The following is a 115,343-nucleotide window of genomic DNA, read 5'->3' on the forward strand; positions in this document are numbered from 1 at the left end:
CATAAAAGAATTAAGGCAAAATTAAAGGGTATGAGCCCAGTACAATACCGGGCTCATACCCTAGAGGCTGCCTAATGAAACGACCTGTCTAACTTTCGGGGGTCACTTCATTTTTTCGGGGCGGCTTATTATTTACATGTTTTAGTTTTCTTCTTCTTTGTAATTTAATGCAATCTCTACTATTTCTTCCGGTGTTAAATCCCTAAAATCCCAAAAGATTATATCACTTGGAGCGGGATGAGGTACACCGCTATTATTAAATTGGTTTACGTATTCATTAAGTTCTTCTTCAGGTAATTTAGGATTACAAATCTTTGTTACAAGTTCAATAAGTTCTTCTTTTGTCATTTTGAGTGTCATACTAACCATCCTTTCATAATCATTAACCTTTTTTACCGAAATGATATGAACGATCTAAAACATTTTGATGCATTTTAGGAGAAACAATTATTAAGTTATCGAGATTGTACACATCTCCACCCTGGTGAATTGGTTGTTTATGGTGCAAAATATATTGATTGTGCTGACCATACTTCTCAGATAATGGAGCGAATGGAGCTTTACCCTCTTTCATAAGGTTTATATTTCTTTGGTTAAATTCTGTCGCATAGTCTGAATCAGCAACTGTTTTCCAAAACTCTTTTCTAAAATCATCAAAGGAGTTGAAATTTTTTCTAATTAGCTTATTTCGAATTTCTTGTGGAATAACACCAATTGAACCTTTATTATACATTAGTTTCTTTTGAGTCCCTAAACTTCGTTCAAGATTAAAACTTGAAGTTACTGTTCCTGGAGAATTTCTTTTTTGTGCACTTGAAATCGTAGTCTTTGCAAAATTATAGTAGGCTTGATTCAATTCGCTTTGAGGTATCTTGGTTATGATAGTTCCACCAGAGAAAGCATAAGAAACATCTTTCTTAAAAGATTGTAAAATCTCAGATGCGTGCTTCATTTCTTTTATTAGTGTTACTCCTTTTGTTAATGTACTTGCTCCACTTGATGCTTTTACTCCTTTTATAACAAGTCCTGCTCTACCTAATCCCTTGTCGGCGATTAGACCAATACCTATTTGGGTTAATGCATAAGTAATCCATTGCGTACGGCTCTCTGCATCTCCATTTATCATATCTCGTTTCACGGTACTTGAAAATGTATGCCACATATTTTTCGCCGTTTCATCCAAATGTAAAATCGCATATGTAACATTAATAAAAGTTTCTATATCCATATTCCTTATATTCATATTACTTAAAGTTTCCATGGACTTGATTGCATCTTCAACAGATTTCCCTGTTCCGATTACAGTACCATTCCATATCTTTTTTACTGTTTCGAACATTTTAACTACACTGTCTACCTTATCGCCCCAAGCTTTTTTAATCGCATATGTTTCTTCTAGCCTACCGCACATTTCTCCATCTGTAATTAAATGATCAGCTTTTCGTTTTTTTTCTTCTGTAATTGCTTGAATAGGACCCGTCCACTCCATATTCAACCCTTGCGTACTAAATGTACCACTTGCAGGACTAAAACCTTTTCCACTTTGAACTTCCGCCAAACCTGTCGCAATGCTAGCGGCTAGTTGGAGTGCAGTATCATAATTATTACTAGAAGTATAATTAAATTCATATAGATGTTCTAATTTTTCTTGCAGTTTTTGCCTCATGACAGTAAAAAGATTTACCATAGCGTCCATACCTGGGATCGGCATAGTTTGGTTGAGCGCTTCTGTACTTGCTATCATTCGGTCAATTTCCCGAATTTGTTCTAATATCTCTTGTTCAATTACATCTGTAGAAGCGACTTGTGATTGAAATTGATTTGGAAAAGCATCATTCTGACGAATTAATTCTTCGCACAAATAAATGATTCCTTGTGCCAGAGGTCGAAAGGTTTGTACAAAAAATGATTTTGCACTGCTATATGTTTGTCCTTGTAGAACAGTATCAATTGCAAAAGCATCAATCGACTGAATAGCTTGTTCCATACCTTGAATGGTAGCGGTACATACAGCATTCATACTTTGTGTTTGGGTATGTACTTCCCCTAGATACATATTTAAACTCAAAAATCTCCCCCCTTTAATAAGTAAATGATACCAATTTAAGGAGAGAACTGTAAATGTTACATTGCAATGAGTTTATTAGAGGTAGTAATATACCTCAAAGCGAACTTATCCATATTCCAATGGGAAGGATGATTCGATGATAATTAGAGAAGGTATTGAGGTAAATAAATTAACATTAGATGGTTATGAATTACCGATTCCACAAGGGTATTCTGAATTGCTGCTTCTTGCTGGATATTAGGGAGTTGGTGAAAAAGTAGAAAGAATAAATCGTGAGGAAATCCTAGCGGATTATGACAGAAAAGTTGTTGTGGAAGATGGTAAGTTGTGTACGATACTCACTTATAAAGGGGTGAAAAATCTCATGAATGAAAGGGAAGAGCTTATAGAAAGAAAAGAACGAACTATATTAGATAATCCACCAAGTGAAGAAACGAAGTTGAAAATGTTTTTTTATGAAAGAGCACCTCTAATGGATGCTCCTTTTGGTTGGTTACATTTTGGATGAAGAAGTTTTTCTTGTTTTCATCTTTGTGTATTTTAAATAAACTTCGGATGAAAAATCACATACATAAAAAGGTCCATCTTCTTCTTTGAACTTTTCGTGGAATACACTTCTTTTATCATCGATGATAAAATTATGTATTAGTTGTAATTTTGCTATTTCTTCTTCACTTATGATTTCCATAAGATATTGTGGTGGAGAATTTTTATTGAATTGTTTGTTTAAATATAGATAAAAAAAGCCCATAAATAAAGGAATGATGATAATGAAGAGTATTAAATTGTATTTATTACTCTGAGGGATATTTACATGGAAAAAGCACCAATAAGAAAACATAAAACTAAACATGTGAATTATGGAAAGCCATTTTATAGATTGGGTGAACCAATTAATTTTTAAAGGTTTTATTGGTAAAAGACTTATTGGTAAAAGAATTAAAAAGAGCAAAGTAAATAATATAAAGCTCAGTTTATACAATGGTTCTAAAATAAATGCATAATTGGTTATTAGATTAGGCATAAAGAACTTGAAATAGGATGCAGGTAAAATGAATAGTGACAATGCAATAATAAAAATGTCCTGGCAAAAGGAAAAAATGTTTATTTGTTTTCGTGTAACTTTGTCCTTAAATAATTGATCGAATTCATTAGCGGTGGAAGATTCCATGTAGAATGAACTGAATCCTTTTATGATCCCCCATACTCCTACAACTGCACCTACAATTTTAGCGATATCAGCAATTTCGGTAAACGACATATAACTTATATATCCTCCTTTAAGAATTTGTATTTAATATTCCATATAAACCATTATATCACAATTTGATTGTGTTATTGATGCTGTGTAAATTAGTGTGATGTATAGTCCTTATATATCTTGATAACCTTATGTGATAATATTTAATTAGAGTATAAGGAGGGAGAAAATGGATTGGATTAAAATTATTACGTTAGGTATAGCCGTATTTACTTTAGCTGTGTCAATTTATAATGCTATCACATTAAATCAAAACAAAAAGAAAGATCGCAGAATAGCTGTGGAATTATCTGAGAAACGAAGAATGCAAAATGATTTAATGAAACATATTACGGAAGTTCTTGATTTGGGCAGAAGAGGTTTTAAGGAAAAAGAGGAAAATGAAAAACAAAAAATATATTTTCAATTATTGAATCATAAACCCTTTATTTGGATTAATTTAGATAGAGAGAATCGTTCTGCAAAAAAGTTAAGAGAAAATTGTAATGAGTATATTTTTTGGTGCACTTCTTTTTTAGATTCATCGAATGAAACAGAAAGAAGTAATTTTGAAAAAGATGCTGAGAAAAATAAGCGGTCTATATGGAAGTTACTTGATGAATATATTGAAGTGGAAGATGAGTTAATAAAAGATTTAATTTAGTCATATTCAAATGAGTGTGACTTTTTATTGTTTTATGGTGATGGTGGTTATATGAGCAAAACTGGAGGTAATTGATGATGTTAGTTAAATCGTTAAGACGAAAAGTGAACGGCTACGAAAAATATTCGTTCACTTGTTATCTTAATTCTTTACGTTAAATGTAGTTCATAATCCCCGTCAAAACTGTTTAGTCTTCCAAATAGTTCCTCGTATGGACTATGTTTTTTTGAAAAGCCATTTTTTAATGCAAAGTGGTAACCTTCTTCAGTTATAACTTCTTGTAATACTAATCGTTCGAAGCCTTGTTCTTTAGCGAATGTTTTAAACCATTCAATAACAATACTTCCCTTACCTTGATTACTTGGTGTAATGTTTATAGCAGTAATCGCCAAGTATGGATCGGGGAAAAATTCGCTTCTAAGGTTAATGGTGACTTTAGATTTTTTAGAAGAAATATCTAAAGAATACTTAGAAAAACCTTCTATGAACATTATTTCATCTTGTACTAATTCGTCTAATAACATTTTTAATTCTTGAAAGTCTTGTACATGAAGAGGTATCTTGGTGAATGTTTCTTTCAAAATAAGTAGCTCCTTTTATCATCTGTTTTTGCACTTATCCATTTCTATACACACGCCAGCCATTATATTTTTTGTCCCAAACTAGCCCCACTTAGCCCCAAGTGCATACTTTTTAATGCTTTATTTTGCATTATTAATGATAAATAAAAAAAGCCCAGGCTCCTTGATAAACAAGGTTCCTAAGGCTTTTAATACGACTCTTTTCAGAGTACCGAGATTAACGAGAGTAGAACTCTACGATTAATGCTTCGTTGATTTCAGCTGGTAACTCAGAACGCTCAGCGTGACGAGTGTAAGTAGCTTCTAATTTGTCAGCATCGAAAGTTAAGTATTCTGGTACGAAGTTGTTAACTTCGATCGCTTCTTTAACAACAACAAGGCTGTTAGATTTTTCGCGAACGCTGATAGTTTGACCAGGTTTTACACGGTAAGATGGGATATCTACGCGAGCGCCATCAACCATGATGTGACCGTGGTTTACTAATTGGCGAGCTGCACGACGAGTGCGAGCTAAGCCCATACGGTAAACTAAGTTGTCAAGACGAGCTTCAAGAAGGATCATGAAGTTTTCGCCGTGCTTACCAGGCATTTTACCTGCTTGGTCAAATGTGCGACGGAATTGACGCTCAGTCATGCCGTACATGTGACGAAGTTTTTGTTTCTCTTGTAATTGTAAACCGTATTCTGAAAGTTTCTTACGTTGGTTAGGACCGTGAGGACCTGGTGCGTAAGGGCGTTTTTCTAATTCTTTTCCTGTGCCGCTTAGAGAGATTCCAAGACGACGAGACAGTTTCCAAGCTGGACCTGTATAACGAGCCATAGTTGACTCCTCCTTTAAAAATGTTTTTATTTACGTAAAATAAAAACAGACGTAATCGATATTTACGGGCATTTTATTTTCATGTACCTTCGCTCCAGCAGCAGGGAGTTACGAGATACACCTCCGTAGAGGAACAAAATACAAACGATAAACTCACATTACAAGGCTGCCTTTTTATTTTACACAAACGCTATTATATCTTTTACCCAGAGTTTCGTCAAGCGAGTACGTTTTTGTTTTATGCATAAAAATTTTGGAAATTAATATAAGAAGGAATTTAAAACAATATAGAAGAAGAGATAGAAACACAAATAAAACGCTTACATAAAATGAAGGAAAACGTTCATCAAATTTTTATGGATGAATATGCGGCAATAAAAACATAAGGGGGATGTTTTTATGAAAAAGAAGCATATGGAGACAGCGTTAATTCACCACGGTTATATACCTGAGGAACATAAAGGAAGTTTAACACCACCTTTATTTCAAACTTCTACATTTACATTTGAAACTGCGCAGCAAGGAGAGGCGAGTTTTGCGGGAGTGGATCCATCTTATATTTACTCACGGCTTGGAAATCCAACTGTGAAATTATTTGAAGAACGTATGGCGGTGTTAGAAGGTGGAGAAGAGGCGCTTGCCTTCGGATCTGGTATGGCAGCTATTTCAGCAACTTTAATTGGTTTTTTAAAGGCTGGAGATCATATTATTTGTTCAAATGGATTATATGGGTGTACGTACGGTTTTTTAGAAGTGTTAGAAGAAAAATTTATGATTACGCATTCGTTTTGTGATATGGAGACAGAGGTTGATATTGAAAATAAAATTCGCCCAAATACAAAGCTTATTTTCGTTGAAACACCAATTAATCCGACAATGAAATTAATTGATTTAAAACAAGTGATTCGGGTTGCGAAGCGAAAAGGCTTACTTGTTATTGTTGATAATACATTTTGTTCACCTTATTTACAAAGACCGCTTGAGCTTGGCTGTGACGCTGTTGTGCATAGTGCGACAAAATATATTGGAGGCCATGGTGACGTTGTAGCGGGCGTAACAATTTGTAAAACGAAAGCATTAGCTGAAAAGATTCGCCCGATGCGAAAGGATATCGGCGGTATTATGGCGCCGTTTGATGCGTGGTTATTATTACGCGGGTTAAAGACGTTAGCAGTAAGAATGGATCGTCATTGTGATAATGCAGAAAAAATTGTATCGTTCTTAAGAAAACATGATGCGGTAGAAGGTGTTTGGTATCCAGAAGGGGAGTTAGCATCTCGTCAAATGAAACAAGGGGGCGGTGTTATTTCTTTTTCAGTAAAAGGCGGAAAAGAAGAGACGCAAGCGTTTATTAATGATCTTCACTTTATTACAATTGCGGTGAGTTTAGGAGATACAGAAACGTTAATTCAGCATCCAGCAACGATGACGCATGCTGCGATTCCAGCTGAACTAAGAAAAGAAATGGGCATTTTCGATAATTTAATACGCTTATCAGTCGGTTTAGAATCGTGGGAGGATATCGCTTCTGATTTAGAGCAGGCATTAAAGAAAATATCTACTGTTAATCAATAAAAAAGAGTGAGCTATCGGTTTTGTACAGGACGTACTAAATCGATAACTCGCTCTTTTCTTTTTACATATGTTTTAGGAGTGTTTCCACAAACTTTTCTAAATAGCGCTGATCTACTTCATCAAAACGATTCTTTTCAGGACTATCAATGTCAAGTACACCAATGACAACTCCTTCTTTCACAATCGGTACAACGATTTCTGAATTAGAAGCACTATCGCAAGCGATGTGACCTGGGAATTGGTGAACGTCTGCTACAAGCTGTGTTGTTTTCGTTTCAGCTGCTACGCCGCAAACGCCTCGTCCAAATGGAATGCGCACGCAAGCAGGCATTCCTTGGAACGGTCCAAGAACAAGCTGAGTTCCTTCTGTTACGTAAAAGCCAACCCAATTAACGCGATCTAAAAATTGGTTTAATAATGCGGACGCATTTGATAAGTTTGCGACTACGTTTGATTCGCCAGTTAATAACGCATCCAGTTGTTTAATTACTGTCTCATATTGCTGCACGCGAGATCCTGCATAACTTTCTTTAGTAAACATGGAAACAGCTCCTTTTTTATCGAGATGTGTAAAATATTAGCAAAATACGATGTATTTCACATGACTTTGTCGATAGAAAATTAAAGGAATTTGTCTTAAAAGTCAAGAAATTTAAACTATAGCTGTTCATTGAAGGGAAGTGAGCGCATGAAGCAGACGAAACAAAAAGTAATTGATGCGGCAATATCGTTGTTTAATACGAAAGGTTATGATGGAACGTCGGTGCGAGACATTGCAAAGCGAGCGGATGTGAATGTAGCGAATATTTCATATTATTTTGCTGGGAAGCAAGGTTTATTAGAACAGCTTATTACTGATTTTTTAGAAGGATATATTCATGTGATTGAAATGTCGTTTGAACAGAGAGAGTATTTGTCGGCTAAAGATGTGATGGTGCAAATGGTGCGCGGGATTTTACGATATCAATTTGAAAATAGAGAACTAACACGTTTCTTCTACCGAGAGCTTTCGCTTGATACGACATTAATTCGTGAAGTGATGACCGTTTATTTTTCTAAAGAAAGATATTATATAGAACAAATGATTAGACAAGGACAAATGAAACAAGAATTTCAGAAAGTATCATTTACAATGTTTATGACGCAATTAAAAGGTATGATAAATATGCCGTTTTTATATCCACAATATATATCAGAAGTACTGCATTCTTTCCCATCTGAGACATTTTTCATAGAAATGTATACGAAAGAGATTGAGCAATGGATGGAACAAGCATTATGTAAAGCGAATATGTACCATGAATGGCCAAGAGCTGTTCATATGTGAAGAATCCCCACCTAACGAACTGAGGTGGGGATTTTTATGTTTACTTTTCTTTTCCATAAATTGTTACATAATAGCGCGATAATTGTTAATGCTGCTCCAGCGATTTCAATTTTATCGACTGTATAACCTCGAAAGATAGAACCGATCAGTGCAAGGATAGGAACTAAATTCATAAATAATATGCCGTTAATAGATGAAATATAGCGATTTCCCATATTCCAGCAAAATACAGCGATAACGCCTGCGATAATCGACATATAAAAGAGCTCAAAACGAACGCTCACAACTGTATGCAGTGACGGCATAGTAACTATATTTGTGTACGTTAAGAAAGTAACAATAACGATGAGTGAAATGGAGCCAAATAAACAAGTTAATGTCGTGTACCTAAGTGGTGACCAAGATTGAAAACGAGCACCCCCGTTTGTATAAATGACCCAGCAAGTAACGCCGCATAGCATCAATATGTTTGTTGATAAGTGGCTTGCAGCTCCAAATAATAAGTGAATATTTCCTTTTGAAATGACAAGCATAACACCAAGTAATGCAACGAACATACAAAGGAATGTATAGTTTTGTGGGCGGCAATTTTTCGTTATCCATTGCAGTGATAAGGCAATCAGTGGCATAAGGGATTGAATCATAGCTGCATGGATTGCTCCGGAAGGTCCAGCAAGTTGTTGTCCGTAGAAAACGAGAAAACCATACCCCGCGAAACCGACTGTCCCGTAAAAGAATAGAGAAAGTGTTCTTTTTTCTAAACTGAGCGAAGTCTTTCCTTCAGTAATTAATAGCAAAATAAGAAAAATAATAGCTGCTGATCCATAGCGAATCGTTGTGAAGAAGAACGGATCGATAAATTGCAGAGCATTTGCCATTACAGGAAACATAAATCCCCAGGCAGTGACGGCGAGTAAGCATAGAAAGGATCCGAGTAGCATTTGTTTTTTGTTCAAGAGTATCTTTCCCCTTTACATTTCGTTATAGTAAGTTGATGAAATAAGTATAAAGAGTAATTGTTTATAGGAGGAAATAGCGATTTCTTATAACGGTTATAACTTTTTGTTAGAGGTGTGTACGATGGATTTGGAGGCAGTACGATCGTTTATTGAAGTGAAGCATACGCGAAGTTTATCAAAGGCAAGTAAGATTTTACATATATCTCAACCAGCGCTTAGTAAACAAATTCAAAAGTTAGAAGCGGATTTAGAGGTTACTTTACTTAAGCGTTCTGCGCAAGGAGTAGAGTTAACGGAGGCAGGAGAGTTATTTATAAAAAGAATGCTACCGATTTTGGAGCAAATAAATGAAGTGAAAACAGAAATGAGGGGATATCAAGAGAACCAGAAATTTTCAATTGGTATACTACCGAGTTTAGCAGAGCATTACATATCAGAATGTAAAGATATATTAGGTGATCAGTTCGAATTGGAATGGCAAATCGGGCATACGGAAGTATTAAGAGATTTATTTAAAGCGCGGGAGATTGACGCGATGTTCATCGATTCAATAGTAGAAGGGGCTACGTATATAAAAGAAGTACAACAAGAGAAAATTGTTTGTGCCGTTTCAACTAATCATCCGTACAAAGAGAAGATAGTCATTCAAATAGAAGAGCTGCACAATGAAAAATTAATTGTATATCCAGAAATATGTGATGTAAGGAAAATGATTATGAACATGTTTCATGAAATAGGTGTAAAACCAACTATAGCTGTGGAAACATCTTACGCAGAACCGATGCTTGCAATGGTAAAAGCTGGCCTTGGTATCACGTTACTTCCAGAAAGGGCAGTAGAGCAGTCTGTAAGGCAAGGAAATGTACATGTAATTTCTGTTGAACCACCACTCATGCGGAAAATTTATTTCGTATCCCATACGAAAGATTGTTTGTTATTACAATCATTTGAGGATAGGTAGTGAGGTAGGCGGAATATTGAGAAAGATTACAATCATATTGAAAGAAACATGAAATTTTAAAAAAAACTAGGTCAAAAACAAACCATTACATGGTATGATTAGTACATTGTTAGTTGTTAAATATAGGGGAATTCCCTTTTTATACATAATGCCTTCCATTTCATAAACGGAACGGACAAAAAAAGAGATATAACTAGGAGGCTTTTTTGCATGGATTCTATCCTGACGATCGTTATCATTGTAGTAAGCTCTATTCTAGTGCTGCTCATGATAGAGCTTGTGATAAGAAATCGTTCATATAAAGATATTGAAGCACTGGAGCAGTGGAAACAAGAGATAAAAGATAAACCTGTGGCAGATGAACTAAAACGGGTAAAAGATTTAAACATGACAGGTCAAACAGAAGAACTGTTTGGTAAATGGCGTGAAGAATGGGATGAAATTGTATCAACAACCCTTCCGAAAGCTGACAAAGATTTAGCGCAAGCGCGAAAATTCGCCTCGCAATTCTCCTTCCGAAAAGCAAAGCATGCGATGAACGAATCCATAAGTGGTTTAGATGACGCTGATAATCGTATTACGGACATTTTAAATGAATTACAGCAATTGTTAGAAAGCCATGAGAAAAATAGCTCGGAAATTGAAGGGTTACGTGATACATATCGTAGTATGAAAAAGAGTGTTCTTGCTCATAGACATATGTATGGAGCAGCAGAGCAGAAAATCGAAGAGATGTTAGACGCTGAATCTGAGAAATTTAAAACCTTTGAAGAAGCAACAAACAATGGCGACTATTTAAAAGCGAGAGAAATTGTTATTAGTTTGGAAGAAGGTTTAGCAGATTTAGAAATCATTATTCACCAAATTCCAGATTTATTGGTAGAGTGTCAAGCGACGTTACCAGTTCAACTGGAAGATTTATTACACGGACATAATGATATGGTAAGACAAGGTTATGTATTAGATTATTTGGAAGTCCCTAAAGAAGTTCGCGATATGACGAAACAACTACAAACATGTTTAATGGATATACAGGAGCTTCATATAACAGAAGCGGCTGAAAAAGTAGAAAACTTAAAAACACGTTTAGATGGGTTCTACGATCAGCTGGAACAAGAAGTACATGCGAGACATTATGTGGAGCAAAAAACACTTTCTGTTTATGATGACTTAGAAGAAATGCGCATCGAAACGATTGAAACGAAAACAGAAACACAACTTGTGAAACAAAGCTATCAATTGCAAGATAAGGATATTGAGTCTCAAAAAGTAATTGAAAAGCAAATGCACATTTTAACGAAACGTTTTGAAATGTTGCAATTACGCGTTGCTGAACAAGATATTGCCTTCTCTATTATTCGTGAGGAACTAGAAGAGGTTTATGAGCAATGTGAAACGTTAAAAGTACTTCATGCAGAATATAAAGAAATGCTGCAAGCGATGCGTAAAGAAGAATTTGAAGCGCGTGAGAAGTTACAAGAAATGCGAAATACTATTTTCGAAACGAAACGCTTTATGCAAAAGTCGAATTTGCCAGGTCTTCCAGAGAGTATTATGGAAGATTTAAAAAGAGGGCAAATGGCAATGCAAGCTGTATATGAACAATTAGAAGTGAAGCCGTTAAATATGAACGCTGTAAATAGCAGTTTAGAAGAAGCATATACAACTGTGAACGATGTAGCTGAAATGACAGAAGAGTTAATTGGACAAGCATATTTAGTGGAAAAATTAATTCAGTACGGTAACCGTTACCGCAGTCATGATGAAAACCTAGCAGAAAGTTTAAATTATGCTGAGAAATTATTCCGTGAATACCAATACGATGCAGCTTTAGAACAAGCGGCTTCAGTATTAGAGCAACTTGAACCTGGCGTTGTTCAAAAAATAGCTGAATATGTAGACAATGAACAAACCCTTTCATAAAAGGGTTTGTTTTTTTATGTAATTTTGCAGGCGATGTTGCTATAATGAATAGCGGAATACAGCAAGGTTATTCGTTTCAAAATAAAGTGAAACTGTAATCGGTGGGAGGATTCATCCCCACTGATTACTAGCCTTCACCAATCGGGCATTTACGGGCAGTTAATCTCCCATCTAACTTCTTTGCTCTAACTGGATTTTGAGGTGAGAGTCTTATTGCCCGTTAACGCGGGATAAAGTGAAACTGTAATAGAGGGCATCCTCGCCAATTATTAGTCTTCACCAATCGAGATAAAACGGAACCTTTGCGTAGTCTTAGCGTAATGACACGTATTTATGATATGATTATACGATGTGATAGCGCTGAAAGGGGAAGAACGATGATCTATTTTGATAATAGTGCGACGACGAAGCCATATCCAGAAGCTCTTCAATCATACGTGACGGTTGCTGGGAAATATTTTGGTAATCCTTCTTCTATTCATTCGCTTGGAGGAGAGGCAGAGCGTCTATTAACACAATCAAGAACGATTGCAGCGCAGCTTCTTCGTGTTAAACCTTCTGAAATTATTTTCACATCAGGTGGAACGGAAGGGAATAACCTTGCGATTAAAGGGATAGCGATGAGGAATCGTTCGCGCGGCAAACATATCATTACAACAAATATTGAACACGCGTCTGTGTTTGAGGCATATAAGCAATTAGAAGAACTCGGGTTTGATGTAACATATTTACCGGTTAACGAGCATGGGGTTGTATCGGTAGAAGATGTGAAACGAGCACTTCGTGAAGATACGATTCTTGTGTCAATTATTCATGTGAACAACGAAACTGGAGCAATTCAGCCCGTTGCTGAAATTGGAACGTTATTATCGAATCATCCGAAAATAAGATTCCATGTAGATCATGTGCAAGGGATAGGAAAAGTACCGCTTGATTTATATGCTTCTCATATTGATCTTTGCTCAATATCTGGACATAAATTCCACAGTGTAAAAGGAACGGGTCTTCTCTATGTACGCGATGGCGTAAGATTAGATCCAATTTTATCAGGTGGTCAACAAGAGCTTAAGTATCGCTCTGGTACAGAGAATTTACCTGGCATTGTAGCGATGGTGAAAGCACTTCGCATGACAATGGAACAAGTGAAAGAAAAGGTAGCTCATTTGCAAAGTTTACAAGCAGAGCTTGTTCGTTTCTTTAAAGAGATGGAAGATGTAACGATTAACACGTCGCTTGCCTATGCAGCACCGCACATTTTAAATGTATCATTTGTTGGTTTAAAACCAGAAGTAGTCGTTCATGCTTTAGAAGAACACGGTGTATATGTGTCAACGAAATCTGCTTGTTCTTCAAAAGCAAATGAAGTGAGCAGAGTGTTAGTGTCAATGGGAGTGCCGCATGCAGCAGCTGCATGCGCTATTCGTATTAGTTTGGCACCAGAAAACACAATGGAAGAAGTAAAACAATTTGAAGGTATTGTAAAAGAGACGATGCCAAAATTATATGAAGTGATGAGGTAAAGAAATTATGTTGAAATATGAATATATTTTAGTGCGTTATGGAGAAATGACGACAAAAGGTAAGAACCGTTCTAAGTTTGTAAGCACATTAAAAGATAACGTGAAGTTCAAACTGAAAAAATTCCCAAATATTAAAATCGATGCAACACATGATCGTATGTACATCCAGTTAAATGGTGAAGATCATGAAGCAGTCTCTGAAAGATTGAAGGATGTATTCGGTATTCATAAATTTAACTTAGCGATGAAAGTACCATCAGAATTAGAAGACATTAAAGAAGGTGCATTAGCAGCTTTCTTACAAGTAAAAGGTGATGTGAAAACATTTAAAATTACTGTACACCGTTCTTATAAGCATTTCCCAATGAGAACGATGGAATTATTACCTGAGATTGGCGGACATATTCTAGAAAACACAGAAGATATTACAGTAGATGTTCATAATCCAGATGTAAATGTACGCGTAGAGATCCGCAGTGGCTATAGCTATATCATGTGCGATGAGCGTATGGGGGCTGGCGGTTTACCAGTTGGCGTTGGCGGAAAAGTAATGGTACTTCTTTCTGGTGGTATTGATAGCCCAGTAGCAGCGTACTTAACGATGAAACGCGGCGTATCTGTGGAAGCAGTTCACTTCCATAGTCCACCTTTCACAAGTGAGCGTGCAAAACAAAAAGTAATCGATTTAGCGCAAGAGTTAACGAAGTATTGTAAACGAGTAACGCTTCACCTTGTTCCGTTTACAGAAGTGCAAAAAACGATTAATAAAGAAATCCCATCTAGCTATTCAATGACGGTTATGCGCCGTATGATGATGCGTATTACAGAACGTATTGCTGAGGAGCGTAACGCACTTGCAATTACGACTGGTGAAAGTCTTGGACAAGTAGCAAGCCAAACGTTAGATAGTATGCATACGATTAACGAAGTAACAAACTACCCAGTTATTCGTCCGCTTATTACGATGGATAAATTAGAGATTATTAAAATCGCTGAAGAAATCGGCACATATGATATTTCAATTCGTCCATATGAAGATTGCTGTACTGTATTCACACCAGCAAGCCCAGCGACAAAGCCGAAACGTGAAAAAGCAAATCGTTTTGAAGCGAAATACGATTTCACGCCATTAATCGATGAAGCTGTAGCGAACAAAGAAACAATGGTATTACAAACGGTAGAAGTAGTGGCGGAAGAAGAAAAATTTGAAGAACTTTTCTAAAACCATAAATTACCATATCTAAAACGTGTATGAAGTCATGTTATTTATCACACTCTATACTCACAAGGAGGTGATATAACATGTCACGTAGCACAAATAAATTAGCGGTTCCTGGTGCTGAATCAGCATTAGACCAAATGAAATACGAAATCGCTCAAGAGTTTGGTGTTCAACTTGGAGCTGATGCAACAGCTCGCGCTAACGGTTCTGTTGGTGGTGAAATCACTAAACGTCTAGTTTCACTAGCTGAGCAACAATTAGGCGGTTACCAAAAATAATCCCATATGATGGCTTAGAAAGAGCGGGTTCTCCCGCTCTTTCTTTTTTGTGTTGTGTCGCTATTTGTCGGTAAGTCGATGTAATTTCGTTTGCTAATTCGACAGAACTGAAAAATTTGTCAAAAGAAGAGGGTTCAAAATTAACAGAAAATTCTTTATTATATAAAGGAGGCATAAAGAAAAGGGAGGATATTTTATGAAGCGAGAAGAATTGTTGGCGCCACCGTCTTATAATTTAGTTTCTGAAATAGAGAAATATACGGGTGATAAAGGGAAGTTAGCTTTAATTTGGCAAGATGATAAAGGGAATCGAAGGGAAGTTACATACGCTGAATTAATGCAAGGTGCGAATAAAATTGGAAACGCTTTTATAAAAAGTGGTTTGCAAAAAGGGGACAAGCTTCTCATTATGATGCCGCGTTTAATTGAAGCGTACATGACGTATATTGCTGCTATTAAAGCAGGATTTGTCGTAATTCCAAGCTCGGAAATGTTACGTAAAAAAGATATAGAATATCGAATTGGACATGGAGAAGTAAAAGCGATAGTAAGTTATGAGCCGTATATTAGGCAATTTGATGATATAAAAGCGATGGAATCTCTTCGAAAATTTGTCCTGAGTGAGCAATCAGTAGATGGATGGGTTAATTTGAAAACAGCGTTAGAAACAGAGAGTGACATGTTAGAAATGGCGAAGACAGATAAAGAAGATATGGTCTTTTTATCTTACACGTCAGGAACGACAGGAAATCCAAAAGGTGTCGTTCATACACATGCGTGGGCATACGCTCATTTACGTACGAGCGCTCCAAATTGGCTCGGAATTGAAGAGAATGATATTGTATGGGCAACAGCTAGTCCAGGCTGGCAAAAGTGGATTTGGAGCCCGTTTTTAGCAACGCTAGGATCAGGGGCAACAGGATTTGTATATCACGGTAAGTTTGAACCGAAAACGTACCTGAATTTATTAGACGATAATAAGGTGAATGTGCTTTGTTGTACACCGACTGAGTATAGATTAATGGCAAAGGTAGAAGATTTAAGCCAGTACAATTTAGAGGCATTACATAGCGCTGTATCCGCAGGAGAGCCGTTAAATAGAGAAGTCATTGAAACGTTCCAAAAGCACTTTCATATTACAGTAAGAGACGGCTATGGGCAAACGGAAAATACATTACTTGTTGGTGTAATGAAAGGGATGGATATTAGACCAGGATCAATGGGGAAACCAACGCCAGGTAACCACGTCGATATCGTAAATGAGGAAGGTACTCCAGTTAAAGTAGGCGAAGTTGGTGATATTGCAGTTCACATTGAAACGCCGGCCCTCTTTAAACAATATTACAAAGACAATGAACGTACAGCGATGCAATTTCGCGGTGATTATTATATTACAGGTGATAAAGCGAAGAAAGATGAAGACGGCTACTTCTGGTTTGAAGGGCGCGGTGATGATATCATTATTAGTTCTGGTTATACAATCGGGCCATTTGAAGTAGAGGATGCTCTTGTAAAACATCCGTACGTAAGAGAATGTGCAGTTGTCGCAAGTCCTGATGAAATTCGTGGAAGTGTCGTGAAGGCATTTATCGTATTAAGAGAGAATATAGAAAAGAACGAAGAAACATTAATTCCAACACTCCAACAACACGTCAAAGAACTCACTGCACCATATAAATACCCTCGCAAAATTGAATTTGTAGATGAACTACCAAAAACGATTTCTGGAAAAATTCGCCGTATTGAACTTAGAAAACAAGAGATGGAGATTCCGTCAAAATAATTTTGAAAACAGTGAAGTAAATAGTTGAATGAAATGCAAAACAATGATAAAATAAAAACGAACACAAGTTCGATTCTATAAACTAAAAAAAGAGGTGTCCGTATGATTTTAGGTATTAATCCGTACTTAGTTTTAGATGGCAGTGGGCAAGAAGCTGTACAGTTTTATAAAGAGGCTTTAGATGCAAAAGTAGAAGTCATGCAAACTTTTGGTGATATGCCTGAAAATCCAGAATACCCGGTTCCAGCTGAAGCGAAAGAGCGCGTTTTACACGCTACTTTAAAAGTTGGTAATACGGATCTTATGATTTCTGATACATTCCCGGGTCAAGAGCATGCAATCGGATCTCAAGTAACAATCGCAATTCAAATTAGTAATGCAGAAAAAGCAAAAGAAGTATTCGATAAGTTACAAGAAGGTGGAGAAGTTATCATGCCACTTCAAGAAACATTCTGGAGCCCAGCATACGGACAAGTAAAAGATAAATTTAATATTGAATGGCAAGTTACAACGTCTACTACTGAACAAAAGTAATTTTAAGAAAAGCACCATATTTTGAAATGGTGCTTTTTTTTATACAATAAAAAATAAAGGAGATGGGATATATGGGAGAAATTTGGTATGGCGGCACCATTTACACAATGAGAGAAGAAAATGAAAAAGTGGACGCAGTTTACGTTGAAAACGGTACGATCGTTGATGTTGGAAGTAAAGAAGAGTTAGAAAACCAATATGCCGCGGTTACATTGCACGATTTAAAAGGCAAAACGATGATTCCAGGTCTCGTTGATAGCCACATGCACCTTATTGGACATGGGGAGAGATTACTTCGTCTAGATTTATCAAATTGCACATCTTATGGTGAAGTGCTTACTCTCGTTCAGAAGCAAGCGGAAGAAGCTCCAAAGGGCGCTTGGATTATTGGAGAAGGATGGAATGAAAATAACTTTACAGATACGAAAGATGTTCACGCGCATGATTTAGATGAAATTTCGAAAGACCATCCCATTTTATTAAAGAGAGTTTGTCGTCACGTTACATGGGTTAATTCATACATACTGCAAGAAGCGAACATAACAGAAGCGACGCAAGATCCAAAAGGCGGAAAAATTGGCAGGGATTCATCAAATAAGTTAACAGGGCTTTTATATGAACAAGGGCAAGAATTAATTAAACACGTTCAGCCAGAAATTGATGAAGCTTATTTGCAAAGAGCTCTGCAAACAGCGATTAAAGATTGCTGGAAATACGGACTTGTTGGCGGGCATACGGAAGATTTAAATTATTATGGTGGTTTTAGAAAAACATATAATGCGTTTTCTCACGTTATAAAAGAAATGCCATTTAAAGCCCATTTGCTCGTTCATCATGAAGTAGCACATGAACGAAAAGAATATGAAAATGAACACTATATTGAATTTGGGGCAATGAAAATTTTCTCTGACGGTTCTTTTGGCGGAAGAACAGCATTATTAAGTGAACCGTATGAAGATGCGAAGGAAACGAATGGGGTTGCGATTTTCTCACGTGAAGAACTTGCGGAATTAGTGAAGAAAGCACGAGAATTACATATGCCAGTTGCGATTCATACTATCGGTGATTTATCGCTTGAATATGTCATTGATGCACTCGAATTATATCCACCAGCAAAAGGGTTACGTGACCGTATTATTCATTGTCAGCTTGCTCGTGAAGAGTTGATAGAAAGAATGAAAAACTTGCAAGCCATTATCGATATACAGCCAGTCTTTCTTTCATCAGATTTTCCGTCAGTCATTGAAAAACTAGGCGAGCGTCGTCTTCGTTATGCGTACGCTTGGAAGACGTTATTGGAAGCAGGATTACACTGCAACGGTGGCTCAGATGCTCCCATTGAACAAGTGAATCCGTTTTTAGGCATATATAGCGCTGTTACACGTAGAAGTTTTATTGACGGTGTATGCTATATGCCTGAGGAGAGATTAACGGTTTATGAGGCTGTTTCTTTATTTACAACAGGAAGTTCCTATGCAATCGGAAAAGAAGCGAAGCAAGGGCAAATTACAAAAGGATATGAAGCAGATTTTACAATATTAGACCGCAATATTTTTGAAATTGAGGCAGAAGAAATAAAAGAAGTGCAAGCAGAAATGACCGTAATAGATGGCCAAGTTGTCTATAGAAAAGATGAGTAAAAATATATGAGCGATTATTAAAATATATCGACTTACCGACAAAAACTGACAAGAATAACGGCCGGATAGTAAGAGATTATTGTCCGCGTCAATTGGGGTAAATAAATAACCGCAGAATTATGGAATTCCATAATTCTGCGGTTATTTTAATCTTATAAAAACGTTCTTTGTACTTTTTCCCAGAAAGAATTGTTTTTTAATTTAACTGTTTTAATTTGTTTATCGCTTAAGCGTACAACAGCTTTTTCTACTTGTTTAATGCTAAGCGCTTCGTTATCCATGCCGATAACAGGATAATCGTTACCGTCTGGTTTTAGTTTTAAAGTTAATGTACGTTCGTGATTTAAAATGAACGGTGAACCGAGCGTACGATATGTGTTGTTATTTAATGATGCTAGTTCGCTTACTTGGAAACATGGGATAAGCGGGTCAACAACTGCACCATGCAATGATTTATTGTAAGCAGTACTTCCTGTTGGGGTAGAAACTACTAAACCGTCCCCTCTAAATGTTTCGAAGTATAAATCATCAACGTGAACATCTACAACGAATGTTTTAATAATACTAGAACGTAATGAGAACTCATTTAAACAATGGAAAGATGTACTATGATCTACATCTACCTGAATTGTTGGATATTTTCGCACTTCAATTTCATTTTTTGTAATTTCTTGAAGGGCTGTATCAACGTGATCAATATGGAAATCGCAGTAGAACGAAGTTTCATCTTTCGTAGAAATCCCTGCGTATAAACAATCTTCTCTAAAACCAGTTTTACGAACGGCTTGTAAGAAAGTTGCATCATCTCCAACACTGACGATAGCGTTTGCATTTTTTGGATGATCTAATATGGTAAATCCATTCTCTTCTAAAATACGATAGATTGGTTTCATTTTTTCAACGAGCGTTGCTTTGTCATCACCATAAAAGAAAAATAAATTGCGACGATCTGCCATTATGTATCCCTCCACTGCAGTTAAATTTTCTGTTTTTCGTGCTACATATCATTAGAGTCTGTTCCTTGATGATATGTTCAAATAATATATTTCGATATAAATTGTCAAAACACCTTTTTATTTTTAGAAAAATTTTTATATTCAATCTTATAGAACTCTGTTTAATGATGCATAAAGTTGTCGATAATGGGTACGGAGTGAAAGGATGATACGTATGAAGTGGCTCGTAATTGGAATAATAATTCTTCTTCTTTTTATTTTGTTTATACTATTGTCGAAAATAAAGCTTAAGGTGACATTTTTATATTCAGAAATGGAAAAGCAATGTTTGCTTCAAGTGAAAATATGGATGATTCGATATACATTTGATGTGTTGGAAAGAATTGAAAAACAGCAGAAAAAGACAGGACAGAAAATCGAAAAAGCTGAAGAAGACGGCGGACTCGATAATAAAATTATGGCGCAACTTGACAGCATTGGTGAACTGATAAAAAAGCTTCAAGAAGTTCATACTATTGTTAAAGATTTTCTCAAACGAGTGAAAATCAATGGTTGGAAATGGCATACACAAATTGGAGCAGGCGATGCAGCTAGTACTGGAATTGTCACTGGATATGCATGGGGGACAAAAGGTATGGTTGCTGGAGTTGTCGGACAATATATGCATATTGTCGACGTACCAGAATTTGAAATTACCCCAGTTTTTCAAGGGAAAGGATTTGCATCAAGATGCGAGTTAACAGCATCTTTTCGTATATTCCGCGCTATAAAAACTGGCGTCAAATTACTCGTCTTTATGAGAAGACAAAGATCTGGTATGGCAGAAAAATCTGTTCAAGCATAGGGGGGATATAGAATGGACCATCCAATTCAAGGTTTAATGACAACAGCAATGCAGCATTTAAAACAAATGACTGATGTAAATACAATTGTTGGTGACCCAATTAAAGCGGCAGATGGAAGCGTAATTCTTACAGTTTCGAAAGTAAGTTTCGGATTTGCTGCTGGTGGAAGTGAATTTGGTAAAGTAGAACATTCAGGCCGTCATCCATTTGGCGGGGGAAGTGGTGGAGGAGTTTCTATTAATCCTGTTGCCTTTCTTGTTATAAATGGAGATGGTGTGAAAGTATTGCATTTAGATAAACAAACACACGTCATCGATAAAATAATTGAATTAGCGCCACAAGCTGTTGATAAAGTGAAAGAAATGATGGATAAACGAAAAGAAGATGATCCAGAATTTCAAATTTAAAGAATAAAGAAGCTAATCAATAGGTTAGCTTCTTTAATTTTTTGTAAATAAAGCGATTTTATTTGCATTATCGATAGGGACAAACTATCATTTACATTGTACATATTTTGTTTAAATAAGGGAGGATTTTCAAGTGGCAAACGTAACTTTTAAAGGTAATCCAATGACTTTAGTTGGAACAGAAGTTAAAGTTGGCGATCAAGCGCCAAACTTCCAAGTATTAGCAAACGACTTATCTCCAGTAAGTTTAGAAACATACAAAGGCGAAGTGAAATTAATTAGTGTTGTACCTTCAATCGACACAGGTGTGTGTGATGCACAAACACGTCGTTTTAACCAAGATGCAGCAGGTATTGAAAACGCAAAAGTATTAACAATTAGCGCTGATTTACCATTCGCTCAAAAACGCTGGTGTGCAGCAAACGGTTTAGAAAATGTTGTAACACTTTCTGACCACCGTGACCTTTCATTCGGTGAAGCTTACGGCTTAGTAATGAAAGAACTTCGTTTACTTGCTCGTGCAGTATTCGTAGTAGATAGCAATGACAAAGTAGTTTACGTAGAGTACGTAAGCGAAGGTACAAGCCATCCAAACTATGAAGCAGCATTAGAAGCAGCTAAATCTGCGAAGTAATGTGAAGAAAATGACCTCTTATAAAGAGGTCGTTTTTTCTCATATATTGCTCTGTAACGGCATCGATATATGAGAAAAAACGTTATATCACATATAACTAAAGGGGAGCTCTTTACAGGAGGTCGCTTTTTCTTTTTGGAAAAAATCACTTTGTGGTATGATATAAGTTATGTGTAAAAGAGAGAAGGAGGAATGTACGTGAGTCAGACAGTAGAAACATTATTTTCTATTTTTGATTCTTCTGCGGTAGTTTTACGTAAAGAATTAGATGTAACATATTTAGAGGCGCTTGTAGAAACAGGTGATAACTTGTTTGAGGGAGCGATTTTACAAGAGGAATTATCCGAATCAGCAATTGAAAGGCTGAATCGTGAATATAGTACGTTTAATGAAGAAACATATAAAGGTGAAGAAATTCGTAAAGCATTTCAGTTAGCCATCTTAAAAGGAATGAAAGAAGGCGTACAAGCGAATCACGAAATGACACCTGATGCAGTTGGTATGTTCATGAGTTACTTATTCCATAAATTTATGCAAGGTCAAAACGAGATCACAGTTTTAGATCCTGCAATTGGAACAGGAAATTTAATGACTACAGTGTTTAATAGCGCCAAAGAAGGACTAACAATGAGTGGATTTGGTGTAGAAGTGGATGAAGTGCTAATTAAACTTGCTTTAGTAAATGCAAATTTACAAAAGCATGCAATCGAATTCTTCCATCAAGATGGACTAGCACCACTTTATATCGATCCAGTTGATGCAGTCGTTTCAGACTTACCGGTTGGTTATTATCCAAACGAAATCGGTGCAAGTGAATATAAATTAAAAGCAGATGAAGGAATGTCGTATGCCCATCACTTATTTATTGAACAAAGTGTGAAACATACGAAAGAGGGCGGGTACTTATTCTTCTTAGTACCAAACTTCATTTTTGAAAGTGACCAGGCACCAAAATTACATGCATTTATTAAAGAAACATGCTTTATTCAAGGGTTATTACAGCTTCCTGTTTCCATGTTTAAAAACGAGAAAAATGCAAAAAGTATATTTGTTCTCCAAAAGAAAGGCGCTAATGTAACAATGCCAAAACAGGCATTATTAGTGGAATTGCCTAAATTCTCTAACATGAAGGCAATGGAAGACATTATGGATCAATTAAATACTTGGTTTGCAACACATAAATAAAGCTAGGTATATGTAACAGTATTAGTGATTTATGTAGTACAGTTTTATATAATATGTCATATTTTTAAATATATACAAGATTTAACTGAATTTTTTTGAAATCTGTAATATATATTTTTTCTTGGTGTTACAATTTTTTCACTTGAAATATATGTCGGACGATGTTTAAATTAAAATCGTGAGTATAAAATTTGCTAATGATGAAACGTTTTCATATTTGGTGAATTTGATCAGATAAAATCGAGCGGTTTGTGGAAACATCCACACAACTACCAAGAGAAAAAGGGGCGAAAGACTAGATGTCAAAAATCATCGCGATTAACGCAGGAAGCTCTTCCTTAAAATTCCAATTATTTGAAATGCCAAGTGAAACAGTATTAACAAAAGGTTTAGTAGAACGTATCGGTTTAGAAGATAGTATCTTCACTATTACTGTAGATGGCGAAAAACAAAAAGAAATTACAAACATTCCAGATCACGCAGTAGCAGTTAATATGCTTCTTAAAAAATTAACTGAAAACGGAATCGTTAAATCTCTAGATGAGATTGGCGGTATCGGTCACCGTGTTGTTCACGGCGGCGAAAAATTTGCTGACTCTGTTTTAATTACTGATGAAGTATTAGCTGATATCGAAGAATTAAGCGATTTAGCACCACTTCATAACCCAGCAAACGTTGTTGGTATTAAAGCATTCCAAGAAGTATTACCAAACGTACCAGCAGTAGCAGTATTCGATACAGCATTCCACCAAACAATGCCGGAATCTGCATTCCTATACAGCTTACCATATGAGTACTATGAAAAATTCGGCATCCGTAAATACGGTTTCCACGGAACTTCTCATAAATATGTAACTGAGCGTGCGGCTGAATTATTAGGTCGTCCAATTGAAAGCTTAAGCTTACTTTCTTGTCACTTAGGTAACGGTGCAAGTATCGCAGCAGTAGAAGGCGGTAAATCTATCGATACTTCTATGGGCTTCACTCCACTTGCTGGTGTAACAATGGGTACACGTTCTGGTAACCTTGACCCTGCGTTAATTCCATACATCATGGAAAAAACAGGCCAAACAGTAGAAGAAGTAGTTAACGTATTAAACAAGAAAAGTGGTATGTTAGGTCTTACTGGATACTCTAGTGACCTACGTGACATCATTGCGAAAGAAGAAGAAGGCGACCACCGTGCGAAAGTAGCACTTGATGTATTCGTAAGCCGTATCCACAAATACATCGGTTCTTACACTGCTCGTATGAAAGGTGTAGACGCAATCATCTTCACAGCTGGTGTAGGTGAAAACAGTGCGATTATTCGTGAGCGCGTATTAGAAGGCCTTGAGTACATGGGCGTATACTTCGATGCAAAACGTAATAACGTATTCGGTGAAGAAGCATTCATCAGCTTCCCACACTCTCCAGTAAAAATTATCGTAATTCCAACTGACGAAGAAGTTATGATCGCTCGTGACGTACTACGTCTTGGAGATATTGGTTAATATATGAAAAGAAAGACGAGATCCTATAGGATTTCGTCTTTTTTCTTTTGGATGTATTTTAAAACTCCATCCGGATATAATGTTTTTTCTTTCTGAATGAATGCCGTAATAGGAATCCATTTCGCATACGATATTGTTTGCTCATCTTGTATATTCACTTTTTCCATTTCATATAGTGACGTGTCTAATAAACGTAAAGAATATAGTTGAATGATTTCATGAGCAATTTCTCGATCTAGATGAAAGACATTTTCTAAACAACCTAAATAATTGGTGATTTCTATCTCCGTATGAAGCTCTTCTTTAAACTCCCGAATAACAGTATGTGCTGATTTTTCACCAAGTTCAATTGAACCGCCAAGAGGACGATAATATATTTCGCCTTCTGTATAATATTCTTGTACGAGAAGGCGATCTTGATGTACAGCAAGACCGAAAGCTTTTGCACGTGGATACATATACAATCACTCCTTATTTGTTTTGTATAAGGACGATTATAATGTATGGTGTGATAAAAGTATCGTGTATTTAAGTGTGCGGTCTAACTGTAATTCCATCAAATAAGTCTTTCCAAAATGCTTCATTGTATTGGTATACATCCATAATAGGGCATTTTATAACGCAAATATTTTGTAATCCCCAATCTTCTTGGGTGATGGTTGGTACATCTTCAGGAATGAGTAATAGGACAGAGAATGTATGTGTAACGATTTGAGATAAAATTTGTTCTAGGGAACATGCTTCTTCATATGTTCCTCCAGTTCGAATAAATAATATGGATGCTGCTGTTTCAATTGTAGCTAGAAAACGATTAATACGATGTTCATAGTTTAACTTAATTTCTGTATAAGAAGGCCAAGAAGCTGGTGTGTTTACATCTGTTTTAAAGTCGTGGCAAGAGTCGATTTCATATAGATTATCACGGAGTCTTAATTTTGCACCATCATCCCAAAATGAGATGAAGGATAAATTTTCGAAATTTAAAAAGCGGTCAAATCGATTTTGTAATAATACATTCACTTTTTCTAATGAGGGGCTTAGCATAAAATCAATAACGCCAAAAAAAGGTGATAATTCGAATTGATATAATGCCCAAGCAGGCCAGCAGTTTTGTCCTAAGCTGAATACTGCGTTATAATTTTGTTTTAGATTGGATAGATTCATGTGATGCAACTCATCCTTTTTGCTATTATTTTATGTCGCTTATAAAGGGTATGTGAAAAGAGATATACAAGCATATTTGTAAAGAATAAGCAGAAATATGTTACAATAGAAAAAAATCGAACGAGGTGGTTGTTACGATGCGATCGAAGCGAGAACAAGCCATTTTAGACAATATAAAAGAATGGGAAGCGCAATTAGTTGAGCAAGAAGCGACCGATTTTCAAAAAGTGTTTGATAAATGGTTACATACTGCAGTTGCGAAATTACCTGAGAAAAAGCGAAAAGAATTCTTCACGAAAGCAGATGGATGGCTCTTTCATTTGCATGCATTTATTCAAAGTTCACAAGCACAGTTAGATGCACGTAATCGGATTTTAGGAACATCAAGATTATTTGATGAATCGATTGAACAGCTTGAAGATTTGAAAGCATTATCTATTGATCAATTAACATACATAGCAGAGCAGCAAACAGCACGTCATCGTCTATATTCATTTGTACAAGGCGGGGCAACAGGTGCTGGAGGTTTATTATTATTAACGGCGGATTTTCCGGTTATGATCGCGTTAAATGTGAAGGCAGTCCAACTTATTGCCACATCATTTGGACATGATGTGAACAAGCCGTATGAAATGATGCTTGCGTTAAAGGTGTTTCATGCATCATTACTACCAGGAAGACTTCAGCAATACGCATGGTACAATTTATTGCAAGAGCTGGAACAAGAAGATTCGTTCTTCTACGAAGGAGACGAAGCAGTGCTACAAACAGCTTCTACTGAGGTTGTGTTAAAACAAATTTTGAAGACATTTTCGATTTATGCTCTTCGTCGTAAATTATTCCAAGGTATACCGGTAATTGGAATGGCAATTGGATCTACAGTGAATTATCGTTTAACAAGAAACGTTACTGAATTTGCAAATAGATTTTATCAAGTGCGTCACATAGTCGAGAAAGAAAAAAGAGCATAAAAAAAGCGAGAGGCCGAAGCCTTTCGCTTTTTTAATTTGTTGCATGCTTTTTGGACATTGGAATAGATACTGGTTGCTTTTCTTCTGCTTTTGGATAATAAATTAAATCCAATGTTTTTGCCTGTACGGCAATTGAAAGAATAGTAAAAGCAATTTCTGTCCAATTTAAATAATATAATGAAAGCGCAAGAACAATCGCGTCAAAGACGAAGAAAATTTGCCCAATTGTAAAACGTGTTTTTTTACTTAATACAATTGTTAAAATATCGTCTCCACCGGTTGCACCGCCAAATCGCAATATAAAACCGAGTCCAATACCAGCTAACGCACCGCCAACTACTGCAGCTATAAATAAATTGTTTGATAAATCGACCGTAAATGGAGAATAATTTTCCATAAGAGAATAAAATACTCCGAATGAAATTGAACCTAAGAATGAATAGCCAACCATTTTTCTACCTAACAATGAAGCACATAGTAGAATAATTGGGATATCCATTATTACAGTTGAAATAGATGGTGAAATATCATAAAAATTTTGGATGAATAGTGCGATACCTACAAAGCCACCTTCTGTTAAGTGGTTTTGGAAGTGAATGTGATATAGCGCTGCTGCTAAAATAAATGAACCGATTAAAACCATAAAAACTTCTTTAATAATTTGTCGACTTTGGATGTTCCTCATCGTTATTCCTTCTTTCCGTAGTTAGTAGTCCTTTTTGTGTTGTAAACTAACTACGAGCTCACATGTAGCTTTCAGTTAGTTTACGAAAAAAACTAACTACGCTATATGTCGCTGAAGAAATAACGAATAATCCTCTCGTCCATCAATTCTCCCTACCTTCGTTTTAGTTTAAGTCTTAAAACGACTAAACAAAACGTGGAGTAGGATTCGTCATTTAGCAATCCTGCTCTTCTTTGTTTTGTTTAGCTAGTAACAATTAAGTCCTAAACAAAACGCTATGTGTAAGAAGAGTCTTTTTTTTGCCAAATTATCCTTCGGGCAATCATAATTTCCCCACTCTCGTATTTTTTTCGCTAGACTAAAGTATCTGAGCTGAAAAATACGCTACGTGTATGATTCGTCAATACGATGCCACATGCTCCTTCGAGCGATCATGATATCAAAATCCCTTCCTTCAAGATTTATACTATTATATCATACTTTTAAAAAATGTATGCGGATGGAAAGCGACAATAAACGGAGGGAATCTACAAAAAATGTTATGTTTAAATATTTTTGTAGAAAAGCCTAAGTTATTTCTTACTTATTGGACAGTTTGTAACGGTTTGTCCAATAAGTAAGAAAAAAAGGGTTTTATTCCGTTGTATTCTTTTCATCACTTTTATCTTTAAAAAACGCATCCCAACTAATCACACTTAAAAAAGTTAAAGCGATAATAACGAAAGCACGCATAAGCTTTAGACCTCCTTTTGTACATAGTATATGAATCATTCGATTCGGAATGTGTCATTTTTTTACAAGTCTTAACTGTTATGAGAGTATATTAATATAGATAGATGATGGGGGAGTGAAGGTATGCTAAAAGAAATGTTCAAAAGAAAAGAATTAATATGTATTTCATGTCAGAAAAAAATTCAATATGAAGAAGAACTCGTCGCTTTTGTAAAGTTGCCGAAAGAAAGAAGTATATTAGTTGGTCCATTCGATGTATGTTTGGCGAAAACAGCACAAGAAATATATTGTAAATCATGTTACGACAAAAAAAGCATGACCCAAAGTAATTGAGGGGCATGCTTTTTTCATTGGTGTGCTTTCCCCTCAGATACATTTTGAGTGAGTCGATACCAAAGCCAAAGGTCATTAATGATGGAAGCAAGATCGGCAATTTCTGAATTTAGTTTACAAGAAACTTCGAAGTCTTCTTCGTTATTTAAATAATGTTGTTTTGTATTAATATAGTGCTCAAGTTCTTTTATACGATCAGGAATTTTCCCGCGAACTTGTTCCCATTTTAATAAAATAGCGTGTTGCATTTTTTCGGGGATATCTTCCCAATCTTCTTGTAAATGCGGAATTTCAATGCCGAGATGTTCATCGTAAAAGAAATACTTTTCCATAAGTTCACCCCCGTTTTCCTGCTTATATTGTACATAAAAACAGAAAGAAGTTCGACGAAATTGTTTGAAAAAATTTGAAAATGACTCTTGATACATTTTGTAAAAGGTGTTAAAGTGTGAATTATTATAAAAGAAAATGAATATTTATTCTTTAGGGGGATGCAAAATGGAGAAGAAAAAAGTTGTATTAGCATATTCCGGAGGTCTTGATACTTCCGTTGCAATTAAATGGTTACAAGAGAAGGATTATGATATTATCGCGCTTTGTTTAGACTTAGGGGAAGGCAAAGACTTAGCATTTGTAAAAGAAAAGGCACTTTCAGTAGGTGCAATTAAATCATATATGATTGATGTTCAAGAAGAATTTGCAAACGAATATGCATTGATGGCGATGCAAGCACACACATTATACGAAGGGAAATATCCTCTTGTTTCGGCGCTATCACGCCCACTTATCGCGAAGAAATTAGTAGAAATTGCAGAGCAAGAAGGAGCGACTGCAGTTGCACATGGATGTACAGGGAAAGGAAATGATCAAGTTCGTTTTGAAGTTTCTATTCAAGCATTAAATCCTTACTTAGAAGTGATTGCACCTGTACGTGAATGGAAGTGGTCACGTGAAGAAGAAATTGCCTATGCAAAAGAAAACGATGTACCAATTCCGATTAATTTAGATAGCCCATTTTCAATCGATCAAAACTTATGGGGACGCAGCAACGAATGTGGAATTTTAGAAGATCCATGGGCAGCACCGCCAGAAGATGCATATGAGATGACACTGGCATTAGAAGATACACCGAATAAACCAGAGTTTGTAGAAATCGGATTTGAAGCAGGCGTACCGACGACTTTAAATGGTACTGCATATTCACTTGCAGAATTAATTAAAACGCTAAATGCACTTGCTGGAAAACATGGCGTTGGACGTATTGATCACGTAGAAAATCGTCTTGTCGGTATTAAATCTCGTGAAGTATACGAATGCCCAGCAGCAATGACGTTAATTACTGCGCATAAAGAGTTGGAAGATTTAACACACGTAAAAGAAGTAGCGCATTTTAAACCAGTGATTGAACAGAAAATAACAGAACTTATTTATAATGGTTTATGGTTCTCGCCTTTAAAACAAGCGCTTCATGCATTTTTACAAGAAACGCAAAAGAATGTAACAGGTACAGTGCGTGTGAAATTATTTAAAGGTCATGCGATTGTAGAAGGACGTAAATCTGAATACTCTTTATACGATGAAAAATTAGCAACATATACTGCTCAAGATGAATTTAATCATGATGCAGCAGTTGGATTCATTTCATTATTCGGTTTACCGACGAAAGTATACAGCCAAGTGAATCAAAAGAAGGTGGAAGCGTGAGCAAACTTTGGGGCGGACGTTTTACAGAAGAAGCGGAAGCATGGGTTGAAGAGTTCGGAGCATCCATCTCCTTCGATCAACAATTAGTAAATCAAGATATAAACGGAAGTATTGCACACGTAACGATGCTAGCAAAGCAAGGCATCGTTACGAAAGAGGAAGCCGAGAAAATAAAGATAGGTCTTCAATATTTATTAGAAGAAGCGAAACAAAATAAATTGCATTTTTCAGTTGAAGCGGAAGACATTCATTTAAATATCGAAAAGATGTTAATTGAAAAAATCGGTGAAGTGGGAGGGAAACTTCATACTGGCCGAAGCCGTAATGATCAAGTAGCGACAGATATGCACTTATATTTAAAAGAAAAAGTAGAACATATTATAAAAGCTACAAAACAATTGCAGACGGTTCTTGTTCACCAAGCAGAAAATAATATTGAAACGATTATGCCGGGCTATACGCACTTGCAGCGTGCCCAGCCGATTTCATTTGCTCATCATATTCTTGCTTACTTTTGGATGTTAGAGCGTGATGTGAATCGTTATGAAGATTCATTAAAGCGTATTAACATTTCGCCGTTAGGGGCAGGAGCGTTAGCAGGGACAACATTCCCGATTGACAGAGAATATAGTGCGGAGCTTCTTGGATTTAATGGAATCTATGAAAATAGTTTAGATGCAGTAAGCGATCGTGATTTCATACTGGAGTTCCTAAGTAACTCATCTATGCTCATGATGCACTTATCACGCTTTTGCGAAGAACTTATTTTATGGAGTAGCCAAGAGTTTCAATTTATTGAAATGAGCGATCAATACGCAACGGGAAGTAGCATTATGCCGCAAAAGAAAAATCCTGATATGGCGGAACTAATCCGCGGTAAAACAGGCAGAGTATACGGTAATTTATTTAGTTTACTTACAGTCATGAAAGGATTACCGCTCGCTTACAATAAAGACTTGCAAGAAGATAAAGAAGGAATGTTTGATACAGTAAAAACAGTAGAAGGGTGCCTTCATATTATGGCAGGCATGTTAGAGACGATGACTGTAAACAAAGAAAAAATGGGGCAAGCTGTGACGAAAGATTTCTCTAACGCAACAGAAATTGCTGACTACTTAGCAAGTAAAGGACTACCATTCCGTCAAGCTCATGAAATTGTTGGGAAGCTAGTGCTACACTGCACACAAAACGGAATTTATTTAGTAGATGTCCCACTTGCAACGTATAAAGAGATGAGTTCGTTATTTGAAGAAGATTTGTATGAAGTTCTTTCACCGTATGCAGCTGTGAAACGTCGTAACAGTGCTGGCGGGACAGGTTTTGAGCAAATCAAAAAAGCTTTGGAAAAGGCGAAGGGGTTAACGAAAGAAGTTATTAAGAATTGAGTTGGGAAGTACGCCAGTCTAGTAAAGTCTGGCGTACTTTATTTTTTACTAGCATTTAAGTTACAATGTAGTAAAAAATAACAATTTAGGGGAAGTCTATGAAAAAAATAGTGTTTATCATTGTACTGGTAATTAGTTTAATTGCAAATGCTAAAGTGTTTCTTTTGGACAAATATATGTATGTTGGTGAAAAAGAAAAGCGAGAAGAAGCGATTATCGCAACGATGTAGCATTTGCAAGATAAAGGATATAAAGAAAGTGATATTGCATACATAAAACCGGCCTTTTATAGCAAAATGGATTCGTATGGAATGAATGTGCAGTTTAAAGATGAACCAAATGAATCATATACATATAGAGTTTTAAAAGATGCGAAAACAAATAAACTAACTGTACACCAAGATAGCAATGAGCAAGGTGGTATGGGCGGGAAGCATCAAGAGCTTAAATAAAGAAAGAAAACGACTGATGGCATTCGCCTGCAGTCGTTTTTCTTTTAATCATACTTATGTCGATCTTCCGTAATTCGAATATACTCAATATCCATTAAATCTCGTAGTAATGCACCGTTACTTAGTTCAATTCCGTGTGTCTCTTTAAAATGTTCACGGATTGTCTCTAACATTTCAATTTCTTTCCCATTCACATCTAAAATAATACGTTCAGAATCATCCATATAGCATCCTCCTTTTTTAAACATATATATTTTGTCCGTCTATTCCTAAAAAATGTATGTTAACCTAATGTTAGGAAATAAGAAAGGGATGGAAAATGAGACGTATTTATTTTGTAGGATTAATTTTGTACACGCTAATCGTATTACACGCTGCATTTCCAAACATCTTTTCATTTAAGGATGTAGAAACAGTACACGTTGGGATATTTATCTTTATTCTATTTGTAGTAGATTGCTGCATTTCGATATGGCTTTCGAAAAGAAAATATGTACAAGATAAAAAAGAAATGGAACGGAAAAAGAGAAAACGTTCATTTTGGATGATGACGTACTGTTTATCTTTAGTACTTACTGCTGCTTTTTTTAGTGAGCATATTCCATTAGAAAGAGTAAATATTGGATTTGGAGCATTCGTATTTGCATACTATTTTTTCATGCACTTTCTTCCTTATATGAAAGAAAAGCGAGGAGAAGGGGAAGATCCGCTTGTAGAAGAAGCGAGAGAACAAGAGCATAAGAGAATAGAAGAAGATATAAAGAAACTCGGAGAACAAAAGTGGTATTTGAAATCAAAAATCATATATGTTCTTTGCTTTATTACGCCGCCAATTGGTTATTTATATGTTTTCTTTCTTCGTAAAAAAATGACAGAAGGTGCAAAGCAAACGTACTTAATGGTTGCGACGATTATGATGGCATTATGGTCTTTGAAGTTTTTACCTCCTTATGTATTGGCAATTACCGTTGTTGTTATAGCTTGTCTTGTATTTATAGTAAAATATGTGAAATGAAAAACACCAAGCCCATGTGGACTTGGTGTTTTATCTATAAATTAAAGCTCACCTTGTTCCTCATCACCACGAACAACAAGGACATCGCATTTCGCATAGCGAATAATATGTTCAGAGACGCTACCAATTAGGAAACGCTCAACAGCATTTAAACCAGTCGCGCCACACATAATTAAATCTACTTTATGGTTTGGAGCGATTTCTTTTGAAATTTTAGATTTAGGGTTACCAAATTCTAATACAGTTTCAATTTTTTCAAGACCAGCTTCAAGCGCAGTTTTTTTGTAGTCTTCTAATAAGTCTTCTGCAAATAGATTTGCACGTTCAGCAATTGCACGGCTATAAGCCTCTACTGCTGAGTACGCTTTTACATCAACGATATGAGCAATTGTTAATGTTGCATTATTGCGCTTTGCGACTTGAATTGCTTTTTTAAAGGCTTTTTCTGCTTCTTTAGAACCATCCACCGCGATTAAAATATTTGTATATGTATTATTCATAGTAAATTCCTCCCAATCTGTTTTATAACTGTTTACAACTTAATTATAAAACAAATTTTGGTAACGTGCTTGCCAGAAACGTTACAGAATTTTGAAAACTCTGTTTCAATTCATTTTAGTTGTAATTGGAGCGAGAACTTGTTACATATGAAGTATAGCAATTTAAAAGGGGGCAGTTTTGTGAGACATGCGCTCATTACAGCCGGTACGAAAGGTTTAGGAAAGCAAGTAACAGAAAAGTTATTGGCTAAAGGCTATTCAGTAACAGTAACATATCATAGCGATATAACGGCTATGGAAACGATGAAAGAAACATATAAAAACGTAGAAGAGCGTCTACAATTCGTGCAAGCGGATGTCACGAAAAAGGAAGATTTACATAAAATGGTAGAAGAAGCGATAAGCCGTTTTGGCAAAATTGATTTCTTAATTAATAATGCTGGTCCATATGTATTTGAACGAAAAAAGTTAGTCGATTATGAAGAAGATGAATGGAATGAAATGATTCAGGGTAATTTAACAGCGGTATTTCATTTGTTGAAACTTGTCGTTCCGGTTATGAGAAAACAGAACTTTGGCCGTATTATTAATTACGGATTCCAAGGGGCAGATAGTGCACCGGGATGGATTTATCGTTCAGCTTTTGCAGCAGCGAAAGTAGGACTTGTTTCATTAACGAAAACTGTTGCTTACGAAGAAGCAGAATATGGAATTACTGCAAATATGGTATGCCCTGGTGATATTATTGGTGAAATGAAAGAAGCGACAATTCAAGAAGCACGTCAGTTGAAAGAACGTAAAACACCAATTGGTAGATCTGGAACAGGCGAAGATATCGCAAGAACGATTTCGTTTTTATGTGAGGAAGATTCCGATATGATTACCGGTACAATTATTGAAGTAACTGGTGCAGTAGATGTTATTCATAGACATCGATAGAGAAAAATAAAGTGAAGATTCGAATGATTGGACAGTTTATCCTTTATGCTGATAGGTGCGGATAATACTGTCCTTTAATATAAAATTAAATCTATCGGAAAACTTATATTATTTTTTGTCAAATATTGAGATATTATGTTAAAATATAAGAGCGTAGAAAGCGCTTTAAAAAATGATTCAGGGGTCATTTCATAACTCAAGGGGGAACTAATAATGCGTATCGGTATTCCAACAGAAATTAAAAACAATGAAAACCGCGTGGCAATGACGCCAGCGGGAGCAGTACATTTAGTGCAAAATGGTCATGAAGTTTTTGTTCAAAAAGGAGCAGGTTTAGGGTCTGGCTTTACGGATGAAGAATACGTACAAGCTGGTGCGAAACTTGTTGAAACTGCTGAAGAAGCATGGAATCAAGATATGGTTATGAAGGTAAAAGAGCCAGTAGCAAGTGAATACGGCTATTTTCGCGAAGGTTTAATTTTATTCACATACTTACACTTAGCTCCAGAACCAGAATTAACGAAAGCATTAATTGATAACAAAGTTGTATCAATTGCATACGAAACAGTACAATTAGATAATCGTTCATTACCATTACTTGCACCTATGAGTGAAGTAGCAGGTCGTATGTCTGCACAAATCGGTGCACAATTCCTTGAGAAAAACAAAGGCGGTAAAGGTATTTTACTTGCAGGCGTTCCAGGGGTAAAACGCGGCAAAGTAACAATTATCGGCGGTGGTCAAGCTGGTACAAACGCAGCGAAGATTGCAGTAGGTTTAGGTGCAGATGTAACAATCATCGACTTAAGCGCAGAACGTCTTCGTCAACTAGATGACATTTTCGGTAACCAAGTAAAAACATTAATGTCTAATCCATACAACATTGCAGAAGCTGTAAAAGAATCTGACCTTGTTATTGGTGCAGTATTAATTCCAGGTGCAAAAGCGCCAAAACTTGTAACTGAAGAAATGATTCAATCAATGGAACCAGGTTCTGTCGTTGTAGATATCGCGATTGACCAAGGTGGTATTTTCGAAACAACTGATCGTATTACAACTCATGATAACCCAACTTACGAAAAACACGGCGTTGTTCATTATGCAGTTGCTAATATGCCAGGTGCGGTTCCACGTACGTCAACTCTTGCATTAACAAACGTAACAGTACCATATGCAGTGCAAATTGCGAACAAAGGCTACAAAGATGCTTGCCTAGGCAACACTGCATTATTAAAAGGTATTAACACATTAGACGGATATGTAACATTCGAAGCAGTTGCAGAAGCGCACGGCTTACAATACGCTGATGCGAAAGAGCTTCTTGAAAAAGCTCCTGCTTTATCATAATAGAGACAAATTCAAGACCTTCCTTTATGAGGAGGGTCTTTTTTTATGGAGAAATAACATGTGAATAATTGTTATTTATTGGTGTAAATTGATTTTCATTATGATAATTTAGAATTATATAACAAAAAGAGGGGATTCAATGGGGAGCAAAAAGAGGAAGAAAAAGCAAGCTAAAAGACAAAAGTATATAAAGAAAAAACAGGAACAGAACATACCTCTTTCAAAAAAAGTGGTCATTATGATAGAGAAAACATTTCGGTATATTTGTATGGCTCTGTATGTGATTTTGTGTATGTATTCATTTGGAGTGTTGTACAGTTTTGAGATAACCCCCAATATTATTGAGAGCATTCTAGAAGTTACACTTGTCGTAATAGAATTAGCCTTATTCGTTATACTCTTTGCTACAGTATGGCCTAGTCATGAAAGTAAGAAAGATAAGCAAAGAAAAATGAGAAAAAAATCTTCATATGCTTCAAGTTCATCAAGTGGATTCGGTGACTACAGTAGCAATGATTGTAGCAGCTCAAGTGATGGTGGGGGAGATTGCGGAGGTGGTGGAGACTAAGCTAGTTTTTCAGAAGAACGACTAATGAAAGGATGAGACGAAAGATGGAAACTGTGAACTTAATAGAATTAACAAAGGACATTCAAGATCAACATAAAAACTTCGTCGTTTCAAATGTAAATAGTCATTGCTTACGAATCGCTGTATTTACTGGTGAATATGATTGGCACTATCATTCTAATTCGGATGAATTATTCATTGTATTAGAGGGAGAATTACTTATTGATTTTGAGGATGGAGAAACAGCGGTATTAAAGCCAAATGATTCTATTTTAATTCCAGCATGTACGATTCATAGAACGAGAGCATTAAAGAGAACGGTAAATCTTTGTTTTGAAAATATAGAGGCGGATACAATTATAGTGAAGCAATTATGAAAAAATTATCTGTAGCCGAGTATAGAAAAATCCTTCCGATTTTAGAAAGTCATACAAAAACGAAGACGTTTGCTTATGCGGTATGTGATCAAATGATAGATGGTGAAGTTTTTACAAACGGGCAGTTAACAGCAGGATTAATTATTACAGGTAACGGTATCTATTATTTATTTGGTGATACGGATGATCACAAGTATAACGAAAATTTATTTGCATATTTAAAAATGGCTATTGAAAAAACAGAGAAGAGATTTACACTCTTTACTTCAAGTGAAGAGTGGGAAATGATGATAGAAGGGCGATTTAGTAATATACTTCGGAACATTCCGCGAATGAAATTTCAAAGCATAACCTTTGAAGAGAAAAAACAAGATTGTAACATAAATACATATGAAGTGAAGCGTATTGATAGAAAAGATATAGCACAAAGCAATGAATTTACAGAGGAATATTATAAAGAATATTGGGGATCAACTAAAGTGTTTTTAAATAATGGCTTTGGATTCTGTATAGAACAAGATGGGATAATTGTAGCGGAATGTGTTTCGATATTTAACGGGAATGGATTTGCTGAAATTGATATTGTAACGCATGAAGCATATCAAGGGAAAGGATTAGCCCAAGCTGTTGCAATGCGGTTCATTGAACATTGTATGAAAAATAATATTACACCGTGCTGGGATTGTTATGTAGACAATATTCCTTCGCAAAAATTAGCTAGTAAATTAAGTCTTTATCATCCAATAGAATATAGATTGCTTGTACGTAAGAAAACGGGGGAATAAAAATGAATGTGGAGTTAACGAGATTCAAAGTGAAACAAGGTAAAAGTCGTCGTGTAGATGAATGGATGCAGCTTCTGAATGACAATATGAAAGAAGTGCTGTTGACACTAAACGACGAAAAAATGTACGTTGAGACAATTTTCCGGGAAATAAGAGATGGAGAAGAGTACTTATATTGGTATTCTGTGCAAGGAAAAGGTGGTATTTTTGTCGAAAATTCGCATCATGAAATTGATAAAAAGCATTTAGCGTTTTGGTATGAATGTATTGATGAAGAAGCACCATCTGTTGATATGAAAACAGAAGTTGTTATGATTCAAGATGTTGTGAAGGAAGCGATGAAATAATAGAATAGTATTTCAGATAGAAGCGCATCAAAATGGATGTGCTTTTTATTATGGAATTTTTTTTAGAAAAGCTGTATACATTTTACGCTCTCAAACGTTGAGTATATAGAGAGGAGAGCCGAATGAGTCATGATACGTTTGAATCGTTATTAATAGAGAAATCAAAAGCTGTGTTTGGATACTTAATTAAGATTGGAGCAGATAGAAAAGAAGCAGAAGATATTGTGCAAGATACGTTGTATAAAGCTTTATTGCTTATGGAGGAAATACCGTTAGGACATTTAGCACCGTGGCTATTTAGAGTTGCGATAAATCAGCACCGAGATTTACATCGAAAAGAAAAAAGGCTAAATCCCATTGCGATTGAATCTGTCGTTCTTATTGGGCAAAAGTCATTAGATGAAGTGCTTTTAACAAGTGAGTTACAAGGAGAAGTACAAGAAATATTGGAGACGATGACGGAGGATTATCGTCATATTTTACTGTTGAAATATGAGTATGAACTATCTTATAAGGAAATTGCCATTTTATTAAGTATGAAAGAAGATACAGTAAAAACAAGCTTGTACCGTGCAAGAAATCAATTTAAAAAACTGTATAGGAGGAGAAATGATGAGTCGGAAGGACTTTGATTTGAATATGAATGATAAGCAAGTGAAGACTTTGATGAAGAGAGCGAAGAGGAAGCAGTTTTGGAGAAACTGGCTTATTTCTATTTGTGCGTCCATTATGGTTATAGTAATTTTGTTTTTGGGTGCAGCTTACTTTTCTCAGCAAACATTTAGAAAAATGGAAAGAGAAATGAATGCACTACATATGGTTCAAGGGCCTAATATCCGTTTCAGCGGAAGTATGTATTTAAGTCTTGGTATGACAGGAAGTACAGTAATATATAACTCTTATAAAAATATAGCTGGTCAACCAGTGAAATGGGTAAATGATATATACGAATCTGGTATATGGAGTTATAGTATGAAGCATTACAATGGTGAACTTGTTAGTCTAGATGAGGAAAAAAGGGGTGAAGAGGCTGTTACGATACCAGATTATAATGTGCAAACAATGCAGAGGGAAATGAGGTTTTATTTACCTTTCGTTACTTATAAAAATTATGTGGATGACCTGAAAAATATTGGAGATTTGCAAAATAAAGTTGCAGAAGTAGCCTTATCTTTTGATAAATCGTATACAGCTGAACAAATTACTGAGATGCTTCCGAAAAGTGTACAGCCAGTTTGGTTTTGGGTAGATACATATAATGAAAAGAAAAGTGATTCTTATGTAGGGTTAAAAGATCCTAAAAATGGCGCAATATTAAATGCGGAAATGGCTAGAAATGTTTTTGGATTTGAAGGAAGTTATGCAAAAGTAAAAGAAGATGTGAAAAACGATTTAACAATAAACTCAAAAGAGTTTCTGTACCAAATGAAGCATTTAGCAAAAAATAGTGAAGGTATACCAAGTGATTATTTTGAACAATATTATAAAGAAATAAAAAACACCAAACCAAAAGACTTACCAATATACGGTGTAGTCGTAACAGGGAAAACAGAGGATTTACAAAGTTTACAAGGGTCACCGTATATTAAGGCTGCTGTAAGAGGTGTAACAGTTGAGAAATATTAATTACAGTCTATTAATGTGAATAATCAGAAAATTTATGGTATACTATGTGAAAAGGAGGTTTATATGAGGCAAATACATGGAGCAATTTATATTTACATAACAATGTTTTTCGTGGCGATATCCTATGGATTAGGGCACGTGTATTCGCATCCTATACTAACTTTTTTAAGCGGAGCATGTATGGCGTTTGCGCTTCTTGTCCACCTTTTCTCAGTTTGGATCGTGAAATTTCAATTAAATATTAGTGAAATAGAAGAAGGCACTTTCTAAGTGGCCTTCTTTTTTTAATAATATTTTCGAAGTTCTTGTAGCAATTTTTCAATTTCGCATTCAGTTTCTTTACATATAGACATTGTACGTAATCTGAAAAATAAGCTACGTAAGAAAGATTTTATATTTCCGTATAGATACTCGTACGATTCAATATGTAATGTTTGTTTTTTGACGGGTAATTGAGCTACTAAATCATGAAGGGCTAATATGAGTACTTCTTCTTTTAGACCACTTTGGAGCATTGCGACAATCGGATAAACGAGACGTTCATCTTCCTCATATTTGTAGTAAATAGAATGGACGCAAACTTTGTTTAATAAAGTTTGTAATATTTCCTCGTAATATAAAGTTTCCAGTTTAGGACTACGAATAAGCGCCTCAAATGTATCAGAAGCGTGAGCGATACTATGTGCCCAGCCGTGGTCTTGCACATATCCGCGGAAATCATGCTCGTTGTTCATATATAGAACTAATTGATCTTTTACATGTAAAAGATCAGCCTGTGATAAGAAATTATGGTTTGTATCGGCATCAATAATGAGTGTAATTAATAATGTTGTAAAGGCGCGGGTAAATACCGCATCTTCGTCATCCGAATGAATTTTATACAATAAATATTTGTCACTGATGCTTTCTGATAATAGTTTCTGTAAGTGTGTGTGTGAAATATAGTCCTTCTTGATTAGGTGATAAAAAGTAGAGTAGATAAGTTTATCTCTTAAATAACTATCAGTATCCCCAATATGCTCCAGCATACTGGAACTTAAAGGATCGATATTGAGGACATTATTGATTACGTAATTATTATTACAAATTTCTTCTAACTGTTGTTGTAACATATAAACCTCCTATTTTAGAAAATTCTGTATTTTGATAGTGTAATAAGAGGAAGAAATAGACAATAAATAAATGCTTTTGAATGGAGGGGCATGATGAAGAGAGCATTATTCTTTTTCATTAGTATTTTCTTTTTAGGGAGTTGTTCGATTTGGTATGTTACTTTTTCTAGCGAGAGCAAAAGTTGGACGGGACAATATAAGGGCCATATTAAGGACGACAGTGAAGATGGAGTGTTTACGTTTCAGTACAAAGGCGGAGATGGGAGTACAGAATTTAAAAATTTAGAGATTGCTATTAATGGAGCCTTTAGCACAATGACACAAACGTCAGAAAGTCATAAAGGAGCAAAGATTGAAATGAAATCATCTTGTGTAAGTTGTGCGCCTTTATCTAAAGATGAACCGATAGAGGTTGTGATTAAATGGGATGATAAGTATGAGGAGAAGATGGTGTTAAATTTGAAATAGCCTAGAGTAAGGAGTTAAAAATGAATAGGCATATGAAAAAATTAATGTTTATAAGTGTATTTCTAATCATATTATCAGCGTGCACTACAAAACAAGTAGAGGTAAAAAAAGTACCTGAAGAAGGGTATGGCATAGTAAGAAATGACACGGTATTTTTCGTCAGTGATAAAACGTTTGAAACAAAAATAGAGTTACAAAATTATATAGAACAACAAATGAATAAAGAGTATCCATCACATATAGTTTTGAGCTTTAAGGATAAACGTGCATATAATCAATTAAAAACAGGGGATAAAATAAAATTATGGTCTTCTCAAATGCTTGAAAGTTATCCAGCAAAAATGATTGTAGAGAAATTTGAAATAGTAGAGAAATAGAAAAAGGCAGCAACCAAGCTGCCTTTTTTCTTATTTTACAAATTGTAATTCTTTCGGGAACTTCGTTAAAATTTCTGATCCGTCTTTTGTGATGTAAATATCATCTTCAATACGAACGCCACCTACGTTTGGTACGTAAATACCTGGCTCGATTGTGAAGACCATACCTTCTTTTAATGGAGACTCGTTACTAGCTTTTACATCTGGATATTCGTGTACGCTAATTCCAAGTCCGTGACCAAGGCGGTGCGGGAAGAAGTCACCGTAACCTGCATCTGCGATAACAGAACGAGCAGCATTGTCGATTGCGCCAAGTGTAACACCTGGTTTACATGCTTCAACTGCTTGTAGTTGTCCAGCAAGTACAGTGTTGTAAATACGAGTTTGCTCTTCAGAAATCCCACCGAATGCCACTGTACGTGTAATATCAGAGCAATAACCATCAATGATTACGCCTAAATCAAATAGTACGAAATCGCCGCGTTTCATTTTGTTTGCGCCAGGAATACCGTGTGGAAGAGCTGAGTTCGCACCTGCTAATACCATCGTATCAAATGACATTTTATGTATGCCTTTTGTTTTTAATTCGTGTTCAATAATTGCTAATACTTCTAGCTCGCTGCGGTTTTCTTTAATTGCATTTACACCAACTTCAACAGCATAGTCCGCCATTTTAGCTGCTTCGCGTAAAGTAGAAAGCTCTTTTTCATCTTTAATTAAACGAAGTTCGCGAACTTTCTCTTCAGCTGATTTGAAAGCTGCATTTGGGAATAGTTTTGTTAATTCTTCGTAGCGTTCTACGTTTAAATGTTCTTTTTCAATTGCAACTGCATTTGCATTGATGCCGCGGTCTTTAATTGCTTTTGCAATCATATCCCATGGTCGATCAGTGTCAGTGAATCCGATAATTTCATGTGCCCAGCCAGCGTTACGAGCTTGACCTTCTTCCATTTTAGGACAAATTAAAATAGGTTCTTTTTCTTGGAATACAAACATACCAAGTAATCTTTCATGTGGTTCACAGTGGAAGTTTGTCATGTAGAAAACGTTCGGTGTAGAAGTTAAGAACGCAGCTTCTATGTTTTTTTCTTTTAGCCATTGCATTAAATTTTCTAATCTAGCATTCATCGATTGGCACCCCCGAGATATTTAATTACAAATATAACTTTAACTCGGAAGAAAGCGTTATGACAAGTAAATAGATGTTAGAAAAGACAGGGGATTCAAAAATCATGTAGAATAAAAAGTGAGAATGTGAATAGGGGAGGAATGTAATAATGAAAGTATCTTATCATGGACATTCAGTTGTGAAAATTGAGGCGAATGGAAAAGTTATTTTAATTGACCCGTTTTTAACAGGTAATCCGAAAACAGATTTAAAAGCTGAAGATGTAAAAGTGGATGCAATTCTTTTATCGCATGGACACGGTGATCATGTTGGAGATACAGTAGAGCTTGCGAAGAAAAATAATGCAGTTGTTGTAGCGCCATTTGAATTAGCAACATTTTTAAGTTGGCAAGGTGTAAATACACACCCGATGCATATTGGTGGTTCACATGAATTTGACTTCGGAAAAGTGAAGTTTACACAAGCATTCCACGGCTCTAGTTATATTGATGAAGAAAATAAGACGATTACATATACAGGTATGCCAGCAGGTATTTTATTTACAGCAGAAGAGAAAACTGTATACCACGCAGGAGATACTGCACTATTCTCTGATATGAAGTTAATTGGGGAATTAAATAAAGTTGATCTAGCATTTTTACCAATTGGTGATAATTTCACAATGGGACCAGAAGATGCTGTACTAGCGGCAAAATGGATTAATGCGAAAACTGTTGTACCGATGCATTACAATACGTTCCCAGTTATTGAACAAGATCCATATCAATTTGTAGAAAAGCTACAAAATTGTACAGGGAAAGTATTAGAAGCTGGAGAAAGTATTACACTATAGAAAAGAAACCCTTCATTTGAAAAGAAAAGTGAAGGGTTTTTTACGTGTGTAGGACAGCTTTTAATGCTTGTATTTGTTTTGGTGATTCTTTTCTTTTGGTAAGTGGTTGTTCAGGTGTTTCATTCAATTCCATTGCAACCTTTTTCCCATCTACGAAAGCTAAAAATACAGCACCTAAAACCTCTAAAAATTTTTTCATCATGTGTTCGCTCCTTTGTTTTATTTCTTGTCTTAATTGTATAGGTAATCAAGTGTACGAACTATCGAATGAGATGACAATAGCATTACATTGTTGTAATAGAATGACTGGTGGAATGTAAGAGTCATTTTGTTATAAAAAAAATAGTACAGGTATGCAAAGAGAGAGTGTAACAGTTTTGAAAATATAGTATACTAAAAGTACAACACATGAAGAATTTAGGGAAAAGAAAGTATGGTGAAACCATTTGGCTACCAAGCATAACCAAATTTTAGAACATATTAATAGCCTGCCAGTAGGCCATAAAATTTCTGTAAGACAAATTGCGAAAGATTTGAGTGTAAGTGAAGGGACCGCTTACCGTGCAATTAAAGATGCAGAAAATAAAGGATATGTTAGTACAATTGAACGTGTCGGAACAATTCGAATTGAACAAAAGAAGAAAGAAAATATCGAAAAACTGACATATGCAGAAGTCGTTAACATTGTCGACGGTCAAGTACTTGGGGGCAGAGAAGGACTACATAAAACATTAAATAAATTCGTAATCGGAGCTATGAAATTAGAAGCGATGATGCGCTATACAGAAGCTGGGAATTTACTCATTATTGGTAACCGTACGAATGCACATGAATTAGCGCTAGAAACTGGAGCTGCTGTATTAATTACGGGCGGGTTTGATACGGAAGATCATGTGAAGAAATTAGCAGACGAATTAAAGCTGCCGATTATTTCAAGTAGCTACGATACATTTACGGTTGCAACGTTAATTAACCGTGCAATTTATGACCAACTTATTAAGAAAGAAATTGTACTCGTTGAAGATATTTTAACGCCAATTGAAGAAACGTTATATTTAAGGCCGAGTGATACAGTACAGCAATGGCATGCGTATAACGAAGAGACAATGCACGGAAGATATCCAATCGTCGATGAAAATAACAAAGTGCTAGGAATCGTAACTTCAAAAGATATGATCGGTGTAGCGAAAGAAACACCAATTGATAAAGTAATGACAAAACACCCAATTACAGTGAACGGTAAAATGTCTGTCGCGGCTGCGGCACGTATGATGGTGTGGGAAGGAATTGAATTACTTCCTGTCGTTGAGGAAGGAAATAAGCTGCAAGGTATTATTAGCCGTCAAGATGTACTTCAGGCACTGCAAATGATTCAACGTCAGCCACAAGTTGGAGAAACAATTGATGATATTGTAACGAATCAATTTATGACGCCAAAAGAAGCGAAGAATGAGCATCTATATCAATTTTCGGTGACGCCACAAATGACGAACTCAATCGGAACGTTATCGTACGGTGTATTTGCAACAATTGTGACAGAAGCGACAAATCGCGTCATTCGTGCGCAAAAGAAAAGCGATTTAATTGTTGAAAACTTAACGATTTATTTCGTAAAGCCGGTTCAAATTGATAATGTTGTATCCGTTCATCCGAAAGTATTAGAAATTGGGCGTAAATTTGGTAAGGTCGATGTAGAGGTGCATCATGAAGGTAATGTTGTTGGAAAAGCATTACTTATGGTTCAGTTAATCGATAAATAAAAAGATGGGACAAATCGTTTTGATTTGTTCCATCTTTTTTGCTGTTTTACATTTGAAAGGCATGATTTTAGATGGGAGTTTTAGTGGAATATGTATGGGATGGAGTGGAAAAGTAACGTAATAAAAGACAGAATAGTAATTCAATTCCGTCGTATATTGTGTTATGATTATATTGTAAGAAAATGGATTTCTGAAAGGTGGTATGCATTATGTCGTCAGCCGTACTCTTTTTTTGTAGTATCGCACTATTTTACTTTCTTGTAATGATACCGATCCAATATTTATACTTACAAGGTTTACATGAAAAAAAGGAAAAGACAGGATTATCTCAGCGAGAGCTATATGAAAAAATGTCTTTTGGAGAAGAACAATTACATTTTCACGTACAAGGTAACCCATTTAATATACCATCTGCGTTTGTTGCATATATGATTTTGAAAGTTAGGGGACGTAAAAAAGCATCACAATATTGATGCTTTTTTATGTTGCTTCATAGACTTCGGCTTCTTTAACTGCCAATGGCAAGAAATGTTTGTATTGGCGAAATCCATTAAATACACTTGCACTACCAAATAGAATGAATAAAACACCAACGATAATACGAGCGGTTGAAAGTTCTAAAAAGAATTGGTTTATCCCGAAAAATAAAACGAATGAACCGAGTGCCATTGCGGATTTTCCTGAGAGCCAACCTTTTTCCATTGGGCGGTTTGTACGAAAGTATTTTGTTTTGTAAAAGATGTACAACATAAATGAGACGATAATACAGAAGACTAATACTGGCATAATGAACACTCCCATCTCTTTGTGAAAAATAATAGAAAAGAAAAAGAAATATCTAAACTTTCTAACTTTTATTATAAAGCAATTGTTCGCATGTATGAAATACTTTCCGTTATAATGGAGGATAAAGTGAAACTTTAATTAGTGTGGGGATGTTTCCATGCGCTAATGATTAACCCCATCCATTGGGCTTTTACTGCACGTTAAAGTGAAGAAGTTGATTAAAAAGGAGATTATACATATGCATGAGCAAATTTTAGGAGCAATTAAAGAGTTTGATACAATTATTATTCATCGCCACGTGCGTCCGGATCCAGATGCGTTAGGTTCACAGGGTGGTCTTGGTACAATTCTACAAGAATCGTTTCCAGAGAAAAATATTTATACGGTTGGGTACAATGAACCGTCACTAGCATACTTACGAGTAATGGATGATATTGAAGATAGTGTATACGAAAATGCGCTTGTTATTGTTTGTGATACTGCGAATCAAGAACGTGTTGACGATCAACGCTATACAAAAGGGAAGATGTTAATTAAAATTGATCATCATCCAAACGAAGATCCATATGGAGATATTACGTGGGTAGATACGACAGCGAGTTCTACAAGTGAAATGATTTATGAGTTTTATAACTATGGAAAAGATAAGGGGTTAAAAATAACAAAAGAAGCAGCCCGCCTTATTTTAGCAGGAATTGTTGGAGATACAGGTCGTTTCTTATTCCCAAATACGACAGCAAAAACACTTCGTCACGTAAGTGAGCTTGTTGACATGGGTGTGAAATTCACAGATTTATACAATGAAATGTATAAGACAAAAGAAAAAATTGCTCGTTTAAACGGTTATATTTTACAAAACTTTACGATGGTAGAAGAAGGAGCAGCTTACATTAAATTAACGAAAGAAGTATTAGAAGAGTTTGATGTACTTCCTTCTGAAGCATCTGGTGTTGTTGGAGCGCTTGGCAATATTGATGGATTAAAGGCGTGGGTTCTATTTTTAGAGGAAGACGACGTAATTCGTGTTCGTCTTCGTTCAAAAGGACCAGTTATAAACAAATTGGCAATGCAATATAACGGCGGAGGGCACCCGATGGCTTCTGGTGCCAAGGCATCTTCTTGGGAAGAAGCGGATCGTCTTTTTGCTGATTTACGTGAGATTTGTAAATAAGAGACTATATGTTAGAACGAAAAGAAGGAGCGGCGCTAAAGCCCTCCTTCTTTATTTTTCTTTCTCTATAGTTATGCTAATTTCAAGCACTGTATCAAAAGATATTGTATCGACTTTAAAACGGTATAGCCGATCGTAATGTTTGTACGTTTTATTTTCGATTACCTTTTTTAGCAGGTCTTTATTTTTTGCGATACTTTGAATGTTTTTCGTTAAAAGATGCTGGAGATCATTATGGATAGATGTAGTCATATTTTCGAGTGTAAGATTGTCTAAATCGTATTTTTCTCGATTGATAAGTTTTATTTTAATCTCTTGAATGGTTAAGAGTCGTTTATTTTCAGTGTTCAATTTTTCTTGATCTTCGAGAAGGACGTGGAGCTTTGCTTCTTGTTTTTCTATAATTTCTCTTTGTTCTGCTATTTTACTAGCTTGTTCTTCTTGAAAAACACCGTATATGTACAAAAAAATAAACCAGCTCAACACGCCTCCAACAGCAGCACCAGCTAATACTAAATACCATCTTTTTGCTGTATTGGCACTTGGTACTCTCATACATGTTCCTGCGTTAGCCATTTAATAATAATGAGACCTGTTTGCATACCACCAGTTGCGAAAAAAATAAGGAGAATTTGTTTTACGATATCTTTCATATCTCCGCCAAAGAAACTTCTTTCAAAGCTATAAAAGGTATCGAATGTTCCACCGATTGCTGCAACGAGTGCCCAAATTCTTAAATTTTGGGCGAATTGATTAATGTAAGTTAGAGCTGGTTTTCCGATAAGAAACGCACCAAATCCACCAATTAATGAACCGCCAAGTATAACCCCAAAGGCAATAAAATAACTAATAATAAGCAGAGAGAAAAAAGTATGTTCTCTTACATCCATCGTCATTCCCCTTTCTTCTTCATATATATGGACAAAGTATAAGAAGTATGTTTTGATTTCCGCTTTCCTCATCACCTATAATAAAAGTAGTCAAATAGGTAAAGAGAGGGTACAACAGTGAAGTTTGTGCATTTACAATGTCAAACCGTTTTTAGTTTATTAAAAAGTGCTTGTAAAATTGATGAGCTTGTAGTCAGGGCGAAAGAACTCGGTTTTTCATCGCTGGCTATTACGGATGAAAATGTTATGTATGGCGTTATTCCGTTTTATAAAGCATGTAAGAAACATGGTATACAGCCTGTTATTGGATTAACCGCTTCTATTTTTAGTGAAGAAGAAGAAAGGTCTTATCCGCTTGTATTACTTGCTGAGAATGAAATAGGCTACCAAAATTTATTAAAGATTTCTAGCAGTATTATGACAAAGTCCAAAGAAGGTATTCCTAAGAAGTGGCTTGCGCATTATGCGAAAGGATTAATTGCAATTTCACCAGGTAAAGATGGCGAAATTGAGCAATTATTACTAGAAGACAATGAGAGTCAGGCTGAAGAAGTAGCTCGCACATATCAAAATATGTTCGGTCATTTTTATATGAGTTTGCAGCATCATGCGATTCAAGATGAGTTGCTTTTACAAGAGAAACTACCTGAATTTATTAGTAGGGTTAATATTCCAGTCGTTGCAACAAATGATGTGCGCTATATCAATCAAAGTGACGCGCTTGTTCATGAATGTTTACTATCTGTTGAAAGTGGAACGAAAATGACTGATCCAGATAGGCCGAGGCTGAAAACAGATCAGTATTATTTAAAGTCATCGGATGAAATGGAAGCACTATTTTCCCATGCGCCGGAAGCAATCAAAAATACAATAAAAATTGCAGAGCGTTGCCAAGTAGAAATACCGTTCCATGTAAATCAACTTCCGAAGTTTCCTGTTCCGTCTAATGAAACGAGTGATATATACTTGCGTCGTGTTTGTGAAGAAGGTTTGCGGAAACGATATGGTGCTCCGAAAGAAGTGCATATAAAGCGTTTGGATCATGAATTAAATGTTATTTCTCGTATGGGATTTAGTGATTATTTCCTCATCGTATGGGATTTTATGAAGTATGCACATGAAAATCATATTCTAACAGGACCAGGTCGTGGATCGGCAGCTGGTTCACTCGTTTCATACGTATTAGAAATTACAGATATTGATCCAATTGAATACGATCTATTATTTGAAAGGTTTTTAAATCCTGAACGTGTGACGCTTCCTGATATTGATATTGATTTTCCAGACGTAAGACGTGATGAGATGATTCGCTATGTGAAAGATAAATACGGTCAGCTCCGTGTTGCGCAAATTGTAACGTTTGGTACGCTTGCAGCAAAAGCGGCAATTAGAGACATTGCCCGCGTAATGGGGCTTCCGCCGCGAGATATTGATATATTTTCAAAACTTATCCCATCAAAGCTCGGTATAACGTTAAAAGATGCATATGAAGAATCACAATCACTTCGTGAGTTTATACAAGGGAATCTTCTACATGAGCGTGTGTTTGAAATCGCAAAACGTGTAGAAGGTTTACCACGTCATACGTCTATTCATGCGGCTGGTGTTATTATGAGTCAAGAACCGCTAACAGGCAGTGTAGCAATTCAAGAAGGACATAACGATGTTTATGTTACCCAATATCCAGCCGATGCGCTAGAAGAACTTGGGTTGCTTAAGATGGACTTTTTAGGATTACGTAATTTAACGTTACTTGAAAATATTATAAAATTTATCGCGAACAAAACAGGGAAAGAAATCGATATAAGAAACTTACCTCTTCAAGATGAAAAGACGTTCCAATTATTAGGGAGAGGGGATACAACAGGTGTATTCCAGCTTGAGTCAGGTGGTATGCGAAATGTACTTCGCGGGTTAAAACCGAATGAGTTTGAAGATATCGTAGCTGTTAACTCGTTATACAGACCAGGACCGATGGAACAGATACCGACTTTTATTGAATCGAAACATGGAAAAAGAAAAATTGAATATTTACATCCGGATTTAAAGCCAATTTTAGAAAGAACATACGGCGTCATTGTATACCAAGAACAAATTATGCAAATTGCATCGAAGTTAGCAGGTTTTTCGCTCGGAGAAGCAGATTTACTGCGCCGTGCGGTGAGTAAAAAAAATCGTGATATTTTAGATCAGGAACGTAAGCATTTCGTCCAAGGATGTTTGCGAAATGGATACGATGAGACATCCGCAGAGAAAATTTATGATTTAATTGTAAGATTTGCGAATTACGGTTTTAACCGAAGTCACGCTGTAGCTTACAGTATGATTGGATATCAGCTTGCCTATTTGAAAGCGAATTATACGCTGGAATTTATGACGGCATTATTATCAAGCGCAATTGGAAATGAAGATAAGATTGTACAGTATATACGAGAAACGAAGCGGAAAGGTTTTCACGTTTTGCCGCCGTCTCTTCAGAGGAGTGGTTACAACTTCCAAATAGAAGGGAATGCGATACGTTACAGTTTACTTTCGATCCGAAATATTGGAATGGCTACAGTGACGGCATTATTAGAAGAACGAGAGAAAAAAATGTTCGAAGATTTATTTGAGTTTTGTCTCCGTATGCCGTCAAAGTTCGTAACGGAGCGTAATTTAGAAGCTTTCGTCTGGTCGGGATGTTTTGACGATTTTGGTGTTTCGAGAACGAATTTATGGAAAAGTATTAAAGGGGCGTTAGAGTACGCGAATCTCGCACGTGATTTAGGAGATGCTGTTCCAAAATCGAAATATGTACAAGGAGAAGAGCTATCTTTTATTGAACAACTAAATAAAGAGAAGGAAGCACTTGGCTTTTATTTATCAAGTTATCCGACAGCGCAGTATGTGAAGTTAGCAAAAGAATTAGAAATTCCATCTCTCGCTCAGGCGATGCGAAACAAGAAAAAAGTACAAAGAGCGATTGTGTATATAACAAGTGTGAGAGTGATTCGTACGAAAAAGTTTCAAAAGATGGCATTTATTACATTCTGTGATCAAAATGATGAAATGGAAGCGGTCCTCTTCCCGGAAACGTATATACATTTCTCGGATAAGTTGCAAGAAGGAGCAATTGTTTTAGTTGACGGTACGATTGAGCTAAGAAATCATAAGCTGCAATGGATTGTAAATGGACTATATCCGCTAGAGGAAATGGATGTTTATGAAGAAAAGAAAGACGCATCTGTTTACGTGAAATTGCCATCTCAGTATGAGAAAAAGCTTTTAAATCAGGTTACGAAAATATTGTTCGACTATTCAGGTTTTGCGAAAGTACTAATTTATTATGAAAAGGAACATAAAATGGTACAATTATCTCGGAGTTTATCGATTCATCCAAGTGAAGAATGTTTAGGAGCACTTCGTGAAATTGTCGGGGAAGAAAATGTAGTTGTGAAAATATAATGGACAATTTCCCTACACTTCGATTATTATAGTAGTAGTGTTCGTGGTCAGACCACTTGGAGAAATTGATATCAGCAAGAATAATTTGAGGAGAGTGGATAGTTTGTCAACACTTCGTGAAGAAGCACTTCACATGCATAAAGTGCATCAAGGAAAATTAGAAACTGTATCAAAAGTAAAAGTAGAAAATGCAAAAGATTTAAGTCTTGCATATTCTCCAGGGGTTGCAGAACCTTGTAAAGAAATTTATGACGATAAAAGTAAGGTATATGAATATACGATGAAGGGAAATATGGTAGCAGTTGTGACAGATGGAACAGCTGTACTTGGTCTTGGTAACATTGGACCTGAAGCATCTCTTCCAGTAATGGAAGGTAAAGCTGTATTATTCAAGAGCTTTGCTGGTGTAGATGCATTCCCAATTGCCTTAAATACAAACGATGTAGATAAAATTGTTGAAACTGTAAAATTAATGGAGCCAACTTTTGGCGGCGTTAACTTAGAAGATATCGCAGCACCAAACTGCTTCATTATTGAAGAGCGTTTGAAAAAAGAAACAAATATTCCTATCTTCCATGATGATCAACACGGAACAGCTATCGTAACAGTAGCAGGTCTTGTAAATGCACTGAAATTAGTTGGAAAGAAAATGTCTGACATTAAAGTTGTCGCAAATGGCGCAGGTGCAGCAGGTATTGCAATTATTAAACTTTTATATCGCTATGGTGTACGCGACATTATTATGTGTGACCGTAAAGGCGCAATCTATGATGGTCGTCCTACAGGTATGAATCCAGTGAAGGATGAAGTTGCAAAATATACAAATAAGAATCGTATAGAAGGTTCTTTAGCTGATGTTGTACAAGGTGCGGACGTATTCATTGGTGTATCTGCAGAAGGTGCATTAACAGAAGAGATGGTTCGTACAATGAATGACGATGCGATTATTTTTGCAATGGCGAATCCAGTTCCAGAAATTATGCCAGAATTGGCAAAAGCAGCGGGCGCAGCTGTTGTTGGAACAGGTCGTTCTGACTTCCCGAACCAAGTAAATAATGTACTAGCGTTCCCTGGTATTTTCCGCGGTGCACTTGACGTACATGCGACACAAATTAACGAAGAAATGAAGATGGCAGCTGTACAGGCTATTGCTGAGCTTGTAGCAGAAGATGAGTTAAATGCAGACTATATCATTCCGGCACCATTTGACGCGCGTGTAGCGCCTCAAGTAGCGGCTTACGTTGCAAAAGCAGCAATGGAGACAGGAGTAGCTCGCCGTCAAGTAGATCCAAATGAGATCGCTGAAAAAACAAAACAATTAGCGCTGATTGGTAAAGAATAAGCGAGGAATTTCCATTGACATCATCAAATACAAAAGTATATCTCGAAATTGTAAAAAAAATCCGTTCCATTATGGAAGAGGATGGATTGGTGGCGGGGGATCGTTTGCCGTCTGAGCGTGAGTTAAGTTCACGCTTAAACGTAGGACGTTCCTCTGTAAGAGAAGCATTGCGTGCTTTAGAACTGGTAGGATTGATTGAAACGAGACGTGGTGAAGGGACGTTTATTCGAAACTTTTATGATAACGGTCTTGTACAATTAATTGCTCCGTTCTTATTGCAAGATGAGAAAACAATTCGTGATTTATTACAAACGAAACGATTACTTGAGAAAGATATGATTCGAATTGTATGTAATTTACCGAAAGAAACGTTTTCTAAAGTACTAAGTAGATTACACCAAGTACTTGAAGGAAATGAAAGCTCAGTCCCAACGCTTCATCAAACGTTCTTTAAAACCCTTATTGAACAAGTCGATAATTATTTACTATATCGCATTTGGATGATCGTAAATGATTACGTAGCAACTCTTTCTTGTAAAGTTTCAAGAGATTCTATCAATATGTATAGAAAGCTTTATGCTACTTTGGAAGAAAAACAAGAAAATGATGCACTAAAAATTTACGATGAATTAGTAGAGAATATACAGTTTCACTCGTAATGTATAAAATTTGTCGAAATGACCATGACACGTTATGACAAACATTCTACCGCATAGCGGTTAAAGTTAAACGTAAAGAGTGAGGTTATTAGACAGATTGAGAAGATAAGGCTAACATCAAACTTTGGTGTTAGCCCCATTTTCTTCTTACGCTAACCTTAGCTCTCAACGAAGGGGGTCAAATTGTGCTAAGAGATTTATTCGTGAAAAAGAAAAAGTACGCTGCAATACCTTCAGAACAAGTACGAAAAGATGTACCAGATGGCGTTATGACAAAATGTCCGGAATGTAAAAAAATCATGTATACGAAAGAACTTCTAAAAAATTTAAAAGTATGTGTGAATTGTGGATATCATCATCCTATGAATGCATGGGAACGTCTTGATAGTATATTGGACGAAGGGTCATTCCGTGAGTATGACAAAGAAATGGTTTCATTAAATCCACTCGAGTTTCCAGGTTATGAAGAGAAACTAGAGAGCGATCGTAAGAAGACTGAATTGAACGAAGCGGTTGTAACTGGTGAAGGAACAATTGATGACATGCTTGTTGTTGTTGCAGTAATGGATTCTCGTTTTCGAATGGGGAGCATGGGCTCTGTGGTAGGAGAAAAAATCGCCCGTGCGGTTGAAAAGGCGTACGACTTACAAGTTCCATTTATTATCTTTACTGCTTCGGGTGGTGCCCGTATGCAAGAAGGTATATTAAGTTTAATGCAAATGGCAAAAACAAGCGTAGCTTTGAAAAAGCATAGTAATGCAGGAGGATTATTTATTTCTGTTATGACTCACCCAACGACGGGCGGGGTTTCAGCGAGTTTCGCTTCACTTGGTGATTATAATCTTGCAGAGCCAGGTGCACTTATCGGATTTGCTGGTAGACGTGTAATTGAACAAACGGTGCGTGAGAAACTACCAGAAGATTTCCAAACAGCAGAATTCTTACTAGATCATGGTCAATTAGATGCGGTGGTGCATCGTGATGATATGAGAGAATCACTTCGCAAGATTTTAGAAGTTCATCAAGGAGGGGAAATGGCTGTATGGCAGAGCTAGAATTTGAAAAACCAGTTGTTGAGCTAAGAAATAAGATTCGTGAACTGAAAGACTATACGAAAAACAGCCAGATGGACTTCAGTGAGGAGATTCGTATTTTGGAAGAAAAGCTAGAAAATTTAGAGGAAGATATATACGGCAATCTGAAAGTATGGGACCGTGTTCAAATTGCTCGTCATGCAGAACGACCGACAACGCTCGATTATATTGAGCACTTATTTACTGATTTTTTCGAATGTCATGGAGATCGTCTATTTGGCGATGATGCAGCGATTGTCGGCGGCATTGCGAAATATAAAGGGATGCCTGTAACTGTAATTGGGCATCAGCGCGGAAAAGATACGAAAGAAAATATTCGCCGTAACTTTGGAATGCCTCATCCAGAAGGATATCGAAAAGCATTACGTTTAATGAAGCAGGCGGAAAAGTTCAATCGTCCTATTATTTGTTTTATTGATACAAAAGGAGCTTATCCTGGTAAGGCTGCTGAAGAACGTGGTCAAAGTGAAGCTATCGCTCGCAATTTATTTGAAATGGCAGGTTTAACGGTACCTGTTATTTGCATCGTTATCGGCGAAGGTGGTAGTGGTGGTGCGTTAGGCCTTGGAGTTGGAGATTACATTCATATGCTAGAAAATTCCACTTATTCTGTTATTACACCAGAGGGTGCAGCGGCAATTCTTTGGAAAGATGCAGGAAAAGCAAAGGAAGCTGCAGAGGCAATGAAAATTACAGCAGCAGATTTGAAAGAATTAGGTGTAATTGACGAAATTATTCCAGAAACAAGAGGTGGAGCTCACCGTAATATTTTGAAACAGTCAGAAAATATAGACTTAATGATTCGGAAAACTTTTGAACAATTAAACGGAATTTCGAAAGATGAATTAATCGAAAAACGTTATGAAAAATATATGAAAATTGGGCAAGTTTCGTTTTCAAACGCTTCCATTTGGATAAAATAAGAAAAGCGTGCGTTCCACTTCGCGAATGCACGTTTTTATTATGAAAAGACACATCTTCTCCATTGTATTTTTATATTTTTTCGTGTTATTTTATTATAAGGCAAATAATCTTTATGAGGTGAGTACAAATGAAACGTATTGGTGTATTAACAAGTGGTGGAGATTCACCTGGTATGAATGCTGCCATTCGTGCAGTTGTTCGTAAAGCGATTTTCCATGATATTGAAGTATATGGTATTTACCATGGATACGCTGGATTAATTTCTGGTCACATTGAAAAATTAGAACTTGGTTCTGTTGGCGATATTATCCACCGCGGTGGTACAAAATTATATACAGCAAGATGTCCTGAGTTTAAAGATCCAGAAGTACGACTAAAAGGTATCGAGCAATTAAAGAAACACGGTATCGAAGGACTTGTTGTTATTGGTGGAGATGGTTCTTACCAAGGCGCTAAAAAATTAACTGAACAAGGATTCCCATGTGTTGGTGTACCAGGTACAATCGACAATGATATCCCTGGAACAGACTTCACAATTGGTTTCGATACAGCTTTAAACACTGTTATTGATGCAATTGATAAAATTCGTGACACAGCTACATCTCATGAACGTACATATGTTATCGAAGTAATGGGACGTCATGCTGGTGATATTGCATTATGGGCTGGTTTAGCTGATGGTGCGGAAACAATCTTAATTCCAGAAGAAGAGTATGACATGGATGATGTTATCGCTCGTCTGAAGCGTGGTAGTGAACGTGGTAAAAAACACAGTATTATCGTTGTAGCTGAAGGTGTTGGAAGTGCAATTGACATCGGTAAGCACATTGAAGAAGCAACAAACTTTGATACTCGTGTAACTGTATTAGGTCACGTACAACGTGGTGGATCGCCAAGTGCACAAGACCGTGTATTAGCAAGTCGTCTTGGCGCAAGAGCAGTTGAATTATTGATTGCTGGTAAAGGCGGACGTTGTGTAGGTATTCAAGATAACAAACTTGTTGATCATGACATTATCGAAGCGTTAGCTCAAAAGCATACAATCGATAAAGATATGTATCAATTATCTAAAGAATTATCCATCTAATCGGCGTAATGTCAGATATTTGGGAACGGTTTCATAATTTTCGGAGGTGCAATATGCGTAAAACTAAAATTGTATGTACTATAGGTCCTGCTAGTGAAAGTATTGAAAAATTAGAGCAATTAATCGAAGCAGGTATGAACGTTGCTCGTTTAAACTTCTCTCATGGTAGCCATGAAGAGCACGGAGCTCGTATTAAAAACATTCGTGAAGCTTCAAAGAAAACTGGTAAAACAGTTGGTATCTTACTTGATACAAAAGGTCCAGAAATCCGTACTCACGACTTCGTAGACGGACAAGCTGAGCTTGTAACAGGTGCAGAAGTAGTTCTTTCTACTGAGCAAGTATTAGGTACTGCAGAGAAGTTCTCTGTATCTTATGCTGGTCTTTATGACGATGTAGACCCAGGTTCTCGCATTCTAATCGATGACGGTCTTATCGAACTAGAAGTAATCGAAAAAGCTGACGGAAACATCCGTACAAAAGTTCTTAACAGCGGAACTGTAAAAAATAAAAAAGGTGTTAACGTACCAAACGTAAGCATTAAGCTTCCTGGTATCACTGAAAAAGACGTAAAAGATATCATCTTCGGTATCGAGCAAAAAGTTGATTTCATCGCAGCTTCATTCGTACGTAAAGCGTCTGACGTATTAGAAATCCGTGAATTATTAGAAGAGCATAACGCTCAATACATCCAAATCGTACCAAAAATCGAAAACCAAGAAGGTATCGACAACATCGATTCAATCTTAGAAGTTTCTGACGGTTTAATGGTAGCTCGTGGTGACATGGGTGTGGAAATTCCACCAGAAGAAGTACCATTAGTACAAAAACGTCTAATTAAAAAATGTAACGTGTTAGGTAAACCGGTTATTACTGCAACGCAAATGTTAGATTCTATGCAACGTAACCCACGTCCAACTCGTGCGGAAGCAAGTGACGTAGCTAACGCAATCTTTGATGGTACAGATGCAATCATGCTTTCAGGTGAAACAGCTGCTGGACAATACCCAGTAGAAGCAGTAACAATGATGGCTAACATTGCGGTACGTGTTGAAAAATCATTACAATATGAAGATATGTTCAAAAAACGTATTAAAGAGTTCACTCCAACAATTACAGATGCAATTAGCCAATCTGTTGCGCATACAGCACTTGCTCTTGATGTAGCTGCAATCGTAGCTCCAACAGAAAGTGGATATACTGCAAAAATGATCTCTAAATACCGTCCAAAATCTCCAATCGTAGCTGTAACATCTGACGAGCAAGTAGGACGTCGTCTTGCACTTGTTTGGGGTGTACAAGCATTTATGGCTGAGGAGCGCGCGGCTTCAACTGACGAAATGTTAGATACAGCAATTCAAACAGGTATGGATGCAGGTCTAATCGGACTTGGAGATACTGTAGTGATTACTGCTGGTGTACCAGTTGCTGAAACTGGTACAACAAACTTAATGAAAATCCACGTTGTTGGTGAAGAAATTGCTAAAGGACAAGGAATCGGTCGTAAAGCTGCAAAAGGTAAAGTGGTTGTAGCAAAAACAGCTGCTGAAGCTGTAGCGAACGTAAACGAAGGTGATATCCTTGTTACAACAAGCACTGATAAAGATATGATTCCTGCCATCGAAAAAGCTGCGGCTTTAGTTGTAGAAGAAGGTGGCTTAACAAGCCATGCAGCTGTTGTAGGCGTATCAATCGGTATTCCTGTTATCGTTGGTGTAAACGGCGTAACAGCAACTTTAAAAAATGGCCAAGAAGTAACAGTTGATGCAGCACGCGGAATTGTTTATAATGGACATGCGGAAGTGCTATAAGTAATACAGAGAGAAGGATCGGAGTCCTTCTCTTTTTTTTACACAAAAACGAGATAGAATTAGCTTAAAGCGCCTAGGATTGCTTTTAAAAGCTGTTTGTTATGGGTTTTAATATGAAAGGGTATCTATATTTCATATGATGTATGTAGGCGTTGTGAGGGCATTAAAAGTGAGTTGTGAGAGAGGTGTAGAACTATGAAGTGGTTACTATTCTTGTTTATTTTAATACCGGCGATTGAGATTACGGTCTTAATTGGATCAAGCCATGTAATAGGTTTATGGTCTACGTTCGCTATGATTGTATTTACAGGTGTTGTAGGTGTGTATTTGGCGAAAAGACAAGGGTTTAAAGTGCTTAGAGAGATTCAATCTAAGTTGAATAGAGGGGAAATGCCAGGTGAGGCAGTACTAGATGGTATTTTTGTATTTGTAGGAGGCGTTCTCTTGGTGCTTCCTGGGTATGTGACAGATGTGCTAGGGTTTATCTGCGTGATTCCTATTACGAGAGCTTTATTGAAGCCTCTTGTTATGAAGTGGATGGAATGGAAATTTAGAAAGAACTCTACTATTATCATTCAGAAATAGCACTTAGATTGTAGAAATCTAAGTGCTATTTCTTGTCTTGTAAGAGGAGAAGAACTTTTTGATTGAAGCTTTGCTTTACCTCGCTATTTGTGGGGGATTTCTACCTCAAAGCTGGGCTGCTTGTAAGATGAGTGGGGATGAACAAAACGTCCGCTTATTATATTTGTTATATAATTTTCGTTTGAACTCTTGTTGTACTTCGATTAAACTTGTGATTTTTTAGTGCTATTTATTTAGATGAATAAGATGGAGGGGAGTGCTGTTAAATTAAAGTTTTGCTTTTGTATATAAAGGGACGATTGGTGTAAAGAATTCATATAAAAAGGCGTAAATTGTTAGTTGAAGTCTTATTTTATGCTGTTTTGTATATTTATTCATTTACATAAAAAGTAATAAATGTAAATAATAATTATAAAATAAATAGAATAAATATGTAAAAACACCACGAAATATGCGTTTTTTATGCAAAAAAACAAGAGAATTATCTTTTTTGAGTGCAATTCTCTTGTTTTATGTAATGAGTATGAAAAATAAGTACAAGGAATAATCAGTGGGAAATTCCCACTGATTACATGTAAGTTTTTTGTTGTGTATGAATTAGAAACTATTATTTTGAAGGTGAACCTTTAATATATTTCCACAAGTCATGGAAGACATTAGCTTTGTGTAATGTATTAAGTAGTACTAAGGTGACTGGACCGATGATTAACCCTAAAAAGCCAAAAAGTTTAAAGCCGACAAATAGAGCGACGAGTGTTGCTAATGGATCGAGACCGATGTTAGATGAAAGTACTTTCGGCTCCATAATTTGTCTTTGGACAATCACGACGATGTATAAAATGAGAAGACCAATGGCGAATGCGGTATCGCCAGTGAAAAATACGTATATAACCCATGGAACAAAGACTGCGCCTGTTCCTAAATATGGTAGTAAATCTACAACCCCTGTAATAATCGCGATAGTAATGGCGTATGGTACGCGTAATATTAAAAGCCCGATTAGTACAATGACAGTTGTCATAGATACGAGTGTAAGTTGTGCTTTCACAAAACCAAACAAAGCTTTTCTTAAGTCGACAAAAATAGTTTTTCCATAGCCATGTACACGATTCGGTAGCAATTTTCTTGCTTTCTGAGCAAGACGGTGCCAATCGTAACTAATGAAGAAAGTGGCTAATAAAATGAATACAAGGACAGTTAAAGTTGTTGGCAGTGCACTAATGAAATTCGTTAACCCGCTTATAATGGTGGTTAAAAGTTCTTTCATTTGTGTTGTCGCTTCTGTTCCTAAGTTTTGAATGTTTTGTGTAATTGTATAGCGCTGTGGTTCTCCAAGATGATTAAATTTAGAGATTAAATCATCGTAGAGAGGCATAATATGATTAAGTGCAAATTGCTGAGCGAATGTAACGATATCTGGAAACTTTACTGTAACAAGTTGTAGTAAGTATGTTGTGGCAGATATTGCTTCAGTCACAAGATATGTAACAAGTCCAACGATAGCTCCAAATACGAGAATTAAGCTAACGAGTACTGCTAGTGCGCGAGGAAATTGTAGTTTTTGATTAAGGAAATTGACGACAGGATTAATCAAATAAGCAAATGCAAAAGCGATAATAAAAGGATAGATAAGCCCTGATATGTATAGTAATACATAGAACCCAGCTACCGTTGCTACAATGACAAATATGAGTCGTAATATCATATATAGTAAGTTTCGGTTCAAAGATGTATACCTCCCATTCCGATTTGGATTATCCTAATTCGTTCAACTTATAACGAGTGTGCCCCACTGATTAAAGTTTCACTTTACCCCGCATTAACGGGCAGTAAAGCTCCTATCAAAAGTGCGGCTGGATCAAAGGAGTTAGATGGCGATAAACTGCCCGTAAAAGCCCGATTGGTTCAACTAATAATCAGTGGAAAATGCCCCACTGATTAAAGTTTCACTTTATGTTATAGTGGAATGATGGATTTTTCCTGCTTTTTCAGTATGTGAGTGACTGTGAAAGCTTGGTGTTGATGCTTCTACTATATGGTAAAAACTTCATTTTCTCTTCTTTTTATTTTACCTGTTTCTAATTAGAAAAGAAAGAAGAGACGCCCGTTTTTAAAAATGTATACATGCTTAAATTTTGATGGTGAAAGTCTCAGTTTGTCATTTTAAAATACATAAAAAATGAAGTGATTCATGTTGAATAGGCATCGATATAGCATGTATAACGATAGGTTTAAAGGTATTTTTGTTTGGAAATGAGTTCATTATTTTCAGAAAGGAAGTGCAAACATGATTAGTCAGTCAACGTTATTTTTATTCATACTACTTATTATCGGACTTATTGCTAAAAACCAATCGCTTACTGTAGCTATTGGTGTGTTATTTTTATTGAAGTTTACATTTTTAGGAGATAAGGTCTTTCCTTATTTACAAACGAAAGGAATTAATCTAGGTGTAACGGTCATTACAATAGCGGTGCTCGTACCGATTGCGACGGGGGAAATAGGTTTTAAACAACTTGGAGAAGCGGCGAAATCTTATTATGCGTGGATTGCTTTAGCTTCAGGTGTAGCGGTCGCTTTGTTAGCGAAAGGCGGCGTACAATTGTTGACAACGGATCCTCACATTACAACTGCGCTTGTTTTTGGGACAATTATAGCGGTTGCGCTATTTAATGGGGTTGCTGTTGGTCCGTTAATTGGGGCTGGAATTGCCTATGCGGTTATGAGTATTATACAAATGTTTAAATAAGGAATTTTATAGTAATATAAAATTTCTGAATTCTTTCTGTTCACAAAAGTCAGATAATTGTTTATAATAGGATTAGAAACTTTGAAAAGTTACATAACAGCAGAGACTTTACACCAGATAAAATAAAAACAACATAAAACAATTTTATAATGATATTGTTTTATGTTGTTTTTATCATAAAACTCTTCGGAATGTATTTTCCTCACTAACTTGTTGTTTTGAGCGTGAGGATTCGGGGAGACATTCACGCTCATGCTTTCCATGTAGGCAATGGACAATAAGAGGGGAACATCGCAACAAATTTGCATGATCGTGCATTTTGCTTGCCTAAAGAGTGAACGGGCGTTCATAATTCATAGGGGGAGCAAATAGATATAAGGAGCAAGGTTGGGAGAATTTTCAGGAAAAGGAGAGAATGTCATGACTGTTATTCGAGGTTTAGAAGGGGTAGTAGCAACAACATCATCTGTGAGCTCTATTATTGATGATACATTAACTTATGTTGGGTATAATATTGATGATTTAGCTGAGAATGCTACGTTTGAAGAAGTAGTGTACTTATTATGGCACCGCAAGCTTCCTAATGAAAAAGAACTAGCGGAATTTAATGAAATTGTATCTGAATACTATAAAGTTCCAGGTGAGATTTTAACATATTTAAAACAAGTAGATTTAAAAGTTGCACATCCGATGTCTGTTTTACGAACTGCAATTTCCATGCTATCATTATACGATGAGAGCGCTGAAATTATGGATGAAAAGTCTAATTATTTGAAAGCGGTTAAATTACAGGCTCAAGTGGGAACTATAGTTGCTGCTTACGCGAGAATCCGTAAAGGTTTAGATATTGTTGAGCCAAGAAAGGATTTATCATTAGCTGCAAACTTCTTGTACATGTTAAATGATCGCGAGCCAAATGAAGTTGAAATTGAAGCTTTTGATAAGGCGCTTGTACTTCATGCAGATCATGAGTTAAACGCTTCTACATTTACTGCACGTGTTTGCGTAGCTACACTTTCAGATGTATATTCTGGTATTACAGCAGCAATCGGTGCATTAAAAGGTCCTCTTCACGGTGGGGCAAATGAAAATGTAATGAAGATGTTAACTGAGATTGGTGAAGAAGAAAATGTAGAGTCATATATTCATAATGCTCTTCAAAATAAAGTGAAAATCATGGGCTTTGGCCACCGTGTGTATGAGCAGGGTGATCCACGTGCAAAACACTTACGTGAAATGTCTAAGAGATTATGCGTGCTTTTAGGAGAAGAGAAATGGTATAATATGTCTATCAAAATTGAAGACATTGTAACAAAAGAAAAAGGTCTTCCACCAAATGTTGATTTCTATTCAGCTTCTGTATACCATTGTTTAGGAATTGACCATGACTTATTTACACCTATTTTTGCAATTAGCCGTATGTCAGGCTGGTTAGCTCATATTCTAGAACAATATGAAAACAACCGTTTAATTCGTCCGCGTGCTGATTATAATGGACCGACGCATCAATTGTATGTTCCAATTGCACAACGATAAGCGAATAACACTATTTTGATAGTGAAAATACGCTTTCAAAAGTCTGATTTTTTCGGAAAGATGTAATGATTAGAATATTTTAATTTGACTAACGGTTTGAGCTGAGGGGTTATTCCCTCAGTTTCATACATATGAAATTTCAAACATGGGGGTTATCACATTGACGACAGGTGAAAAAATTACTGTAACTAATGGTGTTATGAATGTACCAAACAATCCGATTATTCCATTTATCGAGGGAGATGGAATTGGTCCTGATATTTGGGCAGCTGCATCTCGCGTACTAGAAGCAGCAGTTGAAAAAGCTTATGATGGTGAGAAGAAAATCGTTTGGAAAGAAGTGCTTGCAGGGGAAAAAGCATTCAACCAAACAGGCGAGTGGTTACCAGAAGAAACTTTAAACTTAATTCGTGAATATTTAATCGCGATTAAAGGTCCACTTACAACTCCAGTTGGCGGTGGTATTCGTTCTCTAAACGTAGCACTTCGTCAAGAATTAGATTTATATGTATGTCTACGTCCAGTTCGTTATTTTGAAGGTGTTCCTTCACCTGTAAAACGTCCGGAAGATACTGATATGGTTATTTTCCGTGAAAATACAGAAGACATTTATGCTGGAATTGAATATGCACAAGGATCTCCAGAAGCAGAAAAAGTTCTTGCTTTCTTAAAAGAAGCAATGGGTGTTAATAAAATCCGCTTCCCAGAAACATCTGGTATTGGTATTAAGCCGATTTCAGAAGAAGGGACAAAGCGTCTTGTTCGTGCTGCAATTCAATATGCAATTAACGAAAAACGCTCTTCTGTTACATTAGTTCATAAAGGAAACATTATGAAATTTACAGAAGGTGCTTTCAAAAACTGGGGTTACGAAGTAGCGGAACAAGAATTCGGCGACAAAGTATTTACTTGGGCTGAATACGATCGTATTGTTGAAAAAGATGGTAAAGATGCAGCGAATAAAGCGATGGCAGACGCTGAAGTGGCTGGAAAAATCATCGTAAAAGATTCTATTGCAGACATCTTCTTACAACAAATTTTAACTCGTCCACGTGAGTTCGATGTTGTTGCAACAATGAACTTAAATGGTGACTATATCTCTGATGCACTTGCTGCACAAGTAGGTGGAATTGGTATTGCACCTGGTGCAAACATTAACTATGTGACTGGACATGCTATCTTTGAAGCTACACACGGTACAGCTCCAAAATATGCAGGTTTAGATAAAGTAAACCCATCTTCTGTTCTTCTTTCTGGTGTATTATTATTAGAACACTTAGGATGGAACGAAGCTGCGAAATTAGTAACTGCTTCTGTTGAGAAAACAATTGCTTCAAAAGTAGTAACTTATGATTTCGCACGCTTAATGGAAGGTGCAACAGAAGTGAAATGTTCTGAGTTCGCTAATGAACTTATTAAAAACATGGATGTAGCGATAATCAAAAACGCATAATTAAAGCGGGGGGTAAATTATGACAATCAAACGCAAGAAGGTTTCAGTCATCGGTGCGGGATTTACAGGAGCAACAACGGCATTCTTATTAGCACAAAAAGAACTTGCAGATGTTGTATTAGTGGACATTCCACAACTGGAAAATCCAACAAAAGGGAAAGCGTTAGATATGTTAGAAGCGAGCCCAGTACAAGGTTTTGATGCTAACATTATTGGAACATCTGATTACGCAGATACTGCTGATTCTGACGTTGTCGTTATTACAGCAGGTATTGCACGTAAGCCTGGTATGAGCCGTGATGACTTAGTAGCAACAAACTCTAAAATTATGAAAAGTATTACGCGCGACATTGCAAAACATTCACCAAATGCAATTATTGTTGTGTTAACAAATCCAGTTGATGCAATGACATATTCTGTATTTAAAGAAGCAGGATTCCCGAAAGAGCGTGTAATCGGCCAATCGGGTGTATTAGATACAGCTCGTTTCCGTACATTCATCGCACAAGAATTAAATCTTTCTGTAAAAGACATTACAGGATTTGTTCTTGGTGGACACGGTGACGACATGGTACCTCTTGTGCGTTATTCTTATGCAGGCGGTATTCCGTTAGAAACGTTAATTCCGAAAGAGCGTTTAGAAGCAATTGTAGAACGTACACGTAAAGGTGGCGGTGAGATTGTAGGCTTATTAGGAAACGGTAGTGCATATTACGCACCAGCAGCTTCTTTAGTTGAAATGACAGAAGCGATTTTAAAAGATCAACGCCGTGTATTACCAGCTATTGCGTACCTTGAAGGTGAGTATGGTTATAGTGACCTTTACTTAGGGGTACCAGTAATTCTAGGTGGTAACGGAATTGAAAAAATTATTGAATTAGAACTTCTTGCAGATGAAAAAGAAGCGTTAGATCGCTCTGTAGAATCTGTACGTAACGTAATGAAAGTTCTTGTTTAATAATTGAATAGTAGTGAAAAAGATTCGGGATTCCGAATCTTTTTCTACTATTTACCGAATTGTTTTTTTGAAATAATATGAAAACGCTATCATTTGTAATATCCTATAATGAAACTGTAGATTTATACTATACATTGCCCTCATCATAGTAAATTTCGGATAAGGTATCGCTTTTAGTAGGATAATAAGGTGAAAAAATCGGAGGGGGTTGTAACATGTTAAAGAAAAAAGTTCAAATTGGTCGTAAAATGGATGAAATTACAGTAGGAGAGAAATTATCTATCACTGAAAAAATTGAGGATAAAGATTTGTTATTGTACTTAGGGTTAACGAATGATGCCAATCCATTATATATTCAGCATGATTACGCATCCCAAACTCCGTATGAAAAGCCGATTGTACCAAGCATTATGCTAACGGGAATGATTACAACGGCGGTTACGAAATATTTACCGGGTCCAGGAAGTCATATTACGAGAAAGGACCTTACATTCGTGAAACATGTTCACCATTATGAAACGTTACAAATCCACTTTGAAGTTGTGGCTGTTTCTGAGGAGGAACATACAATTGATATGCTTGTATCTGCTCATGATGAAAAAGGAGAAACTGTTGTGAAAGGTTCATTAACAGTAACGCCACCTTTTAAATCAGTCTCTATTATGGAAAAAGCATTAGATAATTTTTAAAAGATGAAAGTATGAATAGCGCTAGCATACCTTTAATAAGGATGATAGCGCTATTTTTAGTTGAAGAATCCTTCTTTGAACCCTTCAGCAAATTCTGAGCACCCCGTTTTAATCGTATCCCAGCTCGGTACGTTAAAAGTAAGGAAACATGTTACTACTAAAGTTAAAATAGGTAGTAATAGTCGCATAATAGAAACTCCTTATCTTTTATATTCGAATTATCAAATTAACAATATTCACTATATTATAATTTAATAATTTAAGTCAATGGAAGGAGTGATTCTTTAAGATGAGGTGGAAAAGAGAAGGTGTGATCTTTGAAACGGTAAGAGAAGCTGAAGTGTGGGCAGACGGGGTTGCGAATGAAATGTACGGGAGAGTATTTGATGGATATGAAACACCAGATTATAAAATAGGGTATGCTCTTTCGTTTTTTATAGCACAAAATCAAGATTTTATAGTTCATACGGAAGTGAGCTTTAAAGAAGAGAGAGCAATCTATAAAGTTTGGCAAAATCCTGTGTAGTTGCAGGTGAAGCGTAATTACGTCTATTTTCTCAATTCTACACAAACGATCTCCATGAATAGACAATTATATTGAGAGGGACCTTATTTTCTAGTATGATGAGAATAACGGGGAAAATACTAGGATGAAGAAGGTTTCAAGTCTATAACTTGGAGGAAAAGAATGAACAATCGTATTTTAGTAGTTGATGATGAGGAATTTATCTTAACTTTAATTGAATTTAATTTACAACAAGCTGGGTTTGAAGTTATAACAGCGATGGATGGAGAAATGGCGCTTCAAAAAGCGACAACAGAACGCCCAGATTTAATTATATTAGATTTAATGCTTCCGAAAATGGATGGTATGGAAGTGTGTAAAGAATTACGATTGCAGCGCGTTATGACGCCGATTTTAATGTTAACGGCAAAAGATGATGAGTTTGATAAGGTGCTAGGCCTTGAACTTGGGGCAGATGATTATATGACGAAGCCATTTAGTCCAAGAGAAGTTGTTGCTCGTGTGAAGGCGATTTTGCGCCGTACGAAATTACAACAAGAAGAACAAGTTGCAGAAGCGCCAGATGAAGATAGCATCACAATTGCAGAACTTAAAATTTTACCGGAGTTTTATGAGGCTTATTTCCAAGGAAGAAAGCTTGAATTAACACCAAAAGAATTTGAACTACTTGTGTATCTTGCGAAAAATAAAAGTCGCGTGTTGACACGTGATCAATTATTAAGTGCTGTATGGAATTACGATTTTGCTGGTGATACACGAATTGTTGATGTTCATATTAGCCATTTGCGCGATAAAATTGAACAAAATACGAAAAAACCGACGTACATTAAAACGATACGTGGTTTAGGATATAAATTAGAGGAGCCAAAAGGGAATGAATAAATTTCGTTCCAGGCTTCTTTTTACATTTGTTTCTCTTATTGTATTTATTTTAGTTGGACTAGGTTTATTACTAGAAACTGTGTTTGAAAACTACTATATAGATCATGCTAAAGAGAGAATGGTAAAAGAGACGGAGTATGTTGCGACGTTAGCAGAAGAGCAAGGTTTTGATAATGTCTTAAAGAATCCATACGTATTTGAAAAGATAGAAGAAAAAATACCAGCTTCTATCGTATTTTTGGATGAAAAAAAGAAAGTTCAATATAGAAAAGGACAAGAATTGACATTTAGTCCAGAGACGATTAAAGAACTTTCTTCGGAAGTGGCAAAACAACGAAGTAAAGTGATTACGAAAGAAACGGATCGAAAGAATGAATTTTATCATGCGGTGTTCGTTCAAGATGTAGAAGGAAAACAAGGATACATTTTGGTGAAAAGCACAATTGAGCCTTTGAAAGATGTTCACCAAAAAACGTGGGGATTATTAATTATCGGATTTGTCATTGCTTGTCTCGTAGTTGTATTTTTAGGTATGAAAATTACAGGGCAATATATTAGGCCAATTGAATCGGTTACGAAAGTTGCAATTGAATTGGCAAAGGGTAATTATAAAGCACGTGCATACGAAAGTCATTCGGATGAAACAGGAATGCTGAGTAAAGCGATTAATATTTTAGCTCGAAATTTACAAGAGATGACACTTGAACAAGAAATGCAGCAAGATCGTCTGCATACGTTAATTGAAAATATGGGAAGCGGAATGATTTTAATTGATAGCCGAGGATATATAAACCTTGTAAACCGCTCTTATAAGGAAACCTTCCACGTAACAGATGAAGAATATTTAGATCGCTTATATTATGAATCGTTTCATCATACAGAAATTATTGAGCTTGTAGAAGAAATCTTTATGACAGAAGTGAAAGTGCGTAAACAAATGTTATTGCCACTTGGAATTGAACGGAAGCATTTCGAAGTATATGGAGCGCCTATTATCGGGACAAACCATGAATGGAAAGGGATTGTTCTCGTATTCCATGATATAACAGAGTTAAAGAAATTAGAACAAATGAGAAAAGACTTTTTAGCGAATGTTTCTCATGAATTAAAGACACCGATTACTTCTATTAAAGGTTTTTCAGAAACACTCTTAGACGGAGCGATGGATAATAAAAAATTCTGCGAACATTTCTTGCACATTATTTTAAAAGAAAGTGAGCGCATGCAAGGATTAATAGAAGATTTATTAGATTTGTCAAAGATCGAACAACAAGGATTTAAATTAAATATGGGAACTGTTGACATGAAGGGGCTGCTTGAAGATATTCATATGGTGCTTGATAATAAAGCGGGAGAGAAAGAAATCTCTTTACAAGTGAATGTATTAAAACGAGCCTCTGTTATTGGAGATCCAAGTCGTTTGAAACAAATCTTTATTAATTTAATTAATAACGCAATCGTATATACACCGGCTGGAGGCGTTGTTTCAGTAGAGTTAGCGGAAGATAAATATAATGCTTATATAAAAGTATCGGATACTGGAATTGGTATTAGTAAAGAGGAAATTCCGCGTATTTTTGAACGTTTCTACCGGGTGGATAAAGCAAGAAGTAGAAATACTGGTGGTACCGGCCTTGGATTGTCGATCGTAAAGCATTTAGTTGAGGCGCATCAAGGTACGATTACAGTAGATAGTGAAGTTGGAGAAGGGACAACGTTTACAGTTGTTTTACCGAAATCAGCAACTGAAAAATAGGATGAAGGATGTTTACAATATATTAACAATGGCTTAATTAAATATTAATAAAGCTCTGTTAATATAATACATGAAAACCCCTTCATCCAAGGAGTAATTTTGGACGAGAATAGTTAAGCTGTTCTCGTCACTTCCCTTTATGCCAATATAAGTCTGTTTTATATATGAAAGAAAATAGCCGTTATTTTTCTTCTCTCTATTAGTCATGTTAATATAGAGAGAGGAAAGGAACGGTTTTTTTCTGTGAAAAAAATCATTTCAAATTTGTATGGGGAGGTTTCAATTTTGGAAAAAAAAGTCGTATTAGTAGATGGTAATAATATCGCGTATCGTGCTTTCTTTGCACTACCGCTTTTAAATAACGACAAAGGTATACATACGAACGCAATTTACGGTTTTACAATGATGTTAATGAGAATATTAGAGGAAGAAAAGCCAACTCATATGTTAGTGGCATTTGATGCAGGCAAAACAACGTTCCGTCATAAAACGTATAGTGAGTATAAAGGAGGACGTCAAAAGACTCCACCTGAATTATCAGAGCAGTTCCCGTTTATTCGTGAGATGCTGGATGCGTTCAATGTACCGCGTTATGAATTAGAAAATTATGAAGCGGATGACATCATGGGAACGTTAGCGAAAGAAGCGAGTGAGCAAGGGGCAAGTGTAAAAGTTATTTCAGGAGATAAAGATTTACTTCAACTCGTTTCTGATAACACGCTTGTATGTATTCCGCGAAAAGGGATTACAGAAGTGGATGAATATACGAAAGAAGCTTTATTTGAAAAATACAGCTTATCACCAAAGCAAATTATCGATATGAAAGGTTTAATGGGAGACCAGTCAGATAATATACCGGGTGTACCAGGAGTTGGTGAAAAAACGGCAATTAAATTGTTAACACAGTTTGGAACGGTTGAAGCGGTGTATGAAAATATAGATCAAGTAAGTGGGAAGAAATTAAAAGAAAAACTGGAAGAAAATAAAGAACAAGCTCTTATGAGTAAGGATCTTGCAACTATTATTACAGATGCGCCGATTACAGTTCATGTGGATGATATGGCGTATAAAGGATATGAAGCAAGTGATGTCATTCCAATGTTCGAGAGTTTAGGATTTACATCTCTTTTAAATAAATTAGGCGTTACGCCAGAAGAAACAGCTCCAGCTGAATTAGATGATATTACATTTGATATTGTGGAAGAAGTTACAGAAGAAATGCTTCAGCAAGATAGTGCGCTTATCGTTGAAGTACAAGAAGATAATTATCATAAAGCAGACATTCAAGGTTTCGGTATTCAAAATGAAAATGGATGTTACTTTATTCAGACAGACATTGCTCTTAAGTCAGATGCTTTTAAAGAGTGGCTTGCAGATGGAGAAATGAGAAAGCATACATTTGATGCGAAGCGTGCAATCGTTGCACTGAAATGGAATGGGATAGATATGCAAGGGATTGACTTCGATCTATTAATCGCTGCTTATTTACTTGACCCGGCTGATACAGATAAAGATTTCCGTACTGTAGCGAAAATGAAAGAAACGCATGCTGTGAAATCAGATGAAGAAGTTTACGGAAAAGGTGCGAAGCGTGCTGTTCCAGAGTTAGAGGTAGTAGCGGAGCATGTGGCTCGTAAAGTGCATGTATTATATGATATAAAGCAAACATTTGTGGAAGAGTTAAAGAAGAATGAGCAATATGAACTGTTTACAGAGTTAGAATTGCCGCTTGCACGTGTATTAGCTGATATGGAAGTAAAGGGTGTAAAAGTTGATACAGATCGTCTTCGTAATATGGGGGAAGAACTTGCGGGTAGATTAAAGGAAATGGAACAGGAAATTTATAAGCTTGCGGGAACAGAATTTAATATTAATTCACCGAAACAGCTTGGTGTTATTTTGTTTGAGAACTTAAACTTACCGGTTATTAAAAAGACGAAAACAGGCTATTCTACGTCAGCTGATGTACTAGATAAGCTTATGAATCACCATGAAATTATTCCAAATATTTTACATTATCGTCAATTAGGGAAGCTAAATTCAACTTACATTGAAGGTTTACTGAAAGTTGTACATGAAGATTCATCTAAAATTCATACGCGCTTTAATCAAGTGTTAACGCAAACAGGTCGATTAAGTTCAACGGATCCGAACTTGCAAAATATCCCGATTCGATTAGAAGAAGGAAGAAAGATTCGTCAGGCATTTGTTCCATCAGAAGAAGGATGGATTATGTATGCAGCTGATTATTCACAAATCGAACTGCGTGTATTAGCTCATATTGCAAATGATAAAGGGCTAGTTGAAGCGTTCCAACATGACATGGATATTCATACGAAAACAGCTATGGATGTATTTGGCGTTGAAAAAGATGAAGTAACTTCAAATATGAGACGACAAGCGAAAGCTGTTAACTTCGGAATTGTGTATGGTATTAGTGATTATGGTCTTTCGCAAAACTTAGGAATTACAAGAAAAGCAGCAGCGGAATTTATTGAAAAGTATTTAGAAAGTTTCCCTGGTGTACAAGAATACATGGAGGACATCGTAAAAGATGCGAAACAAAAAGGATATGTGGCTACATTATTAAATCGTCGCCGTTATATTCCAGAAATTACGAGTCGTAATTTCAACTTGCGTAGCTTCGCTGAACGTACAGCGATGAATACACCAATTCAAGGTACTGCAGCAGATATTATTAAAAAAGCGATGATTATTATGGCAGATCGTTTAGAAGAAGAAGGATTACAAGCGCGTCTTCTTCTGCAAGTACACGATGAATTAATATTTGAAGCACCAAAAGAAGAGATTCAAAAATTAGAGCAGCTTGTACCTGAAGTAATGGAACATGCAATTGAACTTGCAGTTCCGCTGAAAGTTGATTATTCTTACGGTCCAACTTGGTACGACGCAAAATAAGGAAGTGATGAAATGCCTGAATTACCAGAGGTTGAAAACGTCAGACGGACACTTGAAAATCTTGTAACAGGAAAAACGATTGAAGATGTTATTGTTACTTATCCAAAAATAGTGAAAAGACCGGATGATGCAGAAATCTTTAAAGAAACGCTAAAAGGCGAGAAGATTGAAAATATAAAGCGAAGAGGAAAGTTTTTGCTTTTATATGTAACGAATTATGTCATTGTTTCACATTTGCGTATGGAAGGTAAGTTTTTACTACATCAAGAGGATGAGCCAATTGATAAACATACGCACGTCCGTTTCTTATTTACAGATGGAACGGAATTACATTATAAAGATGTGAGAAAGTTTGGTACGATGCATCTCTTTAAGAAAGGTGAAGAAATGAACCAAATGCCTCTTGCTGACTTAGGTCCGGAGCCATTTGATGCTGAAATGACACCGCAGTATTTGCAAGAAAGATTGCAAAAGACAAATCGTAAAATAAAAGTTGTGCTACTGGACCAGCGTCTTTTAGTAGGGCTTGGAAACATATATGTAGATGAAGTTTTATTCCGTTCTCAAATTCATCCGGAACGAGAAGCTTCGTCTTTAACAGTAGAAGAAATTGAGCGAATTTATGAGGCTACAGTTACCACGCTAGGTGAAGCAGTAAAGCGTGGCGGAAGTACAATTCGGACGTATATCAACTCACAAGGGCAAATTGGTTCGTTCCAAGAACTCCTAAATGTATATGGGAAAAAAGGAGAGCCGTGCGTAACTTGTGGCACGATATTAGAAAAAACAGTTGTTGGCGGGCGAGGAACGCATTACTGCCCGATTTGTCAGCCTAGAATATAGAAAAGAGATAACATCGGATAGGCATTTGTCATATACATACAGCAGAGCTATGTATAAGGGAGGAGCTTACCGATGTACCTTTATTTATCTCTTATTTTATTAGCTTTTACATTAAGCTTAGACAGCTGTAGTGTAGGGCTAACATATGGTTTAAGAAGCGTAAGAATACCACTAAGATCAATAATAATTATCGGAATGTGTTCAGCGGCTGTTATGCTTGTTTCAATGGGAATTGGACATATGATCGCGAAAGTATTTTCACCTGTTATCGCAACGCGTATCGGTGGGCTTGTTCTTATTGGAATAGGGATTTGGGTATTATATCAATTTTTTCGAAGTGAGAAAAAAGAAGAACCGAAGCAAGAGGAGAAGGTCTGGAAATTAGAGATTGCCTCGCTAGGGCTAGTGATTCAAATTTTACGGAAACCGACTGTAGCAGATTTTGATAAATCAGGCACCATTTCTGCAGGAGAAGCATTGCTTCTTGGTATCGCTCTTTCTGTAGACTCATTTGGTGCCGGAATTGGTGCATCTTTATTAGGGTATGCACCCGCTATGATGGCGATATTAGTTGCAGTTATGAGTTCTTTGTTTTTATTTATTGGAATGAAACTTGGAACGGTTTTATCGAATATGAAGTGGTTACAAAAATTTACATTCCTGCCTGGAGTATTACTCATTATTATTGGAATTTGGAAAATGTAAGTATGGGCGTGGAACATTAGTTTCGCGCCTTTTATTATGAGGAGGATTATGATGACAGTAGTAATTGGATTAACAGGAGGCATTGCAAGCGGAAAAAGTACAGTATCTCAAATGTTTCGCGAGCTCAGTATACCAGTTATTGATGCAGATATTATTGCACGAGAAGTTGTAGAGCGAGGAAAACCAGCATATAACAAAATAGTAGAAGTATTTGGAACGGAAGTTTTACAAGAAGATGGAGAACTAAATCGTCCAAAAATAGGAAGTGTCGTTTTCTATAATGAAGAAAAACGATTGCAGTTAAATAAAATTGTTCATCCTGCAGTGCGTGAGGAAATGAATAGGAAAAAGGAAATGTACATAGAAGAAGGTATGCAAGCGGTTGTGTTAGATATTCCTCTCTTATTTGAAAGTAAATTAACAAGTCTCGTTGACCGCATTTTAGTTGTAGCGGTTAAGCCGCATACGCAATTAGAGCGTTTAATGAAACGAAATAACTTTTCAGAAGAAGAAGCAACAGTTCGTATTCAATCTCAAATGCCGTTAGAAGAAAAAGTGAAAAATGCAGATGAAGTGATAAATAATGATGGCACAATTATGGGAACGAAAACACAATTGCAGGTAATTTTAAAGAAGTGGAACATTATTGACTAAAAAATTGTGAAATTAATGAAAATGCTTAGTGACATATCTCCTTTTTGTGTTATACTATTATTGGGATTGGAGATAAATAGTATAACGCATTCAAGGGGGATAACATATTATGACTCGTGTGGCAATTAATGGATTTGGACGTATTGGGAGAATGGTATTTCGTCAAGCAATAAAAGAAAGCGCATTCGAAATTGTAGCAATCAATGCAAGCTATCCATCTGAAACGTTAGCACACTTAATTAAATATGATACAGTTCATGGCAAGTTTGACGGAACAGTAGAAGCATTTGAAGATCACTTATTAGTTGATGGAAAAATGATTCGCCTTTTAAACAACCGCGATCCAAAGGAATTGCCTTGGACAGATTTAGGTGTTGAAGTTGTAATTGAAGCAACTGGTAAATTTAATTCAAAAGAAAAAGCAATTCTTCACGTTGAAGCTGGAGCGAAAAAAGTTATTTTAACGGCGCCTGGTAAAAATGAAGATGTAACAATTGTAGTTGGTGTGAACGAAGACCAATTAGATATTACAAAACATACTGTTATTTCAAATGCATCTTGTACAACAAACTGTTTAGCGCCTGTTGTGAAGGTGTTAGATGAGCAGTTTGGAATTGAAAACGGTTTAATGACGACAGTTCACGCTTATACAAATGACCAAAAAAATATTGATAACCCACATAAAGATTTAAGAAGAGCACGTGCTTGCGGACAATCAATCATTCCGACAACGACAGGTGCTGCGAAAGCGCTAGCAAAAGTTCTTCCGCATTTAAACGGAAAACTTCATGGTATGGCACTTCGTGTACCAACACCAAACGTGTCTCTTGTTGACTTAGTAGTAGATGTAAAACGCGATGTGACAGTTGAAGCTATTAACGATGCATTCAAAACTGTTGCAAACGGTGCTTTAAAAGGTATTGTAGAATTCAGCGAAGAGCCTTTAGTATCTATCGACTTTAATACAAATACGCATTCAGCTATTATCGATGGTTTATCTACAATGGTAATGGGTGATCGTAAAGTGAAAGTACTTGCTTGGTATGATAACGAGTGGGGCTACTCTCGTCGTGTTGTAGATCTTGTAACGTTAGTTGTTGAAGAGTTAGCGAAACAAGAAAATGTGCAACACATTTAAGTGAATAAGGGAGGAGAGGGCAAGGCAATATTTGCCCTCTTTTTTTATTTTTTTCTGAAAAGGAAAAAAATTATATGAGTATATTTTAAAAAGTGGACATACCACGAAACGTTGTGATTACTGCATTTGTGAATCGTTTATTTTTTTTAGGGAAAAGTAAAGAGGAAAATATGACAGAAAATCGAAAAAACTGTTGTTGCAAAATGAAAATAAACAAAGTATACTAACACTCGTAAACTTAAGAGCTGAGGTACGTAGTCACTACTTAAAGGGTTAGGACCTCTCTGGACTAACTTTCCCCCGTGGTAGTGGAGCAAGCCAAATTGCAAATTAGTTTTCAATTCGAACAGTTAGAATAAATTTACAAGGGGGAACTGTAGAATGGATACTATGGATACGATGGGTCGTCACGTGATCGCTGAACTTTGGGATTGCGATTTCGACAAGCTTAATGACATGCCGTATATTGAACAATTATTTGTGGATGCAGCACTAAGAGCTGGTGCTGAAGTGCGTGAGGTTGCTTTCCATAAATTTGCACCACAAGGTGTAAGTGGAGTAGTAATTATCTCAGAATCACATTTAACAATTCATAGCTTTCCGGAGCACGGTTACGCGAGTATTGATGTTTATACTTGTGGGGATCGTATTGATCCAAATGTTGCTGCAGAATATATTGCAGAAGGTTTAAACGCGAAAACGCGTGAGAGCATCGAGCTTCCTCGAGGCACTGGTAGCTTCGAAATTAAGCAGAGAGAAACAAAAGCTCTTTAAAAAAGAACATAATTGATTTAAAATGTAAAGAGGTGTATAATGCACCTCTTTTTTAGTTTATAAAAAAGGAAAAATATAACGTAATCGTTAGTTGAATAAATTGGACTCTTGCAAATGAGGTAGTGCTCTCTATATACCATCTTATTTTTAAGGATGAGATGATAAAATGATGCGCTGAAACTTAAAGTGGTAAGAGAGTTAGAATGAGTTATATAATATTGTATATATATTTTAGGTGAAGTGAGTAGAGAAAAATAAAGAGTATAGTGTAAAGGAGTGAATGAATTGCGTTGTCCATCCTGTTCTCATAATGGTACAAGAGTGTTAGATTCGCGTCCGGTAGACGAGGGGCGCTCTATTCGAAGAAGGAGAGAGTGTGAAAGCTGCTTAAGTCGCTTTACGACCTTTGAAAGGGTAGAAGAGTCACCTCTTATCGTTGTAAAAAAAGAAGGCACACGAGAAGAGTTTAATAAAGAAAAGATTTTACGCGGTTTAATTAAAGCGTGTGAAAAAAGACCAGTATCTTTAAGACAATTAGAAGAAGTAACACAAAGCGTGGAACGTGAACTGCGTAATTTAGGTATATCAGAAGTGAAAAGTGATATGATTGGTGAAATTGTTATGGAAGAACTGCGCGATATTGATGATGTTGCTTACGTACGTTTTGCTTCTGTATATCGTCAATTTAAAGATTTAAATGTATTTATTGAAGAATTAAAAGATATACTGCAAAAAGAAAGAGAGTAGAAGTTGTATTTTATTCTCTTTACATACCGTAAGTAATAGGATAAGAGAGCTAGAAGCGCAAGCTAATAGCTCTTTTTCACTAAGAATTTATATAATGAAGATAGAACGAATGAAGTAGAGGATAGATTGGATGAGAGAAAGGAAAAGCAAGAATGGAAAAACAGTCATGGATGGAGCTATTGCCGATTGATCGTTATAAAGTAAGTGCGAAAGGGCTACTGCACAATTACGACCGAAAAGTGTTAACGATGTTGTATCAGCCGTTAATAGGTAGTAGAGCTTTTAGCTTATACATGACACTATGGGGAGAGCTAGAGCAAGATCGTGTATTTGGAAAAGAGAATACGCATCATTCCCTTATGGTGACTATGCAAATGCAACTTCCTGAAATATATGAGGAACGAGTAAAGTTAGAGGCAATTGGGCTATTGAAGGTTTATATTAAGAAAGAAAAAGATATTCGAATGTTCATATATGAGTTGCAACCACCTTTATCTCCGAAGCAGTTTTTTGATGATATTGTTTTAAGTATCTTTTTATATAATCGATTGAGCCGGACAAAATATAATCAAGTAAAGCAATATTTCTTAGAAGAAGAATTTGATTTTGCTTCTTATGAAAATGTTACGCGTTCTTTCAATGATGTGTTTGGTTCGTTTAATCCAGGACAGCTTGAGCATGCGCAAGAAGACCTTCGTATTCCAAAAACGACAACTATGCCAAGTAACGAGAAGGGAGACGCTCCGAAAGTTTGGAATGATTTCTTTGATTTCTCTTTATTTGTAGATGGATTGTCCGCTCTTGTTCCTAAAAAGGCGATTACAGATCAAGTGAGAGACTGCGTTATAACACTTGCTTACGTGTATGGTGTAGATGTGTTATCGATGCAAAATATCGTTCTTGGTGCAGTGACAGAGATGCAAACAATTGATATGGAAAGGCTTAGAAAAGGAGCGCGCGATTGGTATCAATTTGAAAATGGTCAAGCATTACCGGTATTAAGTGAAAGAGTACAGCCTCATGCTGCACGTACGATGAAAGAGAAAGAGCCTTCATCGCAAGAGGAGATGTTAATAAAGCAGCTAGAGGAAATCTCGCCAAAACAACTATTGAAAGAGATTTCTGGTGGTGCAGAGGCAACGAAAGCGGACTTGCAGATCGTTGAAGATGTCATGATTAATCAAAAATTGACACCAGGAGTTGTGAATGTACTTATTTATTACGTTATGCTACGCTCAGATATGAAACTTGCGAAAACGTATGTCGAGAAGATTGCTGGGCATTGGGCACGTAAAAAGGTCGGTACAGTAGCGGACGCGATGGCGTTAGCGAAAGAAGAGAACCGTCAATATCAAGAGTGGGCTGAGACGAAGAAAAAAGGCCGTACGGCGAAGAAAACGGTGCGGAAAGAAATGGTGCCAGATTGGCTTAAGGAAGAAGAGCCGAAAGAACAAGAGAAAGAAACAGAGAAGAAAGATATAAGTGTAGAAAAAGATGCAAGTACGCTAGAAGATGAAAGAAAACGACTAGAAGAAGTGTTAAAAAAATATAAGCGTGATTAATAGAAGAGAATGAACGCTCTTTGAGGTGAGAAAATGGAGCATATTCAAAATTCATTTGCAAAATTAATGGAAAATGAAAACTTTAAAAATAGATATGAAGTACTAAAGGCAGAAGTAATGGCGCATCCGCGTGTGAAAGAATTTATAGACGAACATAAGGGTGAAGTAACGACTTCTATGATTGAGCGCAGTCTTGTGAAGTTATATGAATATATTGGACAAAGTGTAGGTTGCGTGGATTGTCCGGATTTAGGTTCATGTAAAAATATGCTACAAGGTTATGAGCCAAAGCTTGTTATTCAAGGGAAGATGATTGATATTCAATACGATCGCTGCGTTAGAAAAGTAGCACATGACGAGAGAAAGAAATATGAAAAACTCGTTCAAAGTGTATATATGCCAACGGATATTTTGCAGGCAACTATGGAAAACTTAGACCCTTCTGATTTAAATGCACGTATCGATGCAATTGGTGCAGCGAATGAATTTTTAAGTACATATGAACCAGGTAAAAAAGCACAAGGTTTATATTTGTACGGTAAATTTGGTGTAGGAAAAACTTACCTTTTAGGAGCAATAGCGAACGAGCTTGCTCGAAAGAAAATAAGTTCGATGCTCGTATACTTCCCGGAATTTTTACGTGAAATTAAAAGTTCAATTCAAGATAATTCGATTGGTGAAAAGATTGATGCGGTTAAACGCGTACAAGTTTTAATGTTAGACGATATCGGGGCAGAAGCGATGTCAAGCTTTGTGCGTGACGATGTGCTTGGTGCAATCTTGCAATTCCGTATGTTAGAAAACTTACCGACGTTCTTTACGTCTAATTTTGATTTTAAACAACTGGAACACCATTTAACGTATACGCAGCGTGGTGAGGCTGAAGAAATGAAGGCAGCACGTATTATGGAGCGAATTAAATATTTAGCGAAACCAATTCCAATTGGTGGGAAAAACCGTCGTCATAAGTAAAAGAGCAAGCTGAGAAGCTTGCTCTTTTGTATTATAGTGATATTTTCTTTTCAAATATGAGGTCGAAATATTCAGGTTGTCCAGAACTGCCAATCGTAGGGGCAACAATCTGTACGAACCTCCAGCCATCTCTAGCATGTTCTTGAATAATTTCTTGGTAGTCTTCAGCTGGTTTTGAGCGAGTGAACCCCCAATGTAATTCGACTTTTACGAATTTATATTCAAACATTCAGATACCCCCTTTTATTGATAAGTAAAGTATACAATAAAAATTCATAGTAGCTTGTATCATTTTTTTCTCCCTCCCTTAATATATATAAAATTAGCAAGCCATATTGAGTGGATTTTCTAACAATAGGAAATGTGATTCTACTAAGAGTGAACTTCACGCGGGACGGACTCTTATAGGATTTGTAACGTATAGATACAGTCCTTTAGAGCGGGGATAAAAGGGGGGACAAAAGTGATTGAAATTTGCTTCGAAGAAAAAAATGATGCTATGCACGTATATAGACAATTGCTGAAAAGAGCGGAAGTATTATATAAGGAAACGAGTGTGTATTTACAGGAACAAAAAGTGGTGATTCACATACCAGTACGTGAATCGAATTATATTGAAAAGATCTTATTGCCAGTAATGGTGTATTTCATTGTGAATGTGAAACAAAATGAGTGGATTTATACGATTTTAAAAGAAAAGTTTTTTTATGAAGAACAAGAAGAGTGTCATCAAATATTGCACATGGCACATGAGATTTTAAAGGGAAGAAGAAAAGGTGTAGCTCAGGATTTAACGCGTAACGCATTTGAGTCATATATTAAGTCTTCTTTAAACAATTGGCTTTGTGATCCGCTCTCATTCTCGTTTTCATCATATATCCGTTTTCGTCTTCGTACATATAGGGAAATGGTGGCTAAACTTGCGGAAGTGGCAATTGATGAATATAAGATGGAGCAAGAATACCAAATGTTCATTGAGACGCTTCGGCAACAAGTAAGCAGCCGTAAATCACGTTTGTCTTGTGTGCATCTTATTTTTGATGAAAGCTTTATCTTTTATGATGATAAAGGTAGACGTTTAAAACAGGAGAAGTTGGTCCAATATATAGATGAGGAATTGTTAAAGCAAAATGATGTATATATTGATACGAAAGTAATTGCGCCGCTTCTTTCTATTTCGCCCAAAAAGATTTATTTATATACGAAAGAACAAGACCATAATATGATTATTACTTTGCGAAATGTGTTCCAAGAACGGGTCCAATTACATGGATTACATGATTTTGAGCGCAATGTGAAAAATTTAAAAAATAAAGGTAACGCCCTTGATTTTCTAAGTTTTTGAGCATATAATTACCTACATAAATGAAATATATTGAAATGTCATGATGAGGACATGAGTAGTTTTCTACGATTTTCAGAGAGGGAAGCCTTAGGGTGTGAGCTTCCTAGTACGGGATTATTACTTACCACCTCTAAACTTTAGCAGTGAACGGTTTTTCTAGTAATTGCTAACGGACAACACCGTTATGTTGAACTTGAGCAATTAACAATTATGTTAATTGGAACAAGGGTGGAACCACGAATTCAACACTCGTCCCTTTTTACGGGATGAGTGTTTTTTATTTTGAGAAAAAGAGGAGTGACCAGTGATGGCAGATGTAGTTAAAATTACTTTCCCTGATGGAGCTGTGAAGGAGTTTCCAAAAGGCGTAACAACTGAAGAAATCGCAGCTTCTATTAGCCCAGGCTTAAAGAAAAAAGCTGTAGCTGGAAAATTAAATGATGAGATGATCGATCTTGTTACACCAATCGAAGAAGATGGTGCAGTTTCTATCATTACATTAGATTCTGAAGATGGCCTATATATTTTACGCCATTCAACAGCCCACCTTTTAGCACAAGCGTTAAAACGTTTATATAAAGATGTTAAGGTTGAGCTTGGCATTGGTCCAGTAATTGAAAATGGCTTCTACTACGATATTGATATGGAAGAAGCAATTACAGTTGAAGACTTCAAGAAAATCGAAAAAGAAATGCAAAAAATCGTGAACGAGAACTTAGAAATCGTTCGTCATGAAGTGCCACGTGCAGAAGCAATTCGTCGCTTTGAAGAAATCGGCGATGAGTTAAAATTAGATTTAATTAACGATCTTCCAGAAGATGCAGTTATTTCAATCTATGAGCAAGGCGAATTCTTCGACCTTTGTCGTGGTGTTCACCTTCCATCTACAGGAAAAATTAAAGTGTTTAAATTATTAAGCGTTGCAGGTGCTTACTGGCGCGGCGATAGCAATAATAAAATGCTACAACGTATTTACGGTACTGCATTCGTTAAGAAAGCAGAATTAGATGAGCACTTACGTATGCTTGAAGAAGCGAAAGAGCGCGATCACCGTAAATTAGGTAAAGAATTAAAACTATTTACTAATAGCCAAAAAGTAGGACAAGGTTTACCACTTTGGTTACCAAAAGGTGCAACAATCCGCCGCATTATCGAGCGTTACATCGTTGATAAAGAAGCAAGCTTAGGCTATGATCACGTATATACTCCAGTACTAGGAAGCAGAGAGCTTTATGAAACTTCTGGTCACTGGAACCACTACCGTGATGGCATGTTCCCATCAATGGAAATGGATAACGAAGAATTAGTTCTTCGTCCAATGAACTGTCCTCATCATATGATGGTTTATAAAAATGATATTCACAGCTACCGTGAATTACCAATCCGTATTGCAGAACTTGGAACAATGCACCGTTATGAAATGTCAGGTGCGTTATCTGGATTGCAACGTGTACGCGGAATGACTTTAAACGATGCGCACATTTTCGTTCGTCCAGATCAAATTAAAGAAGAGTTAAAACGTGTTGTAAACTTAACTCTAGAAGTGTACAAAGATTTCGGTTTAGAGAACTACTCATTCCGTCTATCTTACCGCGACCCAGCAGATACTAAAAAGTATTATGCGGATGATGAGATGTGGGAAAAAGCACAAGGTATGTTAAAAGAAGCTATGGATGAAATGGGTCTTGATTACTATGAAGCTGAAGGTGAAGCGGCATTCTACGGTCCAAAACTTGATGTTCAAGTTCGTACTGCTCTTGGAAAAGACGAAACACTTTCAACTGTACAATTAGACTTCTTACTTCCAGAACGCTTTGAATTATCATACGTTGGTGAAGACGGTAAACAACATCGTCCAGTTGTAATTCACCGTGGTGTTGTATCAACTATGGAACGTTTTGTAGCCTTCTTAATTGAAGAATACAAAGGTGCATTCCCAACATGGTTAGCTCCAGTTCAAGTACAAGTAATTCCAGTTTCTCCGCAAGTACATTTAGACTATGCGAAGAAAGTACAAGACGAATTGCGTCGTGCTGGTATCCGTGTTGAATTAGACACTCGTGAAGAGAAGATCGGTTACAAAATCCGTGAAGCACAAATGCAAAAAATTCCGTACATGCTTGTAGTAGGTGACAATGAAGTAACTGAAAACGGCGTAAACGTACGTAAATATGGTGAACAAAAATCAGAAACAATCGCATTAGATGCTTTTGTTGACATGATTAAAGTAGAAGGAAAACGATAAGAAAAAGCCGCGGTATACCGCGGCTTTTTTATGTAATATACTTGAGAAAAATTAGAAAAAATAACCATGTAACACTTATCATAAAAAAGTATTGCAAGTATGTTAGTTGTTTGTTACAATGTTTCTTGTTGTTAGTAAAACACATCGCGTCTTCTTGACAGACGTCATGTCCTATGATAAACTCATCAAGGATAATAGAATATTGTTTTGTGGAACAAGTAGAAGCACCCGCTTCTCACCTGATGGACGCATTCGCAGTTAACAGGTAAATGTATTTCTTACTTAAGATTTTACAAGTGTGGGTGTCGTATGCCCGCACTTTTTTTGTTCGGGTTCTATGACTACAAAATATGTTCTGAGAAAACCTTGGAGGTGGCTTACTATTAGCAAGGATATGATGATTAACGAGCAAATTCGTGCACGTGAAGTACGTTTAGTTGGCGCAAATGGCGATCAACTTGGAATCAAGTCTCGTAATGACGCTTTAGACTTAGCTGCAAATCTTAATCTTGATTTAGTATTAGTTGCTCCAAATGCGAAACCGCCAGTATGCCGCATTATGGACTACGGTAAATTCCGCTTTGAGCAACAGAAGAAAGAAAAAGAGCAGCGCAAAAATCAAAAAGTAATTAGCATGAAAGAAGTTCGTTTAAGTCCAACAATTGATGAACACGACTTTAACACAAAACTTCGTAATGCTATCAAGTTTTTAGAGAAAGGCGACAAGGTTAAAGCGTCAATTCGCTTTAAAGGACGTGCCATTACTCATAAAGAAATCGGTCAACGTGTTTTAGATCGCTTCTCAGAAGCTTGTGCTGAAGTTAGTACAGTTGAATCTAAGCCTAAAATGGAAGGACGCAGTATGTTCTTAGTTTTAGCACCGAAAAACGATAAGTAATAGATAGAGGAGGAAATACCTATGCCTAAACAAAAAACTCATCGCGGCGCTGCAAAGCGTTTCAAAAAGACTGGATCAGGTAAACTGAAACGTTCTCACGCTTACACAAGCCATTTATTCGCTAACAAATCTACAAAAGCTAAACGTAAACTACGTAAAGCTGGTGTAGTAAGCGCTGGTGACTTCAAACGCATTCGTCAAATGCTTGACAACTTAAAATAAGTTCGGCTGATATATAGAACAATTAGGAGGTAATATTATGCCAAGAGTAAAAGGTGGTACAGTTACTCGTCAACGTCGTAAAAAAGTAATTAAATTAGCAAAAGGTTACTACGGTTCAAAAAATACATTATTCAAGGTTGCTAACCAACAGGTTATGAAATCTCTAATGTATGCATTCCGTGACCGCCGTCAAAAGAAACGTGACTTCCGTAAATTATGGATTACACGTATCAACGCAGCAGCTCGTATGAATGGTCTTTCTTACAGCCGCTTAATGCACGGTCTTAAAAATGCTGGCATCGAAGTTAACCGCAAGATGCTTGCTGACTTAGCTGTTCATGACGAAAAAGCTTTCGCTGAATTAGCAACAGTTGCAAAAAACAACATTAACTAATTAATTAGTTGAAACCTTAGAAGAATTTTCTTCTAAGGTTTTTTTATTTGTATTCAAATAGAAGTTAGAAGTGAAAGAAATTCTAAAGATTAACGGCTATGTCGTTATCAATATGACAAAATCAATATAAAAGTTATAGCAGTATAGAAGAATATGCATATGAAGTCAGGAGAATACTCCTGGCTTTTTTCAATTCTGCTCGTTTGGAAAGAAGAGTATCTTTCCTAGCCGAAACGACACTGCTATAATGGAAAGATGATATGGAACTTTCATCAGATGAACAATTTAAGAGTGATGACTGAAACGTATTTGTAAATTAAGGACAAGCTATTTTATAAAGAGGTAGATAGCTGACTTATTCATAAGAACTGAAACATAATAATGAACTTTGAGATGAAACAACATTGTTGCGTAAAATGCGATGTTGGAGGAGGACAATAGAATGGACTTACTACAACTATTTAAATTACAAAAAGAATTAGATGACCGTATTGCAAAAGAACATGACTTACAACCGAAAAAATTGTTAAAAGAAAAAATGTTAGCTCTTCTTGTAGAAATTGGAGAACTTGCAAATGAAACACGTTGTTTTAAATATTGGAGCAACAAACCAGCTTCGGAACGTGAAGTAATATTAGAAGAATACGTAGATGGTTTGCATTTTATTTTATCAATCGGCATTGATTTAGGTATTGATAAAAACTTCCTATTCTATAAATGTGCACAAACGAATAAAACACAAGTGGAAATTTTCTTAGACACATATGCGAAAGTAATTCGTTTTACAGATCAACCATCTATTACAAACTATATTGAATTATTTACGAGCTACCTTCGACTCGGACAAGCACTTGAATTTGAGCAAGAAGAGATTGAAAAAGCATATTTAGATAAAAATGAAGTAAATCATCAGCGTCAAACACAAGGATACTAATTTAATTTTTGAATATTTCAATTTAATTATTGTATAATGAATTGACTGAAGAAAAAGGAGGGTGTTGGCAATGACAAAATTAGACGCGACATTGACAATGCTAAAAGAATTAACGGATGCACGTGGTATTGCTGGTAACGAACGTGAACCACGTGAAGTAATGAAGAAATATATCGAGCCGTTTGCGGACGGACTTTCTACTGATAATTTAGGGAGTTTAGTTGCGAAAAAAGTAGGGGAAGAAAACGGCCCGAAAATTATGGTTGCAGGTCATTTAGATGAAGTTGGATTTATGATTACACAAATCGATGACAAAGGTTTCCTTCGCTTCCAAACGGTTGGTGGCTGGTGGTCACAAGTTATGCTTGCGCAACGCGTGACGATTGTAACGCGTAAAGGAGATGTAACAGGTGTAATTGGTTCAAAACCACCGCACATCTTACCTCCAGAAGCTCGTAAAAAGCCAGTTGAAATTAAAGACATGTTCATCGATATCGGTGCTTCTAGCCAAGAAGAAGCGATGGAGTGGGGCGTACGACCAGGAGATCAAGTTGTACCTTACTTTGAATTCCAAGTGATGAAGAATGAAAAAATGTTACTTGCAAAAGCATGGGATAACCGAATCGGTTGTGCAATTGCAATTGACGTATTAAAACAATTAAAAGATGAAAAGCATCCAAACGTTGTATACGGCGTTGGAACTGTACAAGAAGAAGTCGGTCTTCGTGGCGCAAAAACATCTGCGAATTATATTAAACCAGATATCGCGTTCGCAGTAGATGTTGGTATCGCTGGAGATACACCGGGTGTAACGTCAAAAGAAGCGCAAAGTAAAATGGGCGATGGACCACAAATCATTTTATATGATGCTTCTGTTATTGGACATACAGGTTTACGTGATTTCGTAGTTGATGTTGCTGATGAATTACAAATCCCGTATCAATATGATTCAGTAGCGGGCGGAGGAACGGATGCGGGTGCGATTCACATTGCTGTAAATGGTATTCCTTCTATGGCAATTACAATTGCAACGCGCTATATCCATTCTCATGCGGCAATGTTACACCGTGATGATTATGAAAATGCAGTGAAGTTAATTGTAGAAGTTATTAAACGTCTTGATAAAGAGGCTGTACATAACATTACATTTAATTAATAGAAAAAGCGAAGGAGATTCTCCTTCGCTTTTTTATGTTTTAAAAAGGCCGTTCTAATCCTGCTGCAGTATGAGCGCCTAAAATAATTAAACGAGTTAATTGCATCGCCATAAAATGCGGAGTATATATCATTCCTCTTTTTAACCATGACATAATCATTCCGATGTGAGCCCCTGTAACATAACTAATTAAAATATCACGAGGAACCATAAGATCTTCATCATCTGGTTGTGAAATAGACAAGCTTAATGTTAAATGCACTTGTATTGTTTTCATCATTTTATAAGAGTAGTTTCCGGCAGCTTTATCCCCAAGCATAACGTTATAAAAGTTTACATTTTCTGCGATATGTTCGAATAAAGCCAAAAATGTAGGGTGAGGTGAATCGAATGTAAGTTGAAAATCTTCTTTATTTCTATTTTTCGGTTTAATTACTTCTGCTAGCTTCTCTAACATTTCTTCAATACTTTTGTCTAATAGGTCATATTTATCATGGTAATGGCTATAAAATGTAGCGCGATTTACAGGAGCGCGTTCTGCAATATGTTGAACAGTTACATTTTCAAAGCCTTTTTCGCCTACTAAAGCGACAAAAGCATCCTGAATGAGTTGTCTCGTTCGCTTTACACGTGGATCATTTGTATTTTTAATAGACATTTTTCTTCTCCTCGTTTAATTTTCTATACTTAAACAACATATTGGTATTATATTGTTGTTTAAGCGACATTTCATACGTAAATTGTCGGTTGTAGATTCAAAATAATTATTTATAATTATAAACGATAGTCCTTCAGAAATCAGCACCGCTCGCAGGTAGATAAATTTCGATTTATGCTGCAGATGGTGTGATTTTTTTGTTAAAAGGTTAATATAATTAACAATTAAACAATCTAAACAATAAGGACATAAATAGTTTAGAAAAAAATTATATGCGATATAAGGAGAGGAATGCAATGAATCAGTTTCGAAGAATGGTAATTATCAACATTATCACATTAATTGTACTAGTTGGCGGCGGTATTGGCGGTTATTACTATTACAACCAAACGGAAAATTACTTAAAAACAGACAATGCAAAGATTGATGGAAAGGTAATTCCGGTTGCTTCACCAGTAGCAGGTAAACTAACTGACTGGAAAGCTGAAGTAGGAAAAAATTATAATGAGAACGATAAACTAGGTACTGTTACTGTAGCGGCAGCTAATGGAGAACAAACAGTAGATGTAACAATTCCACAAAATGCAACGGTTGTACAATCAAACGCAACAACAAATGCTTTCGTTGGAGCTGGTAGCCCGATTGCTTACGCATTCGATATGAACAATTTATGGGTAACAGCAAACATTGAAGAAACAGATGTCGATGATGTTCAAAAAGGTCAAGATGTAGATGTGTATGTAGATGCATACCCAGATACAACGTTAACAGGAAAAGTAGAACAAGTTGGCTTAACAACAGCGAATACATTCTCTATGTTGCCATCAAGCAACGCAACAGCGAACTATACGAAAGTAACACAAGTAGTACCAGTTAAAATTTCTTTAGACCATAGCAAATCAGTAAATATTGTTCCTGGCATGAATGTGACAGTTCGTATTCATAAGTAAGGGGGAGATGAGATGTCCTCAATTGTAATTGCAGGATATGCACTATTTTGTATAATCGTCTTCTTCCTTGTAAATCGTCTTTTACGAAAGAAAAAAACGAAAATGGGAGAAGAACAAGTCCCAGCCGTAAGTAAAATAGAAGTAAGTAAAGTTGAAACAGAAGAGAAAGAAATTGAACGAAAGCAAGAATCGGAAATTTCTAATGTAGTTGAGTTAGAAACAGGAAAGCAAGAAGAAGTAAAACAAGAAAAAGAAGTGCCGAAAAAACAAATGTCTACACCTGTAGAGAATGTGAATGTAAAAGCAGTTGTAGCTGTATTAATTCTCGGCATGTTCGTTTCTATTTTAAACCAAACAATCATTAACGTTGCATTACCTCCGTTAATGAATGAATTTAACGTATCAACTTCAACAGCACAATGGTTAATTACAGGCTTCATGCTTGTAAATGGTATTTTAGTACCGATTAGTGCCTTTTTAGTTTCACGATTTACGTATCGTAAATTATTCGTAGCCGCAATGTTATTCTTTACGGTAGGATCTATCATTTGTGCTACTTCAGGAAACTTTACAATGATGATGACAGGCCGTGTAATTCAAGCAGTTGGTGCGGGTATTTTAATGCCGGTTGGTATGAATATCTTCATGACATTATTCCCGCCTCATAAACGCGGAGCAGCGATGGGGTTACTAGGTGTAGCAATGATTTTAGCACCAGCTATCGGACCAACTGTAACAGGTTGGGTGATTGAAAATTATAGCTGGAATGTAATGTTCTATGCGATGTTTATTATCGGTTTAATTATTACGTTCCTATCTTTAAAATTCTTTACACTAGCTCAGCCAGTGTCTAAAACGAAATTAGATATATTCGGTGTGGTTAGTTCAAGTATTGGACTAGGAAGCTTATTGTACGGATTTAGTGAAGCTGGAAATAATAGTTGGACTAGTGCAGAAGTCATTATTTCACTTGTTATCGGTGTAATTGGTTTAGCGTTATTTATTTGGAGAGAGTTAACAACGGACAATAAAATGCTTGATTTACAAGTATTTAAATATCCAGTATTTACTTTTACTTTAGTAATTAACGCAATCGTAACGATGGCACTATTTGGAGGTATGTTATTACTTCCAGTATATCTGCAAAACATTCGTGGCTTTACGCCAATTGAATCTGGTTTACTACTTCTTCCAGGATCATTAATTATGGGAATCATGGGACCAGTAGCGGGTAAATTATTCGATAAATATGGCATTCGTCCATTAGCGATAATTGGATTGGCAATTACGACGTATGCGACATATGAATTTACAAAATTATCGATGGATACACCGTATAGCGTTATTATGACGGATTATATTATACGTTCAATTGGTATGTCATTCATTATGATGCCAATTATGACAGCTGGTATGAACGCACTGCCGATGAAATTAATTTCTCACGGTACAGCAACGCAAAATACGTCAAGACAAGTAGCTGGTTCAATCGGAACAGCGATTTTAATCACACTTATGACGCAACAAACAACTGCTCACGTAGCAGATTACGGCAATATGTTAACAACATCCAACCCAATTTTAGTTGATAAAGTACACGGCATGGGCCAAAGCTTAGCGGCCTTAGCTGGATCGGCTCAAGCAGGAGATGCGATGAGCACACAACTATTATATGGACAAATTTCAAAGCTATCTGCAATTAACGGTATTAACGATGCCTTCTTAATCGCAACGATACTAGCAGGTATCGCTTGGGTGTTATCGTTCTTCTTACAATCAGGCAATAAACCAAATAGAAAAGCAGGGAATTAAATTCCCTGCTTTTTTGTGCTCTTTATGCAGTTAAATATAAAAGCTGGTAACCAGCTACGGAGCAGAGCCCTGTTATAAACAAAATTGTTCCCATAGCACGAATACTTGATATTTGTCTGCCGCTTATAATAGCTAATAGTCCAGCTAAAGAGAACAGGCACCAATATAAAGTTCCCGAAATTGGAACCACCTCCTCTAAATCTATTCCAGAACCTATACAAACGATAGGAACAACGATAAGCGATATGCTAATTAAACCAGCTATAATAGTAAATGATTTACGACATTTCATACCAGCAATAATTAAAAAAATGCCGACGATGAATTCGCATAACATTAAAGTAAAAGCTAAAATCATCCAAATTAATATTCCGAACATTTCTGTATTACCTCCGATTTGTGGGTTTCGAAAAAAGTTATATATAGAATCAATCACCTACAGACATGAGTACCCAGAAGATAACCCCTAATATTCCAATGGTAAAAATAATGAATCCCATATTACGTATACTTTTAATTTTTGCTTGTAATCCACTCAATCCTGCTGATAATCCAGTTAAAGAAAACAGTACCCAATATAAAGTAGTCGAAATAGGGAGGATTGTATTGCTCTCCACTCCCATGCCCCAAAAAACAAAAGGTAGTGTGACAAAGGAAAAGCTAAGTAGCCCCATTAAACCAGCAAATAATTTACGATGTTTCATGCTAGTAACAATTAAAAAAATACCACCGAAAAATCCACATAAGACAAGAAATGGCATATAAACAACCCAAAGTAAGCTAAACATATATAATCTCCTTCTATGTAATGAGTTATATTTTACTACATGAGGTTTATTTTGGATATTATTAATTAATATATATAAATTTATTGAAAAGGGTAATAACGATACGGATTATTAAAAACGTAACTGTAGAAGGGTTTGAAGTAATGATAAAAGAGTAAAGAGAGGTATCATCATGACACCTCTCTTTATCCTAAGAATGCTAACATATTATTCATAATATGAAATAACATAGCTGGAATAATGGACTTTGTTTTTTTACATAAAATCGCCATTAATAATCCCATAAAGAAAGTAATGACCATTACCCCAAGTGAGTATGTATGAGCGATACCGAAGAAGAAACTTGTTACGATGGCTGCAATCCAAAATGGAAAGCGTTCTGAGAAGAAGCGAAGTATAAAACCACGGAAAATAAGCTCTTCAAAAATAGGTGTGAGTATGGCGAAGCTGAGAAGCAATAATATTTCATATTGCTTAAAGACGTCTAAGCTTAGTGCGGAAGATTGCTGCTTCGTTGCGTCTTGGAACACATAATTTAACAGTATGTAATTGAGTACGATGTTTATAACGAAGAAAAGAAGTAAATATACGTATGTGCGCCATTCTTTCAGTGTTTTAAAGTTAAAAGATTTTAGTAGTAATTTTTTTGCGGGTTCGAATTTAAAAATGAAGAATAACAATACGGCTAGTTGTAATACGGTACTTGCGGTATTGGCAATAGATTCGTACAGGGCAATTTGTTTTTTATTTGTGAGACCAGCTGTATAAATTGTTAAGGGCATTGCGAGGAACACAGTAATAAGTCCGGTTCCGAAAAAAGCGAATACAACGGAGCTAATAAATTGTCCCCATGACATAGAGTATTTCTGTTCATTAGAAAGTTGTGTAGCGGGTTGCATATGTAGAATCACCTCTTTATATTTGTATATTTAATTATAAGGCATTTTGTTTTCAGGAGTAATATTTAAATATTACATATAAAGGTGTATTTTCCACAAAATAATAAAAGAGGTATCACCCTGTAGTGATGCCTCTTTCTCATTGATAACTATGTTCTGTCTTGTTACTCAATTTTGCTTGCTCTATTTGCAATTCACGCTCTACCAATCGATCTAATTGCTGAATTGCTTTAAGTGCTTTTTCATAAGAAATTGTTCGATAATGATGCGCTCCGCCCGGTTCTTCATCTGCTTCATCTGCCCATTTAATAATATTTTGAAGAGATGTTCTTTCAATTTCTTGTTCCACTAAGAAAGAATCTGTATGAAGAAGAATTGCAATAGAAATTTCTTTTGCTAGTTTTGGATGTTCTCCTAATCTAATAAGTAATTTATGTGCTCTTTCAGCGCCTTTAATTGCATGGATATCATTCTTTTTATATAAGTCATAATCCCATTCGCCGCCTGTGTACCACGTATGATGTCCGATATCATGAAGGAAGCCAGCTTTTGTGGCAGCATCGACTGAGGCGTGATGCTTTTTGGCTAGGTGAAACGCATGGTAAGCGACAGCGATCGCGTGGACCATTCCAGAACGGTTTACGTATTTTTGTGTAATGTGGTGTTTAAAAATTTGTTCAAGCGTAATACGGTGCATAAAACATTCACTCCTTTTATCTTATGGTGTATATGAAGAAAAATCGATCGGTTTAAATGTATTTTGAACATTGTACTCCATCATAGTTCGTTAGTAAAGTAGAAATGTTTAGGAGAAGAAAAAAATTTTCCGCAAAAAAATCACCTTAGCTGATGCAAAGGTGATTTTCAAATTGCTTATTTTTTTAATCCTTGCTCTAGTGTTTCTAACATTTCGTGCTTTTCATTTTCATCAGCGTTTTTCCAAATGACTTCAAATAAAACGCCAAGACCTGGAAGCATTTTTTCTTCACCGCTTTGAATTGCATCGACGATTGTTTCTTGTAATTGATCTTGTGAATTTCCAGATACATTCGCTAATACAGCACCGCGTAAATTAAAACTCATTGCTTTCACCTCTTCTTCAGAATTGAAACTGACGTTAGTTTTTGTTCTTTTTTATGTAAATATGTATGAAAAATAGGCTATAATGATAAGACAAGAAGAGAGGGAAATACATATTATGAAAAACATTGATTCAGTACAAAATCCGCGTGTAAAGCAGTGGAAAAAGCTGCAAACGAAAAAAGAACGCGATAAAAAAGGTTTATTTTTTGTAGAAGGATTCCACTTAGTCGAGGAAGCTTTGAAGGCAGGAATTGTAACAGAACTTATCGTTTCAGATCAGACAGACCTTCCGAAAGATTGGACAGTTAATGATGTGGAAATGTATATCGTACCTGAGGCGATTGTCAAAATACTTCGTGAAACAGAAACGACACAAGGTGTATTTGCTGTTTGTGAGAAGCATGAGAAAGAAGTAGCTCTTACTGATGGGAAATTCCTTTTATTAGATGGCCTGCAAGACCCAGGTAATTTAGGAACAATTATTCGTACAGCTGATGCAGCTGGTATTCACGCTGTTGTGCTTGGAGAAGGTTGTGTTGATGTTTACAATAGTAAAGTACTCCGCTCTACACAAGGCTCTATTTTCCACTTACCAATTGTAAAAGGGAACTTAGAAGAATGGGTAGACAAGTTAAAAGAAAACAACGTTCCTGTATATGGAACAGCTCTTGAAAATGGAGTTCCGTATGGTAAAGTAACGCCGGCTGGCAGTTTTGCATTAATTGTAGGAAATGAAGGAAATGGCGTACGCCAAGAAATTCTTGCAAAAACGGATCAAAACTTGTATATTCCGATTTACGGCGGGGCAGAATCATTAAATGTTGCGGTTGCAGCAGGGATTTTAACGTATTATTTGCAAAGCCCGGTTGCGAACAAATAAAAAACTTCTTATAATAAGTTGAAGTACATTATATTAAAAGTTAAATAACGAAAAACGTTGATAGAGAAGAGTAACTTACAAAATCGCCATATAGGGAGAGAGTGCCGTAGACTGAAAGCATTCTTATGGTAGACGGAAGTGAATTCACCTCTGGAGTTGACGCCAGGACCATGTATATGTAAAGGCGTTCCGGTCAGAATTGATCGTTATAATTAATGAGTGGGCAGACTTGTTCTGTCAATTTAGGGTGGTACCGCGAATTTACCTCGTCCCTTTTTGGGAGCGAGGTTTTTTTATTTTTAAAATTAGGAGGGTTCCAAAATGGAAGCACGTTTAAAAGAGCTAAAGCAAAAAGCGTTAGAGCTTATTGAAGAAGCGAAAGAGCTAAAGGGCTTAAACGACGTACGCGTAGCGTATTTAGGAAAAAAAGGCCCAATTACAGAAGTATTACGCGGCATGGGAAAATTGTCAGCAGAAGAGCGTCCACGTATGGGAGCATTAGTAAATGAAGTGCGTGAAGCGATTCAAACGCGTTTAGATGACAAAATTAGTAACTTAGAAAAAGCAGTAATCGAAGCGAAATTAGCTACTGAAACAATCGATGTTACACTGCCAGGTCGTCCTGTTGAAACAGGTTGTCACCATCCGTTAACAGCTGTTGTTGAGCAAATTGAAGATGTATTCATCGGTATGGGTTATGAAGTAGCTGAAGGAACAGAAGTAGAAAAAGACTACTACAACTTCGAAGCACTAAACTTACCGAAAGATCACCCAGCGCGTGATATGCAAGATACATTCTACATTACAGAAGAAACGTTACTACGTACACATACATCTTCTGTGCAAGCACGTACGATGGAAAATAATAAAGAAAAAGGCCCAATCAAAATTATTTGTCCTGGTAAAGTGTATCGCCGTGATGACGACGATGCGACGCATTCACATCAGTTCATGCAAATTGAAGGTCTTGTAATTGATAAAAACATTCGTATGAGTGACTTAAAAGGTACACTGCAAGTATTCGTGAAAAAGATGTTCGGTGAAGATCGTGAAATCCGTCTTCGTCCAAGTTTCTTCCCATTCACAGAGCCATCTGTAGAGATGGATATTTCTTGTATGATGTGTCATGGCAAAGGTTGCGGCACTTGTAAAGGAACTGGCTGGATTGAAATTCTAGGCGCAGGTATGGTTCACCCGAACGTACTTGAAATGGCTGGTTATGATTCAAAAGAATATCAAGGTTTCGCATTCGGTATGGGCGCAGAGCGTATCGCAATGTTGAAATACGGAGTAGATGACATTCGTCATTTCTATACAAATGATGTACGTTTCTTACAACAATTCAAACGAGCGTAAGGGAAGGAGAGGATAAATATGTTCGTATCATATCGTTGGTTACAAGAGTATGTAGATATTAAAGATGTAACAGCACAAGAACTAGCAGACAAAATCACGAAAAGTGGTATTGAAGTAGAAGGCGTTGAAGTATTAAATAAAGGTGTAAAAGGTGTTGTAGTTGGTCACGTATTAGAATGTGAAAAACACCCAGAAGCTGATAAATTAAGCAAATGCTTAATCGATATCGGTGAAGAAGAGCCAGTTCAAATTATTTGTGGAGCTGCTAATATTGCAAAAGGTTTAAAAGTACCAGTTGCAAAAGTTGGAGCTGTACTTCCTGGTAACTTCAAAATCAAAAAAGCAAAACTACGCGGTGAAGCTTCTCATGGTATGGTTTGTGCTCTTCAAGAGCTTGGTATTGATGGAAAGTTAGTTTCAAAAGAATACGCAGATGGTATCTTCATCTTCCCAAGTGACGCTGAAGTTGGTGCAGATGCACTTGAAATTTTAAACTTACACGATGAAGTACTTGAGCTTGGCTTAACACCAAACCGTGCAGATTGCTTAAACATGTTAGGTGTTGCTTACGAAGTAGCTGCTATTTATGGCCGCGAAGTAAAACTTCCAGCTATCGACTTACAAGAAACAGCAGAAAAAACTTCTGATTATATTTCTGTAAGCGTAGAAGCGAAAGAAGAAAACCCATTATACATTGCAAAAATGGTTAAAAACGTAAAGATTGGTCCGTCACCAATGTGGATGCAAACTCGTCTTATGGCAGCTGGCATTCGTCCAATTAGCAACGTAGTTGATATTACAAACTACATTTTAATGGAATACGGTCAACCGTTACATGCATTCGATTACGATAAATTAGGTTCAAAAGAAATCGTTGTTCGTCTTGCAAAAGAAGGCGAAAAAATTGAAACGTTAGATGATCAAGAGCGTACATTACAAAGCCACCATCTTGTAATTACAAACGGCACGAAAGCTTTAGCTGTTGCTGGTGTAATGGGCGGGGCGGATTCTGAAGTTACAAATGAGACAGTAAACGTTCTAATTGAGTCTGCATACTTTGCAGGTCAAACAGTACGTCGTACATCAAAAGACTTAGGTCTTCGTAGTGAATCAAGTGCACGTTTCGAAAAAGGAATCGACCCAACACGTACATTTGAAGCAATTCAACACGCAGCTGCTTTAATGGCGAAATATGCTGGTGGTGAAGCACTTGAAGGTGTGGTAGAAGCTGACAACTTACAAGTACAAGAGCGTACAGTATCTGTTACTGCTGAAAAAGTAAACCGTGTATTAGGTACAAATATTTCTGCGAGTGAAATGGGTACAATGTTCACAAACTTGAAATTCCCATTCACAGAAGTAGAAGGAACATTCCATGTAAATGTACCAGCACGTCGTCCTGATATTACAATTTCAGAAGACTTAGTAGAAGAAGTGGGCCGTTTATACGGTTATGACCATATTCCAGTTACATTACCTTCTGGAACGATGACTCGTGGTAAATTAACATCAGCACAAACGAAACGTCGTAAAGTACGCCGCTTCTTAGAGGGTGCTGGTTTATATGAAGCAATCACGTATTCATTAACAAGCGCTGATAAAGCGAAACAATATATGGTTGAGCCAAACGAAAAGGCGCCTGTAGGTCTTGCACTTCCAATGAGTGAAGAACGTAGCCAACTTCGTTTAAGCTTAGTACCGCAATTACTAGAAGCAGTTTCATACAATGTCGCTCGTAAAAACGACAGCGTTGCTTTATACGAGGTAGGTTCTATCTTCTTACCGACAGAAGAAGGAGAACTTCCGAAAGAAGAACAACATCTTGCAGGTGTTATGACAGGTCTTGCTCTTCACCATGCATGGCAAGGTGAGAAGAAAGTAGTAGACTTCTTCGTTGTGAAAGGTGTACTAGAAGGACTATTCGACGTGCTTGGCGTTTCAAACCAAATCACATATGCACCAGTAAAACGTGAAGGTATGCACCCAGGCCGTACAGCTGACATCGTATTGGATGGCGAAGTAATTGGTTTCATCGGTCAATTGCACCCAGAAGCAGAAAAACAATTAGATGTGAAAAATACATTCGTATTCGAACTATCTCTTGTAAAAGTATTCGGTGCAGACGCAGAAGAAACTTACTACGCAGCAATTCCACGTTTCCCATCTATGACGCGTGATATGGCTGTTGTAGTAACAAAAGAAACAAAAGCTGGTGAAATGAAGCAAGTCATTGCTGAAGCTGGCGGAGAACTTCTGAAAGATGTAACATTATTCGACTTATACGAAGGTGAAAAAATGGAAGAAGGCAAGAAATCACTTGCATTCTCTATGACTTACTTCGATGCAGAACGTACATTAACAGACGAAGAAGTAACAGAAGCACATAACCGTGTACTAACAACGGTAGAAGAGAAATTCGGTGCGGAGTTACGTAAGTAATTAGAAAATTGCCGGATTCATTCCGGCAATTTTTTTATTGGATTGGTTGTCGGACACTATCGGTAAGTCAATATATTACAAAAATCGCTCATATATTTTTTGGCATCTTGCATCTTTCTCTCGAATGTAGTACATTAATTTTAGTTTAACAAAATGAAAGACGATGATAAGGAAAAGTAGTATATACTATAATCCAAAGCGAGTCAGGGACGGTGAGAGCCTGATGAGGCGGTATATGTGAAGAACACCTTGGAGTTGCTAACCGAAATTGAATCTTATATTCAAGAGTAGGCTTAGACGGGAATCCGGCCTGTTATAAACCGGGAAGTATGTATTACATACGAGTTAAAGTTGGTCTTTATGACAAATTGGGTGGTACCGCGAAGTTTAACCTTTCGTCCCTTTATGGATGAAAGGTTTTTTTGTATTTAAATATATGAGCAAAGGAGAATTTCACTATGGAAAACACATTAGTAAAAAGTCTGTATAGAGATACAGAAAAGTATGCAGATCAAACAGTACAAGTATCAGGGTGGATTCGTAACTTACGTGATTCAAAAGCATTTGGTTTCATCGAATTAAACGACGGTAGCTTCTTCAAAAGCGTTCAAATCGTTTTCGATACAGAATTAGAGAACTTCAAAGAAATTGCAAAACTTCCACTTAGCTCTTCAGTTAAAGTAGAAGGTAAAGTAATTGCAACGCCTGGAGCGAAGCAACCATTTGAAATTAAAGCAGAAAAAATTGATATCGAGGGTTTATCAGATTCTGATTACCCACTTCAAAAGAAACGTCATACGTTTGAATACTTACGTACAATCGCTCACTTACGTCCAAGAACAAATGCATTCTCTGCAACGTTCCGCGTACGTTCTATCGCAGCATTTGCGATTCACCAATTCTTCCAAGAGCGTGGATTCGTACATGTTCACACACCAATCATCACTGGTAGTGATACAGAAGGTGCTGGCGAAATGTTCCGCGTAACAACGCAAGATTTAAATAACCTACCAAAAGGTGAAGACGGAAAAGTTGATGAGTCAAAAGACTTCTTCGGTAAAGAAACAAACTTAACAGTAAGTGGACAGCTGAACGCTGAAGCTTATGCATTAGCATTCCGTGACGTATACACATTCGGACCTACATTCCGTGCAGAAAACTCAAACACAACTCGCCACGCTGCTGAGTTCTGGATGGTTGAGCCTGAGATTGCATTCGCTGAACTAGGGGACGTAATGAACCTTACAGAAGATATGCTGAAATATGCAATGAAATACGTATTAGAGCATGCACCAGAAGAAATGGAATTCTTCAACAGCTTCGTTGATAAAACAGTTCTTGAGCGCATGAACAACGTAATTAACTCTGACTTCGGTCGCATCACTTATACAGAAGCAATTAAAGTGCTTCAAGAATCAGGTGCTGACTTCAAATACCCAGTAGAATGGGGAATTGACTTACAAACAGAGCACGAAAGATACTTATCAGAAGAAATCTTCAAACGCCCTGTATTCGTAACTGACTATCCAAAAGACATTAAAGCATTCTACATGCGTTTGAATGAAGACGGTAAAACAGTAGCTGCTACTGACCTTCTAGTTCCTGGCATCGGCGAATTAATCGGCGGAAGCCAACGTGAAGAAAGAATGGACGTTTTAGTAGACAGAATTAAAGAATTAGGTATGAACGAAGAGGACTACTGGTGGTACTTAGAACTTAGAAAATACGGCGGTACAAAACACGCTGGATTTGGTCTAGGTTTCGAGCGCTTCCTAATGTACATCACTGGCATGGCTAACATCCGTGACGTAATTCCATTCCCAAGAACTCCAGGTTCTTCTGAATTCTAAAATATGAAAAAAGCGAGAGGATTTCCTCTCGCTTTTTTATTTTGTATAGTTTATTCTCCCGTAGCAAAAAGTAACGCGAAGGGGTGAATATAAATGAGTAAAAAAGTGAAAAAAGATCATTCAAGATCAAGCCTAGGTTCTCCAGAAGTTGAAGGACAAGGAACGACGACACATGAAACAGGTTCTCATAAAGTATCTTCATCAAATAAGAAGCAGAAACGAAGCTAACATAACAAAGGAGAGTCTTAAGGGCTCTCCTTTGTTATGTGTTACATCTTATTATCGTTAATTTCTTTTGTAATCTTATTTATGTCTTTGTCTAATCGATCTAAATAGAAAAACCACAGTAAACTCATGAACACGTAATAGATGGCCATCATGCCAAGATTATCAGATATATTTTCGAATGTGGATTTAGTAGTGAAAAAAGCTCCCCAAATGGTAGAAATAGTGAAGTAAGAAAGTGGGCCTACGAGGTGTACGAAAACATATAATATCTTTTTAACTTTTACAGCGTTCATATGAAAAAACTCCTTTTTCTAATCATACATTCAAGTTCTTCACAGAAGTGTTGTAGTTTTGTTGGATTATGTATTAACAAGCGTGCATCGTGTTTCCCGATAAAGTGAAACTTTAATCAGTGGGGGGTTCATCCCCCACTGATTATTAGTTGAACCAATCGGACTTTTATGGGCAGTTGATCCCCCCTAACTTCTTTGCATTCGCTGAATTTTGAGGTGGGGGTCTTACTGCCCATTAAAGCGGGATAAATCTTCGAATCCGAAAGTTTAATAAGAAAGATCGACCATAACGCTCTATTAAATCGTTGAACGCTGGTTGTTCACTTAGTAGCTGAATGTTTTCTCTAATTTCGAACTGTCTTTCGTGTGGATCGCCTAGTAAAATATTTAGAATCATTTGTAGAAGTAGCAATGTAGATCTCCTCCTATGTTAGAATAATCTGCATATTATAATTATAACAAAACTATAAGGACAATAGTAGGATGAAACAAAAAAACAGGAGTTTGTAGGCTCCTGTTTTTGTCGATACTATTTTAATAAGCGAAGCGCCTTCTCCGTATTAGCGAAATGCAGTTTCACAAACTCAGGTAATCGTTCTTTACCAAGCTTTTGAATTAATTTAGCAGCAGCGATATCAACTTGTTTACTAGCACCTTTTGGAAGTGGCATACCAGCTTTTTTACTTAGTTCGTCAAACTGTTTTACGAATGAGTAGCGAGCTAAAATAGAAGCAGCGGCTACTGCTAAATGGACGCTTTCACCTTTCGTAGCGAAATAAACATTTTCACGCTGTACCTGTTTTTGTTTTGCTAAATATTTATAGTATGTATCAGGTTGTGTGAATTGATCGATTAAGACGCCTTCAGGTTTTGTAGGTGCCATTTTAGCTAATAAGTTTGTAATAGCTTTATTATGTAGCAAGGCTTTTAGCTTACCTTGGTTGTTTCCTTTATCAAATAGCTCGTTATATTTTTCATTATGAAGGACAAGAGAGCTGTAAGGAACAACGTGTAGAAGTTGTTTCGCAATGGCAGTAATTTGATCGTCATTTAAGTTTTTAGAGTCTTTTACACCAAGTTCTTTTAGTAGTGGAATTTGCTTTGCATCCACATATACAGCAACGACTGTCATCGGTCCAAAGAAATCTCCCGTACCAACTTCATCAGACCCTACAATAGACATTGTACTGATGGAAGCAGGCGGCGCATAACGATGGGAATCGACAGGTTTTTTTACAGTTGTTTTTGGTCTTTGAGAGACAGTTTGCCAACGAGAAGCTTCTGCTTCAGCGCGGCCTCCTTGGAACATTACTTTTCCAGATTTATACGCTGTAATCGTGCAAGATGGCACCTTAGCCATAAAGATACCGCCTTGCGGAATTTTCGGGCTAAGCGAATGTTTATATTGTTGTTTCATGTCTTCAATTACTGTAGAATTTGTTTGAATTACGATAGAATTTGACATAATGGTCGCCCCTTTTTTTATATTGTTATTTTTATCATATCGGATTGTTCTTTCTGTTTCCATATTATGAAGGTTCATGGTATGATAAACTTTAGGATTCTGTACGTGATTGGAGGCCGGTGAGTTGTCACAACAAAAGGGAAAGAAAAGTCGAATTAATGTAGAAATCTATGGTCAGCAATATTCAGTTGTTGGCGATGAAAGTACAAGTCATATCCGCATGGTAGCAGCGATTGTGGATGATAAAATGCGCGAACTCAATGCCAAGAATCCTTCGCTTGACACGAGTAGACTAGCGGTATTGACGGCGGTAAACGTCATACACGATTACATAAAATTAAAAGAAGAACATGAGAAATTGAAAGAAAGTATGACAAAAAAAGGAATGGAATAACATGATTGATATTATTATCATTTTACTGCTTGTTATGGGATTTTTCCTCGGCTTACGTAGAGGGTTTATTCTGCAACTTGTAAAGTTAACAAGCTTTATTATCGCATACCTTGTTGCATACTGGTACTGTAAAGATTTAGCGCCAGCACTTGCGAAATTTATTCCGTATCCATTTGATAAAAACGTATCTGTTCCAGAATGGATTGATGCAAATAATATTGAGACAGTATTTTATCAAGCGCTTGCGTTTATCATATTGTTTATTATTACAAAAATAGCACTTTCATTACTTGGTAATTTGTTAAATATGTTTGCAGAAATACCGGTTTTAAAGCAAGTAAATGCGTTTGCCGGGGCAATCCTCGGATTTTTAGAAGTATATATTGTTTTGTTTGTCTTAATTATCATTGGAAACATTCTTCCGATTGAACAAGTACAAACACCATTACAAAAATCATCAATTAGCAAAATAATTGTAGACGATACACCGATTCTATCTGAAAAGGTGAAGGAACTATGGCAGACAGGTAGCAGAGTATAACTTCTCTTTTTTCGGAAAGAGAAGTTTTTTTCTATGAAAGAAAGGCGGGGTAATGATGAAAGTAAATAAAAAACAAGTTATCAAATTATTAGAGACAATCGGGCTTTTTATGGAACTAAAAGGCGCGAATCCATTTAAAATATCTGCATTTCGTAAAGCGGCAGCAGCATTAGAAAGTGACGATCGTAGTCTTTCTGAAATTGAAGATTTCACGAAGATTCCGGGCATCGGAAAAGGAACAGCAGCAGTTATTCAAGAATATATAGAATCGGGAACATCTGAAGTATTACAAGAACTTGAAAAAGAAGTACCAAGTAGCTTATTGCCGTTATTAAAACTACCAGGTCTTGGTGGTAAAAAGGTGGCTAAGTTATATAAAGAGCTAGGCGTTATTGATATGGAGACGTTAAAAGCTGCTTGTGAGGAAAATAAAGTACAAGCTTTAGCTGGTTTCGGTAAGAAGACAGAAGAGAAAATATTAGAAGCAATCGATCAAGTAGGCTCTCGTCCAGAGCGTTTACCAATTGCGATGGTATTGCCTATTGCCGGGGAAATAGAGGAGAAATTGTCGAATATTGCTGAAGTAATTCGTTTCTCTCGCGCTGGTAGTTTGCGCCGCGCGAGAGAAACAGTGAAAGATTTAGATTTTATCATTGCAACGACAGAACCAGCAGCGGTACGTGAGCATTTACTCCAATTCGATAATATGATTGAGGTAATCGCAAGTGGGGATACGAAAGTTTCTGTTCGTCTTCAATATGAATATGATATTTCAATCGATTTCCGCTTAGTAAAACCAGAAGAGTTTATTACAACACTTCACCATTTTACAGGATCAAAAGACCATAACGTAAAAATGCGTCAAATCGCAAAAGATAAAGGCGAGAAAATTAGTGAGTACGGTGTAGAGAACTTAGAAACAGGTGAAGTGAAAACATTTGAGACTGAAGAAGACTTCTTTGCTCATTTCGGTCTGCCATTTATTCCGCCAGAAGTGCGTGAAGATGGAAAAGAAATTGAATTAATTAAAGAGTATCCGAACTTAATTCAGTTTTCCGATATACAAGGTGATTTACATATGCATACAACTTGGAGTGACGGTGCTTTTTCTATTGAAGAAATGGTACAAGCGTGCCGTGCTCGTGGATATAAGTTTATGGCGATTACTGATCACTCGCAATACTTAAAAGTAGCGAATGGTTTAACGAAAGAGCGTCTTCGTGAGCAAGCAAAAGAAATTGAACGTATGAATGAAAAGTATCCAGACATTACAATTTTACGCGGAATTGAAATGGACATTTTACCAGATGCCTCGCTTGATTTTGATGATGAAGTATTAGAAGAATTAGACTATGTCATTGGAGCGATTCACTCTAGCTTCTCACAAGACCGTGAAACGATTATGAAGCGTCTACGTACTGCACTTGAGAATAAACATGTTACAATGATTGCCCATCCGACAGGACGTCTTCTCGGGCGTCGTGAGGGTTATGATGTAGATACAGATTTATTAATTGAACTCGCAAAAGAAACAAATACAGTTTTAGAATTAAATGCGAATCCGAACCGTCTAGATTTAAGTGCGAAATTATTAAAACAAGCACAAGATGCTGGTGTGAAAGTAGCGATTAATACGGATGCTCATACGCTTGAAATGTTAGAAGATATGGAAACAGGTGTAGCAGCAGCACGTAAAGGTTGGATTCAAAAAGATAACGTGATTAACACGTGGGATATTGAACGTTTATTAGACTATATTAAACGTAATAAGTAACACAAGGGGGACCTGCAACATGTTAGAAAGAACGTTGCGTGTATTAGAATACAATAAAGTAAAAGAACAATTACTTGAACATACAGCATCTTCACTTGGTCGTGACAAAGTGAAGCATTTAGTGCCGAGCACTGATTTTGAAGAAATTGTAGAAATGCAAGATACAACGGATGAAGCTGCGAAAGTTATTCGTTTAAAAGGTAGTGCACCATTAGGTGGTATTACAGATATTCGCTCCAATGTGAAGCGTGCAAAAATTGGGAGTATGTTAAGTCCAAATGAATTACTTGATATTGCGAATACGATGTATGGTAGTCGTAATATGAAACGTTTCATTGAAGATATGGCTGATAACGGTGTCGAGCTTCCGATTTTAGAAACTCACGTCGCTCAAATTGTATCTTTATATGATTTAGAAAAGAAAATTACAAATTGTATCGGTGACGGCGGTGAAGTAGTCGATAGCGCAAGTGATAAACTGCGTGGTATTCGTACTCAAATTCGTACGGCGGAAAGCCGTATTCGTGAAAAGTTAGAAAATATGACGCGCTCTTCAAACGCACAAAAGATGCTGTCTGACTCGATTGTAACGATTCGTAACGAACGTTACGTAATTCCAGTAAAACAAGAATACCGCGGCGTATATGGCGGTATTGTTCACGATCAATCAGCTTCTGGACAAACGTTATTTATTGAACCGCAAGTCATTGTAGAATTAAATAACGCGCTTCAAGAAGCACGTGTGAAAGAAAAACAAGAAATCGAACGCATCTTATTGATGTTAACAGAAGAAGTGGCAGTAGAAGCCGATATCGTTTTATCTAACGTAGAAGTAGTTGCGAATCTTGATTTCATCTTTGCGAAAGCTTTTTATGCGAAGCGTATTAAAGCAACAAAACCAATCGTAAACAATGAGCGTTACATGGATTTAAGACAAGCACGCCATCCGCTCATTGATCCAGAAATTATCGTGCCAAATAACATTATGTTAGGTAAAGATTTCACGACAATTGTTATTACAGGACCGAATACAGGTGGTAAAACAGTTACGCTGAAAACAGTTGGTATTTGTGTATTAATGGCGCAATCTGGTCTTCACATTCCAGTAATGGATGAGTCAGAGATTTGTGTATTTAAAAATATATTTGCTGATATCGGTGATGAGCAATCGATTGAACAAAGTTTAAGTACGTTCTCCTCACATATGGTGAATATTGTTGATATTTTGGAAAAAGCTGATTTTGAAAGCTTAGTTTTATTCGATGAATTAGGTGCTGGAACAGACCCACAAGAAGGTGCTGCACTAGCAATTTCGATTTTAGATGAAGTATGTAATCGCGGTGCTCGCGTTGTTGCAACGACGCATTATCCAGAATTAAAAGCATACGGATACAACCGTGAGCAAGTTATTAATGCGAGCGTTGAGTTTGATGTAAATACATTAAGCCCAACGTATAAATTATTAATCGGTGTACCAGGACGTAGTAATGCCTTCGAAATTTCGAAACGCCTTGGGCTATCTGATCGCGTGATTGATCAAGCTCGTAATCACATTAGTACAGATACGAATAAAATTGAAAATATGATTGCGAAGTTAGAAGAAAGTCAAAAGAACGCAGAGCGTGACTGGAACGAAGCAGAAGCACTTCGCAAGCAATCTGAAAAACTTCATCGCGATTTACAACGTCAAATCATTGAATTTAACGAAGATCGTGATGAACGATTATTAAAAGCGCAAAAAGAAGGGGAAGAAAAAGTCGAAGCTGCAAAGAAAGAAGCGGAAGGCATTATTCAAGAACTTCGTCAATTGCGTAAAGCACAACTTGCAAACGTGAAAGATCACGAGCTAATTGAAGCGAAGAGCCGTCTAGAAGGTGCAGCGCCAGAGCTTGTGAAGAAACAAAAAGTAAACGTGAAAAACACTGCGCCGAAACAACAGTTACGCGCAGGTGATGAAGTAAAAGTATTAACATTCGGTCAAAAAGGTCAACTACTTGAAAAAGTAAGCGATACAGAGTGGAGCGTACAAATCGGTATTCTGAAGATGAAAGTAAAAGAATCTAATATGGAATACATTAACACACCGAAGCAAACAGAGAAAAAAGCAGTTGCAACGGTAAAAGGTAGAGACTATCACGTTTCATTAGAACTTGACCTTCGTGGTGAACGATTTGAAAATGCAATGGCGCGCGTTGAGAAATACTTAGATGATGCCCAGCTTGCAAGCTATCCTCGCGTATCAATTATTCACGGTAAGGGGACAGGAGCACTTCGCCAAGGTGTACAAGATTACTTGAAGAAGCATCGCGGCGTGAAAACCTTCCGTTACGGTGACATGGGCGAGGGAGGCCTAGGCGTAACAGTTGTCGAATTAAAATAGAAAACAACGAAACAAAGGGGAAACCATTATATGTTTATGGACAAACTTGCAAAAGTATTGTTAGCTTGTTGCGGAATATTTTTGGTGATTGGGGTTATTTATTTAGTTGTTTTTGCGAAGTGAAAAAGCGTCAATCGTGGCATAATGATATTGCCATAGATTGACGCTTTTAATATATATGAAAAGGAATAGAATATGAAAATCAACCAATACATAAGCGAAGCAAAATCATGCTCCAGACGTGAAACAGATCGCCTCATTAAAGCTGGACGCGTGGCTATTAACGGCGAAATATGTACGCACGGTACACTTGTGAGCGATGGTGATAGGGTAACGATTGATGGGAAAGTTATTGTAAAAGAAGAGAAAGAAAAGGTGTACATCGCCTTCCATAAACCAGTCGGCATTATTTGTACAGCAGCTGATCATATTGAAGATAATATAATTGATTATATCAATTACCCAGAGCGAATCTTTCCAGTTGGACGATTAGATAAAGCATCGGAAGGACTTATTTTATTAACGAATGACGGCGGCATTGCGAATCAAATTTTACATGGTGATCATGAGCACGAGAAGGAATATGTTGTCACAGTCGATAAACCTTTTACGGACTGGTTTATTGATGAGATGTCCAGTGGTGTAAAGATTAAAGATGGAATGACGAAGCCGTGCAAAGTGACAAGAGTCGATCAATCAACATTTCGTATCGTTTTAACGCAAGGAATGAACAGGCAAATTCGTAGAATGAGTCGTGCTTTCGGATTTACTGTAATAAAGCTAAAGCGAGTACGCATTATGAATATAGAGCTAAATGAGCTTGAAGTTGGAAAGTGGCGGAGCGTTACAGCTGAAGAGTTAGAAATTTTAATAGGGCAGTTATAGGGAGGGAAAATTTTCTTCCTATATTTTTTTGTCAGAAAAAATAAAACTATTGATTTTTTAAAAAATAGCCCATATAATAAAAAACAACAAGTTTCGACAAGATATTTTATAAAAGTAATGATGAGGACATGAGTTGTATTTTACGATTCTCAGAGAGGGAAGCCTTAGGCTGTGAGCTTCCTAATACGAAAAGACAAGCTTACCACCTCTAAACTTCAAGAGTGAACTGCATACATGATGCATTGTAATTCTTGGCGGATAAAACCGTTATCAATTTACACGAGCTATAAAATGAGCTTATTTCGTTATAAATTCATTTTATTAGAATAAGGGTGGAACCACGATTTCAACACTCGTCCCTTTGTTAGGGACGGGTGTTTTTTGCGTTCTTTTACGGGGAAGTATGCTTGAAAGAGAATATGTGACGGATTTTAATTCAGAATATTTTGTCAATTGTATATTTTAGGAGGTTAGTAGAAATGAAATCATCTTTAAAGTTTTCAGAGATGTTTGCAATAAGTTTAATGTTATTTGCACTGTTTTTTGGTGCAGGTAATATGATTTTTCCACCAGCGTTAGGGCAAGGTGCTGGAACGGACGTATGGATCGCTCTGTTTGGTTTTATCGTAACAGGGGTTGGACTACCTTTATTAGGAGTAATTGTTATAGCTTTAAAGGGAGATATTAATGAGCTAGCAGGACGTGTACATCCTATATTCGCACTTGTTTTTATCACTGCAATTTATTTATGTTTAGGCGTATTCGTAAGTGTACCGCGTACAGGAACAGTAGCTTATGAGATGAGTGTTGCACCGTTTTTACCAAGTGAGATAGCTGGTCAGTCATATCCACTTGTTATCTTTACACTTATTTTCTTTGCAGTCACTTTCTATTTAGCTTTAAATCCTTCGAAATTAGTGGGTCGTATTGGTAAGGTGCTAACTCCAATATTATTAGCTGTTATTGCAATTATCGTAGGTAAAGCACTTATTACACCAATTGGAGAATTTGGTGCACCGACAGAAGCGTATAGTGCTCCTCTCTTTAAAGGATTTATTGATGGATATTTAACTTTAGATGGACTTGCAGCACTGGTATTCGGAAATGTTGTAATTCATGCGTTAAAAGAAAAAGGCATTACAAATAAAAACAGTATTGCAAAAGTAACAATCTTTGCAGGATTTATTGCAGCGCTTGGTCTACTACTTGTGTATTTAGCACTTGCTTATCTTGGAGCTTCTAGTGTGTCACTTGGAATGGGCGCAAACGGAGGAATTATTTTAACAAATGTCGTGAATCATTTATTTGGTAGCTACGGAACTTTATTACTAGGGATCGCAATTACAGCAGCATGTTTAACAACTTCTGTAGGTATTGTTGCAGCTTGTGGTGATTACTTCTCTTCCTTATTACCAAAGCTTTCTTATCAAAAAGTCGTTTTCATTTTCTGTGTATTAGCATTTATGGTAGCAAACCTTGGGTTAACTCAGTTAAATGCATTAGCGTTACCAATCTTAATCGCAATTTATCCAATTGGAATCGTACTTATCGTATTATCACTTGTTGAAAACTACGTTCGTCTTCCATTAGCGATGTATGTGGGCGGGATTGTAGGAGCATTTGCAATAAGTTTCTTTGATGGATTACACAATGCAAACCTTCAAATTGCAGCGCTAGCACCTATTTTAGATAAGATTCCATTATATAGTGTAGGAATTGGTTGGTTAGTTCCAGGGATAATCGGTATAGGATTTGGTTATATAGTTTCTAAGTTTCAAAAGCAGGAAATTGCTGTAGAGAAATAGAGAAAAGAGACTTTCTATTATAGAAAGTCTCTTTTTTTGTAAAAAAAGCCGTATATAGAGAAATTCAGATATTAAAAATTTTATACGTAATATAGTTGACAAAAAATTTATGAGTAGGCTAAGATTGACTTAGTTGTGGAAATATTGGAAGGGAAGTGAGGGAAAAGGGGTTTCTATAACTATAGTGTTGTTATGGGAAGAGGTGAAAGAAGAGGAGAAGAGATAGTTTATTTTTTTTGATTCGCATTGAGAATGATAATCAATAAATACGTTTTATAATTTTTTCTCAGTTTCTATGCCTTCGTATAAGGAATAGGGTGAGATATTATTTTTAATATTAAATGAGAATGATAATCAATAATACTTATGTTACATAAAAGAATGCTAATTAAATAATAGGTAGAAGAGATTATTTTTTTCTTATAAATTGAGAATAATTATCATTTTCAAAAAGTGAAATGAAAGATAACCAAGGAGGAAACAAGAAAAATGAAAAAGGTTTCTGTATTACCCGCTTTTATTATAACGTTCGTATGTATGCTAGCTTTTCTTGTAATGCCATACGGGAATGCTTCAGCAAAACTAGCTGATGGTACTTACGATATTAATTACGTAATTCAAAAAGCGGAAAATGATTCAGCTTCAATGGCAAATGACTATTTTGAAAAGCCGGCAAAATTAATAGTGAAAAACGGTGAGATGAGAGTACAAGTTCCGATGAATCATAGTGCTTGGATTACAGAATTTAAAGCACCAGAGAATGGGAATTTTGTTGATGCGAAAGTTGTTAGTAAAGATGAATCGGCAGATAAAAGAACAGTAGAGTTTAAAGTAGATGATTTATCCAAACCGGCAGCTGTAAAAATTCATGTTGTTGTACCAAATGCAAACTATGACCACCACTACACAATTCGTTTTGCTTTTGATGCAAATGTAAAAGCTGTAGGTGGCGATAACGGCGTAGCTGCTACAACAAAAAATAATGATCAAGCGAAAACAGATACACAAGTAAAAGAAGAGAAAACAAAAGTAGAGAGTAAGGAAACAGCTAAAGAAGTGAACAAAGAAACAAAAAATGAAAATGGAAAAGCTGAAAAAACAGATAACCCAAAAACAGGCGATGAAGCACGTATTGGATTGTTTGTAGCGTTAATTCTTATTTCAGGTGCTTTCTTAATTCGTAAAGTGAAGTTGAGTAAATAAATCTTTTGAAGGGTGATGAATATATGTTTAAACAATTTAAAATGATTATTGCCGTATTTGCTGTTTTATTTACGTTTATCGCAACACTAGGTTTACAAGATGCAAAAGCTGCTACAAAACTAGCTGATGGAAAATATAATATTGCTTTTACTGTATGGAAAGGCGATAAAGATGAATCGTCTAGAATGAATAGTTATTTTGAAAGCCCAGCAACATTAACAGTTAAAAATGGAAAACAATATGTTTCATTTAAAGTGAAAGATAGTGCTTCTATTAAAAGTTTCCAAGTAGAAAAAGATGGTCAATTTGTAGAAACAAACGTGTTAAGTGAAAACAAAAAAGATAATACTAGAGTAGTAGAATTTGAAGTTGCTGACTTGTCAAAAAAACTAAATGGAAAGGTGAAAATTAATATTCCAATTATTAATTATAATGCTTCATATGATATTCGCTTTGTATTTGATGGGAGCAGTATTAAATAATTTTCAAAAGGGAGAGTCGTTCCATTGAACAGGTATACAAAAATTATTGTTGCTATGTTTTTAATGATATTTACATTCGTATCAACATTACAACCACTTGCAGTTCAAGCAGCTACCAAGTTGGCTGACGGTGAATATTCAATTGGCTTCAAAGTTTTAAAAGATACATCAGATGAAGAATCGATGATGAATCAATATTCAGTAAGCCCAGGGACTTTAAAAGTGAAGGATGGGAAAAAGAAAGTATCCTTTACATTAACAAATAGTTCATGGATTACGAAGTTTGAAACAGAAAAAGCAGGTAAGCTAGTTGCGACAAATGTAATTAGTGAAAATAAAGAAAAAGATACAAGAGTAGTAGAATTTGATGTAGAAGATGTAGAGAAGGTATTAAATGCAAAAGTAAAAGTAGATATTGATTTTTTAAATTATCATCATGAGTACGACGTTCGTATTGCATTTGATCAAAATAGTATTACACCAATTCATGTGGAACAACCAAATGAAAAAGAGGACCCAGCTAATAAGCCAGATCCAAATGAAAAACCGGATCCAGGTCAGAAGCCCGACCAAAAGCCTGACCCAGATCAACAACCAAATTCTAACACAATTACAGATGGTGCGTACAGCATTCCATTTAAAGTGTTAAAAGATCAAACAGATGAAGAATCTAAGATGAATACTTACATGGTAAATCCAGGAGTATTAAAAGTAGAAAACGGTAAGAAAAAAGCAATTGTAACATTGAAAAGTAGCTCATTAATTAAAAATTTCCAAACGGAAAAAGATGGCACATTTGTTGATGCAAAAGTAGTAAGTGAGAATAAGGAAAAAGATACAAGAGTAGTAGAGTTTGAAGTAAACGATTTATCTGAAAAACTAAATACAAAAGTATTTATCGAAATGGCATCAAGAAATTATAAGCAAACGCATGATGTACAACTTTTATTTGAACAAGATAAACTTGAACAAATTAAAAATGAAGAGAAACAACCAGAAGTAGAAAAACCAGAAGTAGAAAAACCAGAAGCAGAAAAACCAGAAGCAGAAAAACCAGAAGTAGAAAAACCAGAAGTAGAAAAACCAGAAGTAGAAAAACCAGAAACAGAAAAACCAGATGAAAATAAAAAAACAGATGCTGAGACAATTAAAGATGGTGAATACAGCATCAATTTCAAAGCATTAAAAGATCAAACAGACGAAATTTCAATGATGAACACATATACAAAAAGTCCAGGTGTGCTAAAAGTAAAAGATGGTAAGAAGTATGTATCATTTACGTTAACGAACAGTTCTTGGATTACAAAATTTGAATTTGAGAAAAATGGTTCGTTTGTTGATGCAAATGTAATAAGTGAAGATAAAAAAGCTGATTCACGCGTAGTGGAAGTAGAAGTACCAGATTTATCGAAAAAGTTAAATGCAAAAGTAAAAGTAGATATCGATTCAATGAATTATCACCATTTTTACGATATTCAATTTGCATTTGATAAAGGTAGCATTAAGCCGTTAGATAACCAAGGCGGAAATGACAACCAAGGCGGAAACGACAACCAAGGTGGAAACGACAACCAAGGCGTGAATGACAACCAAGGTGGAAACGACAACCAAGGCGGGAATGACAACCAAGGTGGAAACAACAACCAAGATGAAAATAATAAACCGAGAGTAATAGTTGATCCGAAAAATTTAGTAGATGGCCAATATGATATTACATTTAAAGTATTAAAAGATAAAACAGATGAGATTTCAAAGATGCATGACTATGTTGTAAATCCAGCGAAATTAATCGTAAAAGATGGTAAAAAATATATTGAGATGACGCTGAAAAATAGTGCGTGGATTACGAAATTCCAAACGGAAAACAATGAACTATTCGCTGATGCGAAAGTAGTAAGCGAAGATAAAAATGCAAATACACGAGTAGTACAGTTTGAAGTAGAAGATCTATTTAAAAAATTAAACGCAAAAGTAAAGGTAGACATCGATGAGATGAACTACCATCATTTCTACGATGTGCAAATTCAATTTGATACAAATAATATCGGCGCGTTAGGAACTCTTAAAGAGGAACCGAAAAATGAACCGAAAAATCCAGTGACTACACCGAAAGTAGATAATGTAAAAACAGTAGGTACTCCTGATTTTAACCGAAATGCAGATGGTCAGAAGAAAAAAGAAGATACAAAAAATGATTCAAAAAAAGAGAAAAACTCAAAAACTGCAGATACAGCACAACTTGGTTTATACATGGTGTTACTGCTAGGTTCACTTGCTTTACTAGTTCGTAAATATAGAGCAGGTAGATTGTAATTTTTGGAGTCTTGATGCATATTCGCGTGCATCAAGACTTGTTTCATATTGTATGGAAAGGAGTTGTGATTGAGAGTGAAGAAAATTGTAAGTGTACTAATGGCTATCATTTTGTTAATGAGTATAGCCGGGTGCTCATCACCAAAAAAAGAATCAGCAAAGCAGGTAAAGAGTGAAAGTAAAGAGCGCGTCGTTGCAACAACAGTGGCTGTTACTGAAATTATGGATGCGTTAGAAGTAGATTTAGTCGGCGTTCCAACAAGTTCTAAAACTTTACCGAAGCGATATAAAGGTTTACCTGAAGTTGGGAATCCAATGAGTCCAGATATGGAAAAGGTAAAGTCATTAAAGCCTTCAGAAGTGTTATCTGTGACAACACTTGAATATGAATTAAAGCCAGTTTTTGATGGTGTGGGTATGAAAGCAAACTTTTTAGATTTAACGAGTTTGAAAAATATGCAAAGTTCTATTAGCGATTTAGGTAAGAAATATGGGCGTGAAAAACAGGCCGAAGCAGTAGTAACTAAATTAGATAAAAAGGTTTCTAGCATTCAAAAAGAAGTAAAAGGAAAGAAAGAACCGACAGTGCTTATTTTATTAGGTGTGCCTGGAAGTTATTTAGTAGCAACAGAGCATTCTTATATTGGAGATTTAGTGAAACAACTAGGTGGTAAAAATATTGTGCAAGGTGAACAAGTAGAATATTTAGCTTCTAATACAGAGTATTTAAAGAAAGCTGATCCAGATATTATTTTACGAGCAGCTCATGGTATGCCTGATGAAGTTGTAAAAATGTTTGATAAAGAATTTAAAACAAATGATATTTGGAAACACTTTGCTGCGGTTAAAAATAACCGTGTTTACGATTTAGAAGAGCGTTTATTTGGAACGACAGGCAATTTAGCAGCAATTGAAGCGTTAGATGAATTGAAAAAAATGATGTATCCGTGATGCATTTTAATATAAAGGAAGAGTAGAATGAATAAAAAAACTTGGAGTTTCCTCATTGTTACTGCATTGCTTATTGTTATGACATCATTGTCAGCGATGAAAGGGAGTTTAGAAGTAGGTATTGTTGAACTTGTACAAGGGATATTTACAGGTGGAAATGAAGATGTTGAAGTCATTAAAGATTTACGTTTTCCGCGTATTATTATTGCGTTGTTCACTGGAGCGGCTCTTGCTGTTTCAGGTGTGCTTTTACAAGCTGTTATGAAAAATCCACTCGCCGATGCTGGGGTAATCGGTATATCTTCAGGAGCTAGTTTTATGACACTTATTATTATTACGTTGTTCCCGCAATTCTTTTTCTGGACACCCGTATTCGCCTTTTTAGGTGGTGCGCTTGCATGTTATCTCGTTTATTCGTTTTCATGGAAATCAGGATTAAGCCCGCTTCGCATTATTTTAATTGGTATTGCCATTAATGCAATGTTTACTGGGTTAAATGAATCATTCGTTACGATTTGTGGGTATTTTATTAAGAGTATTAAGCAAACGACGACTTCTAACATAACAATGAAGACGTGGGGCGATGTAGAAATAATGGTGACTTATGGAACGGTTGGTCTTATTCTTGCTCTGTTCGTAGGAGCTTGGTGTAACTTATTATCGCTACAAGATAAGACTGCGAAAAACTTAGGCTTGCACGTGACGAGAGTTCGTCTTATTATTTCTGCCATTGCAGTACTCTTAGCGGCAGTATCAACAGCGATTGCAGGTGTTATTGCTTTTGTAGGATTACTAGTTCCACATATTTCAAGACAATTAGTCGGTTCAGACCATAAAGTAT

120 protein-coding genes, 2 pseudogenes and 5 other annotated features (1 of these 127 running past the window's edge) are annotated in these 115,343 nt (G+C 36.3%); of the genes and pseudogenes, 90 read left to right on the forward strand and 32 right to left on the reverse strand.

What is annotated here, in order from left to right; translation table 11 throughout:
* Positions 1-75: IS3 family transposase (locus ACTFRH_RS24835; RefSeq protein WP_142309144.1), on the forward strand; the 75-nt coding region annotated here is incomplete at its 5' end.
* Between the two features lie 66 nt (positions 76-141).
* On the opposite strand, the gene ACTFRH_RS24840 is transcribed toward ACTFRH_RS24835, so the two are convergent.
* Positions 142-360, reverse strand: coding sequence for a bacteriocin immunity protein (locus ACTFRH_RS24840; protein ID WP_000172895.1), 219 nt, complete (start codon positions 358-360; stop codon positions 142-144).
* Between the two features lie 22 nt (positions 361-382).
* Complete coding sequence (locus ACTFRH_RS24845) at positions 383-2,068, reverse strand: T7SS effector LXG polymorphic toxin (RefSeq protein WP_000056028.1); 1,686 nt, start codon at positions 2,066-2,068, stop codon at positions 383-385.
* Positions 2,069-2,204: 136 nt separating this feature from the next.
* On the opposite strand from ACTFRH_RS24845, the pseudogene ACTFRH_RS24850 reads away from it, so the two are divergent.
* Positions 2,205-2,426: pseudogene (locus tag ACTFRH_RS24850) on the forward strand (hypothetical protein); the annotation flags it as partial.
* Positions 2,427-2,432: 6 nt separating this feature from the next.
* Positions 2,433-2,576 (forward strand): hypothetical protein, encoded by a 144-nt coding sequence (locus ACTFRH_RS24855; RefSeq protein WP_167913536.1) that lies wholly within the window; start codon positions 2,433-2,435, stop codon positions 2,574-2,576.
* Here the strand turns inward: ACTFRH_RS24855 and ACTFRH_RS24860 are convergent.
* Entirely contained in the window at positions 2,562-3,329 is a 768-nt protein-coding gene (locus ACTFRH_RS24860; RefSeq protein ID WP_000010972.1) for a hypothetical protein, read from the reverse strand. The genes ACTFRH_RS24855 and ACTFRH_RS24860 overlap by 15 nt on opposite strands.
* Positions 3,330-3,498: 169 nt before the next feature.
* On the opposite strand from ACTFRH_RS24860, the gene ACTFRH_RS24865 reads away from it, so the two are divergent.
* On the forward strand, positions 3,499-3,972 hold the full coding sequence (locus ACTFRH_RS24865) for a hypothetical protein (RefSeq protein ID WP_000383807.1): 474 nt from the start codon (positions 3,499-3,501) through the stop codon (positions 3,970-3,972).
* Positions 3,973-4,121: 149 nt separating this feature from the next.
* Here ACTFRH_RS24865 and ACTFRH_RS24870 read toward each other — a convergent pair whose 3' ends face one another.
* Both ACTFRH_RS24870 and rpsD read right to left on the reverse strand, forming a co-directional pair.
* Complete coding sequence (locus ACTFRH_RS24870; protein ID WP_000665263.1) at positions 4,122-4,553, reverse strand: hypothetical protein; 432 nt, start codon at positions 4,551-4,553, stop codon at positions 4,122-4,124.
* A gap of 217 nt (positions 4,554-4,770) precedes the next feature.
* Positions 4,771-5,373: a 30S ribosomal protein S4 gene (gene rpsD, locus ACTFRH_RS24875; RefSeq protein ID WP_000135317.1), complete on the reverse strand. Its 603-nt coding sequence runs from the start codon at positions 5,371-5,373 to the stop codon at positions 4,771-4,773.
* A 399-nt stretch (positions 5,374-5,772) separates the two neighbouring features.
* Between rpsD and megL the strand changes: the two genes are divergently transcribed.
* On the forward strand, positions 5,773-6,948 hold the full coding sequence (gene megL / locus ACTFRH_RS24880; protein WP_000726560.1) for a methionine gamma-lyase: 1,176 nt from the start codon (positions 5,773-5,775) through the stop codon (positions 6,946-6,948).
* A 61-nt stretch (positions 6,949-7,009) separates the two neighbouring features.
* Here megL and ACTFRH_RS24885 read toward each other — a convergent pair whose 3' ends face one another.
* Positions 7,010-7,489, reverse strand: coding sequence for a GAF domain-containing protein (locus ACTFRH_RS24885; RefSeq protein WP_000494343.1), 480 nt, complete (start codon positions 7,487-7,489; stop codon positions 7,010-7,012).
* A 147-nt stretch (positions 7,490-7,636) separates the two neighbouring features.
* On the opposite strand from ACTFRH_RS24885, the gene refZ reads away from it, so the two are divergent.
* Complete coding sequence (refZ, locus tag ACTFRH_RS24890; protein ID WP_000814921.1) at positions 7,637-8,275, forward strand: forespore capture DNA-binding protein RefZ; 639 nt, start codon at positions 7,637-7,639, stop codon at positions 8,273-8,275.
* Between the two features lie 11 nt (positions 8,276-8,286).
* On the opposite strand, the gene ACTFRH_RS24895 is transcribed toward refZ, so the two are convergent.
* Positions 8,287-9,231, reverse strand: a complete 945-nt coding sequence (locus ACTFRH_RS24895) for a DMT family transporter (RefSeq protein WP_033703148.1) — start codon at positions 9,229-9,231, stop codon at positions 8,287-8,289.
* 124 nt (positions 9,232-9,355) lie between these two features.
* Between ACTFRH_RS24895 and ACTFRH_RS24900 the strand changes: the two genes are divergently transcribed.
* From ACTFRH_RS24900 to ACTFRH_RS24935, 8 genes are all read left to right on the forward strand, one after another.
* On the forward strand, positions 9,356-10,195 hold the full coding sequence (locus ACTFRH_RS24900) for a LysR family transcriptional regulator (protein WP_000362522.1): 840 nt from the start codon (positions 9,356-9,358) through the stop codon (positions 10,193-10,195).
* A 210-nt stretch (positions 10,196-10,405) separates the two neighbouring features.
* The gene (gene ezrA / locus ACTFRH_RS24905) at positions 10,406-12,118 is read left to right on the forward strand and encodes a septation ring formation regulator EzrA (protein WP_000377300.1); all 1,713 of its coding nucleotides are present in this window, start codon (positions 10,406-10,408) and stop codon (positions 12,116-12,118) included.
* Positions 12,119-12,495: 377 nt separating this feature from the next.
* Entirely contained in the window at positions 12,496-13,638 is a 1,143-nt protein-coding gene (locus ACTFRH_RS24910; RefSeq protein ID WP_000638989.1) for a cysteine desulfurase family protein, read from the forward strand.
* Between the two features lie 7 nt (positions 13,639-13,645).
* On the forward strand, positions 13,646-14,860 hold the full coding sequence (gene thiI / locus ACTFRH_RS24915; RefSeq protein WP_000922337.1) for a tRNA uracil 4-sulfurtransferase ThiI: 1,215 nt from the start codon (positions 13,646-13,648) through the stop codon (positions 14,858-14,860).
* 80 nt (positions 14,861-14,940) lie between these two features.
* Positions 14,941-15,138, forward strand: coding sequence for an alpha/beta-type small acid-soluble spore protein (locus tag ACTFRH_RS24920; RefSeq protein ID WP_000091640.1), 198 nt, complete (start codon positions 14,941-14,943; stop codon positions 15,136-15,138).
* Positions 15,139-15,334: 196 nt separating this feature from the next.
* The gene (gene mbcS, locus ACTFRH_RS24925; protein WP_000817776.1) at positions 15,335-16,921 is read left to right on the forward strand and encodes an acyl-CoA synthetase MbcS; all 1,587 of its coding nucleotides are present in this window, start codon (positions 15,335-15,337) and stop codon (positions 16,919-16,921) included.
* A 102-nt stretch (positions 16,922-17,023) separates the two neighbouring features.
* Complete coding sequence (locus ACTFRH_RS24930; protein ID WP_000600361.1) at positions 17,024-17,455, forward strand: VOC family protein; 432 nt, start codon at positions 17,024-17,026, stop codon at positions 17,453-17,455.
* Between the two features lie 71 nt (positions 17,456-17,526).
* Entirely contained in the window at positions 17,527-19,095 is a 1,569-nt protein-coding gene (locus ACTFRH_RS24935) for an amidohydrolase (RefSeq protein ID WP_000504001.1), read from the forward strand.
* 152 nt (positions 19,096-19,247) lie between these two features.
* Here the strand turns inward: ACTFRH_RS24935 and ACTFRH_RS24940 are convergent, their stop codons facing one another.
* Complete coding sequence (locus ACTFRH_RS24940; RefSeq protein WP_000785185.1) at positions 19,248-20,051, reverse strand: NAD kinase; 804 nt, start codon at positions 20,049-20,051, stop codon at positions 19,248-19,250.
* Positions 20,052-20,256: 205 nt separating this feature from the next.
* On the opposite strand from ACTFRH_RS24940, the gene ACTFRH_RS24945 reads away from it, so the two are divergent.
* From ACTFRH_RS24945 to ackA, 5 genes are all read left to right on the forward strand, one after another.
* Positions 20,257-20,895: a DUF2953 domain-containing protein gene (locus ACTFRH_RS24945; RefSeq protein WP_002164202.1), complete on the forward strand. Its 639-nt coding sequence runs from the start codon at positions 20,257-20,259 to the stop codon at positions 20,893-20,895.
* Between the two features lie 12 nt (positions 20,896-20,907).
* Positions 20,908-21,303 carry a GerW family sporulation protein gene (gene ytfJ, locus ACTFRH_RS24950; RefSeq protein WP_000350003.1) on the forward strand — a complete coding sequence of 132 codons (396 nt, stop codon included), beginning with the start codon at positions 20,908-20,910 and terminating at the stop codon, positions 21,301-21,303.
* Between the two features lie 133 nt (positions 21,304-21,436).
* The gene (tpx, locus tag ACTFRH_RS24955; RefSeq protein ID WP_000024529.1) at positions 21,437-21,937 is read left to right on the forward strand and encodes a thiol peroxidase; all 501 of its coding nucleotides are present in this window, start codon (positions 21,437-21,439) and stop codon (positions 21,935-21,937) included.
* Positions 21,938-22,135: 198 nt separating this feature from the next.
* The gene (locus ACTFRH_RS24960; protein ID WP_000084367.1) at positions 22,136-23,122 is read left to right on the forward strand and encodes a class I SAM-dependent methyltransferase; all 987 of its coding nucleotides are present in this window, start codon (positions 22,136-22,138) and stop codon (positions 23,120-23,122) included.
* A 299-nt stretch (positions 23,123-23,421) separates the two neighbouring features.
* Positions 23,422-24,615 (forward strand): acetate kinase, encoded by a 1,194-nt coding sequence (gene ackA / locus ACTFRH_RS24965; RefSeq protein WP_000034575.1) that lies wholly within the window; start codon positions 23,422-23,424, stop codon positions 24,613-24,615.
* Positions 24,616-24,638: 23 nt separating this feature from the next.
* On the opposite strand, the gene ACTFRH_RS24970 is transcribed toward ackA, so the two are convergent.
* Both ACTFRH_RS24970 and ACTFRH_RS24975 read right to left on the reverse strand, forming a co-directional pair.
* Positions 24,639-25,073 (reverse strand): NUDIX hydrolase, encoded by a 435-nt coding sequence (locus ACTFRH_RS24970; RefSeq protein WP_000283502.1) that lies wholly within the window; start codon positions 25,071-25,073, stop codon positions 24,639-24,641.
* 70 nt (positions 25,074-25,143) lie between these two features.
* On the reverse strand, positions 25,144-25,779 hold the full coding sequence (locus ACTFRH_RS24975; RefSeq protein WP_001054295.1) for a DUF1796 family putative cysteine peptidase: 636 nt from the start codon (positions 25,777-25,779) through the stop codon (positions 25,144-25,146).
* Positions 25,780-25,916: 137 nt separating this feature from the next.
* Between ACTFRH_RS24975 and ACTFRH_RS24980 the strand changes: the two genes are divergently transcribed.
* Positions 25,917-26,750 (forward strand): EcsC family protein, encoded by an 834-nt coding sequence (locus tag ACTFRH_RS24980; RefSeq protein ID WP_001256852.1) that lies wholly within the window; start codon positions 25,917-25,919, stop codon positions 26,748-26,750.
* A gap of 31 nt (positions 26,751-26,781) precedes the next feature.
* Here ACTFRH_RS24980 and ACTFRH_RS24985 read toward each other — a convergent pair whose 3' ends face one another.
* Positions 26,782-27,435, reverse strand: a complete 654-nt coding sequence (locus ACTFRH_RS24985) for a YitT family protein (RefSeq protein ID WP_001244525.1) — start codon at positions 27,433-27,435, stop codon at positions 26,782-26,784.
* Positions 27,436-28,290: 855 nt separating this feature from the next.
* Here ACTFRH_RS24985 and ACTFRH_RS24990 point away from each other — a divergent pair.
* Positions 28,291-28,500, forward strand: coding sequence for a hypothetical protein (locus tag ACTFRH_RS24990; protein WP_000910674.1), 210 nt, complete (start codon positions 28,291-28,293; stop codon positions 28,498-28,500).
* Positions 28,501-28,514: 14 nt separating this feature from the next.
* On the opposite strand, the gene ACTFRH_RS24995 is transcribed toward ACTFRH_RS24990, so the two are convergent.
* Complete coding sequence (locus tag ACTFRH_RS24995; RefSeq protein WP_000417120.1) at positions 28,515-28,832, reverse strand: hypothetical protein; 318 nt, start codon at positions 28,830-28,832, stop codon at positions 28,515-28,517.
* Between the two features lie 166 nt (positions 28,833-28,998).
* Between ACTFRH_RS24995 and ACTFRH_RS25000 the strand changes: the two genes are divergently transcribed.
* The 3 genes and pseudogenes from ACTFRH_RS25000 to ACTFRH_RS25010 all read left to right on the forward strand — a co-directional run bounded on the left by ACTFRH_RS25000 (position 28,999) and on the right by ACTFRH_RS25010 (position 32,041).
* Entirely contained in the window at positions 28,999-30,204 is a 1,206-nt protein-coding gene (locus ACTFRH_RS25000; RefSeq protein ID WP_000412307.1) for an argininosuccinate synthase, read from the forward strand.
* The gene (argH, locus tag ACTFRH_RS25005) at positions 30,201-31,589 is read left to right on the forward strand and encodes an argininosuccinate lyase (RefSeq protein ID WP_000041255.1); all 1,389 of its coding nucleotides are present in this window, start codon (positions 30,201-30,203) and stop codon (positions 31,587-31,589) included. The genes ACTFRH_RS25000 and argH overlap by 4 nt, the downstream gene beginning before the upstream one ends.
* 98 nt (positions 31,590-31,687) lie before the next feature.
* A pseudogene (locus ACTFRH_RS25010) lies at positions 31,688-32,041 on the forward strand (DUF3139 domain-containing protein).
* 44 nt (positions 32,042-32,085) lie between these two features.
* On the opposite strand, the gene ACTFRH_RS25015 reads toward ACTFRH_RS25010, so the two are convergent.
* Entirely contained in the window at positions 32,086-32,265 is a 180-nt protein-coding gene (locus tag ACTFRH_RS25015) for a hypothetical protein (protein ID WP_000342763.1), read from the reverse strand.
* A gap of 95 nt (positions 32,266-32,360) precedes the next feature.
* Between ACTFRH_RS25015 and ACTFRH_RS25020 the strand changes: the two genes are divergently transcribed.
* A complete protein-coding gene (locus tag ACTFRH_RS25020) occupies positions 32,361-33,056 on the forward strand; it encodes a hypothetical protein (RefSeq protein WP_001252920.1) in 696 nt (231 codons plus the stop codon).
* A 41-nt stretch (positions 33,057-33,097) separates the two neighbouring features.
* On the opposite strand, the gene ACTFRH_RS25025 is transcribed toward ACTFRH_RS25020, so the two are convergent.
* On the reverse strand, positions 33,098-33,556 hold the full coding sequence (locus ACTFRH_RS25025) for a universal stress protein (protein ID WP_001066673.1): 459 nt from the start codon (positions 33,554-33,556) through the stop codon (positions 33,098-33,100).
* 147 nt (positions 33,557-33,703) lie between these two features.
* On the opposite strand from ACTFRH_RS25025, the gene ACTFRH_RS25030 reads away from it, so the two are divergent.
* The 9 genes from ACTFRH_RS25030 to ACTFRH_RS25070 all read left to right on the forward strand — a co-directional run bounded on the left by ACTFRH_RS25030 (position 33,704) and on the right by ACTFRH_RS25070 (position 39,815).
* Positions 33,704-34,495 carry an SDR family oxidoreductase gene (locus ACTFRH_RS25030; protein ID WP_033703588.1) on the forward strand — a complete coding sequence of 264 codons (792 nt, stop codon included), beginning with the start codon at positions 33,704-33,706 and terminating at the stop codon, positions 34,493-34,495.
* A 213-nt stretch (positions 34,496-34,708) separates the two neighbouring features.
* On the forward strand, positions 34,709-35,842 hold the full coding sequence (ald, locus tag ACTFRH_RS25035) for an alanine dehydrogenase (RefSeq protein ID WP_001219405.1): 1,134 nt from the start codon (positions 34,709-34,711) through the stop codon (positions 35,840-35,842).
* 139 nt (positions 35,843-35,981) lie between these two features.
* Positions 35,982-36,410: a hypothetical protein gene (locus ACTFRH_RS25040; RefSeq protein WP_000534940.1), complete on the forward strand. Its 429-nt coding sequence runs from the start codon at positions 35,982-35,984 to the stop codon at positions 36,408-36,410.
* 44 nt (positions 36,411-36,454) lie between these two features.
* Complete coding sequence (locus tag ACTFRH_RS25045; RefSeq protein WP_000450940.1) at positions 36,455-36,787, forward strand: cupin domain-containing protein; 333 nt, start codon at positions 36,455-36,457, stop codon at positions 36,785-36,787.
* Positions 36,784-37,572 (forward strand): GNAT family N-acetyltransferase, encoded by a 789-nt coding sequence (locus ACTFRH_RS25050; RefSeq protein ID WP_000736735.1) that lies wholly within the window; start codon positions 36,784-36,786, stop codon positions 37,570-37,572. The genes ACTFRH_RS25045 and ACTFRH_RS25050 overlap by 4 nt, the downstream gene beginning before the upstream one ends.
* Positions 37,573-37,574: 2 nt before the next feature.
* Positions 37,575-37,919 carry a DUF6176 family protein gene (locus ACTFRH_RS25055; protein ID WP_001100236.1) on the forward strand — a complete coding sequence of 115 codons (345 nt, stop codon included), beginning with the start codon at positions 37,575-37,577 and terminating at the stop codon, positions 37,917-37,919.
* Positions 37,920-38,041: 122 nt separating this feature from the next.
* Positions 38,042-38,551 carry an RNA polymerase sigma factor gene (locus tag ACTFRH_RS25060; protein WP_000017720.1) on the forward strand — a complete coding sequence of 170 codons (510 nt, stop codon included), beginning with the start codon at positions 38,042-38,044 and terminating at the stop codon, positions 38,549-38,551.
* The gene (locus tag ACTFRH_RS25065; protein ID WP_000087172.1) at positions 38,532-39,545 is read left to right on the forward strand and encodes an anti sigma factor C-terminal domain-containing protein; all 1,014 of its coding nucleotides are present in this window, start codon (positions 38,532-38,534) and stop codon (positions 39,543-39,545) included. The genes ACTFRH_RS25060 and ACTFRH_RS25065 overlap by 20 nt, the downstream gene beginning before the upstream one ends.
* A gap of 63 nt (positions 39,546-39,608) precedes the next feature.
* The gene (locus ACTFRH_RS25070; protein ID WP_001248905.1) at positions 39,609-39,815 is read left to right on the forward strand and encodes a hypothetical protein; all 207 of its coding nucleotides are present in this window, start codon (positions 39,609-39,611) and stop codon (positions 39,813-39,815) included.
* A 14-nt stretch (positions 39,816-39,829) separates the two neighbouring features.
* On the opposite strand, the gene ACTFRH_RS25075 is transcribed toward ACTFRH_RS25070, so the two are convergent.
* The gene (locus ACTFRH_RS25075; RefSeq protein ID WP_000941450.1) at positions 39,830-40,657 is read right to left on the reverse strand and encodes a DUF2785 domain-containing protein; all 828 of its coding nucleotides are present in this window, start codon (positions 40,655-40,657) and stop codon (positions 39,830-39,832) included.
* 93 nt (positions 40,658-40,750) lie between these two features.
* On the opposite strand from ACTFRH_RS25075, the gene ACTFRH_RS25080 reads away from it, so the two are divergent.
* Together ACTFRH_RS25080 and ACTFRH_RS25085 are read left to right on the forward strand one after the other, a co-directional pair.
* Positions 40,751-41,125, forward strand: coding sequence for a hypothetical protein (locus ACTFRH_RS25080; protein WP_000816731.1), 375 nt, complete (start codon positions 40,751-40,753; stop codon positions 41,123-41,125).
* 20 nt (positions 41,126-41,145) lie between these two features.
* Entirely contained in the window at positions 41,146-41,502 is a 357-nt protein-coding gene (locus ACTFRH_RS25085) for a DUF3221 domain-containing protein (RefSeq protein ID WP_001079382.1), read from the forward strand.
* A gap of 30 nt (positions 41,503-41,532) precedes the next feature.
* On the opposite strand, the gene pepQ is transcribed toward ACTFRH_RS25085, so the two are convergent.
* Positions 41,533-42,630: a Xaa-Pro dipeptidase gene (gene pepQ, locus ACTFRH_RS25090; protein ID WP_131251226.1), complete on the reverse strand. Its 1,098-nt coding sequence runs from the start codon at positions 42,628-42,630 to the stop codon at positions 41,533-41,535.
* 149 nt (positions 42,631-42,779) lie between these two features.
* Between pepQ and ACTFRH_RS25095 the strand changes: the two genes are divergently transcribed.
* Complete coding sequence (locus tag ACTFRH_RS25095; protein ID WP_000868924.1) at positions 42,780-43,463, forward strand: metal-dependent hydrolase; 684 nt, start codon at positions 42,780-42,782, stop codon at positions 43,461-43,463.
* A 40-nt stretch (positions 43,464-43,503) separates the two neighbouring features.
* Here the strand turns inward: ACTFRH_RS25095 and ACTFRH_RS25100 are convergent, their stop codons facing one another.
* Positions 43,504-43,665, reverse strand: a complete 162-nt coding sequence (locus tag ACTFRH_RS25100) for a hypothetical protein (RefSeq protein WP_000976012.1) — start codon at positions 43,663-43,665, stop codon at positions 43,504-43,506.
* A gap of 244 nt (positions 43,666-43,909) precedes the next feature.
* Here ACTFRH_RS25100 and ACTFRH_RS25105 point away from each other — a divergent pair, with 244 nt between their 5' ends.
* Together ACTFRH_RS25105 and ACTFRH_RS25110 are read left to right on the forward strand one after the other, a co-directional pair.
* Entirely contained in the window at positions 43,910-45,223 is a 1,314-nt protein-coding gene (locus ACTFRH_RS25105) for a CBS domain-containing protein (protein WP_000201573.1), read from the forward strand.
* 209 nt (positions 45,224-45,432) lie between these two features.
* Positions 45,433-45,696: a DUF3949 domain-containing protein gene (locus ACTFRH_RS25110; protein ID WP_000093043.1), complete on the forward strand. Its 264-nt coding sequence runs from the start codon at positions 45,433-45,435 to the stop codon at positions 45,694-45,696.
* Between the two features lie 7 nt (positions 45,697-45,703).
* Here ACTFRH_RS25110 and ACTFRH_RS25115 read toward each other — a convergent pair whose 3' ends face one another.
* Entirely contained in the window at positions 45,704-46,009 is a 306-nt protein-coding gene (locus ACTFRH_RS25115; RefSeq protein WP_001144757.1) for a YtpI family protein, read from the reverse strand.
* Positions 46,010-46,247: 238 nt separating this feature from the next.
* Between ACTFRH_RS25115 and ACTFRH_RS25120 the strand changes: the two genes are divergently transcribed.
* Positions 46,248-47,180, forward strand: a complete 933-nt coding sequence (locus tag ACTFRH_RS25120; RefSeq protein ID WP_000545135.1) for a DHH family phosphoesterase — start codon at positions 46,248-46,250, stop codon at positions 47,178-47,180.
* A gap of 51 nt (positions 47,181-47,231) precedes the next feature.
* Here ACTFRH_RS25120 and ytrI read toward each other — a convergent pair whose 3' ends face one another.
* Complete coding sequence (gene ytrI / locus ACTFRH_RS25125; RefSeq protein WP_001265736.1) at positions 47,232-47,735, reverse strand: sporulation membrane protein YtrI; 504 nt, start codon at positions 47,733-47,735, stop codon at positions 47,232-47,234.
* Positions 47,732-48,145 (reverse strand): YtrH family sporulation protein, encoded by a 414-nt coding sequence (locus ACTFRH_RS25130; protein ID WP_002005839.1) that lies wholly within the window; start codon positions 48,143-48,145, stop codon positions 47,732-47,734. Before ACTFRH_RS25130 ends, ytrI begins: the two co-directional genes overlap by 4 nt.
* 42 nt (positions 48,146-48,187) lie before the next feature.
* Here ACTFRH_RS25130 and dnaE point away from each other — a divergent pair, with 42 nt between their 5' ends.
* The 8 genes from dnaE to ACTFRH_RS25170 all read left to right on the forward strand — a co-directional run bounded on the left by dnaE (position 48,188) and on the right by ACTFRH_RS25170 (position 59,016).
* Entirely contained in the window at positions 48,188-51,514 is a 3,327-nt protein-coding gene (gene dnaE, locus ACTFRH_RS25135; RefSeq protein ID WP_000673719.1) for a DNA polymerase III subunit alpha, read from the forward strand.
* A 133-nt stretch (positions 51,515-51,647) separates the two neighbouring features.
* Positions 51,648-52,856 carry an NAD(P)-dependent malic enzyme gene (locus ACTFRH_RS25140; RefSeq protein WP_161508111.1) on the forward strand — a complete coding sequence of 403 codons (1,209 nt, stop codon included), beginning with the start codon at positions 51,648-51,650 and terminating at the stop codon, positions 52,854-52,856.
* A 14-nt stretch (positions 52,857-52,870) separates the two neighbouring features.
* Positions 52,871-53,515 carry a FadR/GntR family transcriptional regulator gene (locus tag ACTFRH_RS25145; protein WP_000204449.1) on the forward strand — a complete coding sequence of 215 codons (645 nt, stop codon included), beginning with the start codon at positions 52,871-52,873 and terminating at the stop codon, positions 53,513-53,515.
* 185 nt (positions 53,516-53,700) lie between these two features.
* Positions 53,701-54,570: an acetyl-CoA carboxylase, carboxyltransferase subunit beta gene (accD, locus tag ACTFRH_RS25150; RefSeq protein ID WP_000942856.1), complete on the forward strand. Its 870-nt coding sequence runs from the start codon at positions 53,701-53,703 to the stop codon at positions 54,568-54,570.
* Entirely contained in the window at positions 54,558-55,532 is a 975-nt protein-coding gene (gene accA / locus ACTFRH_RS25155; RefSeq protein WP_000818809.1) for an acetyl-CoA carboxylase carboxyl transferase subunit alpha, read from the forward strand. The genes accD and accA overlap by 13 nt, the downstream gene beginning before the upstream one ends.
* Before the next feature lie 128 nt (positions 55,533-55,660).
* The gene (pfkA, locus tag ACTFRH_RS25160; protein WP_000821157.1) at positions 55,661-56,620 is read left to right on the forward strand and encodes a 6-phosphofructokinase; all 960 of its coding nucleotides are present in this window, start codon (positions 55,661-55,663) and stop codon (positions 56,618-56,620) included.
* 53 nt (positions 56,621-56,673) lie between these two features.
* Complete coding sequence (pyk, locus tag ACTFRH_RS25165) at positions 56,674-58,431, forward strand: pyruvate kinase (RefSeq protein ID WP_001232670.1); 1,758 nt, start codon at positions 56,674-56,676, stop codon at positions 58,429-58,431.
* Positions 58,432-58,626: 195 nt separating this feature from the next.
* Positions 58,627-59,016 carry an FxsA family protein gene (locus ACTFRH_RS25170; RefSeq protein WP_000871639.1) on the forward strand — a complete coding sequence of 130 codons (390 nt, stop codon included), beginning with the start codon at positions 58,627-58,629 and terminating at the stop codon, positions 59,014-59,016.
* A 607-nt stretch (positions 59,017-59,623) separates the two neighbouring features.
* Here ACTFRH_RS25170 and ytvI read toward each other — a convergent pair.
* Entirely contained in the window at positions 59,624-60,742 is a 1,119-nt protein-coding gene (gene ytvI, locus ACTFRH_RS25175; RefSeq protein WP_001081382.1) for a sporulation integral membrane protein YtvI, read from the reverse strand.
* Between the two features lie 561 nt (positions 60,743-61,303).
* Here ytvI and ACTFRH_RS25180 point away from each other — a divergent pair.
* From ACTFRH_RS25180 to ACTFRH_RS25200, 5 genes are all read left to right on the forward strand, one after another.
* A complete protein-coding gene (locus tag ACTFRH_RS25180; protein WP_000625507.1) occupies positions 61,304-61,765 on the forward strand; it encodes a DUF441 domain-containing protein in 462 nt (153 codons plus the stop codon).
* 387 nt (positions 61,766-62,152) lie between these two features.
* The gene (gene citZ / locus ACTFRH_RS25185; protein WP_000503653.1) at positions 62,153-63,301 is read left to right on the forward strand and encodes a citrate synthase; all 1,149 of its coding nucleotides are present in this window, start codon (positions 62,153-62,155) and stop codon (positions 63,299-63,301) included.
* A 160-nt stretch (positions 63,302-63,461) separates the two neighbouring features.
* Positions 63,462-64,754, forward strand: a complete 1,293-nt coding sequence (gene icd, locus ACTFRH_RS25190) for an NADP-dependent isocitrate dehydrogenase (protein ID WP_000206898.1) — start codon at positions 63,462-63,464, stop codon at positions 64,752-64,754.
* Between the two features lie 19 nt (positions 64,755-64,773).
* A complete protein-coding gene (gene mdh, locus ACTFRH_RS25195; RefSeq protein WP_000153232.1) occupies positions 64,774-65,712 on the forward strand; it encodes a malate dehydrogenase in 939 nt (312 codons plus the stop codon).
* A gap of 215 nt (positions 65,713-65,927) precedes the next feature.
* Positions 65,928-66,401: a MaoC family dehydratase gene (locus ACTFRH_RS25200; protein ID WP_000914180.1), complete on the forward strand. Its 474-nt coding sequence runs from the start codon at positions 65,928-65,930 to the stop codon at positions 66,399-66,401.
* A 56-nt stretch (positions 66,402-66,457) separates the two neighbouring features.
* Here the strand turns inward: ACTFRH_RS25200 and ACTFRH_RS25205 are convergent, their stop codons facing one another.
* Positions 66,458-66,589 carry a hypothetical protein gene (locus tag ACTFRH_RS25205; RefSeq protein WP_001238014.1) on the reverse strand — a complete coding sequence of 44 codons (132 nt, stop codon included), beginning with the start codon at positions 66,587-66,589 and terminating at the stop codon, positions 66,458-66,460.
* A gap of 101 nt (positions 66,590-66,690) precedes the next feature.
* On the opposite strand from ACTFRH_RS25205, the gene ACTFRH_RS25210 reads away from it, so the two are divergent.
* From ACTFRH_RS25210 to dnaI, 12 genes are all read left to right on the forward strand, one after another.
* Entirely contained in the window at positions 66,691-66,927 is a 237-nt protein-coding gene (locus tag ACTFRH_RS25210; RefSeq protein WP_001267387.1) for a hypothetical protein, read from the forward strand.
* A gap of 162 nt (positions 66,928-67,089) precedes the next feature.
* Positions 67,090-67,809: a two-component system response regulator PhoP gene (gene phoP / locus ACTFRH_RS25215; protein WP_001065220.1), complete on the forward strand. Its 720-nt coding sequence runs from the start codon at positions 67,090-67,092 to the stop codon at positions 67,807-67,809.
* Positions 67,802-69,565, forward strand: a complete 1,764-nt coding sequence (gene phoR, locus ACTFRH_RS25220) for a sensory box histidine kinase PhoR (RefSeq protein ID WP_001032105.1) — start codon at positions 67,802-67,804, stop codon at positions 69,563-69,565. Before phoP ends, phoR begins: the two co-directional genes overlap by 8 nt.
* Positions 69,566-69,850: 285 nt before the next feature.
* Positions 69,851-72,484 (forward strand): DNA polymerase I, encoded by a 2,634-nt coding sequence (gene polA / locus ACTFRH_RS25225; protein ID WP_000412800.1) that lies wholly within the window; start codon positions 69,851-69,853, stop codon positions 72,482-72,484.
* Between the two features lie 12 nt (positions 72,485-72,496).
* Complete coding sequence (gene mutM / locus ACTFRH_RS25230) at positions 72,497-73,327, forward strand: DNA-formamidopyrimidine glycosylase (protein WP_001114495.1); 831 nt, start codon at positions 72,497-72,499, stop codon at positions 73,325-73,327.
* Positions 73,328-73,399: 72 nt separating this feature from the next.
* The gene (gene ytaF, locus ACTFRH_RS25235) at positions 73,400-74,032 is read left to right on the forward strand and encodes a sporulation membrane protein YtaF (protein WP_000281744.1); all 633 of its coding nucleotides are present in this window, start codon (positions 73,400-73,402) and stop codon (positions 74,030-74,032) included.
* Positions 74,033-74,083: 51 nt separating this feature from the next.
* Positions 74,084-74,686 carry a dephospho-CoA kinase gene (gene coaE / locus ACTFRH_RS25240; protein WP_000219322.1) on the forward strand — a complete coding sequence of 201 codons (603 nt, stop codon included), beginning with the start codon at positions 74,084-74,086 and terminating at the stop codon, positions 74,684-74,686.
* Positions 74,687-74,795: 109 nt separating this feature from the next.
* Positions 74,796-75,824, forward strand: coding sequence for a glyceraldehyde-3-phosphate dehydrogenase (locus tag ACTFRH_RS25245; protein ID WP_000198974.1), 1,029 nt, complete (start codon positions 74,796-74,798; stop codon positions 75,822-75,824).
* 390 nt (positions 75,825-76,214) lie between these two features.
* Positions 76,215-76,598 (forward strand): adenosylmethionine decarboxylase, encoded by a 384-nt coding sequence (gene speD / locus ACTFRH_RS25250; RefSeq protein ID WP_002003660.1) that lies wholly within the window; start codon positions 76,215-76,217, stop codon positions 76,596-76,598.
* A gap of 285 nt (positions 76,599-76,883) precedes the next feature.
* A complete protein-coding gene (gene nrdR, locus ACTFRH_RS25255) occupies positions 76,884-77,345 on the forward strand; it encodes a transcriptional regulator NrdR (protein ID WP_001203687.1) in 462 nt (153 codons plus the stop codon).
* Between the two features lie 152 nt (positions 77,346-77,497).
* Positions 77,498-78,907: a replication initiation and membrane attachment family protein gene (locus ACTFRH_RS25260; protein WP_000415026.1), complete on the forward strand. Its 1,410-nt coding sequence runs from the start codon at positions 77,498-77,500 to the stop codon at positions 78,905-78,907.
* Between the two features lie 33 nt (positions 78,908-78,940).
* Positions 78,941-79,879: a primosomal protein DnaI gene (gene dnaI, locus ACTFRH_RS25265; protein WP_000400104.1), complete on the forward strand. Its 939-nt coding sequence runs from the start codon at positions 78,941-78,943 to the stop codon at positions 79,877-79,879.
* Between the two features lie 31 nt (positions 79,880-79,910).
* Here dnaI and ACTFRH_RS25270 read toward each other — a convergent pair whose 3' ends face one another.
* Positions 79,911-80,108, reverse strand: coding sequence for a DUF4177 domain-containing protein (locus tag ACTFRH_RS25270; RefSeq protein ID WP_000464457.1), 198 nt, complete (start codon positions 80,106-80,108; stop codon positions 79,911-79,913).
* A 234-nt stretch (positions 80,109-80,342) separates the two neighbouring features.
* On the opposite strand from ACTFRH_RS25270, the gene ytxC reads away from it, so the two are divergent.
* The 7 genes from ytxC (at position 80,343) to ACTFRH_RS25305 (ending at position 87,073) form a co-directional block, all read left to right on the forward strand.
* Positions 80,343-81,224, forward strand: coding sequence for a putative sporulation protein YtxC (ytxC, locus tag ACTFRH_RS25275; protein ID WP_000569629.1), 882 nt, complete (start codon positions 80,343-80,345; stop codon positions 81,222-81,224).
* Positions 81,225-81,255: 31 nt separating this feature from the next.
* Positions 81,256-81,484, forward strand: a binding site (T-box leader).
* Positions 81,485-81,531: 47 nt separating this feature from the next.
* Positions 81,532-83,469 carry a threonine--tRNA ligase gene (gene thrS, locus ACTFRH_RS25280; RefSeq protein WP_000786083.1) on the forward strand — a complete coding sequence of 646 codons (1,938 nt, stop codon included), beginning with the start codon at positions 81,532-81,534 and terminating at the stop codon, positions 83,467-83,469.
* Positions 83,470-83,679: 210 nt separating this feature from the next.
* Positions 83,680-83,800, forward strand: a sequence feature (ribosomal protein L20 leader region).
* 63 nt (positions 83,801-83,863) lie between these two features.
* A complete protein-coding gene (gene infC, locus ACTFRH_RS25285; protein ID WP_000973215.1) occupies positions 83,864-84,367 on the forward strand; it encodes a translation initiation factor IF-3 in 504 nt (167 codons plus the stop codon).
* Between the two features lie 21 nt (positions 84,368-84,388).
* Positions 84,389-84,589, forward strand: coding sequence for a 50S ribosomal protein L35 (gene rpmI / locus ACTFRH_RS25290; protein ID WP_001125945.1), 201 nt, complete (start codon positions 84,389-84,391; stop codon positions 84,587-84,589).
* A gap of 37 nt (positions 84,590-84,626) precedes the next feature.
* Positions 84,627-84,983 carry a 50S ribosomal protein L20 gene (gene rplT, locus ACTFRH_RS25295; RefSeq protein WP_001138362.1) on the forward strand — a complete coding sequence of 119 codons (357 nt, stop codon included), beginning with the start codon at positions 84,627-84,629 and terminating at the stop codon, positions 84,981-84,983.
* Positions 84,984-85,425: 442 nt separating this feature from the next.
* Positions 85,426-85,917, forward strand: a complete 492-nt coding sequence (locus ACTFRH_RS25300; RefSeq protein WP_000365050.1) for a dUTP diphosphatase — start codon at positions 85,426-85,428, stop codon at positions 85,915-85,917.
* A gap of 70 nt (positions 85,918-85,987) precedes the next feature.
* The gene (locus tag ACTFRH_RS25305) at positions 85,988-87,073 is read left to right on the forward strand and encodes a M42 family metallopeptidase (RefSeq protein ID WP_440048823.1); all 1,086 of its coding nucleotides are present in this window, start codon (positions 85,988-85,990) and stop codon (positions 87,071-87,073) included.
* Positions 87,074-87,113: 40 nt separating this feature from the next.
* On the opposite strand, the gene ACTFRH_RS25310 is transcribed toward ACTFRH_RS25305, so the two are convergent.
* Positions 87,114-87,731 carry a TetR/AcrR family transcriptional regulator gene (locus tag ACTFRH_RS25310; RefSeq protein WP_000023661.1) on the reverse strand — a complete coding sequence of 206 codons (618 nt, stop codon included), beginning with the start codon at positions 87,729-87,731 and terminating at the stop codon, positions 87,114-87,116.
* Positions 87,732-88,027: 296 nt separating this feature from the next.
* Between ACTFRH_RS25310 and ACTFRH_RS25315 the strand changes: the two genes are divergently transcribed.
* Positions 88,028-88,681, forward strand: coding sequence for an HlyD family secretion protein (locus tag ACTFRH_RS25315; protein ID WP_001071419.1), 654 nt, complete (start codon positions 88,028-88,030; stop codon positions 88,679-88,681).
* A gap of 12 nt (positions 88,682-88,693) precedes the next feature.
* Entirely contained in the window at positions 88,694-90,493 is a 1,800-nt protein-coding gene (locus ACTFRH_RS25320; protein ID WP_000095299.1) for a DHA2 family efflux MFS transporter permease subunit, read from the forward strand.
* Positions 90,494-90,515: 22 nt separating this feature from the next.
* Here ACTFRH_RS25320 and ACTFRH_RS25325 read toward each other — a convergent pair whose 3' ends face one another.
* From ACTFRH_RS25325 to sspI, 5 genes are all read right to left on the reverse strand, one after another.
* A complete protein-coding gene (locus ACTFRH_RS25325; RefSeq protein ID WP_003302962.1) occupies positions 90,516-90,872 on the reverse strand; it encodes a hypothetical protein in 357 nt (118 codons plus the stop codon).
* Positions 90,873-90,921: 49 nt separating this feature from the next.
* Positions 90,922-91,281, reverse strand: coding sequence for a hypothetical protein (locus tag ACTFRH_RS25330; RefSeq protein ID WP_000492094.1), 360 nt, complete (start codon positions 91,279-91,281; stop codon positions 90,922-90,924).
* A gap of 185 nt (positions 91,282-91,466) precedes the next feature.
* Entirely contained in the window at positions 91,467-92,180 is a 714-nt protein-coding gene (locus ACTFRH_RS25335; protein WP_001182125.1) for a CPBP family intramembrane glutamic endopeptidase, read from the reverse strand.
* A gap of 139 nt (positions 92,181-92,319) precedes the next feature.
* The gene (locus tag ACTFRH_RS25340) at positions 92,320-92,877 is read right to left on the reverse strand and encodes an HD domain-containing protein (RefSeq protein WP_000554787.1); all 558 of its coding nucleotides are present in this window, start codon (positions 92,875-92,877) and stop codon (positions 92,320-92,322) included.
* 176 nt (positions 92,878-93,053) lie between these two features.
* Positions 93,054-93,263 carry a small acid-soluble spore protein SspI gene (sspI, locus tag ACTFRH_RS25345; RefSeq protein WP_000009509.1) on the reverse strand — a complete coding sequence of 70 codons (210 nt, stop codon included), beginning with the start codon at positions 93,261-93,263 and terminating at the stop codon, positions 93,054-93,056.
* A gap of 82 nt (positions 93,264-93,345) precedes the next feature.
* On the opposite strand from sspI, the gene ACTFRH_RS25350 reads away from it, so the two are divergent.
* The 5 genes from ACTFRH_RS25350 to ACTFRH_RS25370 all read left to right on the forward strand — a co-directional run bounded on the left by ACTFRH_RS25350 (position 93,346) and on the right by ACTFRH_RS25370 (position 100,016).
* The gene (locus ACTFRH_RS25350; RefSeq protein ID WP_003302967.1) at positions 93,346-94,143 is read left to right on the forward strand and encodes a TrmH family RNA methyltransferase; all 798 of its coding nucleotides are present in this window, start codon (positions 93,346-93,348) and stop codon (positions 94,141-94,143) included.
* A gap of 48 nt (positions 94,144-94,191) precedes the next feature.
* Positions 94,192-94,420 (forward strand) — a binding site (T-box leader).
* A 44-nt stretch (positions 94,421-94,464) separates the two neighbouring features.
* On the forward strand, positions 94,465-95,499 hold the full coding sequence (gene pheS, locus ACTFRH_RS25355; RefSeq protein ID WP_000388219.1) for a phenylalanine--tRNA ligase subunit alpha: 1,035 nt from the start codon (positions 94,465-94,467) through the stop codon (positions 95,497-95,499).
* 18 nt (positions 95,500-95,517) lie between these two features.
* Positions 95,518-97,938: a phenylalanine--tRNA ligase subunit beta gene (gene pheT, locus ACTFRH_RS25360; RefSeq protein ID WP_000498192.1), complete on the forward strand. Its 2,421-nt coding sequence runs from the start codon at positions 95,518-95,520 to the stop codon at positions 97,936-97,938.
* 154 nt (positions 97,939-98,092) lie between these two features.
* Positions 98,093-98,344 (forward strand) — a binding site (T-box leader).
* Positions 98,345-98,396: 52 nt separating this feature from the next.
* Positions 98,397-99,788, forward strand: a complete 1,392-nt coding sequence (asnS, locus tag ACTFRH_RS25365) for an asparagine--tRNA ligase (protein ID WP_000432177.1) — start codon at positions 98,397-98,399, stop codon at positions 99,786-99,788.
* Positions 99,789-99,881: 93 nt separating this feature from the next.
* A complete protein-coding gene (locus ACTFRH_RS25370) occupies positions 99,882-100,016 on the forward strand; it encodes a YuzL family protein (RefSeq protein WP_000039594.1) in 135 nt (44 codons plus the stop codon).
* A gap of 41 nt (positions 100,017-100,057) precedes the next feature.
* On the opposite strand, the gene ACTFRH_RS25375 is transcribed toward ACTFRH_RS25370, so the two are convergent.
* From ACTFRH_RS25375 to rnhC, 3 genes are all read right to left on the reverse strand, one after another.
* Positions 100,058-100,309 carry a hypothetical protein gene (locus ACTFRH_RS25375; RefSeq protein WP_000994744.1) on the reverse strand — a complete coding sequence of 84 codons (252 nt, stop codon included), beginning with the start codon at positions 100,307-100,309 and terminating at the stop codon, positions 100,058-100,060.
* 235 nt (positions 100,310-100,544) lie between these two features.
* Complete coding sequence (locus tag ACTFRH_RS25380; RefSeq protein ID WP_232294104.1) at positions 100,545-100,721, reverse strand: hypothetical protein; 177 nt, start codon at positions 100,719-100,721, stop codon at positions 100,545-100,547.
* A 117-nt stretch (positions 100,722-100,838) separates the two neighbouring features.
* The gene (gene rnhC, locus ACTFRH_RS25385; RefSeq protein ID WP_000071571.1) at positions 100,839-101,774 is read right to left on the reverse strand and encodes a ribonuclease HIII; all 936 of its coding nucleotides are present in this window, start codon (positions 101,772-101,774) and stop codon (positions 100,839-100,841) included.
* A gap of 124 nt (positions 101,775-101,898) precedes the next feature.
* On the opposite strand from rnhC, the gene zapA reads away from it, so the two are divergent.
* From zapA to ACTFRH_RS25440, 11 genes are all read left to right on the forward strand, one after another.
* Complete coding sequence (gene zapA / locus ACTFRH_RS25390) at positions 101,899-102,168, forward strand: cell division protein ZapA (RefSeq protein ID WP_000082701.1); 270 nt, start codon at positions 101,899-101,901, stop codon at positions 102,166-102,168.
* Position 102,169: 1 nt separating this feature from the next.
* A complete protein-coding gene (locus ACTFRH_RS25395; RefSeq protein ID WP_000565412.1) occupies positions 102,170-102,709 on the forward strand; it encodes a CvpA family protein in 540 nt (179 codons plus the stop codon).
* A 55-nt stretch (positions 102,710-102,764) separates the two neighbouring features.
* Complete coding sequence (polX, locus tag ACTFRH_RS25400; RefSeq protein WP_000867512.1) at positions 102,765-104,483, forward strand: DNA polymerase/3'-5' exonuclease PolX; 1,719 nt, start codon at positions 102,765-102,767, stop codon at positions 104,481-104,483.
* 19 nt (positions 104,484-104,502) lie between these two features.
* Entirely contained in the window at positions 104,503-106,863 is a 2,361-nt protein-coding gene (locus tag ACTFRH_RS25405) for an endonuclease MutS2 (protein ID WP_000893712.1), read from the forward strand.
* Positions 106,864-107,058: 195 nt separating this feature from the next.
* Positions 107,059-107,748 (forward strand): 23S rRNA pseudouridine(2604) synthase RluF, encoded by a 690-nt coding sequence (locus ACTFRH_RS25410; RefSeq protein ID WP_000700748.1) that lies wholly within the window; start codon positions 107,059-107,061, stop codon positions 107,746-107,748.
* Between the two features lie 108 nt (positions 107,749-107,856).
* Positions 107,857-108,112 (forward strand) — a binding site (T-box leader).
* A gap of 115 nt (positions 108,113-108,227) precedes the next feature.
* Positions 108,228-109,553, forward strand: coding sequence for a branched-chain amino acid transport system II carrier protein BrnQ6 (brnQ6, locus tag ACTFRH_RS25415; RefSeq protein WP_000842650.1), 1,326 nt, complete (start codon positions 108,228-108,230; stop codon positions 109,551-109,553).
* A 489-nt stretch (positions 109,554-110,042) separates the two neighbouring features.
* Entirely contained in the window at positions 110,043-110,756 is a 714-nt protein-coding gene (isdC, locus tag ACTFRH_RS25420; protein WP_000757952.1) for a heme uptake protein IsdC, read from the forward strand.
* Positions 110,757-110,779: 23 nt separating this feature from the next.
* Complete coding sequence (locus ACTFRH_RS25425) at positions 110,780-111,238, forward strand: NEAT domain-containing protein (protein ID WP_000476163.1); 459 nt, start codon at positions 110,780-110,782, stop codon at positions 111,236-111,238.
* Between the two features lie 24 nt (positions 111,239-111,262).
* Positions 111,263-113,551: an NEAT domain-containing protein gene (locus ACTFRH_RS25430; protein ID WP_440048822.1), complete on the forward strand. Its 2,289-nt coding sequence runs from the start codon at positions 111,263-111,265 to the stop codon at positions 113,549-113,551.
* Positions 113,552-113,620: 69 nt separating this feature from the next.
* The gene (gene isdE, locus ACTFRH_RS25435; protein WP_002164197.1) at positions 113,621-114,502 is read left to right on the forward strand and encodes a heme ABC transporter substrate-binding protein IsdE; all 882 of its coding nucleotides are present in this window, start codon (positions 113,621-113,623) and stop codon (positions 114,500-114,502) included.
* Between the two features lie 27 nt (positions 114,503-114,529).
* Positions 114,530-115,343, forward strand: the 5' portion of a protein-coding gene (locus ACTFRH_RS25440) for a FecCD family ABC transporter permease (RefSeq protein ID WP_001036851.1). It continues 170 nt past the right edge of the window; only the first 814 of its 984 coding nucleotides appear in the window; it begins with the start codon at positions 114,530-114,532; its stop codon lies beyond the right edge, outside the window.

The organism is Bacillus cereus group sp. MYBK216-1 (genome assembly GCF_051916495.1).
Taxonomy (GTDB): domain Bacteria; phylum Bacillota; class Bacilli; order Bacillales; family Bacillaceae_G; genus Bacillus_A; species Bacillus_A thuringiensis_K.

Coding starts and splice junctions, on each gene's coding strand:
- ACTFRH_RS24840 (WP_000172895.1), bottom strand. CDS start 360: ATGACACTCAAAATGACAAAAGAAGAACTTATTGAACTTGTAACAAAG.
- ACTFRH_RS24855 (WP_167913536.1), top strand. CDS start 2,433: ATGAATGAAAGGGAAGAGCTTATAGAAAGAAAAGAACGAACTATATTA.
- ACTFRH_RS24860 (WP_000010972.1), bottom strand. CDS start 3,329: ATGTCGTTTACCGAAATTGCTGATATCGCTAAAATTGTAGGTGCAGTT.
- ACTFRH_RS24865 (WP_000383807.1), top strand. CDS start 3,499: ATGGATTGGATTAAAATTATTACGTTAGGTATAGCCGTATTTACTTTA.
- rpsD (WP_000135317.1), bottom strand. CDS start 5,373: ATGGCTCGTTATACAGGTCCAGCTTGGAAACTGTCTCGTCGTCTTGGA.
- megL (WP_000726560.1), top strand. CDS start 5,773: ATGAAAAAGAAGCATATGGAGACAGCGTTAATTCACCACGGTTATATA.
- ACTFRH_RS24885 (WP_000494343.1), bottom strand. CDS start 7,489: ATGTTTACTAAAGAAAGTTATGCAGGATCTCGCGTGCAGCAATATGAG.
- refZ (WP_000814921.1), top strand. CDS start 7,637: ATGAAGCAGACGAAACAAAAAGTAATTGATGCGGCAATATCGTTGTTT.
- ACTFRH_RS24900 (WP_000362522.1), top strand. CDS start 9,356: ATGGATTTGGAGGCAGTACGATCGTTTATTGAAGTGAAGCATACGCGA.
- ezrA (WP_000377300.1), top strand. CDS start 10,406: ATGGATTCTATCCTGACGATCGTTATCATTGTAGTAAGCTCTATTCTA.
- ACTFRH_RS24910 (WP_000638989.1), top strand. CDS start 12,496: ATGATCTATTTTGATAATAGTGCGACGACGAAGCCATATCCAGAAGCT.
- thiI (WP_000922337.1), top strand. CDS start 13,646: ATGTTGAAATATGAATATATTTTAGTGCGTTATGGAGAAATGACGACA.
- ACTFRH_RS24920 (WP_000091640.1), top strand. CDS start 14,941: ATGTCACGTAGCACAAATAAATTAGCGGTTCCTGGTGCTGAATCAGCA.
- mbcS (WP_000817776.1), top strand. CDS start 15,335: ATGAAGCGAGAAGAATTGTTGGCGCCACCGTCTTATAATTTAGTTTCT.
- ACTFRH_RS24930 (WP_000600361.1), top strand. CDS start 17,024: ATGATTTTAGGTATTAATCCGTACTTAGTTTTAGATGGCAGTGGGCAA.
- ACTFRH_RS24935 (WP_000504001.1), top strand. CDS start 17,527: ATGGGAGAAATTTGGTATGGCGGCACCATTTACACAATGAGAGAAGAA.
- ACTFRH_RS24940 (WP_000785185.1), bottom strand. CDS start 20,051: ATGGCAGATCGTCGCAATTTATTTTTCTTTTATGGTGATGACAAAGCA.
- ACTFRH_RS24945 (WP_002164202.1), top strand. CDS start 20,257: ATGATACGTATGAAGTGGCTCGTAATTGGAATAATAATTCTTCTTCTT.
- ytfJ (WP_000350003.1), top strand. CDS start 20,908: ATGGACCATCCAATTCAAGGTTTAATGACAACAGCAATGCAGCATTTA.
- ackA (WP_000034575.1), top strand. CDS start 23,422: ATGTCAAAAATCATCGCGATTAACGCAGGAAGCTCTTCCTTAAAATTC.
- ACTFRH_RS24970 (WP_000283502.1), bottom strand. CDS start 25,073: ATGTATCCACGTGCAAAAGCTTTCGGTCTTGCTGTACATCAAGATCGC.
- ACTFRH_RS24975 (WP_001054295.1), bottom strand. CDS start 25,779: ATGAATCTATCCAATCTAAAACAAAATTATAACGCAGTATTCAGCTTA.
- ACTFRH_RS24980 (WP_001256852.1), top strand. CDS start 25,917: ATGCGATCGAAGCGAGAACAAGCCATTTTAGACAATATAAAAGAATGG.
- ACTFRH_RS24985 (WP_001244525.1), bottom strand. CDS start 27,435: ATGAGGAACATCCAAAGTCGACAAATTATTAAAGAAGTTTTTATGGTT.
- ACTFRH_RS24990 (WP_000910674.1), top strand. CDS start 28,291: ATGCTAAAAGAAATGTTCAAAAGAAAAGAATTAATATGTATTTCATGT.
- ACTFRH_RS24995 (WP_000417120.1), bottom strand. CDS start 28,832: ATGGAAAAGTATTTCTTTTACGATGAACATCTCGGCATTGAAATTCCG.
- ACTFRH_RS25000 (WP_000412307.1), top strand. CDS start 28,999: ATGGAGAAGAAAAAAGTTGTATTAGCATATTCCGGAGGTCTTGATACT.
- ACTFRH_RS25015 (WP_000342763.1), bottom strand. CDS start 32,265: ATGGATGATTCTGAACGTATTATTTTAGATGTGAATGGGAAAGAAATT.
- ACTFRH_RS25020 (WP_001252920.1), top strand. CDS start 32,361: ATGAGACGTATTTATTTTGTAGGATTAATTTTGTACACGCTAATCGTA.
- ACTFRH_RS25025 (WP_001066673.1), bottom strand. CDS start 33,556: ATGAATAATACATATACAAATATTTTAATCGCGGTGGATGGTTCTAAA.
- ACTFRH_RS25030 (WP_033703588.1), top strand. CDS start 33,704: ATGAAGTATAGCAATTTAAAAGGGGGCAGTTTTGTGAGACATGCGCTC.
- ald (WP_001219405.1), top strand. CDS start 34,709: ATGCGTATCGGTATTCCAACAGAAATTAAAAACAATGAAAACCGCGTG.
- ACTFRH_RS25040 (WP_000534940.1), top strand. CDS start 35,982: ATGGGGAGCAAAAAGAGGAAGAAAAAGCAAGCTAAAAGACAAAAGTAT.
- ACTFRH_RS25045 (WP_000450940.1), top strand. CDS start 36,455: ATGGAAACTGTGAACTTAATAGAATTAACAAAGGACATTCAAGATCAA.
- ACTFRH_RS25050 (WP_000736735.1), top strand. CDS start 36,784: ATGAAAAAATTATCTGTAGCCGAGTATAGAAAAATCCTTCCGATTTTA.
- ACTFRH_RS25055 (WP_001100236.1), top strand. CDS start 37,575: ATGAATGTGGAGTTAACGAGATTCAAAGTGAAACAAGGTAAAAGTCGT.
- ACTFRH_RS25060 (WP_000017720.1), top strand. CDS start 38,042: ATGAGTCATGATACGTTTGAATCGTTATTAATAGAGAAATCAAAAGCT.
- ACTFRH_RS25065 (WP_000087172.1), top strand. CDS start 38,532: ATGAGTCGGAAGGACTTTGATTTGAATATGAATGATAAGCAAGTGAAG.
- ACTFRH_RS25070 (WP_001248905.1), top strand. CDS start 39,609: ATGAGGCAAATACATGGAGCAATTTATATTTACATAACAATGTTTTTC.
- ACTFRH_RS25075 (WP_000941450.1), bottom strand. CDS start 40,657: ATGTTACAACAACAGTTAGAAGAAATTTGTAATAATAATTACGTAATC.
- ACTFRH_RS25080 (WP_000816731.1), top strand. CDS start 40,751: ATGAAGAGAGCATTATTCTTTTTCATTAGTATTTTCTTTTTAGGGAGT.
- ACTFRH_RS25085 (WP_001079382.1), top strand. CDS start 41,146: ATGAATAGGCATATGAAAAAATTAATGTTTATAAGTGTATTTCTAATC.
- pepQ (WP_131251226.1), bottom strand. CDS start 42,630: ATGAATGCTAGATTAGAAAATTTAATGCAATGGCTAAAAGAAAAAAAC.
- ACTFRH_RS25095 (WP_000868924.1), top strand. CDS start 42,780: ATGAAAGTATCTTATCATGGACATTCAGTTGTGAAAATTGAGGCGAAT.
- ACTFRH_RS25100 (WP_000976012.1), bottom strand. CDS start 43,665: ATGATGAAAAAATTTTTAGAGGTTTTAGGTGCTGTATTTTTAGCTTTC.
- ACTFRH_RS25110 (WP_000093043.1), top strand. CDS start 45,433: ATGTCGTCAGCCGTACTCTTTTTTTGTAGTATCGCACTATTTTACTTT.
- ACTFRH_RS25115 (WP_001144757.1), bottom strand. CDS start 46,009: ATGCCAGTATTAGTCTTCTGTATTATCGTCTCATTTATGTTGTACATC.
- ACTFRH_RS25120 (WP_000545135.1), top strand. CDS start 46,248: ATGCATGAGCAAATTTTAGGAGCAATTAAAGAGTTTGATACAATTATT.
- ytrI (WP_001265736.1), bottom strand. CDS start 47,735: ATGAGAGTACCAAGTGCCAATACAGCAAAAAGATGGTATTTAGTATTA.
- ACTFRH_RS25140 (WP_161508111.1), top strand. CDS start 51,648: ATGCATAAAGTGCATCAAGGAAAATTAGAAACTGTATCAAAAGTAAAA.
- accA (WP_000818809.1), top strand. CDS start 54,558: ATGGCAGAGCTAGAATTTGAAAAACCAGTTGTTGAGCTAAGAAATAAG.
- pfkA (WP_000821157.1), top strand. CDS start 55,661: ATGAAACGTATTGGTGTATTAACAAGTGGTGGAGATTCACCTGGTATG.
- pyk (WP_001232670.1), top strand. CDS start 56,674: ATGCGTAAAACTAAAATTGTATGTACTATAGGTCCTGCTAGTGAAAGT.
- ACTFRH_RS25170 (WP_000871639.1), top strand. CDS start 58,627: ATGAAGTGGTTACTATTCTTGTTTATTTTAATACCGGCGATTGAGATT.
- ACTFRH_RS25180 (WP_000625507.1), top strand. CDS start 61,304: ATGATTAGTCAGTCAACGTTATTTTTATTCATACTACTTATTATCGGA.
- mdh (WP_000153232.1), top strand. CDS start 64,774: ATGACAATCAAACGCAAGAAGGTTTCAGTCATCGGTGCGGGATTTACA.
- ACTFRH_RS25200 (WP_000914180.1), top strand. CDS start 65,928: ATGTTAAAGAAAAAAGTTCAAATTGGTCGTAAAATGGATGAAATTACA.
- ACTFRH_RS25205 (WP_001238014.1), bottom strand. CDS start 66,589: ATGCGACTATTACTACCTATTTTAACTTTAGTAGTAACATGTTTCCTT.
- ACTFRH_RS25210 (WP_001267387.1), top strand. CDS start 66,691: ATGAGGTGGAAAAGAGAAGGTGTGATCTTTGAAACGGTAAGAGAAGCT.
- phoP (WP_001065220.1), top strand. CDS start 67,090: ATGAACAATCGTATTTTAGTAGTTGATGATGAGGAATTTATCTTAACT.
- phoR (WP_001032105.1), top strand. CDS start 67,802: ATGAATAAATTTCGTTCCAGGCTTCTTTTTACATTTGTTTCTCTTATT.
- mutM (WP_001114495.1), top strand. CDS start 72,497: ATGCCTGAATTACCAGAGGTTGAAAACGTCAGACGGACACTTGAAAAT.
- ytaF (WP_000281744.1), top strand. CDS start 73,400: ATGTACCTTTATTTATCTCTTATTTTATTAGCTTTTACATTAAGCTTA.
- coaE (WP_000219322.1), top strand. CDS start 74,084: ATGACAGTAGTAATTGGATTAACAGGAGGCATTGCAAGCGGAAAAAGT.
- ACTFRH_RS25245 (WP_000198974.1), top strand. CDS start 74,796: ATGACTCGTGTGGCAATTAATGGATTTGGACGTATTGGGAGAATGGTA.
- speD (WP_002003660.1), top strand. CDS start 76,215: ATGGATACGATGGGTCGTCACGTGATCGCTGAACTTTGGGATTGCGAT.
- ACTFRH_RS25260 (WP_000415026.1), top strand. CDS start 77,498: ATGGAAAAACAGTCATGGATGGAGCTATTGCCGATTGATCGTTATAAA.
- dnaI (WP_000400104.1), top strand. CDS start 78,941: ATGGAGCATATTCAAAATTCATTTGCAAAATTAATGGAAAATGAAAAC.
- ACTFRH_RS25270 (WP_000464457.1), bottom strand. CDS start 80,108: ATGTTTGAATATAAATTCGTAAAAGTCGAATTACATTGGGGGTTCACT.
- thrS (WP_000786083.1), top strand. CDS start 81,532: ATGGCAGATGTAGTTAAAATTACTTTCCCTGATGGAGCTGTGAAGGAG.
- infC (WP_000973215.1), top strand. CDS start 83,864: ATGATGATTAACGAGCAAATTCGTGCACGTGAAGTACGTTTAGTTGGC.
- rpmI (WP_001125945.1), top strand. CDS start 84,389: ATGCCTAAACAAAAAACTCATCGCGGCGCTGCAAAGCGTTTCAAAAAG.
- rplT (WP_001138362.1), top strand. CDS start 84,627: ATGCCAAGAGTAAAAGGTGGTACAGTTACTCGTCAACGTCGTAAAAAA.
- ACTFRH_RS25300 (WP_000365050.1), top strand. CDS start 85,426: ATGGACTTACTACAACTATTTAAATTACAAAAAGAATTAGATGACCGT.
- ACTFRH_RS25305 (WP_440048823.1), top strand. CDS start 85,988: ATGACAAAATTAGACGCGACATTGACAATGCTAAAAGAATTAACGGAT.
- ACTFRH_RS25310 (WP_000023661.1), bottom strand. CDS start 87,731: ATGTCTATTAAAAATACAAATGATCCACGTGTAAAGCGAACGAGACAA.
- ACTFRH_RS25315 (WP_001071419.1), top strand. CDS start 88,028: ATGAATCAGTTTCGAAGAATGGTAATTATCAACATTATCACATTAATT.
- ACTFRH_RS25320 (WP_000095299.1), top strand. CDS start 88,694: ATGTCCTCAATTGTAATTGCAGGATATGCACTATTTTGTATAATCGTC.
- ACTFRH_RS25325 (WP_003302962.1), bottom strand. CDS start 90,872: ATGTTCGGAATATTAATTTGGATGATTTTAGCTTTTACTTTAATGTTA.
- ACTFRH_RS25330 (WP_000492094.1), bottom strand. CDS start 91,281: ATGTTTAGCTTACTTTGGGTTGTTTATATGCCATTTCTTGTCTTATGT.
- ACTFRH_RS25335 (WP_001182125.1), bottom strand. CDS start 92,180: ATGCAACCCGCTACACAACTTTCTAATGAACAGAAATACTCTATGTCA.
- ACTFRH_RS25340 (WP_000554787.1), bottom strand. CDS start 92,877: ATGCACCGTATTACGCTTGAACAAATTTTTAAACACCACATTACACAA.
- sspI (WP_000009509.1), bottom strand. CDS start 93,263: ATGAGTTTTAATTTACGCGGTGCTGTATTAGCGAATGTATCTGGAAAT.
- ACTFRH_RS25350 (WP_003302967.1), top strand. CDS start 93,346: ATGATAAGACAAGAAGAGAGGGAAATACATATTATGAAAAACATTGAT.
- pheS (WP_000388219.1), top strand. CDS start 94,465: ATGGAAGCACGTTTAAAAGAGCTAAAGCAAAAAGCGTTAGAGCTTATT.
- pheT (WP_000498192.1), top strand. CDS start 95,518: ATGTTCGTATCATATCGTTGGTTACAAGAGTATGTAGATATTAAAGAT.
- asnS (WP_000432177.1), top strand. CDS start 98,397: ATGGAAAACACATTAGTAAAAAGTCTGTATAGAGATACAGAAAAGTAT.
- ACTFRH_RS25370 (WP_000039594.1), top strand. CDS start 99,882: ATGAGTAAAAAAGTGAAAAAAGATCATTCAAGATCAAGCCTAGGTTCT.
- ACTFRH_RS25375 (WP_000994744.1), bottom strand. CDS start 100,309: ATGAACGCTGTAAAAGTTAAAAAGATATTATATGTTTTCGTACACCTC.
- rnhC (WP_000071571.1), bottom strand. CDS start 101,774: ATGTCAAATTCTATCGTAATTCAAACAAATTCTACAGTAATTGAAGAC.
- ACTFRH_RS25395 (WP_000565412.1), top strand. CDS start 102,170: ATGATTGATATTATTATCATTTTACTGCTTGTTATGGGATTTTTCCTC.
- polX (WP_000867512.1), top strand. CDS start 102,765: ATGAAAGTAAATAAAAAACAAGTTATCAAATTATTAGAGACAATCGGG.
- ACTFRH_RS25405 (WP_000893712.1), top strand. CDS start 104,503: ATGTTAGAAAGAACGTTGCGTGTATTAGAATACAATAAAGTAAAAGAA.
- ACTFRH_RS25410 (WP_000700748.1), top strand. CDS start 107,059: ATGAAAATCAACCAATACATAAGCGAAGCAAAATCATGCTCCAGACGT.
- brnQ6 (WP_000842650.1), top strand. CDS start 108,228: ATGAAATCATCTTTAAAGTTTTCAGAGATGTTTGCAATAAGTTTAATG.
- isdC (WP_000757952.1), top strand. CDS start 110,043: ATGAAAAAGGTTTCTGTATTACCCGCTTTTATTATAACGTTCGTATGT.
- ACTFRH_RS25425 (WP_000476163.1), top strand. CDS start 110,780: ATGTTTAAACAATTTAAAATGATTATTGCCGTATTTGCTGTTTTATTT.